The organism is Streptomyces sp. NPDC032161 (assembly GCF_040636995.1).
Taxonomy (GTDB): domain Bacteria; phylum Actinomycetota; class Actinomycetes; order Streptomycetales; family Streptomycetaceae; genus Streptomyces.
On sequence record NZ_JBEZVN010000005.1, the window covers coordinates 1 to 114,120 of the forward strand.

Consider the following 114,120-nt stretch of genomic DNA (forward strand, 5'->3'; position numbering starts at 1 on the left):
CACCGTCAGATCATCCGAGAAACGCCGGTCACCCGTCGCATCCGGCACATACTTCACACAGACAACGATCCTCAAGCTCACGCCGGCTCTCCTACCTGGTGCGGTTGGTAGAGACGACAATATGGCACTCAGTACCCTCTGTAAAGGAACGCAGTGCCAGAAAGCGTCTTTCGATGCTACGTTCCCCGCATGACTGACGCACGCACACCGGCGAAGAAGGCCCCCATGCGGGAGGTGCTGGCCGAGGCTGCCTTCCAGCTCTTCCTGGAGCGGGGCTTCGAGCGGACCACGGTGGACGACATCGTGGCCCGGGCCGGGGTCGGGCGCCGGTCGTTCTTCCGGTACTTCCCCTCGAAGGAGGACGCGGTCTTCCCGGACCATGAGCGGTGTCTCGCCGACATGACCGCGTTCCTGGCGGCGGGCGGCGGCGTGGATCCGGTCGACGCGGTGTGCGACGCGGCCCGTCTCGTGCTGCGCATGTACGCGGCCAACCCCGAGTTCTCCGTCCAGCGCTACCGGCTCACCCGGGAGGTGCCCGGGCTGCGGACCTACGAACTGTCCGTGGTGCGCCGGTACGAGCAGACGCTGGCCGGCTACCTCCGTGAGCGCTACGGCGACGAGCGGGACGGCGCGCTCCGTGCCGAGGTGATCGCCGCGTCGGTGGTCGCAGCGCACAACAACGGACTGCGCAGCTGGTTGCGCTCGGGCGGCGAGGGCGACGCGGAGGCGGCGGTGGACCACGCCTTCGGGCTGGTGCGGAGGGTGTGGGGCAGTGCGGCGTCCGGGGACGTGTCGCCGCCCTCGGCCGACGGTGGCGCGGCCGACGGCGACGTGGTGGTGATGGTCGCCGCGAAGAACGCGCCGATGTGGCGCGTGGTGCAGCAGATCGAGTCGGTCATCGGTCAGGACTGACGCCCGAAGTCGTCTCTTTGGCACTGAGTGCCTTTACGTCTCGGCACTCAGTGCCCTATGGTGCGGACGCGCCGACGCGCACGCATGGCGCATCCGAGCCGAGCGCAAGGGGTCGAACGTGTCCCAGTCGTGGAATGACACCGTGCAGACGGAGCGTGAGGAAACCGGCCTGCACTACCACCGCTGCCGTTGGTGCGGCACCGCCTCGTTCCGGAGGCTGCTGTGCCCGGTGTGCGCGTCGAGTGATCTGGAGTCCGAACACAGCGACGGTCTGGGCGTCGTGGTGAGGTCCGGCGTCGTGCACCGCTACACGGAGGCGGCACGCAACGAGTCGCTCGTCAGGCTTCCCGAGGGATTCGTGTTCCGTTGCCGCGTCGTGGGCGCCGCACCGCACCTCGTGGCGGTCGGTGCGCGGGTGCGGCCGCTGGCCGGGGGCGATCCGGCCGCCGGTGAGGTGGTCTTCGAGCTCTGCGAGCCGCCGAGGAGGGATGACTGGCTCTGAGCACCTGGACTTCGAGCGTCCGGCCCGGTGTGTCCCGCGCCACACGGGGCCAGCCCGTCGTACACCTGGAAGCCACCTTCCCGCCATGGGCAGGTCATCGTCTTCCCCGCGGGTCGTGATTGGCTGGGGGCATGATGGATGAACTTCTCGCCGGAATCGCGGAAATCTCCGGAATCGTCGGGAACACCGACACCGACGGCGGCGGTCCCGCCGGACGCCTGAACGACGTCGAGGAAGCGGTGCGCGCGGCGGCCGCCGCCGAGATCATGCCCCGCCACCGGCAGCTCGCCGCGCACGAGGTCGTCGAGAAGAACGGCCCGCACGACCTGGTCACGGTCGCCGACCGCCTGGCCGAGGAACACCTCACGGCCTCGTTGTCCCGGCTCCTGCCCGGCTCGGTCGTGGTCGGGGAGGAGGCGGTCCACGCCGACCCTTCGGTGTACGACGCGCTGGACGGTGACGCTCCGGTGTGGATCGTCGACCCCGTCGACGGCACCCGCCAGTTCGTACGCGGTGAACCGGGCTTCTGCACCCTGGTCTCCCTCGCCCACCGCGGCGAACTCCTCGCCTCGTGGACCTACGCCCCCGCCCTCGACCAGATGGCCGTCGCGGTCCGCGGCCGGGGCGCCACGCTGAACGGGCAGCCGCTACGGTCCGGCACGCCCGCCCCCGGCGCCGTTCTCGAAGTGGCCACGTCGCACCCCGACTACACCACCGACGCACAGAAGCGGGCACTGCTCGGCCTGCGTACCGACGGCATCGACGCCCGGCCCTGTGGCTCGGCCGGTCTCGAATACCTCGCCGTCGCGCGTGGGGAGCTCGACGCCGTCGCCTTCACCTGGGAGTACGCCTGGGACCACGCGGCCGGTCTGCTGCTGGTCGCGGAGACGGGCGGCGCCCAGGCAACGCTCTCCGGCGCCCCCTTCAGGATCGCCGGAGGCAATGACCTGCCGTTCACGGCGGGCCGCGACGGTGCGACCGTCGAACGTGTCCTGAGCGCGCTGCGCGAAGGAGCCTGACCGGCCACCGCCCGGCCGTCCCCGGTCCCGTCCGTCGTGGGTCAGGGCACCGGTCCCTCAGCCGTCCGCGCCCTCCCGGCGTTCCGCGCCGTCGGCGCCGTCCGGGCCTTCCCCGCCGCCGGGCGCGAGGGCCGACCGGACGCTCCGTACCAATTGCGACGCCTGCTCCACCGCCGCCGGGTCCAGCCCCCGCATCACCTCACCGACCCGCGCGGCGAGGTCCCGGGGAGCGTCCGGCAGCGCGGCCGCGGCGGCCAGCGCGCCCTTCTCGTTCAGGCACCACACGCGGTGGTGGGCGTGGAGAGCCTGGGCGATGATGCCGAACGCGCGCGACAGGCACAGGGCGACATGGAGCGTGTCGCCGGCGGAGGACGACTTGCGGGCGCCCTCCACCAGGAACTCCGCCTCCCACGCGGCTTCCACCAGCGCCGCGCGCAGCGGCTCCGGATAGTCGGCCGTCGCTCGACGAAGCACCGTCAGATCCCCGTGGGGGTCGGCGAGTACGTGACACAGCGCGACCTCGCCCGGATAGGAGGGGGACCAGAAACCGAGCGGATGCCCCGGCTGCACGCCCACTTCGTAACGCCCGACCAGGCAGTCCGACCACACCGCCTCCACCCGGTCCAGATCGCGCAGGATCCAGTCCACCGGGGTGCCGTCCACGCGCAGCCAGGCCCCGCCGTTCACCCAGGGGCCCCAGCCGCCGGGCCCCGCGACCTGCGCGGGGGCGCCCTGGACCTCGGAGGCCAGCGCGGTGAGCGCGGCGACATCGGGGACGCCGCGACAGTAGACGCCCAGATCCCAGTCGGAGTCCGGGCGATGGGTGCCTCGGGCGCGGCTGCCGCCCAGGGAGACCGCGCGGACACCGGGCACCGAGACGAGCCGGGAGGCCATGTCGGCGATCCGGGCGGGCACGACCGGGGCCTCCCTTGTCACCGGGGGCCGCTGAGCGGGAGAGTCGGGAGAGTTCGGTGGCTTCATCGCGCGTGACCCTACCCCGGCCCGCGCCGCCGGAGGCTCGGAATATCCTGGACGTGCTGGCCGTCGGCTGACGAAGGAGTCCGAAGGTGCCGTCGATGCTCGATGCCGTCGTCGTGGGGGCGGGACCCAATGGACTGACCGCCGCGGCCGAACTGGCCCGGCGCGGTTTCGCCGTGGAGGTCTTCGAGGCGGGTGACACCGTCGGAGGCGGTGCCCGCACGGAGGAACTCACGTTGCCGGGCTTCCGCCACGATCCCTGTTCCGCCGTCCATCCGCTGGGCATCGGTTCGCCCGCGTTCGCCGCCATGCCGCTCGCCCGGCACGGTCTGGAGTGGCTCCAGCCGGACCTGGCGCTGGCCCACCCGTTCCCGGACGGCTCGGCCGCGGTGCTCACCGGGTCCGTGGGGGAGAGCGCCATGTCGCTCGGTGCCCAGGACGCGGGGGCGTACCGCAGACTCGTCGCCCCGTTCCTCGGCCACTGGGACACCCTCGCCGAGGACTTCCTGCGCACCCCGTGGGACGGGCTGCCCCGTGACCCGTACCGCTGGGTGCGTTTCGGTCTCGACGCGCTCCAGCCCGCGACGCTGCTCTCCCGCCGATTCCGGGGCGAGAAGGCGCGCGGGTTGTTCGCCGGGCTGGCCGCCCACGCCATCGCGCCCGTCAGCGGGGTGGCGACCGGCGGGATCGCCCTGCTCTTCGCCCTGGCCGCGCACGAGAAGGGCTGGCCGGTGCCGCGCGGCGGATCGCAGGCCATCTCCGACGCCCTCGCCTCGTACGTACGAGAACAGGGCGGCACGATCCGCACCGGCAGGGAGGTCAGGCGCCTCGACGAACTTCCGCCCGCGCGGGCGTACGTCTTCGACACCTCGCCCTCCGCCCTCGCCCGCATCGCGGGCCTGGGCCGCGCGTACAGCGGCTATCGGTACGGCGCGTCCTGCTTCAAGATCGATTACGCGCTGTCGGGCCCGGTCCCGTGGACCGCTCCGGAGGCGCGCCGGGCCGGGACGGTCCACATCGGTCCCACGGCGGGTGAGATCGACGCCGCGCTGAGCGCCGCCGTGACGGGCCGCGACCCGAGCGTGCCGTTCCTGATCACCGCACAGCCCAGCCTGATCGACCCCTCCCGCGCGCCCGAGGGCCGGCACGTCTTCTGGGTGTACGGACACGTCCCGGCGGGCTGGGAGGGCGATGCCACCGAGGTCATCGAACGCCAACTGGAGCGTTTCGCCCCCGGGTTCCGTGATCTGGTGCTGGCCAGGGCGGTGGCCGGTCCGCCCCGGATCGCGGCGCGCAACGCCAATTACGTGGACGGCGACATCGCGTGCGGTGCGTTCGCCGGTCTCCAGACGGTGATCCGGCCCAAGCTGGCGCGTGTCCCGTACGCGACGGCCCATCCGGCGGTGTTCCTGTGCTCCTCGGCGACCCCGCCCGGCCCGGGGGTCCACGGCATGTCCGGCCACCATGCGGCGAAGGCGGTGTGGAGGCGCCTGCGCACGGCGTACTGACGCTGCGTCAGGCACGGAACCGGCGCCTGACGTGCGCGGTGGGCCGGGCCGTCGGGGGCGGACGGGTCCCGGGGGGCGGGGCCGTGTCCGTCAGGCCGGGCGGGGCAGGTCGATGGAGCGGTTCTCCTCCACGACGTGGTAACCGGCGCTCGTGTACAGGTTCATCGCCACCTCGTTGCCGCCCCACACGGTGAACATCAGCGCCGAGTCGCCCGCCGCGAGCGTGGCCCCCTCCCCGGCCGTCATCGCGGCCCGCCCGTAGCCTCTGCCGCGGTGCCGCTCCTGGACATGCAGCGAGTACCCGTAGGTGACGCCGGGAAGATACCCGTGCTTCAACCAGCCGGTGCCGATCTTCCCGCCGCCTGTTTCAAGTACCAGGAACGTGTTGTCGGGCGTGGCCAGGCCCTCGGGGATCAGCTTCGCGAAGTCGCGCTCGGACTTGCGTACGGCGTCCTCGGGGCTCAGCGCTCCCGCCCGGACGATGCCGTGTGCGTAGGAGTCCTTCTCCGCGGCGAGCCATTCGGGGAATTCGTCCCGGGTCATCGGGCGGGCGGTGATGCCGTCGAGCGGTTCCGGCGGGGAGGCGACGGGCCGCGCCCTGACCTGGCCGCGGACGCCGTAGTCGTCGAACGGCCCGTCGTCGGGCCCTATGAGCCGCACGTCCACCCGGCGCGCTCCACGCTCGGCGCACCACCTCTCGGCCCAGTCCCTGGCGGCCCGTTCGTACCCCCGTCCGGCGTGCGACGCGCCGATGCGGAGGTCGCCGATACGGCCGACGCGCCTGCCGTTGTCGTCGGCCACGACCACGGCGACGTGCCCCACTCGGGTACCGCCCTCCGTGATCTCGACGATCGTCCAGCCGAGGATGTCGGCGCGCACCTCCTCGACCCTGCGCGCCACCGCGGCCTCGCCGAGCCCGGCGGCCGTGTGCGCGGCGCGCAGCCGCTGCTCGAAGTCGTTCTGCCAGTCGGCACTTTCACCCAGGGTGTTGAATTCCGTCACCCGGTCACACTGCCACGTCGTCCCGGGAGCGAGCGTGTGATTTCGCCGTCGGCGCGCTACCGCCGCGAGATGCCGCCCGCCCCGGGCGCGGCATCATGGGTGTATGAGTACACCTGAACCCGGGGCCGTCGCCGTCACTCTGGTGCGGGGCGACATCACACGGCAGTCCGTCGATGTCATCGTCAACGCGGCGAATTCCTCGCTGCTCGGCGGGGGCGGGGTCGACGGAGCGGTGCATCGGCGTGGAGGGCCCGAGATCCTGGCCGCCTGCCGTGAGCTGCGGGCTTCGCGGTACGGGAAGGGGTTGCCCACGGGGCGGGCGGTGGCGACGACCGCGGGGAGGCTGGACGCCCGGTGGGTGGTGCACACCGTGGGGCCGGTGTGGAGCCGGGGCGAGGACCGCTCCGAGCTGCTCGCCTCCTGTTACCGCGAATCACTTTGCCTGGCGGCGGAGTTGGGGGCGCGCACGGTGGCGTTTCCCGCGATCTCGACGGGGATCTACGGCTGGCCCATGGACGACGGGGCGCGCATCGCCGTCCGTACGGTGCTGGCGGAGGCCGTCGCGCCGGTCGAGGAGGTGCGGTTCGTGTTGTTCGACGCGCAGGCGTATGCCGTGTTCGAAGAGGTTCTGTCGGCGCACGGTTGAGCGCGGTGCCGCGCGACCGCCGTCGCGCGGGGAAGGACCGCGCGGCCTCGGCGTGCCGGGGAGGTTCACGCCGGGACCACGCGGTACGCGGTCACTTGTGAGGAGTGGGCAGCAGGGCCATTTCGCGGGCGTTCCTGATCGCGCGGGCGAGCAGCCGCTGCTGCTGGGCGGTCACGCGGGTCAGGCGACGGCTGCGGATCTTGCCGCGGTCCGAGATGAACTTCCGCAGCAGATCGGTGTCCTTGTAGTCGATGTAGGCGATTCCGGCCGCGTCCAGCGGATTGGGCCGGGCCTTCGAAGACGCGCGCTGGTCGTCGCGTCGTGTCATATGAGCTCCTTGCGATTTTCGGAGGGTCGTGTCTTCCGAGAGCGCGGTCAGGGGACCGGGTCGAGGAACGAGTCGAACGGGGCGGGGAGCCGCCTCCACGCCTCGGGCCCTTCCGCGTATTCGGCATCGGTGAGGAGGCAGGAGTCGAGGACCCGGACCACTCCGTCGCGATCCAGGGCCGGTGAGGTGAAGACCAGGTGCTGGCAGCGGTCGCCGTGCTCGGGGTGCCAGTCGAGCGCGGCCGCGGCCCTGCGCACCGGGGGCACCAGGTCCCAGGCGGCGTCCGGCAGCGACGCCAGCCACGGACCCGCGCTCTCCACGCAGAGCGCGCCGCCCGCCGCGTCCCAGGCCAGTAGGGTGTCGGGCCGGTCGGCGAGCCAGAAGCGGCCGCGGCTGCGGGCCGCCGCGCAGCACAGGTCCTCCAGCGCCCGGTACAGCCGTTCGGGGTGGAAGGGGCGGCTGCGGTGCCAGACGAGCGTGGTGACACCGGCCTCGTCCGCCTCCTGCGGCAGCAGCGCGCAGGCGGGGTGCTGGGCGGCGGCAGCCGACTCCACGTCGAAGCCGGCGAGGGCGAGGCGGGCCAGTTCCGGGGATCCGGCGGCCACATGACGGGCCGTCGGGTGGAGCTGGGCGAGGAGAGCGCGGTCCTCGTCGTCCGCCGCCTCGTCGTCCACGAGGGCGAGCACGGGCGCGTACTCCAGCTGACGCGCCCAGGTGTCGCCCACGGCCCGCCGGTCGTTCGCCGCCGCCGCGAGTCCCGCCTCGGCCAGGTCGTCGCCGTTGCCGAGGTAGGGCAGCACGAGCGCGGGATCGACGGCGGTGATGACATTGGTGAGTTCGAGCACGTCACCGCCGTGTGCGACGACCACCTCGGCCATCGTCCGGGGTTCGACGGAGTCCCACAGCTCGACGATCGCCGGTCCGGCCGGACCGGCGTCGGCCAGCCGCCGCAGCTCGGGAACCAGGTCCTCGCGCAGCGCGCAGCAGGCGCAGTCGTCGACGAGCGGGGTGTCAGCGCCGGACAGTTCGCCCGAGGCGTCCCGCACGGTGCGTCGCACCGTCCCCTCTGCGGCGCCGGTCAGATCGTGGTGCAGGGCGACACTGCCGGGGACGGTGCGCAGCAGTCGTTCCACGACCTCCCTGCGGGCGTCGGAGTGGAGACCGCCGACGATCACTACGGGCAACCGCGTCGCGCTCCGCATCAGTTCACCCCGCGCCGGCCGTAGCGGCGTTCGAACCGCTCGACGCGTCCGGCGGTGTCCAGTACGCGTGCGGTGCCCGTGTAGAAGGGGTGGCTCGCGGAGGAGATCTCGACGTCCACGACGGGGTAGGTGTTGCCGTCCTCCCACACGATCGTCTTGTCGCTGGTCACGGTGGAGCGGGTGAGGAAGGCCGACCCGGCCGCCTTGTCGCGGAAGACGACGGGGCCGTACGGCGGGTGGATTCCTGGCTTCATGGGCGGTCCTTCGGGGAGGGGAGCCCGGACGGGACGTCCGGAGCGGTCGGTCAGCGTTCTTCGCGGAAGTCGACGTGCCTGCGGGCGACCGGGTCGTACTTGCGCAGGACCATGCGTTCGGGGTCGCTGCGACGGTTCTTGCGGGTGACGTACGTGTAGCCGGTCCCCGCGGTGGAGCGGAGCCCGACGACGGGGCGCAGTTCGGTGCGAGCCATGCCGCTACTATATGGCAATGATTTCCATTTCCAATACGCGGTCGGCCGCGGGAAACGAGTAGTGCCATGTCCGCCCACTGCCAACTGACCGGCGCCCGGCCGGGCTTCGGCAACCGCATCTCCCACTCGCACCGGCGCACCTCGCGTCGCTTCGACCCCAACATCCAGCGCAAGCGGTACTGGCTGCCGAGCGAGGGGCGCAGCGTCCGGCTGACGCTCAGCGCCAGGGCGATCAGGACCGTCGACGCCATCGGTGTCGAGGCGGCCGTCGCCCGCATCCGGGCCAGGGGGGAGAAAGTCTGATGGCGAAGAAGAGCAAGATCGCACGGAACGAGAGGCGCAAGGCGGTCGTCGAGCGGTACGCCGCCCGCCGCGCCGAGTTGAAGGAGATCGTCCGGCGGCCGTCCAGTGCGGACGGCGAACGCCGTGCGGCGGCGGACGAGCTCCGGAGCCAGCCCCGCGACGCGAGCGCCACCCGGGTGCGGAACCGCGACGCGGTGGACGGACGGCCGCGCGGGCATCTGCGGAAGTTCGGGCTCTCCCGCGTGCGCGTGCGCGAACAGGCCCACGCCGGGCTGCTGCCGGGGGTCACCAAGTCCTCCTGGTGAGAGGGTCGTTCGGGCGGTGACGGCCGCCGCCCGAACGACCGGCAGGGACGGGCCGGCCGCCGTCCCCTCGACCGGTACGGATGAGCAGGCCGCCGCCGGGCCGCAACGGCTCGGCCGCCCGGTCCATCCCCAGCGGTGCGGCGCGGGCCGACGGTGCGTACCGGTGCGGTGAGGGCGGGCGATGCGTACAGGTACGGTGCGGGCGGCCGGTCCGTACCGGTGCGGCCGGGGGCGGTCCGCGTGGACCCGGCCGGATTCGATGCCCCGTGCCGCGTACCGGCCCTCCGCGGCTGACAGGATCTGCGGATGCTTCGGAACCGCGGCCTCGTCCTCTCCGTCGTGGGGGCGCTGTACGGACTGTCCGCGATGGGCGACCAGATGGCGCTCGTCGCGCTGACCATCCGGTTGCACGACCAGGGGCGGTCGGGCCTCGCGATATCGGCCCTCGTCATCGCGGGGGTGCTGCCGCTCGTGGTGGTGGGCCCCCTGGCGGCGCCTCTGGTCGACCGGGTCGAGAGCGGTCGGCTGATCGTCGTCGTGACGGCCCTCCAGGCCGTGATCGCCCTGGGGCTGGCGTTCGTCACCGACGTGGTGGCGAGCATCGGGCTGCTGGCTCTGCTCGGGGTCGGGCCGGCCGTGGTCTCTCCCGCGCTGCTGCTCCTGGTGCCCGAGATCCTCGGCGAGGAGAACGCGGCCCGGGGCTACGCCCGGTTGGAGACCTTCCGCTCGGCCGGCAACGTGGTGGGTCCCGCGCTCGCCGGTCTCCTCATGGCCGCCTTCGACAACCGCGTGGCGCTGCTGTGCGACGCGGCGACGTTCGCCGCCATGGCGGCGGCCTTCCTCGGGCTGCGGGTCCGGCGCCGACCCGCCGCCGGGACCACCGCGAACTGGCTCGCCCAGGTGCGCGAAGGAGTGGGGGTGCTGCGCGCGGACCGGCTGCTGCGCACCGCGACCGCGGCGCTCTCCGCGGCCATCCTGTTCACCGCCGTGCTGAGTGTGGCGCGGGTGTTCTTCATCCGTGACGACCTCGGGGCGTCCGACACGGCGTACGGCGTCCTCGTCACCGCGCACACCGTCGGCATGCTCCTCACCTCCGCGCTGATCGCTCCGCGGATCCCCGTGGCATGGCAGCCGCGCGTGCTCGCGGGGGCCGGGGTCCTCATGGGCGCCGCGCTGGCCGCGAGCGCCGGGATCCCCGTGTTCGCCGTCGCCCTCGGCGCCTTCGTGCTCACCGGAGCCGCCAACTCCCTGCAGGCCCTGGCCATCCGCAACCTGATCCACGCCCGCGTCCCGGCCGACGTGCGCGGGCGGGCCTTCGCGTCCTCCGGCGCCGCGCTCAACGGCGCCAACCTGACCGGAACCGCGTTCGGCGGACCGGCGGTGAGCCTGCTCGGTGGCGCCGGCGCGCTGGCGCTGGCCGGCATCGGCACCCTCGTCGTGAGCCTCGCCGGCGCCCCGGTGCTGTCGCGCGGGCGGAGCGAGGCCGGCCGGACGCCCGCCGAAGCCGGCCGGACGTCCACCACCGGCACGGCCCGGCCCGTCGGACCGGCGCGGGACTGAGGTGGGGCGGGCGGAGGAGAGTACCTGGCAGTGCGAGGTCGATGTCGGATTCTCGCCAGCCCGAGGGCGCCCGGTGGCCCATGCTGGAGGCATGTACACGGACACCGAGCGCTGCGTACGGGCGGTCCAGTCGAAGGACGCCCGCTTCGACGGCTGGTTCTTCACGGCGGTTCTCACCACCCGGATCTACTGCCGCCCCAGCTGCCCCGTCGTGCCGCCCAAGGTCGAGAACATGACCTTCTACCCCAGCGCCGCCGCCTGCCAGCAGGCCGGATTCCGGGCCTGCAAGCGGTGCCGGCCCGACACCAGCCCCGGCTCCCCGGAATGGAATGCCCGCGCCGACTCCGTCGCCCGCGCCATGCGCCTCATCCGCGACGGTGTCGTCGACCGCGAGGGCGTCCCCGGGCTCGCCGCCCGACTCGGCTACTCCGCCCGGCAGATCGAGCGCCAACTCCTCGCCGAACTGGGTGCGGGCCCGCTCGCCCTGGCCCGCGCCCAACGGGCCCAGACCGCGCGCCTGCTCATCGAGACCACCTCGTTGCCCATGGCAGAGGTGGCGTTCGCCGCCGGGTTCGCCTCAATCCGCACCTTCAACGACACCGTGCGCGAGGTCTTCGCCCTGGCCCCGGGCGAGCTGCGCAGCCGCGCCGCCCGGTCCACGACACCGACACCCGCCCCGGGGGTGATCACGCTGCGGCTGCCGTACCGGGCACCGCTGAACCCCTCCAACCTCTTCGGACACCTCGCCGCCACCGCGGTCCCCGGTGTCGAGGAGTGGCGCGACGGCGCCTACCGCCGCACGCTCACCCTCCCGCACGGGCACGGCATCGTCTCCCTCACCCCGCGCCCCGGCCACGTCGGCTGCCGGCTGTTCCTCACCGACCCCCGGGACCTCACCCTCGCCATCAGCCGCTGCCGCTGGCTGCTCGACCTGGACGCCGACCCGGTGGCCGTCGACGACCGGCTGCGCGCCGATCCACTGCTCGCGCCCCTGGTCGACACGGCCCCGGGGCGACGGGTGCCGCGTACCGTCGACGGCGCGGAGTTCGCCGTACGGGCGGTGCTCGGGCAGCAGGTGTCGACCGCTGCCGCCCGCACCCACGCGGCGCGCCTCGTCGCCGCGCACGGCGTCCCCGTCGACGACCCGGAGGGCGGCGGCCTCACCCATCTGTTCCCGGTCCCGGAAGCGCTCGCCGGACTCGACCCCGAACGGCTCGCCCTGCCCCGCACCCGTCGCACCACGCTCACCACGCTGGTCGGCGCGCTCGCCGACGGAACGCTCCGGCTCGGCACCGACAGCGACTGGGAGCGGACACGGACCGAACTGGCCGTCCTCCCCGGCTTCGGCCCCTGGACCGTCGAGGCGATCGCTATGCGCGCCCTCGGCGACCCGGACGCCTTCCTCCCCACCGACCTCGGCATCCGCCGAGCCGCCGCGGAGCTCGGCCTCCCGTCGACCCCCGCCGCGCTCACCGCCCGCGCGGCGGCCTGGCGGCCCTGGCGCGCATACGCGGTCCAGTACCTCTGGACCGTCGACGACCACCCCATCAACCACCTGCCCGCATGACCCAGTTGGGACGATCCGTCATGACCACCACGCCCGCACCCACGACCTCCCGGCGGCCCGGGACGGCCGTCCACCGGCGGCACACCGTCGTCGACAGCCCCTACGGCCCGCTGACACTCGTCGCCACCGACGGCGTGCTCTCGGGCCTCTACATGACCGAGCAGCGCCACCGCCCGCCCGAGGAGACCTTCGGCGAGCCCGACCCGCGCCCGTTCACGGAGGCGATCCGCCAGCTCGACGCCTACTTCGCCGGCGAGCTGCGCGAGTTCGACCTGCCGTTGTGCCTGGACGGCACCCCGTTCCAGCGCAGTGTCTGGGCGCAGCTCCAGCTGATCCCGTACGGCGAGACCCGCTCGTACGGTGAGCTGGCCGAGACCCTCGGCAAGCCGGGCGCCTCCCGTGCGGTGGGTCTCGCCAACGGCAAGAACCCGGTGGGCATCATCGTCCCCTGCCACCGCGTGATCGGTGCCTCCGGCGGTCTCACCGGCTACGGCGGCGGGCTCGACCGCAAGCAACGGCTGCTGGCCTTCGAGAAGGGCGGACGCGACGACGGCCCGGGCCTTTCCCTCTTCTGACGCCTCCCGGGGAGGGCGGACGCGTGACACCGCCCGGGCCGGCGCGGTGGACGTGTGACGCCGGAAGCGCGGGCGGCGGGAGATTCGGGCCCGGGTGGTGTCGGACCCGGGCCCGGGCGGCGGCGGAATCCCGGGCCCCGGGTGGGGCCGGAGCCCGGTCGGGGCGTGCGTCCGCCCCGTCGGTCGGTGTCCAGAGCCCCGTGCGGCGTCAGCCGACGAAGATCTCCACCACGGTCCAGATCGCCAGGCCCAGCATGCACAGCCCGCCGATCCGCTGAACCGTCTTGAGCGGCACCCGCTTCGCGATGAACTGCCCCGCGAGCAGAGCCAGCGCCGAGACCGACATCAGCGCGGCCGCGGACCCGATCGCCGTGGACCAGGTGCCGTTGCTCGCGGCCAGATTGGCCGTGGTGATCTGCGTCAGATCGCCCCACTCGCTGATGAAGACCGCCATGAACGCGGTCGAGTAGACAGGCCAGAACCCGGTCACCGTCCTGACGCCGTCCTCCTCCTCGTCATCGCCGCCACCGGCACGCAGCAGCATGAACGCGCCGAACGCGAACAGGGACGCCGAGACGACCTTGACGAGCCAGTCCGGCAGCAGCCCGATCAGGCTGCCCGCCCCGACGGCGATCGCGACGTGCACGATGAACGCGGACGACGTGCCGAACCAGACGTACAGCGGGCGCATGCGGGTGCCCATGGCGAGGGACGCGAACATCGTCTTGTCCGGCAGTTCGGCGAGGAAGATCAGCCCGAAGGCGGTGATGATCGCCAGGGGGTCGAGGTGCATTCCGGGTGGCTTTCTGTGAGAGCCGGGCCCCGGGCCTTCGCGAAGCGCCACTCGGGCTGTCCGGAGGACCACTCGGCCCGGCACGACGTCGGCACCCGCGGGCCGCGGGCACGTCATACCTGACCGAAGGTCTCGCCCGCCCGTGGGACTCACGGGCCCGGCCACCGGGAACCCGAGGGCTCCAGTGTGTCGACGACCGGTTTGCGGGGCTACTCCCCTTCGCAGCCGCCCACTGTACCCCAACTACCACCTGAGGTGCGCAGGTGTTCGATCCGATGCGGGGTCGGTACAGTCCCCGAGTGATCGTCCGAGCCGTCTCCGGAGGCGTCCCCGCATGAGCCGCCGCCCGCGCAAGCCCGCCCCCGCACAGGGCGCCTCCCGGCCCACCGTCAGCGTCTGCCGCGGCTGCTGCTGCGGAACCCCGAAGATCCCGGACGTGGACCACGCCGGTCAGCTCGCCGTGCTGCGCCGGACGCTCGCCGACGTGGCGACGGTCCGCGCCGTGGACTGCCTGGACGCCTGCGAACAGGCCAATGTCGTCGTCGTACAGCCCTCGGCTCAGGGGCGCGCGGCCGGTGGCCGGCCGGTCTGGCTCGGGCTCGTCAACGACCCGGACGCCGTGACCGACATCGCCGCCTGGGTCGAGGCGGGCGGGCCGGGGCTGGTGGACCCGCCCGGGATCCTCGACCTCTACGCCTTCCGCCCCTCGCGCCGCGTCCAGCGGGAACTGCGGGAACCGGGGGACTGAACGCGCCTGTCGGATCGCGGGGCGAGGTGCCCCCGGGGCACCGCAGTCGCACCGGTCGGCCCGGCCCCCGGACCCTCAGCCCCGGGAGCCCGTGTCCCCGCGGCCACCGTCCACGGCAGCGTCGTTTCCCTCGCCATCCTCCCCGTCCCCGGCCCCGTCCGTGCTCGTGGCCGCCGTCAGCCCCCTCAGCAGTGCGGGAAGGGCCGTCCCGATCGGTTCACGAACAGTCTCCGCGGCCAGTTCGTCGTACGGCGTGGGCTCGGCGTTCACCACGATCAGGCGTGCCCCGTGCTCCACCGCGATCCCCGCCAGCGAGGCGGCGGGCTGCACCTGGAGCGTCGTCCCGACCGCGATGAACACCTCGCACGCCTTGGCGATCGCCATGGCCTCGCCCAGGACCACCGGATCCAGCCGCTCACCGAACATGATCGTCGCCGACTTCAGGATGCCGCCGCAGACCGTGCACGGCGGATCGGCCTCGCCCGCCTCCACCCGGGCCAGGGCCTCGGCCATGGGGGAGCGCGCGTGGCAACGGGTGCAGACCACCTCGCGCGCCGTGCCGTGCAGTTCCAGGACCTTGCGGGCGGGGAGACCGGCCAACTGGTGCAGACCGTCGACGTTCTGCGTGATCACCCGCACCGGCGTGCCGGACCGCTCCAGCTCGGCCACCGCGCGGTGGGCGGCGTTCGGCCGTGCGTTCCAGGTCGCGCTGGTGCGGCGCATCTGCCACGAACGCCTGCGGATGTCCGGATCGCTCATGTAGCAGTCGTACGTGACGAGCTTCTCGGCCTCCGGGTCCTTGCGCCAGAGCCCGTTCGGCCCGCGGTAGTCGGGGATGCCGGAATCCGTGGAGATACCGGCGCCGCTGAGGATCGCGACGAGAGTCATGGCCACGAGCGTACGCAGCGCCGGACGCCGCCCGCGAGGCCATTTCGCCCGCGACGCACGGCCGGCGCACAGGCCGAACGCACGGGGCGAGAGGTGACACGACGGTCGAGGACCGGGCCGGACGGACGTCAGGCCGCAGGGCCCACGGGACTGAACGGTGACGGGGTCCGGCCCGTCCAGGTGTGCAGCTCGGCGCGGGCGGTCTGCTTGGTGACGCCGCCCTCCTGGGCGGTGCCGCTCCGGGCCACGTAGAAGCGTCCGTCGTCGAGCGAGACCAGCCCGTACTGCCCGTACTGGCCCGGTGCCTGCCATCCGTACGTACCCGTCGCCGCATCGTGCGCGCCCTTGCGCAGCAGGGGGAGCAGCAGGCCGCGCTCCGGTGTCCGCTGGCCCCGGACGAGCCCCCGCACCGGCTTCCTCGCACCGTCCAGCGCGAACACCGAGTAATTGGGGAAACCGGGCTTGGTGCCCTTGTAGACGGCCATCAGCCAGTTGCCGCTGTGTCCGTCGTACTCCAGGTTCTGCACGCCGTACGTGGTGTTCCCGGTGTATACGAAGAACTTGCCGTCGACGCGGGCGGGACCGCTGGTGTGCGGGGCCGACTCGGTCAGCGGGCGCTCGTACTTCCGCCACCGCGTGACGTCGTACTGGAGCAGCACCTGGTGGTCGTTGTCCGCGCGGCCCCGGTTGGCGTACACGCCGTACGCGACCGTCAGCCGCCGCTCGGCGTGCCTGCCGCGCCGGTCTCCGAACGCCGGGCCGAACGCGACGCCGTCGATGCCGCTGCAGCCGTAGCGGTGGTCGGGGGTGTCGGCGGTGTCGCCGTCGAACACGCCGTCGCCGTCCATGTCGGCGGTGAAGTCCTTCACGACCTCCTGGAGGTGGACGGTCGAGACGACGCCCGTGGACCGGGCGTCCATGTCCATGCGGGTGACGCGGTCCACGTCCAGGATCGCGATGTAGAAGGACCTCGCCTCCTTGTACTCCAGCGAGCCGTACACCCGGCCGTCCTTCTCGTCGAAGTCCAGATCGCCGAGATGGCCGGTGAAGCCGGTGACCGAGCCCACCGGGTTGCCCCCGAGATCGGTCTTGACCAGCAGGTCGGTCATCGAGAAGTACATGAAGCCCTTGCGGCGGTCGATCGCCATGCCCTGGACGTGGCCCGAGCGCCAGGCGCCGCCGTCGACCGACGACGGCACGTCACGCGAGGGGGCCGGGGCGGGGGCCGGCCGTGCGGTCGCCGTCGGCGCCGTGGCGACGACCGCCGCGCAGGAGAACGTGGTACAGACGAACGCCGCGACGACCGACGCCGTGAACCCACCGAAACGACCCGTGTGCTTGCTCATGTCCCCTCCGCTGTCGTGGAGTTCGGATGATGCAGGCTGAGCGTGCACCGAGAACGACGGGCGGGTGAATTCGCGCGCCCGGCAGTCGCCGACCGCCGCCCCGGCTCCGCACCCCGGTGGCCCGTGCACCAGCTCACCGGCTGACGGCCGGTCAGGACAAGCCCCGCGGGTCAGCCGGTCACCGGACGGCCGTCCTCCAGCTCCGCCGCGCCGCCGCCCGAGTCGAGCACGTCCAGCGCCGCCCTCAGGCGCAGGGCGAGACCGGCGGGCAGGTGGTGGTCGAGATCGTCGCGTTCGACGAGCTCCCAGGACAGCAGCTCCTCCTCCTGGAGCCGGATCTCCTTCAGCTCCCGTTCCCCGAGCACGCCGCCGTCGTAGAGGTACGCGGCGATCGGCGGACGCCCCGGGCCGCGCGCCCAGTCGACCGCGAGGAGCCGCCCGGGCGGCACGTCGAGGCCGATCTCCTCGGACGTCTCGCGTCGTGCGGCCTGCCGGGGGCTCTCGCCCTCGTCGGACTCGACGGTTCCGCCGGGCAGCGCCCAGCCCTCGCGGTAGTTCGGTTCGACGAGCAGTACCCGGCCGCGGGCGTCCCGGAACACGGTGGCCGCGGCGGCCAGCACCCGGGGCAGCCCCGCGATGTAAGCGGCGTAGTCAGTGGTGGTCACGCGGGCAGCGTAGTCGCACGGTACGGGCCCGGGACGGCCCTGGGCAGCGGGTATGTGCTGCGGATAGGGTCGGTGCGGCGCGACTGCCTGTTCGAAAAGCAAGGGGTTCAAGGTGGCGGACGGAGCAGTGATGGAGACCGCGAGCGTGCTCGTCGCGGCGGACAAGTTCAAGGGCTCGCTCACGGCGGTGCAGGTCGCCGACCGGGTGACGGCCGGGCTGCGGCGCGTCGTCCCCGGGGTGCGGGTCGAGACCCTGCCGGTGGCGGACGGCGGCGACGGCACGGTGGCGGCGGCGGTGGCCGCCGGGTTCGAGCGCCGTGAGGCACGGGTGACCGGGCCGCTCGGGGAGCCGGTGACGGCGGCGTACGCGCTGCGCGGCACCACCGCGGTGGTGGAGATGGCCGAGGCATCGGGCCTCCAGCACCTTCCCGCGGGCGTGTTCGCCCCGCTGACGGCCACGACGTACGGTTCCGGCGAGTTGCTGGCCGCCGCGCTCGACGCGGGCGCCCGGACGATCGTGTTCGGTGTGGGCGGCAGCGCGACGACGGACGGCGGCGCGGGAATGCTGGCCGCGCTCGGGGCCCGCTTCCTGGACGCGGACGGCAAGCCCGTCGGGCCCGGTGGCGGCGGACTCGCCGATCTCGCCGAGGCGGACCTGTCCGGCCTCGACCCGCGCCTGGCCGATGTGGACCTGGTCCTCGCCAGCGACGTGGACAACCCGCTGACCGGTCCCAAGGGAGCCCCCGAGGTCTACGGGCGGCAGAAGGGCGCCACCGAGGAGGACATCGCGGTCCTGGACGCCGCGCTCGCCCACTACGCGTCCGTCCTCGGTCCGGAACACGCCGGGCTGCCCGGGGCGGGTGCGGCGGGCGGCATCGGTTACGGGGCGCTGGTCGCGCTCGGGGCCCGGTTCCGCCCCGGCATCGAGGTCATGCTCGACGTCCTCGGCTTCGCCCCCGCACTGGCGCGGGCCACCCTGGTGATCACCGGTGAGGGGTCGCTCGACGAACAGACCCTGCACGGCAAGGCCCCGGCGGGCGTGGCCTCGGCCGCCCGCGCGGCGGGCGTCGAGGTCGTGGCGGTCTGCGGCCGGCTCGCGCTGACGCCCGAGGCGCTGAACGGCGCGGGCATCAGCCGGGCGTACGCGCTCGCGGACCTCGAACCGGACCCGGCCGTCTCCATGGCCCAGGCGGGACCGCTGCTGGAACGGGCGGCCGAGACGATCGCGCGCGACTTCCTGCGGTAGGCCGTGCCGGCGAACCGCCGCCCGCCGGTCGACGCCTGGTCCGCACGCCCGCCGCGTCGTCGGAGTCGTTCTCGTACGGGAACGATCCTCCGCCTCGTGCTCGCACGCGCCGGACGCCGCAGGCCCGGCTCCCGGCCGACGGGCGGCGGTTCGCCGGCACGACCCGGCGCCCCTCCCGACGTTCGCGCCGTCGCGGGCCTCGCCGGTCGCGGCATCGCCCGCGGGCCCGGTTGCGTACCCGCCCGCGTTCCGCGGCCGAGGAGGCCCGTTCGGCACCGGCCCGGGTCCCTTCCCGGACCACCGGCCTCCGCGGGTCAACCGGGGGCCGGTGCCGTGCCGTGGCCGTCCCCCCTCTCCGTGTCGATCCGTCCGGTGCGGGCGTTCGCGTCGAACCATCCGGCGGCGGTGTGTCCGTCGAACCGTGCGGCGCCCTCCCGCTCGAACCCTGCCGCGCCCGTGGCCGTGGCCGCGTCGGACGGCTCCAGGGCCGTGTCGGACGGTCCGACGGGCGCGTCGTGCGGCTCGGTGTCCGCGTCGCTCCGCTCGCCGTCGCCGAGCAGGTCCGCCAGGAACCTCAGCTCCACCGGCAGGTCCCGACGCCACGCCATCGTCACGAACGGGGCAAGGATGATCATGCCGCCGTCCAGATGCGGCTTGACCGACAACTGGACCAGGGTTCCCCTTCCGCTCGGGCTCAGGTGGAACTCCAGTTCCGGCGAATGCCGGCCCAGCGGGGTCCACATCCGCGCGCCGCGGAAGGCCAGGTACTCGACCGGAGTGCTCGCGGTGCAGGTGAGGCGGTGCGCCCGGCGCCTGCCGGGGAACTTGCAGAGGTATTGGTCGCCGAGGTCCGTGGCGAACGGGCCGTCGAGCACCTGGTCTATGCTCGACGACCACACGGCCAGATTCCGTGGATCCCGGAGGAACGAGAAGATCTCCTCCGCGGGGCGGGACACATGGACATGCGCAGACACACGGGGCATGGCTCCACCTCTTACGGCGCCCGTCCGCCCGACCTTCGGCGTCCGGTAGCCCTCGTCGCGGTGCCGTCGCCCATCAGCCTGCGTCTCGTCGCGGGCACACGCATCCCTCGCACGACCGATGGAGTGAATCCGGCGCCTCGACTCGCGTGTGGCCCGGTGCGCTTCCCGCGATGCGGCCCGGACGTCTGGTAGTGGCGGACGGCGGCGGGCCGCGCACCCGGGCCGGTCGACGCGCAACCCGGGCCGGTTGCCGCTCCGCCCCGGTCGCCGCAGTCTGGACGTGTGGCTGTCCCCGGGCCCGCCATGGCCGAGCGGAGCGGCTGGGCCGTCCGGACACCCGGTCCGATCGGCACCGGCCCCCTGGCACGTGTGCGCCGCCCCGAACCCGTCCCCGGCCCGGGAGAGCTGCTGCTCGACGTGGAGGCGTGCGGGGTCTGCCGTACGGATCTCCATCTGGCCGAGGGCGACCTCCCGCCGCACCGGCCGGGCACCGTCCCCGGACACGAGATCGTCGGCCGGGTCGTGGCGGCCGGAGACGGGACCGGCCGGTTCCGCGTCGGAGACCGGGTGGGCGGGGCCTGGCTGCGCGGTACGTGCGGGAGCTGCCGGTACTGCCGGGCCGGGAGGGAGAACCTCTGTCCCCGCTCCGTCTACACGGGCTGGGACTCCGACGGCGGCTTCGCCGAGACCACGGTGGTCCCGGAGGACTTCGCCTACGGGCTCCCCGACGACCAGGACGCCGCCCACCTCGCCCCGCTGCTCTGCGCGGGCATCATCGGATACCGCTCCCTGCGGCGCAGTGCGCTCCCCGAGGGCGGACGGCTGGGCATCTACGGCTTCGGCGCCTCGGCCCACCTGGCGGCCCAGGTGGCGCTCGCCGAGGGCGCCACCGTCCATGTGCTGACCCGCTCGGCGAGCGCCCGCGCCCTGGCGCTGGAGCTGGGAGCCGCCTCGGCGGGCGACGCGTACGACCGTCCGCCGGAACCGCTGGACTCGGCGATCCTGTTCGCACCCGTCGGCGACCTGGTGCCGGTGGCGCTGGAGGCCCTGGACAGGGCGGGAACGCTCGCGATCGCCGGGATCCACCTGTCGGACGTCCCCGTGCTGAACTACCAGCGCCATCTCTTCCAGGAGCGGGACCTGCGCAGCGTCACGTCCAACACGCGTGAGGACGGTCGGGAGTTCCTCGCCCTGGCCCGGCGCATCGGCATCCGGGTCACGGTGAGTCCGTACCCGCTGAGCGAGGCCGACCGGGCCCTGGCCGACCTGGCCGCCGACCGGGTGCGCGGGGCCGCGGTGCTCGTGCCCGGCTGACACCTCGTGCCCCGTCAGCCGTCGCCGCCACCGTCGTCGGAGCCGTTCGGCGCGGGCACGGTCGCTCCGGCGAGTCCGTCGGCGCCGCCCCCGACGGTGCTCGGCGTGGGCCCGGAACCCGCGCCGCACGGTCAGGGCGAGGGCAGGGCGGTGAGCTCCGTGACGGCCCACATCAGGACGCGTCCGACGCGGGGGCCAGCCGGCCGCGGAGCCATGCCCGGCCGAGCTCCGGACCGTCGGCCGCCGCGGTCGAGCAGCCCCACACCTTCGTGCCCGACCTGAGCATCTTCGCGTGCCGCTGCTGCTCCTCGGCGGACAGCAGGAACACCAGGCCGCGACAGCGTTCGGCCAGCCGGGGGCGCAGCTCGCGGACCGACCGGACCTGGTCGACCGCGCCGCGCGTGTCCCGTTCCTCGGGGGCGGGCGGCATGCGCACCATGGCCGCGAAGGGTTCCGCGCGGTCGAGCGCCTCGTCCAGCGTGCGTACCACCAGTGCGCGGGCCTCGTCGTGCGACAGCTCCCCGGCGTGGATCTCCAGCAGAGGCCAGTCGGACCATTCCACAGGCATGATTTCCCCTCCATGCCACACAGGTACTTTGGTTAGGCAAACCTAACTCTGTGGACATGTGTCCGCAAGTTGCTCGAGTACGGTTCTCCGCATGAGTCCTTCCGGCGACGAAGCAGAAGACGAGGTGCCGCGCCGCCGCGCATGGGGCAGTCTGAGCCGCGCGCAGATCGTGGCGGCGGGGCTGGAGATCGCGCGCAACGAGGGCATGCGGGCCCTGACGATCCGGCGGCTCGCGTCCGACCTCGGCGCCTCCAGGATGGCCCTGTACCGGCATGTGCCGGACAAGGACGCGCTGGTCGGTCTCATCATGGACGCCATCGCCGAGCACGACGTCGAGCCGCCGGACCTCGGAGAGGGGCCGTGGCAGGACAGGCTGAGGCGGCTCGCCGAGGCCATGCGCCGCGAGCTCGCCGTCTACCCGGGGCTCCTGGACATCCACATGACGCGGGCGCACGTCGGACCCGGGGCGCTGCACCTGGTGGAGAGCGCCCTGGACGTCCTGGCCGACGCCGGCCTCGACGAGGAGCAGGCGGCCCGTCACTACCTGGTCTTCGCCGACCTGGTCCTGGGCCGCCTCCACCGCGAGCTGCGCGGCGACCCCGTGGACCCGCACCGCACCGCGGACCTCCTGGCTCTCGCCGAGCGGACCGGCGATCATCCGCGGCTCGCCGCCGCCGCGCCCCACCTGCGCGACGTGGCGCCCGGACGGATCTTCGACGACGAGCTGTCCGTGCTCGTCCTCGCCATCGAAGCCACCGTCCGCTCGTCGTGAGCCGCGCCACCGCCGCGTACGCCGGGCCTTCGGGCACCGCGGGGCCGCAGGCGTGGGGAACACGGCCGTACATGTGAGAGGGCCCGGGTGCTGGGAAGCACCCGGGCCCTCTCACACGCGCTTGCGGTTACGGCAGCTGGGCCGCCCGTGCCTCGCGCCGGTTGTCGCGGAAGGTGTTCACCCTCCGGGCCGTCGCGAAGAGCGGGATGACCGCGCCCAGGACCACCTGGAGCGCACAGCCGGTCTGCAGGAGCAGCTGCCCGCCGGGGGCGTCCAGCGCCCACGCGGCCAGGAGCCCCATCGCGGAGATGATCCAGCTGAGCATCGCCACCGCGAGGACGCCCCGCGGCTTCGGGTACTCGACCCGGCTGACCATCAGCCACGCCACCCCGACGATCGCGAGGAGCGTCGGCACGAAGGGCAGCTCCAGGAGCACGATCGAGACGACCGTGAGCGCTCCGAAGGGACTCGGCATGCCCTGGAACATGCCGTCCTTCATGGTCACGCAGGAGAATCTGGCGAGTCTGAGCACCACCGCCAGCAGCACCACGATCGCCGCCAGCGCCGACACCCGCTGGTGCGCGTCGTCCGCGACCATGCCGTACACGAGGACGAAGTACGCCGGGGCGAGCCCGAAGCTGATCAGGTCCGAGAGGTTGTCCAGTTCGGCACCCATCGGCGAGGAACGCAGCTTGCGGGCCACGAGCCCGTCGAAGAGGTCGAACACCGCGGCCAGGAGCATCAGGATCACGGCAGTGGCCGCGGAGTGCCGCGCCATGCCGCTCTCGTCGCTGCCCGTGAGGTGCGGAATGAGGATTCCGGTGGTGGTGAAGTACACCGCCATGAAGCCGCACGTGGCGTTGCCCAGCGTGAGGGTGTCCGCTATCGACAGCCGCAGAGAGAGCGGCATGTCCTCGCCGGCGTCCTCCTCGGACTCCGACTCCGGCACCCAGCCGGTCCGGGTCTCAGGATCAATCACGGTCAATTCGAGTCACCCCCGCGGTAGTGGCCTGGCCGACCTCGACCGCGACCTCGACACCCTCCGGCAGGTAGAGGTCGACGCGGGAGCCGAAGCGGATCAGACCGATGCGCTCGCCCTGTTCCACCTTTGTACCCTGCGGGACGTAGGGGACGATACGACGTGCGACCGCGCCCGCGATCTGCACCATCTCGATGTCGCCGAGCTCGGTGTCGAAGTGCCAGACCACGCGCTCGTTGTTCTCGCTCTCCTTGTTGAAAGCGGGAACGAAGCCGCCGGGGACGTGCTCGACGGAGGTCACGGTGCCGGCCAGGGGCGCGCGGTTCACATGGACGTTCAGCGGGCTCATGAAGATCGCGACGCGGGTACGTCCGTCCTTCCACGGCATGATGCTCTGCACCACGCCGTCGGCCGGGGAGATGACCCGGCCCTGCGTGATCTCGCGCTCGGGGTCCCGGAAGAACCACAGCATGCCCGCCGCGAGCGCGGTGGTGGGCACGGCCACCGCGGCCCAGCGCCCGGACCTGCGGGCCCGGGTGAGGCTGAGCGCCGCGGTGGCGACGGTCGGGAGGAGCCACGGCGAAGCTCCGCGTGCAAGGCGGACACCGCCGCGCGGTGCAGAGGTTTGGCTGTCGGGCATGGATGACCTTCGTAGCGGATGATGCCGCGCTGGCAACGGGGGACGGCGGCTTTTCCGGCGATGTTATCGGTTGCGAGCCGCAACTGGGCAAGCCAGCAGCCGAGTCGGACGGCGGGAAGGCACCGGCTGAGGATGACAGGGTGTGATCTTCTTCGCTGCCAAATCGGCTTTAAAGGGACAATCAACCCTGGAACCGGTACTCCTCGAGGAGTCGGCGCCCAATGATCATTTTCTGGATCTCGGCGGTACCTTCGCCGATCAGCAGCATCGGGGCCTCCCGGTAGAGGCGCTCGATCTCGTACTCCTTCGAGAAGCCGTAGCCGCCGTGGATACGGAAGGCGTCCTCGACGACTTCCTTGCAGTACTCGGAGGCGAGGTACTTCGCCATCCCTGCCTCCAGGTCGTTTCGCTCCCCGGAGTCCTTTTTGCGAGCCGCATTCACCATCATGGCATGGGCGGCCTCCACCTTGGTGGCCATTTCGGCCAGCTTGAACTGGATGGCCTGGTGCTGAGCGATCGGCTTCCCGAACGTCTGGCGCTGCTGGGCGTACGAAACACCCAGCTCGAACGCACGCTGTGCGACGCCACAGCCACGGGCGGCCACATTCACCCGGCCGACCTCGACGCCGTCCATCATTTGGTAAAAACCCCGGCCGGTGGTGCCGCCCAGGACCCGGTTGGCCGGAATTCGCAGTCCGTCCATGATGAGTTCGGTGGTGTCGACGCCCTTGTAGCCCATTTTGTCGATTTTGCCGGGAATGGTGAGTCCCGGACGTACCTCGCCGAATCCGGGCTCCTTCTCGACCAGGAACGTTGTCATCGACTTGTGCGGGGCGGTGCCCTCGGGGTGGCCTTCGTCACTCCGGCAGAGGACGGCCACGAGCGTGGACGTACCGCCGTTCGTCAGCCACATCTTCTGGCCGTCGAGGACGTATTCCCCGCCGTCCCGGACGCCCTTGGAGGTGATCGCCGACACGTCCGAGCCCAGTCCCGGCTCGGACATCGAGAACGCGCCCCTGACCTCGCCCAGGGCCATGCGCGGGAGAAAGGCGTCCTTCTGTTCCTGGGTGCCGTGCTGCTTGAGCATGTACGCCACGATGAAATGTGTGTTGATGATGCCCGACACGCTCATCCAGCCCCGGGCGAGCTCCTCCACGCACAGCGCGTACGTGAGCAACGACTCGCCCAGACCCCCGTACTCCTCGGGAATCATCAGCCCGAACAGACCGAGTTCCTTGAGTCCCTCGACGATCTCGGTCGGGTACTCGTCGCGGTGTTCCAGACCGGTCGCTACCGGAATGATCTCCTTGTCGACGAAATCCCGGACCGTGGAGACGATCTCCTGCTGGACATCGGTGAGACCGGAGGTCTGGGCGAGTCGCGTCATGGCTACTTCTCCACGTTCTTCTGCGAGGGCTTCGGGGAGGACTTCTGCGGGGCCGGGAGCGGCTCGGGGCGGCCGGGCTGCTCGCCGCCGCGCTCCTTGATGTACGTCTCCGTGGGGACCATCACCTTGCGGCGGAACACGCAGACCAGCGTTCCGTCCTGCTTGTATCCCCGGGTCTCCACGTACACGATTCCGCGGTCGCTGCGGGACTTCGAGGGGGTCTTGTCCAGAACGGTCGTCTCGCCGTAGATCGTGTCGCCGTGGAAGGTCGGCGCGACGTGCTTCAGCGACTCGATCTCCAGATTGGCGATCGCCTTTCCGGAGACGTCCGGGACCGACATGCCGAGCAGCAGCGAGTAGACGTAATTGCCGACGACGACGTTCTTCCCGAAATCAGTCGTCCGCTCCGCGTAATTGCTGTCCATGTGCAGCGGGTGGTGATTCATGGTCAGCAGACAGAAGAGGTGGTCGTCGTACTCGGTGACCGTCTTCCCGGGCCAGTGCTTGTAGACCGCGCCGACCTCGAACTCCTCGAAGGTGCGTCCGAACTGCATCTCAGGCCTCCGGAGCCTCGAACTTGGAAGTGCGACGCAGACCGGCCGCGCGCCCCTTTCCGGCGACGACCAGGGCCATCTTGCGGCTCGCCTCGTCGATCATCTCGTCGCCGAGCATCGCCGAGCCCTTCTTGCCGCCCTCCTCGGAGGTGCACCACTCGTACGCGTCGAGGATCAGCTCCGCGTGGTCGTAGTCCTCCTGCGAAGGCGAGAACACCTCGTTGGCCGCATCGACCTGACCCGGGTGGAGCACCCACTTGCCGTCGAAGCCCAGCGCCGCGGCACGGCCGGCGACCTCGCGGTACGCGTCCACGTCACGGATCTGGAGGAAGGGGCCGTCGATCGCCTGGAGGTCGTGCGCACGGGCCGCCATCAGGATGCGCATCAGGATGTAGTGGTACGCGTCCGCGTCGTACCCGGGCGGCTGCTGCCCGACGACCAGGGTCTTCATGTTGATCGACGCCATGAAGTCGGCCGGGCCGAAGATCAGCGTCTCCAGCCGCGGCGAGGCGGCGGCGATCTCGTCGATGTTCACCAGACCCCTGGCGTTCTCGATCTGCGCCTCGATGCCGATCCGCCCGACCTCGAAGCCCATCGTCTTCTCGATCTGGGTCAGCAGCAGATCGAGGGCGACGATCTGCTGGGCGTCCTGGACCTTCGGCAGCATGAGGCAGTCGAGATTCTGGCCGGCGCCCTCGACGACCGTGACGACGTCGCGGTACGTCCAGTGCGTGGTCCAGTCGTTGACCCGCACGACCCGGGTCTTGCCCGTCCAGTCGCCCTTGTTCAGCGCGTCGACGATGGTGTGCCGGGCGCCCTCCTTGGCGAGCGGCGCGCACGCGTCCTCCAGGTCCAGGAAGACCTGGTCGGCCGGGAGGCCCTGGGCCTTCTCCAGGAACCGGGGGTTCGAGCCGGGCACGGCCAGGCACGAACGGCGCGGACGCAGACGGGAGGCGCCGTCCCGCAGGGGCGTCGCCTGAGGGTGGTGGTGGGAGACGGGCGGGCGGTTGACGGCAGTCATGCGGGGACCTCCAGAGGGTCGAGCTTGTTCGCTTTCCGGATCTCGTCGACGATACGGCCGATGATCTCCGTGATGCCGAAGTCCTTCGGGGTGAAGACGGCGGCGACACCGGCCCCCACCAGGGCAGCGGCGTCGGCGGGCGGAATGATCCCGCCCGCGATGACCGGGATGTCCGAGGCGCCGGCCTCGCGCAGCCGGGCCAGCACGTCCGGTACGAGCTCCGCGTGCGAACCGGACAGGATCGACAGGCCGACGCAGTGCACGTCCTCGGCGAGGGCGGCCGACACGATCTGCTCGGGCGTCAGCCTGATCCCCTGGTAGACCACCTCGAACCCGGCGTCACGGGCCCGCACGGCGATCTGCTCGGCTCCGTTGGAGTGCCCGTCCAGACCCGGCTTGCCGACCAGCAGCCGCAGTCGCCCGGTGCCCAGATCGGCCGCCGTCCGGGCGACCTTCTCCCGGACCAGGGCGAGCGGAGTGCCGGGCTCCGCGGCCACCGCCACGGGGGCCGACGAGACGCCCGTCGGGGCCCGGAACTCGCCGAAGACGTCACGCAGCGCCCAGGCCCATTCCCCGGTGGTGACGCCCGCGCGGGCGCACTCCACGGTCGCCGTCATCAGGTTCTCGCGGCCCGCGGCGGCCTTCTTCAGCGCGGCCAGCGCGTCAGTGGCGCGCGCCTCGTCCCGGTTGTCGCGCCAAGCGTGCAGGGCGGCGACGACCTTGGCCTCGTTGGCCGGGTCGACCGTCATGATCGCGCCGTCGAGGTCCGCGGTGAGCGGGTTCGGCTCCGTGGTCTCGTGGACGTTGACGCCGACGATCTTCTCCTCGCCGTTCTCGATCCGGGCCCTGCGGGCGGCGTGCGAGGCGACGAGCTCGGACTTCAGATAGCCGGACTCGACGGCCGCCATGGCGCCGCCCATCTCCTGGATCCGGCCCATCTCGGCCAGCGACGCGGTGACCAGCTCGTCCACCTTGGCCTCGACGACGTGCGACCCGGCGAAGATGTCCTCGTACTCCAGCAGATCGCTCTCGTGGGCCAGCACCTGCTGGATGCGCAGCGACCACTGCTGGTCCCAGGGCCGGGGGAGACCCAGCGCCTCGTTCCACGCGGGCAGTTGGACGGCCCGGGCGCGGGCGTCCTTGGACAGGGTGACGGCCAGCATCTCCAGGACGATCCGCTGGACGTTGTTCTCCGGCTGCGCCTCGGTCAGCCCGAGCGAGTTGACCTGGACGCCGTAGCGGAACCGGCGCTGCTTCGGGTTCTCCACGCCGTACCGCTCGCGGGTGACGCGGTCCCAGATGCGGCCGAAGGCGCGCATCTTGCACATCTCCTCGATGAAGCGGACGCCCGCGTTCACGAAGAACGAGATCCGCGCGACCACGTCGCCGAACTTCTCCTCCGGCACCTGCCCGGAGTCCCGTACGGCGTCCAGCACCGCGATCGCCGTCGACATGGCGTACGCGATCTCCTGGACCGGGGTGGCCCCGGCCTCCTGGAGGTGGTAGCTGCAAATGTTGATCGGGTTCCACTTCGGGATGTGGTTGACCGTGTACGTGATCATGTCGGTGGTCAGCCGCAGCGAGGGACCGGGCGGGAAGACGTGCGTCCCGCGCGAGAGGTACTCCTTCACGATGTCGTTCTGCGTGGTGCCCTGGAGCCCGGTGATGTCGGCGCCCTGTTCCTCCGCGACCACCTGGTAGAGCGCCAGCAGCCACATCGCGGTGGCGTTGATCGTCATCGAGGTGTTCATCCGCTCCAGGGGGATGTCCTGGAACAGCCGTCGCATGTCACCGAGGTGCGACACGGGCACGCCGACCCGGCCGACCTCGCCGCGGGCGAGGACGTGATCGGGGTCGTAGCCGGTCTGGGTCGGCAGGTCGAAGGCGACGGACAGGCCGGTCTGGCCCTTGGCGAGATTGCGCCGGTAGAGCTCGTTGGACGCCTCGGCGGTGGAGTGGCCGGCGTACGTCCGCATGAGCCATGGGCGGTCCTTCTGACGTTCGCTCATCGGGGGCCTCAGGCGTTCTGGGTGGCTCGGTCGGTCCGCTCCGCCGACGCGTCACGGCTGTGCTCGTCGGTCCGCTCCGCCGACGCGTCACGGCTGTGCTCGTCGGTCCGCTCCGCCGACGCGTCACGGAACAGGTTGATGGCGTCGAGGTGCTTCTCGCGCAGCTCGTGGTCGCTCACGCCCAGGCCCTCGCGGGGGGCGAGCGCCAGCACGCCGACCTTGCCCTGGTGGAGGTTGCGGTGCACGTCGTACGCGGCCTGGCCGGTCTGTTCCAGCGGGTAGACCTTCGACAGCGTCGGGTGGATCTTCCCCTTGGCGACCAGCCGGTTGGCCTCCCACGCCTCGCGGTAGTTGGCGAAGTGCGAGCCCACGATCCGCTTCAGCGACATCCACAGGTAGCGGTTGTCGTACTCGTGGGTGTAGCCGGAGGTCGAGGCACAGGTGACGATCGTGCCGCCCTTGCGGGTCACGTACACGCTCGCGCCGAAGGTCTCGCGGCCCGGGTGCTCGAAGACGATGTCGACGTCCTCGCCGCCGGTGAGTTCGCGGATGCGCTTGCCGAACCGCTTCCACTCGCGCGGGTCCTGCTCGTGCTCGTCCTTCCAGAACCGGTAGCCCTCGGCGCTGCGGTCGATGATCGCCTCGGCGCCCATTCGCCGGCAGATGTCCGCCTTCTGCTCGCTGGAGACGACGCAGATCGGATTGGCGCCGCCCGCCAGGGCGAACTGCGTGGCGTATGAACCGAGTCCGCCGCTGGCGCCCCAGATCAGCACGTTGTCGCCCTGCTTCATGCCCGCGCCGTTGCGCGAGACCAGCTGCCGGTACGCGGTGGAGTTCACCAGACCCGGCGCGGCGGCCTCCTCCCAGCTGAGGTGGCGGGGCTTCGGCATCAGTTGGTTGGACTTGACCAGCGCGATCTCGGCCAGACCGCCGAAGTTGGTCTCGAAGCCCCAGATGCGCTGCTCGGGGTCGAGCATCGTGTCGTTGTGCCCGTCCGAGGACTCCAGCTCGACGGAGAGGCAGTGCGCGACGACCTCGTCGCCCGGCTGCCAGGCGTTCACCCCCGGACCGGTGCGCAGAACCACGCCCGCGAGGTCCGAGCCGATGATGTGGTACGGCAGGTCGTGACGCCGGGTGAGCTCGCTGAGCCGTCCGTAGCGCTCCAGGAAGCCGAACGTGGCCAGCGGCTCGAAGATCGAGGTCCAGACCGAGTTGTAGTTCACCGAGCTGGCCATGACGGCCACCAGGGCCTCGCCGGGCCCCAGTTCGGGCACCGGCACCTCGTCCAGGTGCAGCGACTTGCGGGGGTCCTTGTCGCGGGTGGCGAGCCCGGCGAACATCTCCGTCTCGTCCTTGTGCACGGTCACCGCGCGGTACGACTCGGGGATGCGCAGGGCCGCGAACTCGGCGGCCCGGTCCGCGGCGGAACCGCCTGACGATTCCGTCCGCGCTTGGATCGCGTCCAGGATTTCCTTCACGGTGTGCCTCCGGCGGATGGGTCGCTCGGGGGACGCCGGGGCGTCCCCGCGAGCTGAGGGGGAGCTGAGGTGTGGAGGTGGTGCCGTCGGTTCGGCCGGTGGTGCTGGGGCCTGCTCTGTGGAGCAGAAGGCTGTGCCTGTGACGCAGGCGTCCGGGCGCGCGGACACGGGGCCCGCTGGGACAGCCGGCGTACACGAGGTCCCGCTACGCCGACCGCCCGGACATCTTCAACGTATGGCACTCCGTGACAGGTGGCAAGGCACTCGGTGCCAACAATTTCTCTCACTTGTCATCCATCGGGCACGCATGAGCGGCATCGGGGATGTTTCGCACGGATATGCCCGGTGGATGATCGATCAGTGAGCGCGGTAGAGGTACGGGGTGGTGGTCGTCAGGGCCATGAATCCCAGGCGTTCGAGGATCGGACGGCTCAGGGCGGAGGCGTCGACCTGGAGGAAGTCGTAGCCGCGTTCCGCCGCGATCCGGGCGCGGTGGGCGACCAGCGCCCGGTAGATGCCCCTGCCGCGCCACTCCGGGGCCGTGCCGCCGCCCCACAGCCCGGCGAAGCGGGTGCCGGGGTACAGCTCCATCCGGGCCGCGCTCACCGGTTCGTCGCCCGCCATGGCGAGGACGGCGACGATGTGGTCGGGGTCCTCGGCCAGCCTGGTCGACACCAGGTGCCGCAGTCGCGCCCCTTCCGTGCCGAACGCCCGCACATGGGCGCGGACCATCAGTTCCACGTCGTCCGCGTCCCGCACCGGGCGCAGCCGGACGTCCTCCGGAAGCTCCACCGCCGTCGGGAGGTCCACGGCCGGGGCGACCATCAGGGTCTCCGGCTCCTCCGCCTCGAATCCGGCCGCGAGCAGCCGATCCGCCAGATCCGCCGGCCGGTCGTGCGCGTACAGCTTCCACTCGAACTCGTCGAGCCCGATCTCCGCGCAGTGCGCCGTCTGCGCGGCGATCGCGGCGTCCGCCCGGCGGGCGTCGAGGTCCGGGACCGACCAGACCACGCTGCCCCAGCCCTCGGCAGGGTCGGTCATCCGTACGACGTCGCCGGCGCGCTCGACCCGGACACCGGGGCCGTCGGGGCGGGCGTACTCGCGCATCTCGCGGTCGAAAAGGGTCAGAAGTGCATCACGATCATGAGTCATCCACACACCGCAGCACCGGGGCGCGGGCGGGGCAACCGCATTTGGCGCGGCGCGGGGGGCGGGCCCGGCCGACGGGGTGCCGAACTCGGGCCCGGGCCCCGCCCCGACGGCCCGCTCAGCGGTCCTGGAGCGCCTGCCGGATCGTGCGCATCACCTCGTCGAGCGGCGCGTCCGTCCGCGCCACCGCCACCAGCACCTCGCCCTCGGACGCCACCGAGGCGGCGGGCCGCGCCACCGGTTCGCCGCCGGTGATCCGGCCCGCCCCGATGCCCGTGCCGAACGTCCTGCGCACGATCGCGAAGGCGTGGTCGAGCTGGGCCTCCACGTCGCCCTCGCCGCCCGCCCGCAGCCAGCGCCGCAGCACATGGTTGTGCGCGGTGACGACCGCGGACGCCGCGACCTCGGCGAGCAGCGGGTCGTCGTTGCCGGCCTCGTGGTCGCGCTCGTCGAAATGACCCAGCAGGTAGCGCGTGAACAGCCGCTCGTAGCGGGCCACCGAGGCGATCTCGGCCTCGCGCAGGGTGGGGACCTCACGGGTCAGCTTGTAACGGGCCACGGAGACCGCGGGCTTGGCCGCGTACATCTTCATGACCTCCTTGATGCCGCGGCAGACGGTGTCGAGCGGGTGCTCGTGCGCGGGTGCGGCGTTGAGGACGGCCTCGGCCCTGACGAGGGTGTCGTCGTGGTCCGGGAAGATCGCCTCTTCCTTGGAGCGGAAGTGCCGGAAGAAGGTGCGCCGGGCGACTCCCGCGGCGCCCGCGATCTCGTCGACCGTCGTGGCCTCGTACCCCTTCGTCGCGAAGAGTTCCATCGCCGCGGCGGCGAGTTCGCGGCGCATTTTGAGCCGTTGGGCGGCGGCGCGACTGCCGGTGGCGCTTTCCTGCGGGTCGGACGCGGCGGAGACACGGGGGGACCTGGCGGGCTGGGACATGGTGTGAACGTACTGCATCGACGCGGGTGAGGGCGCCCGCGGGGGCGCAGCGCCCGGCGGATCGCGCGGGGGCGGGCCGCCCGGAGGATCGAGCAGCCCGCCCCATCCGGCCACCGGCACCGGGGGTGGCTCAGCGCCGGGCATGTTCGCGGAAGCCGCGCCCCGTCTTGCGGCCGAGACAGCCCGCGGCCACCAGGTGTTCGAGCAGCGGTGCCGGGGCCAGTCCCGGGTCGCGGAACTCGTCGTGCAGCACCCTCTCGATGGCGAGCGACACGTCGAGCCCGACTACGTCCAGGAGTTCGAACGGCCCCATCGGGTAGCCGCCGCCCAGCCTCATCGCGGCGTCGATGTCGTCGAGGCTCGCGTAGTGCTCCTCGACCATCTTGACCGCGTTGTTGAGGTACGGGAACAGCAGCGCGTTGACGATGAACCCGGCCCGGTCCCCGCAGTCCACCGGGTGCTTGCGGATCGTGCCGCACACCTCGTGGACGGTGGCGTGGACGTCGTCCGCGGTGAGCACCGTGCGGACGACCTCGACCAGCTTCATCGCCGGGGCCGGGTTGAAGAAGTGCATGCCGACGACGTCCTGCGGACGCGAGGTGGCCCGCGCGATCGCCACGACCGGCAGCGAGGAGGTGGTGGTGGCGAGGACCGCGCCCGGCTTGCAGACCTTGTCCAGCATCGCGAACAGCTGCTGCTTGACCGCCAGGTCCTCGGCGACCGCCTCGACCGCGAGATCGACCTCGGCGAGGGCGTCGGGCGAGCCAGCCGGGGTGATCCGGGCCAGTGCCCCGTCCCGTGCCTCGGCGGTCAGCCGCCCCTTGGCCACGGAACGCTCCAGGGACTTGGCGATCCGGGCCTTCGCCGCGTCCGCCTTCTCCCGGCCGCGGGCGACGAGCACGACGTCGTGACCGGCCTTCGCGAAGACCTCGGCGATCCCCGACGCCATCGTGCCCGAGCCCGCGACGCCCACCGACCGCACCGGCCGCCCCGCGACGGGCGACGTGCCCTCGCCCGGGGTCAGCGCGTCCGGCACCACCGTCCGGCTGCCGGGCTCCGCGTACGTGTAGAAGCCGCGTCCCGCCTTGCGGCCGGTCAGCCCCGCCTCGCTGAGCTGGCGGAGGACCGGCGCCGGGGCGTGCAGCCGGTCGTGCGACGAGGCGTACATGGCCTCCAGGACCGTGCGCGCGGTGTCGATCCCGATCAGGTCGAGCAGCGCGAGCGGGCCCATCGGAAGTCCGCAGCCCAGCCTCATCGCCGCGTCGATGTCCTCGCGGGACGCGTAGTTCGCCTCGTACATCGCCGCGGCCTGGTTGAGGTAGCCGAACAGCAGCCCGTCGGCGACGAAGCCCGGCCGGTCGCCGACCGCGACCGGCTCCTTGCCCAGGCTGCGGGCGAGCGCGGTGACCGCCTCGACCGCCGGGGGTGCGGTCAGCACCGAGGAGACCACCTCGACCAGCTTCATCGCCGGGGCCGGGTTGAAGAAGTGCAGCCCGAGCACGCGCTCGGGGCGCAGCGACTCGGCCGCCAGCCGCGTCACCGACAGGGCGTTGGTCCCGGTGGCCAGGATCGCGTTCGGGGAGACGATCGCGTCCAGTTCCCGGAACACCTGCTGCTTGATCTCGTACGACTCCGGGACGACCTCGACGACCAGCTCCGCGTCCGCCGCGGCACGCAGGTCGTCATGGGTGCGGAACCGGGCGAGCACCCGGCCGCGTTCGCGCTCCGTGATCCGGCCGCGCCGCACGGCGCGCTCGGTCGCGGCCTCCAGCGAGGCGACGGCCCGACGGGCCGCCGCCCCGTCGATGTCGATGCCGACGACCTCATGACCGGCGCGGGCGAGGACCTCGGCGATGCCGGTGCCCATGGTGCCGAGGCCGACGACGGCGATGGTGCTGAGCGGGGTGTCCATCACGGGACTCCAGAGGGTGAGTGACGACTGTGAGAACGCGCGGAGCGCACGGGAACGGACCGGCGCGAAGCATGCGCGGAAGAGGAACCGGCGCGAAGCGCACGGAAGTTGTGCGGCGTGCTGCGCGGTCCGGGGGCGACGGTGCGCCCGGACCGGAAGGGGCGACGGACTCTGTCCCGGAGTCGCGTCTCACGAAGCTGCCGAACCGACGAGCACTCCGGATGGCTGCGTCACCAGGCCACCGGAGCCGGCGGGGGATCGTGCCCCGCTCATCTGAGATTAACTCGCTGGTAACGAGCGCGCCAGCCCCGGGACGTCGTGCGTCACGTCACATGCGACGGCCCTCTCGATACACACAGTGTCCGCCGATACGCTGAGCGTCATGGACGAGGAGTACCGGTCGCTGACGGACCGGCTGGCGGACGAGGCGGACGCGGCGGGGGAGTCGGAGGCGCTCCGCCGGCTGATCGCCACCGATGACGACGAGGAGCTGGCCCGGGTCCTCGTGGAGCGCGAACGCCCGCTCTGGGCGCGGGAGATCGCCGCGTTCCGGCTCGGCTGCGCGGGGGACCGGCGGGCGTTCGAGGCGCTGGTACTGCTGCTCAACCACCGCGACCCGGAGCGCTGCGTCTGTGCCGCTCACGCCCTGGCGCGTCTCGGCGACCCCCGCACGCCCCGGGCGGCCGCCGCCCTCGCGACCAATGCCCTGCGCACGGCGTACGCCCTTCACCCGGTCCGGCTGCTCACCGTGCTCCGGGCGCCGGAGTCCGTACCCGCGCTGATGACCACGCTGGAGCGCCTTCTGGACCCCGGCGATCCGCACTGGAGGGTGGCGCTCGCCTGCGTGGAGGGGCTCGGGAGGCTGGCGGACGAACGGGCCCGCCCGCTCCTGGAGGCGGCCCTGCCGCATCCGAGACTGGCGGGCGCCGCGCGCGAGGCGCTGGACCGGCTGGGGGCGGACTGAGCGCGCGGGCGTGCGCGGCGTCGGTCGTACGGGGTGCGCGGCGTCGGTCGTACGGGATGCGCGAAGCGCGTTCGTGTTCGGCGTGCGGGCGTGCGCGGCGCGAGGCGCGCGGGTGTACGGTGCGCGGTCGTGCGGGGCCCGACGCGACGCGTCGGGGTCCCCGCCCGGGCCGGTACATGGCCGGTCGCCCGGCCCGTCGATCAGCCCCGGAAACCGAGCAGCCGGTGCAGGACACCGCCCCTGGTCTCGGCGACGGTCGCCCGCTCCGCCTTCGCCGCCCTGTCGGCCGCGGGCGTCGGGTCGGGGGACTTGGCGCAGACCGCGTCCGCCTCGGACCCACCGGTCCGGCCGCGCGGGACGGTGCCCTTGGCCAGATAGTCCGCCAGATAGGTGTCCAGGCAGTCGTTGTCGCTCAGTGTGATGCCGTGGTTGCCGCCGCCCTGCTCGACGACCAGGCGGGAACCGCGCAGCCTGCGGTGCATGGTGACACCGCCCTGGTACGGCGTCGCCGCGTCGTCCGTGGCCTGGAAGAGCAGCACCGGCGGAAGGCTCTTGTTGGACACCCGCACCGGACGCAGCGGCTCCACCGGCCAGTCCGCGCACGGCGCGTTGTACCAGGTGTTGTTCCAGGTGAAGAAGGGGGCCTTCGCCTGCACGCGCCAGCCGTCGTTGCGCCAGGTGTTCCACTCGCGGGGCCACGAGGTGTCACGGCACTGCACGGCCGTGTAGACGGAGTACCCGTTGTCGCCCTCCGCGTCGAGCGCCCCGAACTTCTTGTACGCGTTCACGAGCGCGTTCTCGTCGCGGTCCTTCACGTAGGCGGCGAACGCCTCGGCCAGGCGCGGCCAGTAGCCGTTGTAGTAACCGCCCGGCAGAAACGTGTCCTCCAGTTCGCTCGCCCCGACCTTTCCGCCCGCGGGGTGCTTCGCGACCGCCCGGCGCATCGCGTACCAGGCGCGTTCCACCCGCGCCGGGTCGCCGCCCAGCCCGTACGCGCTGTCGTGCTTCGCCACCCAGGCGGCGAACGCCTTGTGGCGGGCGTCGAAGGCATAGTTCTGGCCGATGTTGTCCTCGTACCACACGCCCTCCGGGTCGACGTTCGAGTCGAGCACCATGCGCCGCACCCGCTCCGGGAACAGCTTGGCGTACACCGCGCCGAGATATGTCCCGTACGAGTAGCCGAAGTAGTTGAGTCGGCGGGCGCCGGTCGCCCGGCGGATCACGTCGAGGTCCTTGGCGGCGCTGACCGTGTCCATGTGAGGCAGCAGGTCCGGGTACTTCTCGCCGCACGCCTTCGCGAAGGAGACGGTGCGGTTCCGATTGGCCTCCTCGACCCCGGGCGCGTGCGGCACCGAGTCGGGGCGCAGCGGATCGAAGAACCCGGGGACGCAGTTCAGGGCGGGTCTGCTCCTTCCGACGCCGCGCGGATCGAAGCCGATCACGTCGTACTGCGCGGCCACCGCCTCCGGCAGCGAGGAAGCGACGAATCCGGCCATCGGCAGCCCGCTGCCCCCGGGGCCGCCCGGATTGACGAGCAGGGGGCCCTGGAAGGTCTTCGCGGTGTGCGGGATCCGGGACAGGGCGAGGGCGATGTGCCGGCCCGAGGGGTCGTCATGGTCCAGCGGGGTGCGGACGGTGGCGCACTGGAGCCGCGGGTGCGCTTCGGTGCCGCAGTCGGTCCAGCGGAGCGGGGCGGTGGCGGGCCGGGGCTCCGCGTCGGCGGCCGCCGGGGACGGGGTCGCGGTCACCAGACCGGCGACCGTCGCGCCCACGGCGACGAGAATTCCTGGACGTTTCGTCATATGGCCTCCCGGGGTGGGGAACACGGGGGAACGCGGCTGTGCGTGGCACGGTCTCCGCCGCATGCTCCCCGCATTCATGCCTGGAAGGACACGTTGTGGCGAGAGTTGACCCGTTTGCCCTGTGACGGGTGTTTCTGGTAAGGGCGTTCCGGGGGGGGGGGGGCGTCGGCCCGGGGCGGGTTCGTCAGAGCAGGGTCAGCTGGGTCGGTCCGGAGGCGTCGGACCACGCGGTGTCCTTGGGGCGCACGGGCAGCCGGCGGGCCGTCCCCCGGTGCGACGGTCCGATGCCGAACTCGGCCGCCAGCTCGTGGACGTGACGTGTGATGCGCCGCTGGTACCACTTGGGCGCGTACGGCCCCTCCGCGTACAGCCGCTCGTACCGGCGCACCAGATGCGGGTGGTGCTGTCCGAGCCACCGCATGTACCACTCCCGGGCGCCGGGGCGCAGATGGAGCACGAGCGGGGTCACGGACGTCGCCCCGGCGGCGGCGATCGCCCGGACCGTGGCGCGAAGCTGGTCCGGATGGTCGCCGAGGAACGGGACGACGGGAGCCATCAGCACCCCGCAGTCGATGCCGATCCCGCTCAGGGCGCGCACGACGTCCAGGCGGCGCGCGGGGGACGGGGTGCCGGGTTCCACGGTGCGCCACAGCCCCTCGTCGACGAAGCCGACCGACACGGAGATGCCGACGTCGGTGACCTCGGCCGCCTGCCGCAGCAGTTCGAGGTCGCGCAGGATCAGCGTTCCCTTGGTCAGGATCGAGAACGGGTTCGCGTGGTCGCGCAGGGCCGAGATGATGCCGGGCATCAGCCGGTAGCGGCCCTCCGCCCGCTGGTAGCAGTCGACATTGGTCCCCATCGCGATGTGCGCGCCGTGCCAGCGTCCGGACGCGAGGTGCCCGCGCAGCAGTTCCGGGGCGTTGACCTTGACGACGATCTGGGAGTCGAAGCCGATGCCCGTGTCCAGGTCCAGGTAGCTGTGGGTCTTGCGGGCGAAGCAGTACACGCAGGCGTGGGTGCAGCCGCGGTACGGGTTCACCGTCCATTCGAACGGCATGCGCGAGGCGCCGGGCACCCGGTTCACGATCGAGCGGGCCCGGATCTCGTGGAAGGTGATGCCCCGGAACTCCGGGGTGTCGAAGGTGCGCGTGGTCACCGCGTCAGCGGCGAAGAGCGCGCTGTTCCCGGCCGTGGCGGGGTTCTCGACCAGATGGTTCCAGCGCATGGACGCCTCCTCGGTAGCGCTCGTCGAGAGAATAGAACATTTGTTCCCATGATCGTTTTCTCCGCTTCGTCCGGGAGTGCGCCCGTGCCGGACGCGACCGGGCGCCGAGGGCGTCCCGGCCGGGTCCCGGCGGGGCCCCGGCCGGGAGCGGCCCCGGGAACGGCCCCGGGAACGGCCCCGATTTTGAGCGGCGCGCCGAAGGTGATTGGCTCGGCACACCCCCGAAATCCGAGTGCTGGAGGAACAGCCATGGCGCAGGTCGAGGCCACCACGGAACGAGTCATCGCGGCGGACGCGGACACGGTGTTCGACGCGCTGGCCGACTACGAGCGGACCCGCGGCAAGGTGCTGCCCGGACAGTTCAGCGAGTACGAGGTGCGCGAGGGCGGCGACGGCGAGGGCACCCTCGTGCACTGGAAGCTCCAGGCCACCAGCAAGCGGGTTCGCGACTGCCTGATGGAGGTCACCGAGCCCACCGACGGCCGGCTCGTGGAGAAGGACCGCAACTCCTCGATGGTCACCACCTGGACCGTCACCCCGGCCGGCGAGGGCCGTTCGAAGGCCGTCGTGTCGACCGTCTGGAACGGTGCCGGGGGCATCGGCGGATTCTTCGAGCGGACCTTCGCCCCCAAGGGACTCGCGCGCATCTACGACGAACTGCTGCGCAATCTCGCCACCGAAGTCGAGAAGTAGCCCCTCGAAACGATCGGTCCACCTCACCGGTTCGGGTGGTTCTCCGGTCCCGCCGGTGGTGCGCCGCAGCACCTCCCACCGGGGATTAAGCCCCCGGTGCGCCGTCGGCGCCCCCTCGTCGGCGTTTGCCCTCCCTCGTCGCGCGATGCGAGAAAGGGCGGCGCAGACGCGACGAGGGGAGCGGCGACGTGGTGGGTGGGATCACTCTGCTGGGGGACGACCGGGGCGGTACTCCCGGCGGTTCGGGAACCGCCGGATCGACGGCCGCGCCACCCCCGCACCCGTCTCCGTCCCCGGACGGGGGATCGCCGCAGGCCGCGGAGGAGTCCGCCGCCCCGCCCGTCTTACCGGAGACCAGCCCCCGCCGCATCCAGCTCATCTTCCTCGGGCTGATGCTGACGCTGCTGCTGGCGGCGCTCGATCAGATGATCGTCGCCACCGCGCTGCCGAAGATCGTCGGGGAGCTGCACGGCCTGGAGAAGATGTCCTGGGCCGTCACCGCGTACCTCCTCGCCTCCACCATCGGCCTGCCGCTCTACGGGAAGCTCGGCGACCTCTTCGGACGCAAGGGCGTCTTCCAGTTCGCGATCGTCGTCTTCGTCATCGGCTCCGCACTGGCCGGCTGGTCCCGCACCATGGACGAACTCATCGCCTTCCGGGCCCTCCAGGGCATCGGCGGCGGCGGACTCATGATCGGCGTACAGGCCATCATCGCGGACGTCGTCCCGCCCCGGGAGCGCGGCAGGTTCATGGGGCTCATCGGCGCCGCATTCGGCCTCGCCTCCGTCGCCGGCCCGCTGCTCGGCGGCTTCTTCACCGACCACGCCTCCTGGCGCTGGTGCTTCTACATCAACGTCCCGTTCGGTCTGATCACCCTGGCCGTCATCACCGTCGTGCTGAAACTGCCCCGGCCCGCGGTCCGCCCCCGACTCGACGTCCTCGGCGCGCTGCTGCTCGCCGCCGCGTCGACCTGTCTGGTGCTGCTCACCAGCTGGGGCGGAACGGAATACCCGTGGGGGTCGGGCGTCATCCTCGGGCTCGGCGCCGGGGCCGTCGCGGCGACCCTGCTGTTCCTCGTCGCCGAGCGACGGGCGGCTGAACCGGTCATCCCGCTGCGGCTGTTCCGCGACTCGATCTTCAACGTCACCGCGCTCGTGGGCGCGGTCGTCGGCGTCGCGCTGTTCGGCGCCGCCAGCTACCTGCCGACCTTCCTGCAGATGGTCGACGGCGCCTCGGCCACCGAATCCGGTCTGCTGATGCTCCCGATGATGGGCGGCATCGTCGTGGCGTCCATCGTCTCCGGCCAGCTCATCTCCCGTACCGGCCGCTACCGCGCCCACCCCGTCGTCGGCAGCGCGGTCTCGGTCGTGGGGATGTGGCTGCTCTCCCGGCTCGACACCGACACCCCACCGCTCGAGAACGGCATCGCGCAGGCCGTGCTCGGCGTCGGGATCGGCCTGGTCATGCCGGTGCTGGTGCTCGCCGTGCAGAACTCCGTACCCCCAGCCGACCTCGGCACCGCCACCAGCGCCAACAACTACTTCCGGCAGATCGGCGGCAGCGTCGGCGCCGCCGTCTTCGGCACGCTCTTCGCCGGGCGCCTCGCCGACGCGCTGGCCGCCCGCCTGCCGGCCGACGCCGATCTGCCCGACCCCGAGTCGATCACCCCGCAGCTCGTCCACGCCATGGAACCCGCGCTGCGCGACGCCTACATCCGCGCGTACGCCGACGCGATGCCGCGGATCTTCCTCTACCTCGTGCCGGTGCTCGTGCTCGGCCTGGTCCTCGCCCTCTTCCTCAAGGAGAAACCGCTGGTGTCCCACAACGGCCCCGAAACAGCCGCCCCGCCGACCGCCGGGGCCGCGCCGGTCCCCGCCGCCCGCGCCGCGGCGCCCGCCGCACCCCCGGCCGTGTACCTCTCGGGCGTACCGGTGTGCGGCAGCGTCCAGCACCCGGACGGCACGAAGGTCCCGCGTGCCGCGCTCACCCTGATCGATGTCCAGGGGCAGCAGGTCGGACGGGGCGCGAGCGGTGACGACGGCCGCTACGCGCTGAGCGTGCCCGGCGCGGGCGCCTACGTCCTGATCGCCGCGGCCGGGGGCCACCAGCCGCAGGCCGTCAGCGTCACCGTGGGCGAACGGCCGGTCGAACTCGACGTGGTGCTCGGCGGCGCGGGCCGGCTCGCGGGGACCGTCGTCACCGCCGACGGGCTCCCGGTGCGGGACGCCGCCGTCACCCTCACCGATGTGCGCGGCGAGGTGGTCGCCTCCACGCGCAGCGGACGCGAGGGCGGCTATGTGATCAAGGAACTGGTGGCCGGTGAGTACACCCTCGCGGCCAGCGCCCCCGCGTTCCGGCCCGCCGCGCTGCCGGTGAGCGTGCAGGCCGCGCGGGAGACCCGGCAGGACATCGAACTCGCCGGAGGGGCGGTGCTGCGCGGCGTGGTACGGGCCGGTGGCGGCAGGCCGGTAGAGGACGCTCGGGTCACCCTGCTGGACGCCGCGGGCAACGTCGTGGACACGCTCACCACCGGGCCGGACGGGGCGTTCAGGTTCGTGGACCTGTCCACCGGCGAGTACACGGTGATCGCGGCCGGGTATCCGCCGGTGGCCACGGTCCTCCAGGTCGCGGGCGGCGGGCGCACCGAACGCGACCTCCTGCTGGGGCACGAGGACTGACCGTTCGGCGGGTGGGCCGCGGCGGACAGCGGAGCGCGGCGACGGACGGGAGGGGGCACGGGCATCGCCGGACCGCCCACCCGGCGGCCACACCGGGTGAGGACGTCGCCGGGTGGCGGCGCCGACCCGCACGCGCGGATCGGCGCCGCCGATGTCAGCGGGCGTCGGCCGCCGTCGCCGATGCCCGCGCCGCCCCGTTCCGCCCGGGATAGCGGTCGGCCCAGGGCAGAGCCTCCTCCAATGCCGCGGAGACGGCGAACAGGAGGCCCTCGCGGCCCCAGCCCGCCGTGAGCGACACCCCGAGCGGCAGCCCCTCGGAACTCCAGCCCAGCGGAAGGCTGATGGCCGGACACCCGGTGGCGTTCCCGATCACGGTGTTGCCCGTGAACGCGGTCATCGCGGCCAGTTCCGCGGCCGGATCGGAGTCGTCGCGAAGCTCTCCGACACGGGTCGGCGGAGCGGTCACGGTCGGTGTGATCACGAGGTCCGCGTCCGCGTGGTCGAGGATCCAGGCTCGCGCGCGGGCCTGCACGACTCCGATCGAAGCGGCCAGCTCGGCCGCGTTCGACCGATGTGCGGCGGACCGGAGATGACGCACGATCGGTCGCATCGCCGATCCGTCGAACGCCGCGGCCCTGGAGCCGACCAGCGCGGTGAACATCACCCGGAAGTTCTCGGTGAGTTCGGGGTCCGGAGCCTGGTCGCGGGCGAACACGTCGTGGCCGAGCCCGGCCAGTGCGCGGCCGGTGTGTTCGGCGGCGGCGGCGACCTCGGGGTCCACGGGCGCGCCCGAGACCGAACCCTGGGCTATCGCCACCCGCAGCCGCGGGACGGGGGCGTCGCAGGCGCGTTCGTAGCCGTCCACGCGGGGAGGGTGCACGAGGCCGGCCCCGGTACGGGTGGTCAGCGCGTCGAGGAAGGCCGCGGCGTCGCGCACGGTGCGGGCGAGCGGCCCCTTCACGGAGAGCCCCATGCCGTCGTCGCCGCCCGGTCCGCCGGGGACGAGCCCGCGGCTCGGCTTCAGCCCGACCACGCCGCAGGCGCTCGCGGGGGAGCGCACGGAACCCGCGGTGTCGCTGCCCTGGGCGATCGGCACCAGCATCGCGCCGACCGCTGCCGCGGCGCCGCCGCTGCTGCCGGCCGCGCTGCGGCCGAGGTCGAACGGGCTGCGCGCGGGGGCGGCGACCTCCGGCTCGGTGTAGCAGGCGGCCCCGAACTCGGGCACGGTCGTCTTCCCGAGACTGATCAGCCCGGCCTCGGCCATGACGGCCACGATCTCGTCGTCGTGGTCCGGCACCCAGTCACGGAACAGGGCGGACCCCAGCGTGGTGCGCACGCCCGCGGTGGCCTCCAGGTCCTTGACGGCCGTGGGCACGCCGAACAGGCGCGGCAGTCCGGCGCGGTCCGTCGTGCGCAGCACCCGTCCGGCCTCGGCCGCCGCCGCGCGGGCCCGGTCGGCCGACACGGTGGTGAACGCGCCCACCCGGTCGCCGCCCTCGATCCGGGCGAGCAGGTGGTCCACGACCTCGGCGGGCGTGGTGTCGCCGCGCTCGTAGGCGGTGGCCAGTTGGAGAGCCGTGAGTTCGTGCAACTGCGTCATGGGTGCTCCATTGCTGTTTCGTTACGCGTATCGATATGGTGGACGCATGAGGGCCGACAAGGCAAGCAATGCGCGGGGCGGCCGCCCCAGGGCGGTCTCGCTCGACGCGATCCTGGACGCCGCGACCCGGATCGCCGACGACCGGGGCCTGGACGCGGTGACCTTCCGCGCGGTGGCCGACCGGCTGGGGGTGTCCCCGATGGCGATCCACCGCACGACGGGCGGCGTCGACGCGCTCCGGCACGCGCTGGTCTCCCGGATCGTCGGCGAGGCCACCCGCTCGGTGGACTGGCCCGAGGACTGGCGGGACGTCCTGCGAACGTTCGCGAACGAACTCCACGACCTGCTCATGCGCCACCCCGTGGTGCTGGAGGCGCACCGTCGCGCTCCCCTCGTGGGACCCGGCGCCGACGACGCCGCACTCCGGGTCGTCGCGGCCCTGCGCTCCGCCGGGCTCGACGAGCGGGCCGCGGTGTACGCGTACGGCGCCCTGCACGACTTCGTCACCGGGCACGTGGCGATCCGGCTCGGCCGCGGCGATCCGGAACGCCTCCCGCTGCCGCCCGAACGCCGGGCCATGTCGGTCTTCGTCGAACACCACGACTACGACCGCCGGTTCGCCTACGGCCTCGATCTCGTCGTCGCCGGGATCGCCGCGGCCGCCACCCCTGTACCGCACGAGGAGCAGAGATGACGCACGACCTGCCCGAACCGCCCGAGACGGTCCGTATCGAAGGTCCTGGCGGGCGCCGCATCGCGTACTGCTCGTACGGGGACCCCGACGCCGCGCCCGCGATCGTGCTGCACGGCACCCCGGGCAGCCGCTACGAGGGCCTCGCGCTGCAGCGGGCCGCGACGGACGCGGGCGTCCGGCTGATCTTCCCGGACCGGCCCGGATACGGTGGGACCGATCCGGTGCCCGGCCGCGGTTTCCATCGCTGGAACGACGACTTCCTGTCCCTGCTCGACCACCTCGGGCAGGAACGGGCGACGCTCGTGGCGATCTCCGGCGGCGGGGGGTACGCGCTGTCCGCGGCCCAGGCCCACCCCGGGCGGGTGGTGAAACTGATCCTCGCGGCCGCCGCCGTTCCCGGGGCGCCCAAGGAGGCGTACGCGGGCCGGATCCCGATCGTGACATGGCTCAACCGCATCGTCCGCTGGGCCCCACCGGTCGGCGGCTCGATGCTCGCGGGCACGGGCGTCTTCAAACGGGTGCGCAGCCGCGAGTCGAACCTCGCGGCCTGGCCCCGGGCCGACCGGCTGGTCATGAGCACCCCCGAGTACCGGGCGCTGTCCGACCTGGACACGACCGAGGGGCGCCGCCAGGGCATGGACGCGGCGCTGACCGACCTGACCGGCTACGCCCACCCGCTGCCGGCCCCACTGGCCTCGGTCTCCGTGCCGACCGTGTTCCTCCACGGCGACGCCGACGGCAACGTTCCCGTGGGGGTGGCGCGTTGGGCGCACGCGCAGATCGACGGCGCCGAACTGAGGATCGTCCCCGAGGGCGGCCACCTCTTCCTGATGGAGGATCCGGAAACCCTCCTGCGGGAACTGGTCTGAGGGGAACGGGTCCGAGCGGGGGCGGAGCCGTTCGCGTCCGGACACCGCGACGCGGACGGTACGGCGACGACCGTCACGGACCGGACGGCCCCGGCCGGCCGCCTCCGTTCTCCCGTGGCCCCTCAGAGTCTGCCGGGTGACCTCCGACCGGGCGGTCGCGCCCTGGCACGCGCGCTTCCGGCGCCGCCGGAACCCCCGGACGGCGCCCTCCCCGCTCCCTCGGCTCCGTTCGAACGGGGGAGACCCCGTCCCAGGACGTCCCGGCGCCCCGGAATCGCACGCGGCATGCGGCGTCCACGTTCCGGGCGAAGGTCACTCGACAGGCTCTCGGCCGGCCGCGCGGGCCGACTCGGTCGGATACACCGCCGCATGGACCGACTGGAAGAGGGCGGTGACCTCCTGGCCGCTGAGGCCCTGGGAGCGCGCCTCGTTCAGCCATTCGGCCAGCGACGCCCTGAGCGGCGACTCGGAACCCGTCTGTGCCGGCGCGAGGGAGCGGGTGATGAAGGTGCCCGCCCCCTGCCTCACCTCGGCGAATCCCGCGCGTTCCAGCTCGCGGTACGCCTTGAGGGTCGTGTTCGGGTTGACCTTGGTGTCCGCGGCGACCTGTGCGGCCGTCGGCAGACGGTCACCCGCCTCCAGCGCGCCCATCCGCAGCGCCTGCTCGACCTGCCGCACGATCTGGAGGTACGTGGCCACTCCGCTGCGTCGGTCGATGCGGAACACGACCACCGTCATCACCCCCTTCGGGCTGCCGAAACGATACGTACCCGTGACGGCGTGTCACCGGAGGGGCCTCCGGGACACCCGCCACACCGTGAACGCGGTGAGCACGGCGGCAGCCGCGAGCAGGATGCCCGCACCCGTCCACTGCATCGCCGGCATCTGGTCGAAACCGAGGTACTGGATGACATCGTCGACGATGCCGTGCTCCTTCACACAGGCGTCCGACGCGGCCTCGGTCTCCTCGGCGCACAGGCCCCAGCCGTACAGGTGGCCGTCGGCGGAGCCGATCCAGCGGTCCACCTCGTACGCCTCGTCGAAGCGCGCGGGCAGTTCGTCGTCGAGCGGGTAGGAGAACATGCGCGCGGGCGCCAGCGAGGAGTGCACCCGTTCCCAGACCAGCTCCACGCACATGGAGAAGGCGAACGTGACCGCCATCGCCGGCAGCACCCGGCGCAGCAGCAGGCCGATGGTGATTCCGGCAGCGGTGAGGAAGAGGCACAGGGCGGGCAGCACCGGGCCGGTGTTGTCGAAGATCGCCCCCTCCGACCAATGGGCCTCGAACACCGAACGGTAGGGCTTCCACCACCAGGTGAAGAGCGCCGAGAGCACCGAGGCGGCCACGAGCACGGCGCCGTAGCACCAGGCGAGCTCGGCCGTGATCCAGCGGCGCCGGGACACCGACTGGGTGGTGACCAGACGGGTGGTGCCGTGCTCCTGGTCCGCCGCGATCAGCGGGGCCCCGAGGAAGTCGCGAACGCGACCCGGGTGCGCCGGCCGCCCGAGAGCGTGCCGATCCGGGCCTGCATCGGTACCTGGCCCGACCGTACGATCCGCTCCGCCGCGGCCATGTCCCAGCCGGGGTTGAGTTCGGCGCCCATGCGCAGCGTCTCCGCCACGGTGAAACCCTTGAACAGCGGCTTGTCCTGCCCGAGGAACGCGAACCTCGGCATCACCGCGGGATCGTCCACCGGTACGCCGAAGACGCGGAGTTCGCCCTCGGACGGCTGCACCTGCCGGGAGGCGGGTCCCAACAGGGTGCTCTTCCCCGCTCCGTTGGGGCCGACGAGACCGCAGATGCGCCCGGCCGGCAGCCGGAACGAGCAGTCCCGCAGGGCCCAGCCGCGGCGGTAGCGCCGTCCCAGGCCGCGGGCCTCCAGCGCCCAGGCGCCATAGGCGCCGTCCGGAGTGAATGCGTCTGCCATGCATTTCCCCCTGATTCCATTAGTCAATTAATGGAATCAGGGTCTTGGCGCAGGGAACCTGGCAAGGCGGGTCCGGGGAGGCCGCACGCCGCCCCGCGTTCGTGCCCGGGCGCGGGCCGCTCGGTTCCGAATGCCGGGCGCTTTGGGGCGATGTGCGGGTTCTCCGGAGGACTGGACCTCTGAACGTTGATGTGCCTCTGGCCCGGCGGTTCCCCGGCGCGTAGCGTGACCCCGCATGAAGATCTTGATCAGCGCGGACATGGAGGGCGCCACCGGTGTGACCTGGCCGGCCGACGTGCTCCCCGGAACCCCTCAGTGGGAGCGGTGCCGTGCCATGTTCACCTCCGACGTGAACGCGGCGGCGCTCGGCTTCTACGACGGCGGCGCCGACGAGGTGCTCGTCAACGAGGCCCACTGGTCGATGCGCAACCTCCTGCTGGAGCGGCTCGACGACCGGGTGCGGATGCTCACCGGCCGGCACAAGTCCCTCTCCATGGTGGAGGGCGTCCAGCACGGCGACATCGACGGCATCGCCTTCGTCGGCTACCACACCGGCGCCGGGGCGGAGGGCGTCCTCGCCCACACGTATCTGGCGAACTCGGTCACCGGTGTGTGGCTCAACGGCGTCAGGGCGAGCGAGGGGCTGCTCAACGCCCATGTCGTGGCGGAGTACGGCGTCCCCGTCGTCCTCGTCACCGGCGACGACCTGACCTGCGCGGACGCGGAGGGCTACGCGCCCGCGGCACGCAAGGTGGCGGTGAAGGACCACGTGTCGCGGTACGCGGCGGTGTGCCGTACCCCGGCCCGTACCGCGGCGGACATCCGGGCCGCGGCCGGGGAGGCGGCCGCGCTGGCCGTGCGGCACGCCCCGGTGGAGGGCGGTCCGTTCACCGTCGAGCTGGAATTCGACGCCGAGCACCTGGCGGGCGCGGCCACCGTCGTCCCCGGCGTGGCTCCGAGCGGTGAACGGCGTGTCGCCTACACCAGCGCGACGATGTACGAAGGCATTCGCACGTTCAAGGCGGTGACCACGATCGTGTCGTCCGCCGTGGAGGAACAGTATGGCTGAGCAGTCCTGTCCCGGTGACGCGGTCGACGCGCGGGCACTCGACGAAGTGGTGACGTTCACCTCCGAACTGATCCGGATCGACACCACCAACCGCGGCGGCGGGGACTGCCGCGAACGCCCGGCCGCCGAGTACGTGGCGGAGCGGCTGGCGGCGGCCGGACTCGAACCCGTCCTGCTGGAACGCACCCCCGGCCGCACCAACGTGGTCGCCCGGATCGAGGGCACCGACCCGTCCGCCGACGCCCTGCTCGTCCACGGCCATCTCGACGTCGTTCCCGCCGAGGCCGCCGACTGGACCGTGCACCCCTTCTCCGGCGAGGTCCGCGACGGCGTCGTCTGGGGGCGCGGCGCCATCGACATGAAGAACATGGACGCGATGGCCCTGGCCGTCGTCGGCGCCTGGGCCCGGTCCGGGGTACGGCCGCGCCGCGACATCGTGATCGCGTACACCGCCGACGAGGAGGCCAGCGCCGAGGACGGCTCCGGCTTCCTCGCCGACCGCCACGCCGCGCTCTTCGACGGCTGCACCGAGGGCATCAGCGAGTCCGGGGCCTTCACCTTCCACGCCACCCCGGACCTGGCGCTCTACCCGATCGCCGCGGGCGAGCGCGGCACCGCCTGGCTGAAGCTCACCGCGCGCGGCAGGGCCGGGCACGGCTCCAAGGTCAACCGGTCCAACGCGGTCACCGCGCTCGCCGCGGCCGTCGCCCGCATCGGCGCGCACGAATGGCCCGTCCGTCTCACCCCCACCGTGCGCGCCGCACTCACCGAAATCGCCGCACTGCACGGCATCCGTCCCGACCTCGACGCCCCCGGCTTCGACGTGGACGAACTGCTCGGCAAGCTCGGACGGTCCGCCGCCCTGGTCGAGCCGACCGTCCGCAACAGCTCCAACCCGACGATGCTGGAGGCCGGTTACAAGGTCAATGTGATCCCCGGCCAGGCCACCGCCTTCATCGACGGCCGGATGCTTCCCGGCGGCGAGGACGAGTTCCACGACACGATGGACCGGCTGACCGGGCCCGACGTCGACTGGGAGTTCCACCACCGCGAGGTCCCCCTGCAGGCCCCGGTCGACTCGCCGACCTTCGCGAAACTGCGCGCCGCCGTCGAACGGTTCGACCCGGACGGCCACGTCGTGCCGTACTGCATGTCGGGCGGCACGGACGCCAAGCAGTTCTCCCGGCTCGGCATCACCGGCTACGGATTCTCACCGCTGAAGCTGCCCGCAGGCTTCGACTACCAGGCGCTGTTCCACGGCGTCGACGAACGCGTCCCCGTCGAGGCGCTGCACTTCGGCGTCCGCGTCCTCGACCACTACCTGCGCACCGCCTGACCCGCCACCACCGCCCGACCCGCTACAGGGGGATGTGAACATGCTGCCCACAGGGGCCCACGGAACATGGCCGTCACCGATCGACGCCGCCCTCGCCGCCTCCCGAGACGGCCGCCCGGACCACGTCGGCACCGTCGGCGACGAGGTGTGGTGGACGGAACCGCGCCCCGCCGAGGCGGGCCGCCGCGCCCTGGTCCGCCGCCGCGCGGACGGGACGACCGCGAGCGTGCTGCCCGCCCCGTGGAACGTACGGAGCCGGGTCGTCGAGTACGGCGGACAGCCCTGGGCCGGGGCCGCCCGCGCCGAGGGCGGACCGCTCGTCGTCTTCGTCGACTTCGCCGACCAACGGCTGTACGCGTACGCCCCCGACGAGCCCGGCGGCCCCCGGCCGCTCACCCCGGTCGGTGCCGTCGGCGGGGGGCTGCGCTGGGTCGATCCGAGCCTCCACCTCCACAGGGGCGAAGTGTGGTGCGTGCTGGAGGAGTTCACCGGCGAGGCGCCCACCGACCTGCGCCGGGTGATCGCCGCCGTCCCCCTGGACGGCTCGGCCGCCGACGACCGCACGGCGATCCGCGAACTCACCGACGACGGCCACCGGTTCGTCACCGGGGCGAAGCTCTCGCCCGACGGGCGCCGGGCCGCCTGGATCGCCTGGGACCACCCGCGCATGCCGTGGGACGGCACGGAGGTGATGCTCGCCGACGTCACCGAGGGCGGCACGTTCCGGGACGTCCGCAGCTTCGCGGGCGGCCCCGAGGAGTCGATCCCGCAGATCGAGTGGGACGCCGACGGATCGCTGCTGTTCGCCGGTGACCGCAGCGGCTGGTGGAACCTGTACCGCGCCGACCCGCACGGGGGCGCCGTGCCGCTGTGCGCCCGGGAGGAGGAGTTCGCCGGCCCGCTCTGGACGATCGGCTGCCGCTGGTTCCGGCCGCTGGACAACGGCCTCGTCGCCACGGTCCACGGCACGGGCACCACGACCCTCGGCATCCTCGACCCGCGGACCGGTGAACTCACCGACGTCGCCGGGCCCTGGACCGCGTGGGCCGCCTCGCTCGCCGCGCACGGCAGCCGCATCGTCGGCATCGCCGCGAGTCCGTCCAGCGCCTATGAAGTCGTGGAGCTGGACACCGCGACCGGCCGCACCCGCGTCATCGGCACACCGCACGAGGACGCCGTCGACCCCGCCTACTACCCGCGGCCCGAGTCCCGCACCTTCACCGGACCCGACGGCCGGGAGATCCACGCCCACGTCCATCCGCCGCGCAACCCCGGGCGGACCGGTCCCGAGGGCGAACTGCCGCCCTACGTCGTGTGGGCGCACGGCGGTCCGACCGGGCACGCCGCACTCGTACTCGACCTGGAGATCGCGTACTTCACCTCGCGCGGCATCGGCGTCGTGGAGGTCAACTACGGCGGCTCCACCGGCTACGGCAGGGACTACCGCAACCGGCTGCGCGAACAGTGGGGCGTCGTCGACGTCGAGGACTGCGCGGCCGTCGCCGGGGCCCTGGCCGCCGAGGGCACGGCCGACCCCTGCCGCCTGGCCATCCGGGGCGGCAGCGCGGGCGGCTGGACCACCGCCGCCTCGCTGACCGGCACCGACGTCTACGCCTGCGGCACGATCATCTACCCCGTCCTCGACCTGACCGGCTGGGGCACGGACGAGACCCACGACTTCGAGTCGCGCTACCTGGAGTCCCTGGTCGGCCCGATCGCCGAGGTCCCGGAACGCTACCGCGAACGGTCCCCGCTCAGCCGTACCGAACGACTGAACACACCCTTCCTCCTGCTCCAGGGACTCGCCGACCCGATCTGCCCGCCCGTCCAGTGCGAACGGTTCCTGACCGCGGTCGAAGGACGCGGCGTCCCGCACGCCTACCTCGCCTTCGAGGGGGAGGGGCACGGATTCCGCCGCGCCGACACCATGATCCGTGCCCTGGAGGCCGAACTCTCCCTGTACGCACAGACCTTCGGATTCGACTGCCCCGACGTACCGGCTCTGGAGCTGAAGCGGTGACCCCCGAAGCACGCATCCCCCAAGAGCGGAAGCCCGCACCGCGGACGCTCGAACCCCTGACCCGCCCCGCCCGGCTGCGCCCCGGCGCCAGGATCGCCGTCGTGTCGCCGAGCGGACCCGTCCCCGCCGACCGCCTGGAGCCAGGGCTCGACATCCTGCGCCGTTGGGGCCTCGAACCGGTGGAGGCGCCCCATGCGCGCGCCGTCCATCCTGAGCTGGACTATCTGGCGGGCGCCGACGAGGCGCGGGCACGGGACCTCCAGGAGGCCTGGTGCGATCCCTCGGTCGACGCGGTGATCTGCGCCCGCGGCGGCTACGGCGCGCACCGCATGGTCGATCTGGTCGACTGGGCCGCGATGCGCGCCGCCGGGCCCAAGGTGTTCATCGGCTACAGCGACATCACCGTGCTCCACGAGGCGTTCGCCGAGCGCGTGGGCCTCGCCACCCTGCACGGCCCGATGGTGGGCACCGAGACCTTCCTGAAGGACCCGGACACCCAGGAGTCCCTGCGGGCCACCCTGTTCGAGCCCGAGACGGTGCGGACGCTCGGGCTGCCCGGCGCACGGACGCTGGTGCCCGGCACGGCGCGCGGCGTGACCTTCGGCGGCTGCGTCAGCCTGCTTGCCGCCGGCATCGGCACCCCGCACGCCCGGACCTCCGCCCGGGGCGGACTGCTGGTCATCGAGGACACCACCGAGGACCCGTACAGCGTCGACCGCATCCTCACCCACCTGTTGCGGGCCGGGGCGCTCGCCGGGATCGCCGGCGTGGCCTGCGGTTCCTGGGAGGGCTGCGGGCCCTACGAGCAGGTGCGGGCCGTCCTGGCGGACCGGCTCGGCGCGCTGGGCGTGCCCGTCGTGGAGGAGTTGGGCTTCGGGCACGGGCCGACGGGGCTGACGATTCCGCTCGGTGTGCCGGCCGTGCTGGACGCGCCCGCCGACGGCGGCCCCGCCACGCTCACCACCGAGGTGCCCGCGCTGATCTGACCGTTCGTTCCCGGCCTCCGCCGAGGAGGACCGCACCCGGTCCGGCCCGCGGCACCCCGCTGCGGGCCGGACCGGGGAGGCGCCGGGCCCCGCCCACACCCTCGCCCCCGACGGCGCCTGGCCCCGCTCCTTCCCCCGCCCCACCTGTGCGCGCGACCTCTTAGCCTGACCGCATGCCGGAAACCGAAGCCGAGACCGACTTCCTGGCCGAGGGGCGCCGCGCGGCGATCCGCCCCTACCGCCGGGCGGACGCCGAAGAGTTCACCACCCGCGCGCGGGAGAGCCGGGACCTGCACCGTCCCTGGCTCTTCCCGCCCCTCGACGCCGATGCGTACGCCGTGTACGCCGGACGGCTGATCGACGACCCCACGAAGGCCGGCTTCCTGGTCTGCCGACGCGAAGGCGAGGGCGGACGCGACCCCGGCGCGATCGCCGGATTCGTCAACATCAACAACATCGTGCGCGGCGGGTTCCGCTGCGGCGCACTCGGGTACGGCGCCTTCGCCCACGCGGCGGGGCGAGGCCTGATGGGCGAGGGGCTGGAACTGGTCCTGCGCCACGCCTTCGGCCCGCTGGGCCTGCACCGCCTCGAAGCCAACATCCAGCCGGGCAACGAGGCGTCCCTGGCGCTCGTCGCGCGTGCCGGATTCCGCCTCGAAGGGTTCTCGCCGGACTTCCTCCTCATCGACGGTGCCTGGCGCGACCACGAGCGGTGGGCGATCACGGCCGGGATGCCTCGGCGCGCGGCGGGCTGACCGGGCCCCGCCCCGGGCCAGCCGTCGACCCGCTCCACCGGCCGAACGGATTGGGGAAGTCTTTGCCCGTGGCCGGATCCGAGTGCCACCGAGGCCCGCGAGGCCGTATTCCACGGGCCGCGGAGCACGGGAATCCGTATAGGAACGGGAAAGCGGCGGCCGAAAGCGTGAGGGATCGGACCCGTCGGCGCGACACCCGTGTTGACCGCATGCGGCCGGAGGCAGAGCCTCGTCATATAGCTGCTCAATACAACTGGTTCGCAACCGGTTCCGCCGGGCCCTCGCCCACGGCACGCCCCCCGCCGGGGCGCCCCGTGCGTACGACCGCTTCCCGGCCGGGACCGCATCGGGAGGACGCGTATGTGTGGCATCGCAGGCTGGGTCTCCTACGACCGTGATCTCCGGGCGCCCGAGGAGGCCGCGACGCTCGACGCGATGACGGAGACGATGGCCTGCCGGGGCCCGGACGACCGGGGGACCTGGACCGACGGGCACGCGGGGCTCGGGCACCGCCGGCTCGCGATCATCGACCTGCCGGGCGGACGCCAGCCCATGTCGGTCTCCACGTCCGAGGGGGACGTCGCCCTCGTCTACTCCGGCGAGGCGTACAACTTCACCGAACTCCGTGGCGAGCTGACCGGCCGCGGGCACCGGTTCACCACCGACTCGGACACCGAGGTCGTGCTGCACGGCTACCTGGAGTGGGGCGAGGCCGTCGCCGAACGCCTCAACGGCATGTACGCCTTCGCCGTCTGGGACGGCCGTCACGACAAGCTCGTCATGATCCGCGACCGGATGGGCGTCAAGCCGTTCTACTACTGGCCGACGCCCGACGGAGTGCTGTTCGGCTCGGAGCCCAAGGCCATTCTGGCCAACCCGCTGGCCCGGCCCCGGGTGACCCTGGACGGGCTCCGTGAACTGTTCAGCCTCGTCAAGACCCCCGGGCACGCCGTGTGGGACGGCATGCGCGAGGTGGAACCCGGCACGGTCGTCACCGTGGACCGCGACGGCCTGCGCCGACGCGTCTACTGGCGGCTGGAGACCCGTGCGCACCACGACGACCGCGACACCACCATCACCACCGTGCGCTCGCTGCTCGACGACATCGTGGGCCGCCAGCTGGTCTCCGACGTACCCCGCTGCATCCTGCTCTCCGGCGGCCTCGACTCGTCCGCGGTCACCGCCCTCGCCGCCCGGCGGCTCGCCGAGAGCGGCGAGAAGGTCCGCACGTTCGCCGTCGACTTCGTCGGACGCACCGAGAACTTCGTCGCCGACGCGCTGCGCACCACCCCCGACACCCCGTTCGTGCACGACGTGGCGCGGCAGGCGGGCACCCTCCACCGCGACATCGTGCTCGACCCGGACACCCTCGCCGACCCCGACGTACGCGCCCGGGTGATCCGCGCCCGCGACCTGCCGATGGGCCTGGGGGACATGGACTCCTCGCTCTACCTGCTCTTCCGGGCCATCCGCGAGCACTCGACCGTCGCACTGTCCGGCGAGTCCGCCGACGAGGTCTTCGGCGGCTACCTCCAGTTCTTCGACGAGGAGGCCCGCCGCACCGACACCTTCCCCTGGCTGGTCCACTACAGCGAGCACTTCGGCGAGGACGCGGACATGCTCCGCGACGACGTGCACCAGGCCCTCCGCCTCAGGTCGTACATCCGCGACTCCTACGAGTCCGCCGTCGCCGGCATCGAACGGCTCACCGGCGAGAGCGACTTCGAGTACCGCATGCGGCGGATCTGCCACCTCCACCTGACCCGGTTCGTGCGTGTCCTGCTCGACCGCAAGGACCGGGCCAGCATGGCCGTCGGCCTGGAGGTCCGGGTGCCGTTCTGCGACCACCGGCTCGTCGAGTACGTCTACAACACACCCTGGGCGCTGAAGTCCTTCGACGGCCGCGAGAAGAGCCTGCTGCGCGAAGCCGTCGCGGACGTGCTGCCCCGGTCCGTGTACGAACGGACCAAGAGTCCCTACCCGTCGACGCAGGACCCGGAGTACGCCGTCGCCCTCCAGGAACACGCCCGCGACCTGCTCGCGCAACCGGACCACCGGGTCTTCGAGCTCATCGACCGCGACCGGCTGAGCAAGGCGGCCGACGAACGCACCGCCCCCCAGGTCACCGGAGCGTCCCGGCGCGGCCTGGAACGGACCCTGGACCTGGCGACGTGGCTGGACATGTACCGGCCGGAGGTGGACCTCAGCTGAGCCGTTCGCCGACGGCGGGGCGCCCGGCGGCCGGCCCGTCCGACCGCCGCCCCTTGTAATTGATCTTCATGGTGTCCATGTCCGTCGCGGTGGAACGGAGTTCGCCGTGGCCGTACCCCAGTTCCCTCAACCGGGTCTCGGCGCGGTCCTCGGCGATCGCGGACGCCATCTCCTCGCCGTCCGCGGCGTCCGACACGACCACGAAGCGCATGCTGAAGTGCTTGAGCACCCGGTCGTACGACAGCGAACCCGCCTCGGTGAACTGCATCGCGTCCAGCCCGTGTCGGTCCACCTCGGACAGGAGGCGGGCGCGTGCCTCCTCCGTCAGGCCCTGCCAGGTGCCGCGCACGATCACTCGGTAGGTGTGCTGGGTGCTCATCGTGGTTCCCGCTCCGTCTTCCGTACGTGAAGAGCTTCCGCTCATGAACGGCCAACGGTACGGAGACGGGGCGCGGCGCACTACGGAATTCGTGGGGCCGCCCCCGGGGAGGGGCGGTGGCTCGGTCCGTGGCGGGGGCCGTGAGCTTCCGGTCTTTTCCCGAGCCGGGCGGCGGAGCCCTGGTCGGGCCGCCGTCCAGCGTGTTCCATGGTCGACGGGGGCGCCCGGACCAGCGGCGGCCCGCGTGAGGGAGCGAGGTTGCCTTGGCCACGACCGTACGACGTGCCGTACTGACTCTGCCCGCCGCACCGCTGGGCCCGGAGAACCCGTTGCCCGCGTTGCGTCCGCTCGACGAGACACACGTCGTCGACGAACGGGTCCGGGCCCAACTGCCGGGCGACATGGCGCGCCAGGTCGGCTACGAGCCACTGTCCACCGTGCTACCGGTGCGCCTTCTCGACGGGTACGGACGCGAGCGCGTCCCCACCGCGCTGGACGCGATCGTCATCGAGAACGACCGGCTGAGGGCCACCGTGCTGCCCGGGTTCGGCGGCCGCGTCCACTCCCTCCACCACAAGCCGACCGGCCGCGAACTCCTGTACACCAACCCGGTGCTGCAGCCCGCCGACTTCGCGCTCAACGGTGCCTGGTTCTCCGGCGGCATCGAATGGAACATCGGGGCCACCGGCCACACCACCCTCTCCTGCGCACCGGTACACGCCGCCCGTGTGCCCGCGCCCGACGGCGGGGACATGATCCGGCTCTGGGAGTGGGAACGGCTGCGCGACCTGCCGTTCCAGGTGGACCTGTGGCTGCCGGAGGACTCCGACTTCCTCCATGTCGGCGTGCGGATACGCAACCCGCACGAGCACACCGCACCCGTCTACTGGTGGTCCAACATCGCCGTCCCCGAGGGCGAACGCACCCGCGTCCTGGCCCCGGCCGACGAGGCGTGGCACTTCGGCTACGAGCGGGCCCTGACCCGTGTCCCGGTTCCGGTGTCCGGTTCCGTCGACCGCACGTATCCGCTCCGGAGCGACTTCCCCGCCGACTACTTCTACGAGGTGCCCGACGGCGCACGCCGCTGGATCGCCTCCCTCGACGAGCACGGGCACGGTCTCGTCCAGACGTCGACCGACCTGCTGAGGGGCCGGAAGCTGTTCCTCTGGGGCAGCGGCCCCGGCGGGCGGCGCTGGCAGGAATGGCTCACCGAACCCGGCACCACGGGCTACGCCGAGATCCAGGCCGGCCTCGCCCGGACCCAGCTGGAGCACGTACCCCTCGAACCGGGCGCCGAGTTCAGCTGGCTGGAGTCCTACGGGCCGCTGTCCGCCGACCCGGGGGCCGTGCACGGCGACGACTGGGCGCGGGCCCGTGCCGAGACCGAGCGGCGGCTCGCCGAGGGACTGCCGCGCGCCGATGCCGAGGCCGCGTACACCGCGTGGCTCCGCTGCGCCGACACCGAGCCCGGCGAGTCGCTCGCCACCGGTTCCGGGTGGGGCGCGCTGGAGGTCCGGCGCGGCGGATACCGGCTGCCGGGCACCCCGTTCGTGGAATCGACCCTCGGTGAGCAGCAGGAGCCCTGGCTGGAGCTGCTGGACCGGGGCAGTCTCCCCGAGCCTCGCCGCCTGGCCCCGCCCGGCCCCTCCCTGGTCTCGCGGCACTGGCGCGACATGCTGGAGACGGCCCCCGCCGATCCGCTCACGGAATACCACCTCGGTGTCGCCCAGTGGCACGCCGGTGACCGCGCCCAGGCGGTCCGCAGCTGGGAACGGGGGCTCGCCCGTGCCGCGTCCCGCTGGCCGCTGCTGCGCTGCCTCGCCGTGGCAGCGGGGGAGAGCGGGCAGCGGGAACGGGCCGCCGGACTCTACGCGGAGGCGTTCGACGATCTGGGCGCGGAGCGTCCCGGCGGCGGTGACGGCGCCGGCAACGGCGATGCCGGTGGCCACGGCGTCGGTGGTGACGACGTCGATGGCGAGGCCCGGACGGCCGCTGTGACGGCGCTCGGCCGCGAGGCGATCGAGGCACTGCTGGCGGCGGAGCGTCCCGAGGCGGCCCGGGAGGTGTGGGCCGGGCTGCCCCCGGAGGTCCGCAGGCGCGGGCGTTTCCGCCTGCTGGAGGCCCGGCTGCTGATCGCCGAGGGCGACCGTACCGCCGCCCGGGCAGTTTTCGACGAGGGCTTCGAGGTCGCCGATCTGCGGGAGGGGGCGGAGATCCTGGACGAGGTGTGGTCCGCGGTCACCGACGAGGAACTGCCGGACCGGTACGACTACCGGATGCGTCCCAGGACGTGACGGCGTCTCGGGACGTGATGTGCTCCGGGACCTGCCGCCTGCCAGGACATCAGGCGTCCCGGGGCACGAGGTGCTCGAGGTGAGGGAGCGCCGGGTACGAGCCGCCGGGACGGGCGCGGACCCGGCGGCTTCCGGCTCGGCGGTGTCCGGTCCGGTGGTTGTGGGCCCGGTGTTCTCCGGGCCCGTGGGCGGCTTCCGGCCCCGTGGGGTGGGGCCGGTGGTCGTGGCGCGGGGCGAGCGCCGCTCAGGCGCCCACGGTCCGGTCGACGTACTCGAAGACGGAGCCGTCCGGATGCACGGCGATCAGGTTGCGGCCCACCGGTGTGGGCACCGGACCCGCGATGACCCGCGCACCGACCCGGGTGAGGGAGGCATGGGCCGCGTCGACATCCTTGACCGCGATCGTCGCCGTGACCTTGCGCAGGATCTCCAGCTCCGACTCGGGTCCGCTCATCAGCAGAAAGCAGCTGATCGCGGCGACCGACACCCCGCCGCGCTCGAAGCGCAGCGCGGAGCTGTCCGTGAGGTCCTCGTAGAAGGCCACCGCGGCCTCCAGGTCGTCGACGCAGATACGCAGCGTGGTTCCCAGAATGTCCATGCGGGACAGGGTAGTTGGCGGATATCAGACCCGGCAGAGGATCTCGCCGTGCGGGACCATGAACCAGGCGTCGTCCCGTTCTCCCCACGTCCGCCAGGCCGAGGCGATGGCGGCCAGCTCCCCGGCGTCGGCGTGACCGCCCGCCACGGCCGACTCCGCGTAGGCCGGGCCGACCGTGCGCTCCGCCCACAGGCCGCTCCACCACGCGCGGCTCTCCGGGGTGGCGAAGCACCAGGCGGCGGCGGTCGGAACGATGTCGGTGAAACCGCCCTTCCGGGCCCAGGAGAGCAGCCGACGGCCCGCGTCCGGCTCCCCTCCGTTGGCGCGGGCGACCCGGCCGTACAGCTCCTGCCAGGCGTCCAGACCGGGGGCCTCGGGATACCAGGTCATCGCCGCGTAGTCGCTGTCGCGGGCCGCGACGACGCCCCCGGGCCGACAGACCCGTCGCATCTCGCGCAGGGCCCGCACCGGGTCGGTCACGTGCTGGAGCACCTGGTGGGCGTGGACGATGTCGAAGGAGCCGTCGGGGAAGTCCAGTGCGTGCACATCGGCGGTCGCGAACTCGATCCGATCCAGGCCGCGTTCGGCCGCGACCTCGGCCGCCCGGTCCAGGACCTCCCGATTGGTGTCGACCGCGGTCACCCGGCCGGGAGCGACCAGCGCGGCGAGATCGGCGGTGATGGTGCCGGGCCCGCAGCCGACGTCCAGCACGGTCATGCCGGGGCGGAGTTCGCCGACGAGGTACGCCGCGGAATTCGCGGCCGTACGCCAACGGTGCGAGCGCAGGACGGACTCGTGGTGGCCGTGCGTGTAGACGGCGGACCGCTTCTCCATGGCGTGGTTCCTTCCTCGGGACGCGCAGCGCGAAGCACGGTGCCCGGGGGCGGGCCGCGCGCAGAGCGGCGGGCGGCGAGGCCCCCGTGATGACACCGTACGCACATGGATCGCATTATGAGATGAGTGTCTCGCCATATGGGCAAAGGGTGATGCTGTCGTGGGCCGCCCTTCCGTTTGCCGGCCCTGGTCGCGGATGCCTCACCGCTTCGGGGCCGGGCAGTACACCGTCAGCGCCTCGGGCAGCTTGTCGATCGTCAACTCGCCCCGTGCATACCCGACTTCGCCGTCGTATGCGTAGGGCGTGCCGGGAGCCAGGCCCGCGACCCGTACCTGCCGGCGCCGCCGTGCCGCGTGGACGGGCGAACGGGTGAGCGGCCCGGCGACGGCCGCCGCGAGCAGGCGCAGGCCGGGGGCGCGTCCCGCGTGCACCATCCGTACGTCCAGCAGACCGTCCGCGAGACCGTGTCGACGGCCCGGCGCCGGGCCGACCCGCTGGAACAGACCGTTGCCCACGAACAGCAGCCACAACGGGCGCCGTCGCCCGTCCACCTCCGCCTCCAGCGGACGGTCACCGCGCAATGCCCGCCACGCCGCGAGCAGACCCGCCGGCCAGGCTCCGATCCGGGGAGCCCAGTACTCGCGGATCCGCACCAGCTCCGGATAGACGCCGAGGCTGAAGGCGTTGAGGAAGTATCCGTACGCGTCGACGGGTTCGCCCGGCCCGAACGGCCCACGGGGTTCGCCGGGCCTGCCCGGCGCGACCGGTTCGTCCGATCCGCTCGGTCCGTTCGATCCGCCTCGTACGGGCGGCTCGCCCAGTGCGGCCGGTTCGCTCGGTGCGGCCGGTTCGCTCGGGCCTTCCGGGCCTTCCGTGCCTTCCGGGCCGTTCGGCCCCGGTCGGAAGCGGCCGATGTCGACCCGTACCGCGTCACCCGCGGTCAGGGCGGCGCGGACATCGTCCACCGTCTCGATGCCCAGGTCGTGGGCGAAGTGGTTCAGCGTCCCCCCGGGGAACACCGCCAGCGGCATCCCGTGCGCGCGGGCCACGGCGGCTGCCGCGTTGACCGTGCCGTCCCCGCCGCAGACTCCGAGCGCCCTGGCCCGTCCGGCCGCCCTCTCCAGCTCGGCGCGGAGGTCGTCGGGCGCGCATCCCGCCACCTCGGCATCGGGCAGTGCGGCGCGCACCAGTGATGCCGTCGTCGCCGCGGTTCCTGACCGCTCGTTGACCACGACGACCAGGCCCCCGCCGTCCGGCAGCGCGGGTGCGCGACCGGGCGCGCGGCCCGGTGCCGGGAACCGCGCGCGCGTCGGAACGACCCCGCGCAGCGCCAGCGCCGCCCCCACCCCGAGCGCCGCACCGGCCAGCACATCACTCGGGTAGTGGACCCCGGTGTAGACGCGGGAGGCGGCGACGGAGAGCGCGAGCGGCGCCACGACCACGCCCCACCCCCGCGATTCCAGGGCCACGCCCGTGGCGAAGGCCGCCGCCGACGCCGAGTGCCCGGAGGGGAAGGACGTGGTGAACGGCTGACGATTGAGCTGCCGAACCACCGGAACGGCGTCCAGCAGCGGACGCTCCCTGCGCACGGCCCGCTTGCCGAGCGTGTTGGTCACGGCGGACGCCACGGCCAGCGAGGCGACCCCGCGCAGCGCGGCCCGCCGCGCCCGGGCACCGCCGCCCAGTGCGGCCAGGCCCGCCGCGACACCGAACCAGAGGAGTCCGTGGTCGGCGCAGCGGCTCAGCCGGGGCAGCACCGGTTCGGCACCCGGCCAGGTCCGGTGCGCCAGGCTCCTGAACACGGCGAGATCGACGTGGCGGAGCCAGGCACGCGGTGCGACGGACGGAGAAACGCAGAACGGCGTACGCGGTGAGTGCATGGGACTGCGGATACCCCGATCGGCCGTGTGACACCTCGCCCGACCGCGCGGAACCACCGGGCCGTGTGCGACACGTTCCGCCGTCCGCCCGCACGGCCCCGTACATGTGCCGTTCGGGTGTCCGCCGACGGCGCCACGTGTGCGGGGTGCGGGCCGCGGCCCTTACCCTGTGGTCGTGATTCCGGCCCGTGGCCGGACTCTCCGTGACCGCAGCCGCGATCCGCCGGACCGGGCGCGGGGCCGACGGGCCCCGGCACGGACGCCGCGGGACTGCGGCGCGGTCGGACCCCACAAGGGGCAGACTCCACAAGGGGCAGACATGAGTTCCGCGCGCCTGGACGTGGCCGTATCCGAGAACGCCGAGCTGGGCGAGGGCCCGACCTGGGACCCGGCCGCCGGCCGGCTGATCTGGGTCGACATCCTCGCCGCCCGCGTACACACCTACGACCCGGTGACCGGCCACCGCACGGTGCGGACCACCGAACAGCACGTCGGCGCGGCCAAACCGCGCGCGGGCGGGGGGCTCGTGGTCAACCTGCGCGACGGCATCGGCCTGTACGACCCGGACGGCGCGTTCCGATGGCTGGTCCACGACCCCGAGCCCGGGCGCCGGGGCAACGACGCGGCGGTCGCGCCCGACGGGGCGCTGTGGGCGGGCACCATGCGCTACGACGAGACCGAGATCGGCGGCAGCCTCGCCCGCGTCGCGCCCGACGGCGGGGTCACCCCGGTACTGCCCGTGGTCGCGTGCAGCAACGGCATCGGCTGGAGCCCGGACGAGCGGCTGATGTATTACGTCGACACGCCCACCCGCCGTGTCGACGTCTTCGACTTCGACGGCGAGAACGCCGTGAACCGGCGCCCGTTCGCCACGATCGAGGAGGGCGCGGGCTTCCCCGACGGCCTGACCGTCGACGCGGACGGCGCCGTCTGGGTCGCTCTGTGGGACGGCGCGGCGGTGCGCCGCTACACGCCCGACGGTTCGCTGGACCGGATCGTCGAGCTGCCCGTGAGGCGTCCGACCGCCTGTGCCTTCGGCGGCACGGACCTGCGCGACCTCTACATCTCCTCGGCGCGCGTCGGACTGGACGCCCCGCATCCGCTGTCCGGCTCGCTGCTGGTGCTGCCGGACGCGGGGCAGGGCATGCCGGGGACGCCCTTCGCCGGCTGACCGCCGTCGGGGCACGAGTCCGCGCCGCGGAACGGCGGCCGGCCAGGGCCCGGCCGGACCGCGTCGGGACCTCGGCTTCCGGCCGCCGGGCCCCGCTGGGCGGGCGGGCCCCGGCGAAGCCTCGTATAAAGGCCCTGGGTGTGACATACGGCGGGCACGGCGACGGGGCGGCGGCGAAGGAGGCCCGGATGGCGCGGGAGCGGACCGAGCACACCGAGAACATCGAGCACACGGAGCGCACCGAGGACGAGAAACACATCGACGAGGACGGGAAGCACGTCGACGAAGCGGAGTGCACCGGGGAGGCGGAGCGCGCCGACGACGTGGAGCGTACGCGGAGGGACGACCGGAGCGGACCGGCGGGGCGCGGGGGTGGTACCCGTTCCGTCCGGGGGGACCACGGTCCCGTCCGCTACGGGCCGCCCGCCCCCGACCCCGGACTGCCCGTGCTGCCCGAGCTGGCCGAGGTGCTCGCCGCCGCGGCCGGCCGCGGCGAGCCCGAACCGACCGGTGGGGGCGATGTCCTGCGCCGCGCCGCCACCGCCTACTGGGCCCGACGCGGTCTGCACGGCGGCCCGGAGCACATCGCCGCCGCTCCGGGCGCCTCGCCGCTGCTGCTCGCGCTGATCGCCGCGCACGGCGGCGACGTCCTGCTGCCGCGTCCCTGCACGGCCACCTGGATCCCGCAGGCCCGGTTGCTGGACAGCCCCGCCTACCAGGTGCCGACACCGGCCGAGTGCGGCGGCGTGCCCGATCCGTACGCGCTGCTGGAGACCATCCGCAGGGTGCGGGCGGAGGGCGGCAGGCCCCGGCTGCTGCTGATCTCCGTCGTCGACGATCCGACCGCGACCGTGGCCCCGCCGGAACTCGTGCGCGAGGCGTGCGAGGCGGCGGTCGCCGAAGGGCTGCACATCGTCAGCGACGAGACCTGGCGCGACACCCTGCACCGGCCGCACGACACGGTCCTGCTCAGTCCGGCGGAGATGTGCCCGGACGACGTCACGGTCCTCTGCGATCTCGCCGGGGCGCTGACCCCCTCGGCCTGGCCGGTCGCGATCGCCCGGTTCCCGGACACCGGGCGGGGGGTGGTGCACCATGCCCGTACGCTCGACGTCCTCACCGCGCTGGGCGCGCTCGTCGCCGTCCCCGTGGCCGCTGCCGGCGCCCACGCGCTGCTGGGGCCGGACGCCGTCGCCGAACGGGTACGCAGGTCCGCGACGCTGCATGCGCGGGTCGCGGGGGCGGCCCATCGCGCGGTCCTCGCGTCGGGCGCGCTCGCCAGGCCCCCGCAGGCGGGACGCCACCTCTACGCCGATCTGGGGCCGCTCAGGTCCGGGCTGGCCGACCGGGGGGTGACGGATTCCCTGGAGCTGGAGGAGTACCTGACGGAGCGTCTCGGGACACCGACACCCGGCGGCCACCGGTTCGGCGACGATCTGGCGGCCCTGCGCGTACGGCTGGGCACCGGAGCGCTGGTCGGCACGACCCCCGAACAGCAGCTGGAGTCCCTCGCCGCCGAACGCCCCCTGGAACTACCGCATGTGGCCGGGGCCCTCGGGCGCTTCGAGGCTGCCCTCGCGGACCTTCGCTGACGGAACCGGACGGCGCCCCCACACCCGTTCAGCGGCGTCACTGCCCGGACCGGCTCCTTCCCGAGCCCGGACCGGCTCTGTCCAGTGCCCGAACCGGGCTCCGGTCAGCACCCGTGCAGCGGCCGGACCGGGAACGTGTTCAGTGGCCGAACCGGGCCCGTATCCGGCGCCACGCCGCCGGGCCGCCGCTTACCAGCAGCGTCAGACCCACCGCCGCGACCACCCCCTGCCACGGTTCGGGGAACAGCGAGCCGCCCAGCACACCGATCAACTGGTACGTCGCGGCCCACGCCAGACAGGCCGGCACGTCCCCGCGCGCGAACCGGTGCAACGGCATCCGGCTCAGCAGGCAGGCCAGCATCACGGGAATCCGCCCCGCGGGTATCAGCCGCGACAGCACGAGCACCATCGCCCCGTGCTCGTCCAGCTTCCGCCGTGCCTGTTCCAGCCGTTCCGGAGCGGCCTGGTCGCTGATGGTCCGGAGCCACTTCGAACCGTTCCTCGACCGCACCCCGCGCCGGCCGAGCCAGTACAGGCAGATGTCGCCGACGAACGCCGCCGTCGCCGCCACCGCGAACACCACCAGCAGCGCGAACGGCGACGACTGATGCAGTGCCACCACCGCCGCCGAGCTGACCAACGCGCCCGTCGGCACCACCGGCGCCAACGAGCCCAGGGTCACCAGCAGGAACAAGGAGGGGTAGCCCACCGCCTGCTGCGTCGACTCCGGGGGGAGCTGTCGCACGACCTCCTGGATCACCTGGTGGCCCCCGGCCGCATCCGCTCGCCGTGGGAGAGCCGGTGCGTGGCCACCTCCGGTGCCAGCACCGCCGCCTTGCGGACGAACTCGTCGCCCGGCGAGTGGAACTCGTGCGGCCGGACGCCGTCCAGCCCGATCGGCCAGTACGTGCCGTAGTGCACCGGTACGGCGGCCCGGGGCGCCAGCCGGGCCAGCGCCCGCGCCGCCCGCTCCGCGTCCAGATGGCCGTGGCCCAGGTACGGGCCCCAGCCGCCCACCGGCAGCAGTGCCACGTCCACCGGCCCGACGATCCGGGCCATGTCGTCGAACAGGCCGGTGTCGCCCGCGAAGTACGTCCGGGCCTCGCCCTCGATCACAAAGCCGAGCGCGGGGGAGCGGTGCGGCCCCATGGGCAGGCGCCTGCCGTCGTGCAGCGAGGGAACCACGCGGACGCGCACCCCGTCCGTCCCGCCGAACCGGACCTCGTCGCCGGGGGCCACCTCGGTGACCCGCAGCGCGCGAGCCGAGCTCAGCCGGCGCAGCCCCGGCACGGTGCGCAGCGCGCCCACCGGCACCACCAGTCGGCTGCCCGCCGCGAGCCGGGCCAGCGACGGCAGGTGGAGGTGGTCGGAGTGGAGATGCGAGACGAGCACGACATCGGCGACCGCGGCCTCCGGGCCGGGCAGCTCGCCGCGACGCCGACGCAGATGGGCCAGGCGTCTTACGAACAGCGGATCGGTGAGCACGCGCACCCCGGAATCCTCGATCGTGCAGGTGGCATGGCCCCACCAAGTGACTTCCACCGGCACGCGGCACCTCCTCGTTCCCGGGTCTTCTCGTTCGGCTCCGGCAACCGAGCCTAATGCCGTGACCGGATCGGGTGCTCGGGCTCCGTCCGTTGACGCATCCTCCGGGTGGTGCCGAGGACCGAGAGGGTGCGCCGTGCACGGAGGAATGCCCCGCACCGGTGTGTGCGCCGGGTACGAGCAGCGGGCGAGCATCGAGCGTGTGCGCCGGGTACGGGGCGTGGTCCACGCATCGGGCGTGTGCGCCGTGGCGTACACCCGGGCCACCCGTACGACCCTTCCCGCCGCCCCGTGTGCGCCCTCGCCGCCGGGTCCGCTCCGGCGCGCGCGGGCGCACCGCCGTTCCGCGCGGTGTCACGCGCTCCTCCCGTCCCGACATGCGCCTTTTTGCAGGGGAGAGGGAGGGGTAGGGTCGCCCGTACGCCTAGCACGGGGGAACGGTCTTGGGGGACGCAGTGGACGTACGGGTGGCGGCGATCGCCAGTCTCACACCGCTCGAAGAACTCGACAGCGATCCGTTCCTCGTGGACACCCGCAGCCAGCACGACATGTGCGCCCGCTGGGCCGCGGACAAGGGATACGTCGTCACCCGCCAGCTCCGCTTCTACGGGCTGCGCCCCGATCACCACGCCCTGTGGAGCGATGTCGAGAGCGGCGACGTCGAGGTGTTCGTCGCCGCCAACGACCGGGTGCTGGAACGGGCCCTCACGTCGGTCGCGGAGTTCGCCGCGGAGTGCGCGCGGCGCGGCGTGCGCCTGGAGATCGCCGGGCTGGACGAGCCGCCGTACAACGCCACCACGAAGGCGAGCGTGCACCGCAGGCTCTCCATGCCCACCGCCGGTTACGACGGCCGCTGACGCACTCCGCCTCCACTGCCGCCGCTGCTTCCTCCTCCGCCCCGGGCCCAGCCCCCCGCCCTCGTCCCGGCCCCGTCCCTTCCGCGGCTTGCCGTCGGGCTGTGACAGGCTGGGGGACAGGGTCCGGAGCGGCGGGGCCCGGACGTGAGGTGGTTGAGGCGTGGGTGACGGGCGATGGCGAACGGCCGGCAACGCCCTGATGCGAGTGGCCGTGGTGTGGGCGGTCTCCACGCTCACGATGCTGGTGCTCGCCGGGGTACTGCCGGAGTTCCGGCTCCAGTCGGACGACGGCGACAGCATCACCAAGACCGCGTTCACCGCGGCCTGGGGCGCCGGAGCGTTCGGCCTGCTCTCCGCACTCGTCTGGCCGCTCCTGGTGCGGGCACTGCTGATCGTGCCCGCACTCGTCCTCGGGCTGCTCGTCTTCTTCCTGAACGGTTCGCTGCTGCTGGTCGCCCTGCGGCTCATACCGGACGGGCGCGGCGCCGCCGACCCGCAGACCGCGGTCGTCGTCGCGGCCGTGATGTCCGCCGTCGCCTCGGCCACGTCCACGGCGCTCGCCGTCCGCGACGACAACGCCTACCGGCGGCGCCTGTCCCGGCTCGCCGACCGCCGACGCCGCCGCAGCGGGCACGACCACGGCCGCTGCGGGCCGCCGGGCATCGTGTTCATCCAGCTCGACGGCGTCGGCCACGACATCCTCGCCAGGGCGGCGGACACCGGTCTGATGCCGACCGTCGCGCGGTGGCTCACGGACGACGGGAGCCACCGGCTCACCTCCTGGCGCACCGACTGGTCCAGCCAGACCGGAGCCAGCCAGCTCGGCATCCTGCACGGCAGCAACCACGACGTCCCCGCCTTTCGCTGGTACGAGAAGGAGACCGGCGACGTCATGGTCTCCAGCCGGCCCGCGAGCGCTCTCGAACTCCAGCGCAGGGCCGTCGCCCGCACCCGTGACGGAGGGCTGCTCACCGTCGACGGCGCCAGCCGCGGCAACCTCTTCAGCGGCGGCGCCGACCAACTGGCGCTCGTCCTGTCCATGGCGGCCAGGCGCGGCAAGGGCCGCCGTTCCCGGGCCGGGTACTTCGCCTATTTCTCCGACCCGGCCAACGCCGTGCGCACGGCGTTGGCGTTCGTCGCGGAGGTCTGCCGCGAGATCGGCGAGTCCACCCGGGCCCGCATCCGGAAGGACACGCCTCGGATCAAGCGCGGCGGGCTCTACCCCTTCATCCGGGCCTTCGCCACCGTCGTCGAACGGGACGTGGTGGTCGCCGCCGTCATCGGGGACATGTTCGCCGGACGCACCGCCGTCTACGCCGACCTCGTCGCGTACGACGAGGTGGCGCACCACTCCGGACCGCACAGCCGCGACGCGGAGAAGCTGCTCGGGCGGCTGGACCGCTGTCTCGCGCTGATCGCGAAGGTCGCCGAGCACACCCCGCGCCGGTACCGGATCGTGCTCCTCTCCGACCACGGTCAGAGCCCGGGGGAGACCTTCGCGGGAGCGTACGGGCTGACGCTCAAGGACCTGGTGCGGGCGGGCTGCGGCCTGCCCGTGTCCCGCCGGGCGCAGCGCACCCGCAGCGGCTCGGAGGCGCGCGACGCGGTACGGATCGCCCTGCACCGGCGCCCGGTCGAGGAGACCGGGGCGGAGCACCGCGCCGGGCCGTCCGACCCGGTCGTCCTCGCCTCCGGCAACCTCGGGCTGATCTCCTTCCCCGACATCGAGGGGCGTGCCTCGCGCGAACAGCTCGACCGGAGCCGTCCGGCGCTGCTCGGCACCCTCGCCAACCACCCGGGCATCGGCTTCCTGCTGGTCCGCAGCGAACGCCACGGATCTGTGGTGCTGAGCCGCGGAGGCACCGAGATCCCGGTGCGGGAGCTGCGCGACGGGGAGGGGCCGCTGGCCCCGTTCGGCCCCGGTGCGGCCGCCGCGATCCGCCGCACCGACACCTTCCCGCACGTCGCCGACGTCATGGTGAACTCGATGCACGACCCGGCCACGGGCACCGTGCACGCCTTCGAGGAACAGATCGGCTCGCACGGGGGCCTCGGCGGCGCGCAGTCCCGGCCGTTCCTGCTGTGGCCGACGGACCTGTCGTCCCCGGTGGCCGACGGCACCGAGCTGGTGGGGGCCGAGCGGGTGCACGGGGTGCTGCGGCGCTGGCTGGGGGAGTGCGCGGGGCAGCGGACTCCGGTGACGCGCACGCCGACGACGGTCGTGCGGTACGCGGCGGACGGCGCCGACGGGGCGAGGCGGTTCGACGGGGCGGGCCCGCGCGAAGGGGCGGGGCGTTCCGGTGGGGCGGAGCTTTCGGGCGAGGCGGACGGAACGGTTCCGACGGTCGGCTGACGGGGCGTTCTCCCTGCTGGGAGGGGATTGTCAGTGGTGGACGGCAGGATGGGGGCCATGACGAACTCAGCTGTTGTGCTCGCCGATGCCGCCGCCTACGCCGCCGCGGTCGAAGAAGCGTCGCAGGCCGCGGCGGCCTACTACGCCACGGGCGAGAGCGCGCTGGACGACGACGCGTACGACCGGCTGGTCCGGGGGATCGCCGCATACGAGCAGGAGCACCCGCAGGAGGTGCTGGACGCGTCACCGACCGGCAAGGTGGCCGGCGGGGCCGCGAGCGGGGACGTGCCGCACACGGTGCCGATGCTGTCCCTGGACAACGTCTTCTCGGCCGAGCAGTTCGCGGCGTGGACGGCGTCGCTGGAGCGCCGCATCGGCAGGCCCGTCGCCGCATGGAGCGTGGAGCCGAAACTCGACGGACTGGCCGTCGCCGCCCGCTACCGGGAGGGCCGTCTGGACCAGCTGATCACCCGGGGCGACGGCACCGCCGGCGAGGACGTGTCGCACGCGATCGGCACCGTGGCCGGACTTCCCGGACAGCTGGCCGAGCCGGTCACGATCGAGCTGCGTGGCGAGATCCTGATGACGAACGAACAGTTCGAGCAGGCCAACGCCGTGCGCACCGAGCACGGCGGCACCCCCTTCGCCAACCCGAGGAACGGCGCGGCGGGCACCCTGCGCGCCAAGGACCGGGCGTACACGGTGGAGATGACGTTCTTCGCCTACGGGGCCCTGCCCCTGGCCGAGTCCGGAGCACTGACCGAGACGCTCGCCGACCTCCCGCACAGCGAGGTCCTGGCGTCCGTCGCCGCGCTCGGCGTCCACACCGCGGCGGCCACGGACGTGGCTCCGCGGACCGTCACCACCGTCGAGGACGTGCAGGCCCGTGTCGAGGAGGTCGCGGGGCTGCGTGCCGCGTTGCCGTTCGGGATCGACGGCATCGTGATCAAGGCCGATCTCGCGGCCGACCAGCGCGACGCCGGTTCCGGGAGCCGGGCGCCGCGCTGGGCCATCGCGTACAAGCTCCCGGCCGTCGAGAAGGTCACCCGGCTCCTCGGCGTCGAATGGAACGTGGGCAGGACCGGCATCATCGCGCCGCGCGCCGTGCTGGAACCCGTCGAGATCGACGGGTCGACGGTCAGCTACGCCACCCTGCACAACCCGGCCGACATCACCCGCCGCGACCTGCGCCTGGGCGACCGGGTCATGGTCTACAAGGCGGGCGACATCATCCCCCGGATCGAGGCGCCCGTCGCCCACCTGCGGACCGGCGACGAGCAGCCCGTGGTCTTCCCCGAGGCATGCCCGCGGTGCGGATCCGAGATCGACACCAGCGAACAGCGCTGGCGGTGCGTCAGGGGCCGTGACTGCCGCCTCGTCGCCTCCATCTCCTACGCGGCCGGCCGCGACCAGCTCGACATCGAGGGGCTCGGCGCGACCCGGGTCGTCCAGCTCGTCGACGCCGGTCTGGTGACCGATTTCGCGGACCTCTTCACGCTCGGACGGGAGCAGCTGCTCGGCCTGGAGCGGATGGGCGAGACCAGCACGGACAACCTCCTCGCCGCCATCGACACGGCACGGACGCAGCCGCTCTCCCGGGTGTTCTGCGCGCTGGGCGTGCGCGGCACCGGACGCTCCATGTCACGGCGGATCGCCCGCTACTTCGCGGACATGGACCGGATCAGGGCGGCCGACGCCGAGGAGCTCCAGCGGGTCGACGGCATCGGCAAGGAGAAGGCCGCGGCCGTCGTCGCCGAGCTGGCGGAGCTGGCCCCGCTGATCGAGAAGCTGGTGGCCGCAGGGGTCAACATGACGGAGCCGGGCGCGACGCCGCCGCCCGAGCCGGGCGAGGAGCCCGCGCAGACCGTGTCCGAGGACGGGGAGGGGAACGCGGACGGGGCCGCCGGACTGCCGCTGCACGGCATGACCGTGGTGGTCACCGGCGCGATGACCGGTGTGCTGGAGAAGCTCTCCCGCAACCAGATGAACGAACTGATCGAGCGGGCGGGCGGGAAGTCGTCGTCCAGCGTCTCCAAGCGCACCACGCTCCTGGTCGCCGGTGAGAAGGCGGGATCCAAGCGCACCAAGGCCGAGGACCTCGGGGTCCGGATCGCCGGGCCGGACGAGTTCGCCGCGCTGATAGCCGACTTCCTGCCGTCGGAGGTCTGACCCGCCGCGCGGCCGGGAAGCGGGCGGCGGCGCCCGAGCCCTTCGATTTTGCCCGAGAGTGGCTTTCTTTGCCTCCCTATTGCATAGTGAGGGCTCGGCCATGCCTTGCGGTCAGCGGGTGCGTGGGTGGGTGCTACGGCTGCTCCGGCAGATCCGGGGGAGGGACGATGCGTTCGCTGCACGACGGACCGCGGATCGACCGGTCCTTCCACCGGGAACTGCGGGGCGTCACCCGCGGCCTCGCCCTCGATCTCGGCAGCTCCGGTACCCGTGCGTGGATGCCCGGGCACGGTGTCGTCGCCGACGCCGCCTGCGCCGGAGCCGCCGACGGGCCGGGGCACGGGCGCCCGGTGCGCCGGGGACGCATCGTCGACCCGGTGTCCTGCGGGCGGATGCTCGGCCGCATCGCCGACACGGCCCTGGGGCCGGACCGCAGCGGCACCGTGATCGTGCTCAGCCATCCCGTCCTCGCCGGTGCCGAGCACCGCGCCGCCGCGAGGGAGGCGGCCGCTTCCCTCGGGCCGACCCGTGTCATCGCCCTGGACAGCGCGAGGGCCGCCGCCGCGTGTGCCGCGCCGCAGGACGGCGGCCCGCTGCTCGTCGTCGACATCGGCGCCGAACTCACGGAGGCGACGCTCCTGGTCGGCGGACAGATCCGCGACGCCCGCCAGGCCGAGACGGGACTCAGCGACCTCGGCCCCGGCGAGCCGCCCAGCGCCGTCGTCCGCACTGTCCTGGACATGGTCCTGGACATGTGGCAGCAGGACCGGCACGGCGCCGTCCTGGGCGCCCTGCGCAAGGGCCCGCTGCTCGCGGGCGGCGGTGCCGCACGCCCTGACGTCACCAACCGGATAGCGGTCCGGCTCGGCGCTCCGGTGCGTCTCGTCGACGACCCGGCCACCACCGTCGTGCGCGGTGCCGGACTGATCCTCAACTCGGTGCTCCGCCGGGCGGCCACGGCGCCCGCGCTGTCGGGCCGACACAGGTGACCCCCCTCCCGGGGCCGCCCCCGGGGAACGCGCCCCCGGGGGCCCGGCCGGACACCCCGGCGCGCCGCGGCCACGCACGGGCCGGTCGTCGACTCCTCGCGTCCCTGCTGTTCGCCGTGCTCACCGTCGTGGGCGGCGCGCCCGCGGCGGCCGGGGCCCTGTACGCGGGGGGACCGTTCGCCGGCGCGCCGCCGCCTCCCGCCGCGCAGGCGCCCGACGCCCGGCAACCGGTCCCGCACACCGACCGGACCGCCCGCACGGTCACCGTCCACGACTCCCGCCGCGCCCGCACGGCCACGGCCACCGACGGCCACCGGCCCGCGCCCACCACCGGACCCGGGCCCGGGCCCCGGGCCGGTGCCGAGCACAACCGCGCCCTGCAGCAGCTCCCGCCGTCCGACCCCGACGTCCTGCTGCCCGACGCGCCGGGCATCCGTACCCCGCACCTCCGGCCGCGCCCGGTGCCCGCCGCACTCTCGCGCACCATCGACCGTTTCCGCGTCGCGCTTCCCGGCGTACGCGGGCCTCCGAGGACGGCCGTCCACCGGCCACCCGCCCCGGTACGGGTTGTGCCCCCCGCCCGGCCACCCGTGGTCCCGTCCCACTGAACCGCCGTCCCGTTCTCGCCGAGCCGAGGGCGCACGGCGCCCCCTCGGAGGAAACCCATGACTCGCGCCACCACGGTGCGAGCGGTGCTGGCTGCCGCCGTGCTGCTCGTCTCCGTGCTCATCACGCTGAACATGTCACCCAGACTCGGCCTCGACCTTCAGGGCGGCACCAGAATGGTGCTCCAGGCCAAGGACTCGGACACCGCGAAGGCGGACCGGGAGAGCACCGACCGCACCCTGGAGGTGCTCCGCCAGCGCATCGACTCGCTGGGTGTCGCGGAGCCCACCCTGACCCGTTCCGGCGAGGACCGGATCATCGTCGAACTGCCGGACGTCCAGGACCCGCGCAAGGCCGCCGAGGTCATCGGCAAGACCGCTCAGCTCAGCTTCCACGCCGTCCAGGGCCCCGCCACCGAGGCCGACGCGGGAACGTCCGGCAAGAAGGACGGCGGGACCGGGGACGGCAAGTCCGAAGGCGAGTCCGACGACAAGGCGGACACCGGGAACAAGGCCGGGGACGCCGCGGAGAAGGCCACAGCGGACAAGAAGGCCGAGAACGGGACCGGCACCGGCGGTACGACGGACGACAAGAAGGCCGAGGACGGCCAGAAGGCCGAGGACGGCCAGAAGACCGACCGGGCGAAGGGCGACGGCGAGAAGGGCGAGGACAAGGAGACGGGCGGCAAGAAGGCGGACGGCGGGCTGACGCTCCCCGACGAACAGGGCCGTCTCCTCGACCTGGGCCCGGCCCGGCTGTCCGGCGCGGGCGTCAAGGCGGCCTCCGCCTCGTTCGACGCCCAGCAGGGCGCCGGCTGGACCGTCTCGCTCGACTTCCACAAGAAGGCCGGACAGGACTGGACCCGGCTGACCGGCGAAGCCGCGTGCAACCCCGTCCAGGACGACCGCCGCCGCGTCGCCATCGTCCTCGACCAGCAGATCATCTCCTCGCCCCAGGTGTCCCCGTCGGTCGCCTGCGGCGTCGGCCTGCCGTCCGGTTCCACCCAGATCACCGGTTCGTTCAGCGCCGACGAGGCCCGTGAACTGGCCCTGCTGATCGAGGGCGGCGCCCTGCCGCTCCCCGTCGAGATCGTCGAACAGCGCACCGTCGGCCCGACACTCGGTGCCGCCGCCATCGACGCCAGCGCGCGCGCCGCCCTCATCGGCGCCGCGGCCACCGCGCTCTTCATCACCATCGTCTACCGGCTCTTCGGCGCGCTCGCCGCCGTCGCGCTCGCCGCCTACGGACTGATCTCGTACGCGGCCCTGGTCGGCCTCGGCGTCACGCTCACCCTTCCCGGCCTCGCGGGGTTCGTGCTGGCCATCGGCATGGCGGTCGACGCCAACGTGCTCGTCTTCGAACGCGCCAGGGAGGAGCACGAGCAGCATCCGAACCGTTCGCTCCGCACCTCCCTGACCGCCGGGTTCCGCGGCGCATGGAGCGCCGTCGCGGACTCGAACGTCACCACGCTGATCGCGGCGGGACTGCTCTTCTTCCTCGGCTCCGGGCCGGTGAAGGGCTTCGGCGTCACCCTCGCCATCGGTGTGGTCGCCTCGATGTTCTCCGCGCTCGTCATCGCCCGCGCGCTCACCGAGATCGCCGCGGGATCCCGCTTCGTCACCGCCCGGCGCGGGCTCAACGGCATCGCCAGCCCCGGCCGGGTGCGCACCTGGCTGACCCGTCGCGACCCCCAGCTGATGCGCTCCCCGCGTCGCTGGCTGCTGATCTCCACGTCGCTGGTCGTCGTCGCGGTCCTCGGCATCGTCGTACGCGGCGTCAACCTCGGGGTCGAGTTCACCGGCGGCCGGCTCGTCGAGTACTCCACGAGCAAGCCCGTGGACGTGGAACGCGCCCGGACCCTGCTGTCGGACGCGGGATTCCCCGACGCCGAGGTCACCACGGCGGGCTCCGGCGACCTCTCCGTACGCACCGGGAAGCTCGACAACGACGGCGAGCACACCCTGCGCGCGGCCCTCGCGAAGGAGGGCGGCGAGACCACCAAGGTCCGCGACGAACTGATCGGCCCCAGCCTCGGCGACGAACTCCGGCGCAACGCCCTGATCGCGCTCGCCATCGCCGTCCTCGTCCAGTTGGCCTACCTGGTGATCCGGTTCCGCTGGACGTTCGCGGTGGGATCGGTCGGGGCGCTGGTCCACGACGTCGTCATCCTGATCGGTGCCTTCGCCTGGCTCGGGCGCACCGTCGACGGCGTCTTCCTCGCCGCGCTCCTGACCGTCATCGGGTACTCCGTCAACGACTCCGTGGTGGTCTTCGACCGGGTGCGGGAACTGTGGGCGAAGGCCCGTCGCACTCCCGTCGCCACGATCGCCAACCGGGCGGTGCTCCAGACCGTGCCCAGAACGGTCAACACGGGCATGGGCGCCCTTTTCATCCTGACCGCTCTCGCCGTGCTCGGCGGCGACTCGCTCGCGGACTTCGCCCTCGCCCTGCTGATCGGCATCTGCGTCGGGACGTACTCCTCGGTGATGACCGCTGTCCCGGCAGCGCTCCTGTTGGAACGGAGCAGCAAGGCCCCGCCGCCCGCCCGGAAGCGGTCCCCCGGAAGCCGTTCCGGCAAGCGGACGGCACAGCGGGACCCGTTCGACAACGGAGCGCGCGTGTAGCGGCTCCGACCGGCCGGACGGCCCTGCCAGCCCCCTTCCCGCAACCGGTGATCCGGCCCCGGGAAGGGGGCGGCGCGCGTCGGCCGGGGCACCACGCCCCGGGCCGTCCGGCCGTCAGGGGGCGAGAGACCGCAGAAGATCGGCGGTCGCCCGGTCGGCGGGCAGGAACGTCTCGATGGCCAGCTCGGCCACCGTCACGTCCATCGGCGTGTTGAACGTCGCGATGGACGAGATGAACGAGAGCACCCGGCCGCCGTGCTCGATACGCAACGGCAACGCGAACGCGGGGGCGGCGGACGCGGCACGGGCCCCGTCGGCCGCTCGATCCGCGCTCCCGGCGCACCCGGCCGGCCCGTCCGCGTTCCCGGCCGGTCCGGAGCCCTCTGGCCCGCCCGCACGCTCCGGTGGCGGGTAGCCGGCGACCTCCTCGTACAGTTCGCGCAGCTCCGCCGACCGGGCCAGGGCGATCTGGCGTCTCATCTGCGCGAGCAGATCGGCACGCCACTCGCGGAGGTTGCGGATGCGCGGGGCCAGGCCCTCCGGGTGGAGCGTGAGCCGCATCGCGTTCAACGGGGGCACCAGCAGATGCCCGGCCACCCCCTCCAGCAGCATCTCGACCCCCCGATTGGCCGCCACCACGTCGTACACGCCGTCGACGACCAGCGCCGGATACGGGTCGTACCCCTGGAGCAGCCGCTCCATCCCCTCGCGCACCGGGGCCAGCGCGGGATCGTCGAACGCGGTCTGCGCGTACCGCGGCGCGTAGCCGGCCATCACCAGCAGGGCGTTGCGTTCCCTGACCGGGACGTCGAGGTGTTCCGCCAGACGCAGGACCATCTCCTCACTGGGCCGGGCGCGGCCCGTCTCGATGAAGGAGATGTGCCGGGAGGAGGAGTCGGCACGGAGCGCCAGCTCCAGCTGGCTGATCCGCCGCTGCTCCCGCCAACGGCGCAGCAGCGGCCCTACCCCCGTGTCAGACGCGACAGTTGTCATACCCAGACCGTAACGTCACCGGCACCGCCGACCGGAACCGACCACTCGTGAGGGAGTCGCAGCATGCCCGCCGAACCACTGTCGCGCCAGGAGATCGAGGAACGGCTGGGCGACCTGCCCGGCTGGTCGCTGGAGGGGGACCGGATCACCTGCACCTACCGCCTGCGCACGCACTTCGCGGCCCTCGGGCTGACCGTGCACGTGGCACAGATCCAGGACGAGCTGAACCACCACTCCGACCTGACCCTCGGATACAACACCGTCACCCTGTCCGTGAACACCCACGACGCCGGGGGCGTGGTCACCGAGCACGATCTGAACCTCGCCGCACGGGTGGCGGCGATCGCGGGCGGCCACGGCGTGCGGTAGCCGCCCGGGGCGGGGCCCCGGGACCGTCGTGTCCCGGGGGCCGACGGTCATCCCGCTGGGCCGAACCCCGGATGCGTGGCCAGCCACCCCGAGTAGCTCTCGCTACGTCCCACCGCGTCCGCGTACGCCGCCACCGTGTGCCCGCTCACCGCGCCGGCCGCCGACACGGCCGCCGCGGAACGCGGGTGCCAGCCCAGCAGGTGGCGCCAGCTCAGCGGGGTGCCCGCGAGCGGGCGGGTCACCAGCCCCGGCGTCGGAGGGAACGTCGCCCGGCACAGCCCGATCGCGCGTCCCACCTGGACCAGATGGACCACGGACGCGGTGTCCGTCTCGTACACCGAGGCCGGGCTGAACCCGGCCCGCGCGCAGGCGCTGACGAAGCAGTCCGCGAAACAGCCGTCGCCCGGCACGTCCGCCCAGCACTCCGCCGAGAGGGCGGCGAGGTCGAGTTCCCGTTCGGCGGCCAGCGGATGCGATTCCGGCAGCATGACGAAGACCGGGTCGACCCCGATCACCTGCCAGGTCAAGCGGTCGCTCGCGGGCGGCGGGCTCTCCCCGCAGACTCCGATGAGCGCGAAGTCCAGGCGCCCGTCGACCAGTTGGGAGGCGACCTCGGCCTCCGACCACGAGGTGTACGTCGACACCGGGGCGTTCGGGTGGGCGGTGACCAGACGGTCGACGAGGCCGCCCAGCAACGGGCCGTGCGTGCCACCGAGCCGGAAGCGCTCCATCGGGCCGCAGGCGTTGGCGAACCGCACCGCCTCCTGCTGGAGTTCACTGACCGCGGGCAGCACCACCCGGGCCCGTTCGAGCACCAGCTCACCGAGGGGTGTGGGCCGGGCGCCGGTGTGATCCCGCTCGAAGAGCGGACCGCCGAGCGCCTTCTCGATCCGTCGCAACTGCGCGCTCAGCGCGGGTTGGGCGAGCCCGAGGGTCGCGGCCGCCTTCGTGAGGCTTCCGGTGTCGGCGATGGCACGTATGGTACGCAGATGGCGCAACTCCAGCTCCATAAACGCAAGTTATGGCCAGGGTGGCCTACCGGCAATATGTCGTTGTCCAATCGGCACCGATCAGTTCGGAGTCGCCCCGCCGCGCACGACGAACCGGGGGACCGCGCACGAGGGACCGGCCGGCCCGGTGCGAGGCGTCGGGCCGGCCGGGTCCGGAGGACGGACGCTCCTCCACGACGGCACGGACCTGGAGTACCGGAGCGATGCTTTGCCGAAGCGGCAAGGCGGCTTGCCGAGGGAGCGGGGGTGTGGCGACGCTGGCCCCATGAGCCAACACAACGGACACGGTCGTCGCCACGACACCGCCCACGCCGCGCACAGCCACGGGCACGGCGCGGCCCCGGGCCATCACCACGGTGATGCCGACTTCGACTGGGACGCCATGGCCCCGATCCTGGAGCGGGAGGGCGAACTGTGCCGCCCGCAGTACGAGGCGGCGGCCCGCTGGATCGCCGGACTGCCGACGGTCGCGGAAACGCGCCGGATCCTGGACATCGGCAGCGGGCCCGGCGTCGTCACCTGCCTGCTGGCCGAGGTGTTCCCCGAGGCGGAGGTCGTCGCCGTCGACGGCACCGAGGCCCTTCTGGACCGCGCCCGGGCCCGTGCCGAACGGCTCGGCCTCGGCGACCGCGTCGGCACGTGCCGGGCCGACCTTCCCGACGACCTCGACCGGCTGGGGGAGGCGGACCTGATCTGGGCGGGCAACTCCCTGCACCACATGGGCGACCAGGGCGCCGTCCTTGCCGGGTTCGCCGCGCTGCTGCGCCCCGGCGGCACCGTCGCCCTGGTCGAGGGCGGGCTGGCGGCCCGTCACCTGCCGCGCGACACGGGCATGGGGCGGCCCGGGCTGGAGGCCAGGATCGAAGCGGCCACGGCGAGCTGGTTCGAGTCGATGCGGGCCTCCCTGCCCGCCTCCAGGCGCGAGACCGAGGACTGGAGCGCTCTGCTCGACGCGGCGGGGCTGCGCCCGCACGGCACCCGCAGCTTCCTGCTCGACCTCCCGGCACCGCTGCCCGAACCGGCGCGCGACCATGTCGTCGCGGAGTTCGCCCGGCGCCGCGAGATGCTCGAAGACGTCCTCGAGGCCGAGGACATCACGGTGCTCGACCGGCTGCTCGACCCCGAGGACCCGGCCGGACTGCGCCGTCGCCCCGACGTCTTCCTGCTCATGGCGCGCACGGTGCATCTGGGCCGGCGGGGCGGTCCCGTCCGGTGAGGGGCTGAGGTCTGCCGGGCACGACGGGCCGGGAGGCGCGGTCGCATCGACCGCTCCTCCCGGCCCGTCGCACTGCGAGCGGCCGCGCCGGTCCGCGGCCGGAATGGAGAAAGGGGGCACCGGAAGGGGAGTACCGGCCGGGAACGCCGGTTTCCGATGCGCGAAAAAGCCCGCGCGAAGGGTATTCCGCCCTGTGGCAGAGGGGCTGTGCCCCGAATGGCCGCACGGTCGGGACCGTGTCAACAAAAGACACGCTGCCGCGAGGGTGAGCAGGCATCAGAAAGTCCCCTGTACAGGCTAACTGCACATCAATTAGCCATTTTCTCCGGCCAGTTGATTCGAATTCCGCTGGCGCGGAAATAGCATATGGCCTATCTCGTGTACCCCGATCGGAGTGCCGACATCGACCTTCTACGCGTCCGGTATGACAGGTATGACAAATCGTAAGTACCTTCATTACGGGTCGACTGCTCAGCCGGCCTCTCTGGGAAGGAGAAGCGACATGGTTACTCGTTCCACGATGGTCACGGCAGCTGTCGCGGCTGCCGCCGCCATGGCCGCCACAGGTATCACGTACGCCTCGGCCGCCACCTCCGGGCAGGTCCAGGCGACCCCGGTCGTTCAGCAGGCCGCTCCCGTTTCGGTTCCCGAGGGCGGCGACTCGGGCAAGGGCAACGAAGGCAAGGGCAACGAGGGCAGGGGCAACGAGGGCAGGGGCTACGGCGGCGGCCACGAGAAGAAGCGCCACCACCGGCACCACCACGAGGGGCGCATCCACATCAACGAGCGCACCTACTCCGACGAGCGCGGTGGCTGCGTGACCGTGATCAGCGGGCTCGGATCCAAGAGTCTCAACATCCGCAACGAGAGCCACCGGACCGTCGAGGTCTTCCGGGGTGTCACCTGCGACAACGGCGCCCCCATCGCCACCGTCGGGCCGTGGAGCTCCAGCGACGGCGTCCGTCCGGGCCGCGTCAAGGGCGGTGTGTGCGTCGAGGACGGCGTGGTCGGCAGCTTCCGTGTGATCGAGCGCCACCACCGCGGTCACGGCGGCTACGACGACGACTACGACGACTACGACGACTACGGGTACGGCGAGGAATGGTGACGGTCGCGGACCCGACGCGGTGATGGTCGCCGGTCCGACGTAGAACCCCGGCCCGCCGGAATCGGGCCGGGGTTCCAGTCAGGGCATCCGGGGGCGTCGTCCCGGTCCCGGATGCCCACACCTGAAAACGCCTGACAACTACATCCACCTGCCTCGCCATACTAAAGCCGGACGGTGAGGCACTGCCAGCCGACCGCAGCGGCCGCGCCGCGTGCGGCCTTCGGCTCGTGGCACTCGGCCGCGGCCCCGGGAGGGGGTCGTGGCCGGGGCGGCCGAACGTGGTGCCGGCGCGGCAGACGCCGCCCACGTCCCGGCCGTCAAGGCCCCGACCGGTCGCGCACGGCGGGGACCGGCGGATGCCGACCCCCCTCCCGGCGTTCTCGCCGCGGAGGGGTGAAGTCCGGGCGGCGCGGTCATCGGTCCGCTCTCCGGACCCCCGCCGTACCGGTACGCGGATGCCCCTGTGGCGCCGCGTGTCTCCAGGGGCGGGCCGTCGCCCGGTCGGGCGACGGCCCGTGTGGCCGTCCGGACCGTGCTTCCCGGCGGCCCGCGCGGTCAGTGGCGCGGCGAGAACGCTCGGAGCCTGTCGGGTGACCTCTGACCGGGCGGCCACGCCCTGGCACGCACGCTTCCGGCGTTGTCGGCATGCCCTCGTAGCTCCTTCCCCAAGCTCTCAAGGAGCAGGGGAGACCCCATCCGAAGACCTCCCGGCGCCTTGGAATCGCACGCACCATGCCGCGTCCGCTTTCCGGTCGAAGGTCATCCGACAGGCTCTCAGGCGCCGACGTTGAAATCGGCCGGGTCCGGGCCGAGGCGCTTGCCCTCGTCCAGTGCGGCGATCGCGGCGAGGTCGTCGGCGTCCAGCTCGAAGCCGAACACGTCGATGTTCTCGACGATCCGCGACGGTGTCACGGACTTCGGGATCACCACGTTGCCCGTCTGGATGTGCCAGCGGAGCACCACCTGGGCGGGCGTGCGGCCGTGCTTCCGCGCGATCGCGACCACCGTCGGCACCTCCAGGAGGCCCTTGCCCTGTCCCAGCGGGGACCACGCCTCGGTCGCGATGCCGTGAGCGGCGTGGACGGCGCGCGACTGCGCCTGCTGGAGCTGCGGGTGGAGCTCGATCTGGTTGACGGCCGGTACCACGGACGTCTCGCCGAGCAGGCGCTCCAGGTGCTCCGGGAGGAAGTTCGAGACCCCGATGGCCTTCGCGCGGCCTTCGGAGTAGATCTTCTCGAACGCCTTGTACGTGTCGACGTACGCGTCCTTCGCCGGCAGCGGCCAGTGGATCAGGTACAGGTCGACATAGTCCGTACCCAGCTTGTCGAGCGAGGCGTCGAACGCGCGCAGGGTGGAGTCGTACCCCTGCTCGGCGTTCCACAGCTTCGTCGTGATGAACAGTTCCTCGCGGGCGACACCGGAGGCCGCCACGGCCCGGCCGGTGCCCTTCTCGTTCTCGTAGATCGCGGCGGTGTCGATGCTCCGGTACCCGGACTCGATGGCCGTCGCGACCGCCTTCGCGGCCTCGGCGTCCGGCACCTGCCAGACGCCGAAACCGAGCTGCGGCATCTCGACGCCGTTGTTGAGGGTGATGGAGGGGACCTTGCTCACGAGCGGTCGATCCTTACGTCGTCGGTTGGGATTCGCATGGTCAACGATCACAGTGCGCCAGGCATTCCCGGTGGCCCGGCCCCCGGGCCGGTGACCTGTCCGGCCCGGGGGCCGTCGGGCCGCGGTCCGACCCGTTCGACGGCCCGGGGGTTCGGCGGCCGCCCGCGGCGCGGTCGGCGGACCGGCTGCCGATGAGCCGGCCGCCAGGCTCCGGCCGGCGGGGCCCGGCTCCGACTGCCCTGCCCGCCGGGCCCCGATCGTGCCCCGTTGCCGTGTTTCATGCCCGAGGTGTCCGGAATCCGGCGAACTCATGTACGGGAACAGATATTTGGGTCCGCGAGGGGCATTGACAGATCGGCCGCGAAGGAATCCCATTCAGTGATGGTTAGGAACCTTTCCTAACGCGGATCTGAAAGGGAGCACCCGTGCGCGGTGACCGCCCCCCACGTCGTGCCGCTGCCGTACTCGCCGGCCTCAGCTGTCTGCTTCTGCCCCTGGTGGGTCACGTTCCGAGGGCGATCGCCGCCTCGGATGCGGGTGACCGGGGTGCCGGACCCGCCCCGGCCGCCGCGAGCGGCCTCGAGGACACCGAGTCCGCGACGGCCGCCGTCGGGAGTGCCCACCGGCACGGCGACGCCGCCCGTCGGCATCACCCCGCGCCCCGCCCCTTCCGGTCCGTCCACCGCGACCGTGCCCGCGGACCGGGCACCGGCGCGGACGCCCGCGGCGGGGCGTCCCGGGCCTTGCGCGAATCCACCGAGATCGTCGTCCAGTACCAGGGCTGAGGAGATCCCATGCGCATCACCATCAGGAAGCCGGCCGTCGGCGGAGCGGCGCTCGCCGCAGCCGGACTGCTGCTGCCGCTGCTCGGCGCACCGTCCGCGACCGCGGTGGCGTCCGGTGCCGCGGCCGGTCCCGCGGTGCCGTTCGGCAGCCACACCTTTCCGTACGCGGCGGGAACCCTGAAGCCGTCCGGCTCCCAGTCCACGCTCGACCAGGCCGTGGTCAAGACGTACAACGCCTGGAAGTCGGCGTTCGTCAAGAAGAACTGCGGCAACGGCTGGTACGAGGTGATCTCGCCGGACGCGGACCACCCCTACGTCGCCGAGGCCCAGGGCTACGGCATGGTCATCACGGCGACGATGGCCGGTGCCGACCCGGACGCGAAGACCGTCTTCGACGGCTTGGTCAAGTACGTGCTCGCGCACCCCTCGGTCAACAACTCCAACCTCCTCGCCGCCGAGCAGAACTCCTCCTGCAAGAGCGTCAACGGATCCGACTCCGCGACCGACGGCGACCTCGACGTGGCCTTCGGGCTGCTCCTCGCCGACAAGCAGTGGGGATCGTCCGGCACCTACAACTACAAGGACCTCGCGGTCAAGCGCATCAACGCCATCAAGAAGAGCGAGATCAACCCGACCACCCACCTCACGCTGCTCGGCGACTGGTCGGACTCCGGGGAGTCCCACCACTGGATGACCCGCTCCTCGGACTGGATGCTCGACCACTTCCGCGCCTTCAAGAAGGCCACGGGCGACAGCACCTGGGACACCGTGCGCACCGCCCACCAGAAACTGATCACCGGTCAGCAGTCCACGTACGCGTCGAGCACCGGGCTGCTGGCGGACTTCGTCGTCAACACCAACGGCACGGCAAAGCCCGCACCGGGCGAGGTGCTGGAGGGCCCCAACGACGGCGACTACTCCTGGAACGCCTGCCGCGACCCGTGGCGCATCGGCGCCGACGCCGTCACCGGAGGGGGCAGCGCCTCGCTCGCCTCGGCGCGCAAGATGAACTCCTGGATCAAGTCCAAGACGGGCGGCGACCCCAACAAGATCGTCACCGGCTACCGTCTCAACGGCAGCGCGTTCGACAGCGGTCACGACATGGCCTTCACCGCCCCGTTCGCCGTGACCGCGCTGACCGACCCCGGTTCCCAGGCATGGCTCGACGCGCTCTGGAAGAAGATCGCGGGCACCTCGATCGACCCGGGCTCCTACTACGGCGGAAGCGTCCAGCTCCAGTCGATGATCGTCGCGTCCGGCAACTACTGGGTTCCCTGACGGAGGTTCGGATGCGGGGCGGAACACTCACCACTGCACGGAGAGGAACGGCGGCCCTCGCGGTGACGGCGGGCGGCAACAGGATCCGGCTCACCTCCACGACGGCCGACGGACTGCCCAACCTCGACTACATCGACGTCACGGTCACCACACCGGACAGCACGCCTCCCACCGCGCCCGGAACCCTGTCCACGTCGGGGCTCACCGCGAACGGCGTCGCCCTGAAGTGGGGCGCGGCGACGGACGACACGGCCGTCACCGCGTACGAGGTGGGCAGCGGGAACACCGTCTACAAGACCGTGACGGGCACCCCGCCCGCCACCACGACGACGCTCACGGGACTCGCCTGCGCCAGCCCGTACTCCCTGGACGTCGTCGCGAGGACGCCGCGGGCCATGTCTCGCCCCCCCCGCTGTGGCGGGTACCCATCGACGGCGAGAACCTCGGCACACCCACCGCGTACTACGTCGGCTCCATCGGTCGGCTGCGCACGGTCACCGCGGTGCCCGGCCGGGACGAGTTGTGGCTCTCCACCACCAACTGCGACATCAACGGGAAGGAGCCGCCCGGCGCGGACAAGCTGTTCCGCGTCTCGATCACCTGAGGACCGTCCCGTACCGCCCATGTGCGCGGTGCCGTGCCGCCGGGTCACGGCACCGCGCACCGTGCCTCAGCGGTACAACGCGTCGACCTCCGCCGCGTACGCCGCCTCGATCGCCCTGCGCTTCAGCTTGAGCGAGGGGGTCAGCAGACCGTGCTCCTCGCTGAACGGACGCGCCAGTATCCGGAACGTACGGATCGACTCGGCCTGGGACACCGACGTGTTGGCGGCCACCACCGCGCGCCGGATCTCCGTCTCCAGGCCCGGGTCGCGCACCAGCTCCTCCGGCCGGAGCGGCTCCCGGCCCTGCATGGCGAGCCAGTGCTCCACCGCGTCCTGGTCGATCGTGACCAGCGCCGCGACATACGGCCGGTCGTTGCCGACCACCAGGCACTGCGCGACCAGCGGATGCGCCCGCACCCGCTCCTCCAGGCCGGCCGGGGACACGCTCTTGCCGCCCGACGTCACCAGGATCTCCTTCTTCCGCCCGGTGATCGTCAGATAGCCGTCCGCGTCGAGGGACCCCAGGTCCCCGGTGGACAGCCAGCCGTCGCGCAGCACCGCCGCGGTCGCCTCCGGATCGCCCAGGTAGCCCGCGAACACATGGGGGCCGTGCACCCACACCTCGCCGTCCTCCGCGATGTGCACCGTGGTGCCCGGGACCGGCTGCCCGACCGTGCCGTACCGGGTGCGCTCCGGCGGATTGGCGGTGGCCGCCGCGGTCGACTCGGTCAGCCCGTACCCCTCGTACACGGTGACCCCCGCGCCCTCGAAGAACAGCCCGAGCCGCCGGTCCATCCCGGACCCGCCGGACATGGCGTGCCGGATGCGGCCGCCCAGCGACTCGCGCACCTTCCGGTACACGACCTTGTCGAAGAACTGGTGCTGCACCCGCAGTCCGGCCGACGGCCCCGGACCGGTGCCGAAGGCCCGCGCCTCCATCGCCTCCGCGTACGTGACCGCGACGTCCACCGCCTTGTCGAACGCGACGGCCCGCCCCTCGGTCTCGGCCCTGCGCCGGGCGGCGTCGAAGACCTTCTCGAAGACGTACGGCACGGCGAGGACGAACGTCGGCCGGAACGAGACCAGGTCCGGCATCAGGGCCTTCGCCGACAGGTCCGGCTGGTGGCCCAGCTTCACCCGGCCGCGGACCGCCGCGACCTCGACCATGCGGCCGAAGACGTGTGCCAGCGGCAGGAACAGCAGGGTGGTCGCCTCGTCGCCGGGCCGGGACCGGAAGACCGACTGCCAGCGGGAGGCCATGGTGTCCGTCTCGAACATGAAGTTGGCGTGCGTGAGCACGCAGCCCCTCGGCCGTCCCGTGGTCCCGGAGGTGTAGATGACGGTCGCCACCGATTCGGGGGTCACCGCGCGCCGGTGGCGGTGCACGACCTCGTCCTCGACCCGGCCGCCCGCGTCGACCAGTTCGGCCACCGCGTCGGCGTCGAGCTGCCAGAGACGCTTGACGCCGGGCAGCCGGTCGATCACCGACGCCACCGTCATCGCGTGGTCCTCGTGCTCGACCATGACGGCGGACACGTCCGCGTCGTGCAGCATCCAGTGGACCTGCTCGGCCGAGGACGTCGGATACACGGGCACGGACTGGGCCCCGACCGACCACAGTGCGAAGTCGAAGAGCGTCCACTCGTAGCAGGTGCGGGACATCAGAGCCACCCGGTCGCCGAACCGGACGCCGTGCGCGATCAGCCCCCTGGCCAGCGCCAGCACCTCGTCGCGGAACGCCGCCGCGGTGACATCGCGCCAGATTCCGTTCGCGTCCTTGCGGCCCAGGGCGATCCGGTCGGGCTCGTCCTCGGCGTATTCGAACACCACGTCGGCCAGTCCGCTCACGAGAGGAGCGGCCGCCATGGGTGGGACAGTGAAATCGCGCAATGACCTGCTCCTCGTGGCGCTCCGCACAGCGCCGCGACGGTACCCCAACGGGCGGCCGGGCGGGAGGGGCCCGGACAGGCGGGCGACGCCGCCCACGCACGGGCCGACCACCGATATCCGGCCAGATGGGCAAGGCCCGGGCGCGGCTGAGACCGCGGAGTAAGGGGCCGGCGCCGGAATCTCCACCCAATCCGTACGCGGCGATCACGCGGATACGCGACGATCACCCGTCTTCGGGGCGGATGTGCTCGTGTTCGGGCCGGATGCGGGGATACCGGGGGTATCGGTCCGGGTCGGCCCGGTCCGGCGTGCGGATCAGCCGGTCGGCGCCCGCCAGGATCGCCGCCGCCAGGGCGTCGGCGGCCTCGTGCGATCCGCCGGCCCCCGGCGCCCCGTCCCCGCGGCGGCCGTGCAGCAGGACGAAGTCCACACCGCCCAGGTCGGGCAGGGCGGACCTGGGCGGCAGCGGCGCCAGACCGGGCGGGACCAGGCCCCGGCTGTGGGCCATCACGCCGAGCCCGGCACGGGCCGCCGCGACCAGACCGTTGAGGCTCGTACTCGTGCACGCGATCCGCCAGGACCTGCCGTGCCGCTCCAGGGCCTCCAGGGCGCGGGCCCGGGTGATGCCGGGCGGCGGGTACAGCACCAGCGGAACCGGACGGTCCGGGTCGATCCGCAGGCGCGGCGCGCCGATCCAGGTCAGCGCGTCCCGCCAGACAAGTTCCCCGTGCGTGTCTCCGGTGCGCCGCTTGGCGAGCACCAGATCGAGCCGGCCCGCCGCCAGGCGCTGGTGCAGGATCCCGGAGAGTTCCACCGTCAGCTCCAGCTCGACCTCCGGATGATCGCGGCGGAAGGACTCCAGGATCTCCGGCAGCCGCGTCAGGACGAAGTCCTCGGAGGCCCCGAACCGCAGCCGCCCCCGCAGCCGCGTCCCCGCGAAGAAGGCCGCGGCCCGTTCGTGGGCTTCCAATATCGTCCGGGCGAAGCCGAGCATCGCCTCGCCGTCCGGGGTGAGGTCGACCCGGTGGGTGTCGCGGGTGAACAACGGCCGCCCCGTCGCGTCCTCCAGGCGCCGCACGTGCTGGCTCACCGTGGACTGCCGCACCCCCAGCCGACGGGCGGCCTGGGTGAAGCTCAGGGTCTGGGCGACGGCGAGAAACGTCCGGAGCTGCGTGGGGTCGTACATGGAACCCCAGGCTATCGCGGATCGTGATGACAGTGAGAGTGGTATACGGGATTCCCGATGGCCCCGCTCCTCAGCAGGATGGGAGGGTACGAACGGATCCGAGAGAACGCGTGGAGCACATGAGCCGCCGCACCCCGAGGCTGCCGTCCTGGCTGCCGGTCGACCCGTACATCCTGGCGCTGATCGGCACGGTCGCGGTCGCGGCGATACTGCCCGCGTCCGGGGCCGCCGCGGACGTCGCGGGCGGTGCATCGACCGGAGCGATCGCGCTTCTCTTCTTCCTGTACGGCGCCCGCCTCTCCACCGCCGAGGCCGTCGACGGCCTCAAGCACTGGCGGCTCCACCTCACCGTCCTGGCCTGCACCTTCGTGGCGTTCCCACTGCTCGGGCTGGCGGCGCGGGGACTGGTGCCGTACGTCCTGACGCCGCAGCTCCACAGCGGCTTCCTCTTCCTCTGCCTCGTCCCCTCGACCATCCAGTCCTCGATCGCCTTCACCTCCATCGCCCGCGGCAACGTGGCCGCGGCGATCTGCGCGGGCTCCTTCTCCTCGATCGCCGGAATCCTCCTCACCCCGCTGCTCGCCGCGGCGCTGCTCGGCGACAGTGGCGGCGGCTTCTCGGCGGACGCGCTGCTGAGGATCGGGGTCCAGCTGCTGCTGCCGTTCGTGGCCGGGCAGCTGCTGCGCCGCTGGGTCAATGGCTTCCTCACCCGCCACAAGAAGATCCTCGGCTACGTCGACCGCGGCTCGATCCTGCTCGTCGTCTACACGGCGTTCAGTGAGGGCATGGTCACCGGCATCTGGCACCAGGTCACCCCGGCCCGGCTCGGGGCGCTGCTCGGCGCCGAGGCGCTGCTGCTCGCGCTGATGGTGACGCTGACCTGGTACGGGGCGAAGCGGCTGGGGTTCGGCCGGGCGGACCGGATCGCCGTCCAGTTCGCCGGATCGAAGAAGAGCCTCGCCTCCGGGCTGCCGATGGCGAGCGTGCTCTTCGGCGCGCAGGCGTCCTACGCCGTGCTGCCGCTGATGCTCTTCCACCAGATGCAGCTGATGGTGTGCGCGGTGCTCGCCAAACGCCGCTCGCGCGATGTGCCGGAGGCGGCCCCGGAGCGCACGGAGCAGGCCTCGGGGCCGGTGGGACCTCGCGTGGAGCGTGCGGAGACGCCCGTGGGGCATGCGGAGACGTCCGTGGCGCCGGGGACCGGTGAGGAGGAGCCGGGGCGGCGGCGGGACGATGCGGTGGCCGAGGGGGCCTCGACCTGACACAGGGCCCGTCGGCCGGGGGCGCGGCCGGAGCGTCGGCCCGGCGGCGGGCCGCGACCGGCGGATCGCGACCGGTTCCGGCCGGCTCCTCCCGACGCAGGCGAGCGGGGCGGTGCGGTGCCGGTCGGCCCGTGGGGCGCCGTCCGGGTGGGGCGGTCAGTCCCGGCGGACCGCCGGTTCCAGGGCCATGCGGTGCTCGCCCGCGTACACGTTCATCGACGGGCCCCGCAGGAAGCCCACCAGGGTCAGTCCGGTCTCGGCCGCCAGGTCCACGGCGAGGGACGACGGGGCCGAGACCGCCGCGAGCATCGGGATCCCGGCCATCACGGCCTTCTGGGCCAGTTCGAACGAGGCCCGTCCCGACACCAGCAGGATCGTCCGGGACAGCGGCAGCCGTCCGTCGGTCAGGGCCCGGCCGACCAGCTTGTCCACCGCGTTGTGCCGGCCGACGTCCTCCCGGACGTCGAGGAGCTCGCCCGCCTCCGAGAACAGTGCCGCCGCGTGCAGGCCGCCGGTGCGGTCGAAGACCCGCTGGGCCGCGCGCAGCCGGTCCGGCAGCACCGCGAGCAGCGCGGGCTCGACCAGGAGCGGGGGAGCGTCCGCGATCGGGTGCCGGGTGGTGGTGCGGACCGCGTCGAGGCTCGCCTTGCCGCACAGCCCGCAGGACGACGTGGTGTACACGTGACGTTCGAGCGCGATGTCGGGGACCGGGACGCCGGGGGCGAGCTTCACGTCCACCACGTTGTACGTGTTCATGCCGTCCGCGGTCGCCCCGGCGCAGTAGACGATCGACTGCACCTCGGAGCCGTCGCCGACGACGCCCTCGCTCACCAGGAAGCCCGCCGCCAGCGCGAAGTCGTCGCCCGGGGTGCGCATCGTGATGGCGAGCGGCCTGCCGTTCAGCCGGATCTCCAGGGGCTCCTCGGCGACGAGCGTGTCGGGGCGCGCGGAGACCGCCCCGTCCCGGATGCGGATGGTGCGGCGGCGCTCGGTGACCCGTCCCATAGCCGTGAACCCGTTTCCCGTCGTGCGGTGAGGCCGCCCCGGCCGTTCCGCCGTCCTGTCCTCGTGCTGTGCTCGACCTGGCACATGCGTCCTGACACATGGAGTCTGCCATCGCGGCCGATGCGGCGTGCGCGCGGAGGGTGGTGGCCGTCGCCCCCCGCCGACCTGCGGGACCGACGGCTGCGGGCCGCGCGGGCCACGGCTCCGGCGTCCGGGCCCGGGCGGTGGACGGGGCAGTGATCGAACCTCCAACGAGCGCGTGCCATTCCTGTGGGAACACGTGTCCCCGTACCGGTCGGTAGCGACCAAGACTGGATGGCTCCTGCCATACGTAGCGAGGGGAACCTGTACATGACCGGCTCACGTGTCGTGGCGCTCGGCCACTATCAGCCCGCCAGGGTGCTCACCAACGAGGACCTGGCGGCCATGGTCGATACCAGCGACGAGTGGATCACCAGCCGCGTCGGCATCAGGACCCGGCATGTGGGAGGGCCCGACGAACCGGTCGACGAACTGGCCGCGAACGCGGCGGCCAAGGCGCTCGCCTCGGCGGGGATGCGGCCCGACGAGATCGACATGGTCCTGGTCGCCACGTCCACCGCGATCGACCGCTCACCGAGCATGTCGGCACGGGTCGCCGCCCGGCTCGGCATGGACTCGCCCGCGGTGATGGACATCAACGTGGTGTGTTCCGGCTTCACCCACGCCCTCGCCACCGCCGATCACACCATCCGGGCCGGCGCGGCCGAGCGCGTCCTGGTGATCGGTGCCGACAAGATGGGGGATGTCGCGGACTGGACCGACCGCAGCACCTGCGTGCTCGTCGGCGACGGAGCCGGAGCCGCGGTCGTCGTCGCGGACCGGGACCGCTCGGGGACGGACGGTCGGGACCGGCCCGGGATCGGCCCCGTGCTGTGGGGTTCGGTGCCGCGGATGGGGAACGCGGTACGGATCGAGGGCACGCCCCCGCGCTTCGCGCAGGAAGGCCAGTCGGTGTACCGCTGGGCCACCACACAACTGCCGCCCATCGCCCGCAAGGTGTGCGACAAGGCCGGTGTCGCGCCGGAGGACCTGGCCGCGGTGGTGCTGCACCAGGCGAATCTCAGGATCATCGAGCCGGTCGCCAGGAAGATAGGCGCGGTCAACGCGGTCATCGCCCGGGACGTCGTGGAGTCCGGCAACACGTCGGCCGCCTCCGTCCCGATGGCCCTGTCCAAGCTGGTGGAGCGCGGAGAGGTGCACACCGGCGACCCCGTGCTGCTGTTCGCCTTCGGCGGGAACCTCTCGTACGCGGGTCAGGTGATCCGCTGCCCCTGACGCCCGTGGCATCGCCCGCGGGGCGGCGGCGTCGCACCCCGGGGCCCGCCTCGTCGCCGGGCGCCGGGACGCGACGCCGTGCCGCGGCCGGAACGGCGCCGCGCCGAGACACGGCGTCGTTCGCACCGGTTGCTTTGTCCACGGTGTGGAAAAAGTAGGTGCGGATTCCCGCACGACTTCTTCCCACTCCCGTCGACCGCTGCTACGTTCCCCTCGAAAGCCCGGACGGACTGGCCGATGCGGCGGGGAGGGGCGCGTGAGACGCATGACGGCACGACCCGCGAACGCGCACCAGGCGCGGCTGCTCAGGCTGTTGCGCGACGGCGGTCCCCACTCGCGGGCTCAACTGGGGGACCAGGTCGAACTCTCCCGCTCCAAGCTCGCCGTCGAGGTCGAGCGGCTGCTGGGGACCGGACTCGTCGTGGCCGACGGCCTCGCCGCCTCCCGCGGCGGACGCCGCTCCCACAACATCCGGCTCGACCCGCGACTGCGTTTCCTCGGCGTCGACATCGGGGCCACGTCCGTCGATGTGGCCGTCACCAACGCCGAGTTGGAGGTCCTGGGCCACCTCAACCATCCCATGGACGTGCGCGAGGGCCCCGTCGCCGTCTTCGAACAGGTCCTGGCGATGGCGGCCAGGCTCCGGGCCTCCGGGCTCGCCGAGGGCTTCGACGGCGCGGGCATCGGCGTACCCGGTCCGGTGCGTTTCCCCGAAGGCGTACCGGTCGCCCCGCCGATCATGCCCGGCTGGGACGGATTCCCGGTCCGCGAGGCGCTCAGCCAGGAACTGGGCTGCCCCGTCATGGTCGACAACGACGTGAACCTGATGGCGCTGGGGGAGCGGCACGCCGGGGTCGCGCGCTCCGTCGGCGACTTCCTCTGCGTCAAGATCGGTACGGGAATCGGCTGCGGCATCGTCGCCGGCGGCGAGGTCCACCGGGGCGCGACCGGAAGCGCCGGGGACATCGGGCACATACGGGTCGAACCCGACGGACGGCTCTGCGCCTGCGGCAACCGGGGCTGTCTGGAAGCCCACTTCAGCGGTGCCGCGCTCGCCCGTGACGCCGAGGAAGCGGCACGTGCCGGGCATTCGGCGGAACTCGCCGGCCGACTGGAGGCGGCCGGAGCACTCACCGCCGCCGACGTGGCGGCCGCCGCGGCCGCCGGTGATCCCATCGCGCTCGGCCTGATCCGCGAGGGCGGCAACCGGGTCGGCCAGGTCGTCGCGGGACTCGTCAGCTTCTTCAACCCCGGCCTGGTGGTGATCGGCGGCGGGGTGACCGGCCTGGGGCACACACTGCTCGCCAGCGTCCGGACCCAGGTCTACCGCCAGTCGCTGCCACTGGCCACCGGCAACCTCCCCATCGTGCTGGGCGAGCTGGGGCACGCCGCCGGAGTGATCGGCGCGGCCCGGCTCATCAGCGACCACGTGTTCTCACCGGCCTGACCCCGGGCCGGTGGCACATCGGCACCACCGCCTCCGCAACCCGTCTCCACCTCCGTACACCGTGAGCCCGGACCCCGGCGAAGCCGGACCCGTGCAGCCGCAAGCCCCGCACCAGCGCACACGTACAGCCCGTGGACGTGGACGAACTCGCGCACACGCACCCAGGTACCGCCCCGCTCGCCCACCGGCCTTCCCCAGGCTCCCGGCTGCGCCGGAGCAGGGGAGACCCCATTCGCCGAGGGGATTCGTCATGGCACCAGAACCACCCCTGCTCACCATGTCCGGCATCACCAAGTCGTTCCCGGGAGTCCGCGCCCTCGACGGTGTGGACCTGGAGGTCCGGGCCGGTGAGGTCCACTGCCTCCTCGGCCAGAACGGCGCCGGGAAGTCCACCCTCATCAAGGTGCTCGCCGGGGCCCACCGGCCCGACGACGGCGGGATCACCTGGTGCGGCGAACCGGTCGGGCTCAAGTCGCCCGTCGCCGCGATGCGCCTGGGCATCGCCACCATCTACCAGGAACTCGACCTGGTCCAGGGCCTCTCGGTGGCCGAGAACGTCTTCCTCGGCCATGAGCCCACCACCGCGCGCTTCCTCGTCCGCGCCCGCCGGGGGCGCGCGGCCGCGGCAGCGCTGCTGGGGCGCCTGGGGCACCCCGAGATCGATCCGGCGCACGAGGTCGGCCGGCTGTCGGCGGCCCAGCAGCAGATCGTCTCCATGGCACGGGCGCTCTCCCACGACGTGCGGCTCATCGTGATGGACGAGCCGACCGCGGCGCTCGACCCGGACGAGGTCGACAACCTGTTCCGCGTCGTCGCCGCCCTCACCGCCGAGGGAGTGGCCGTCGTCCACATCTCGCACCGGCTGGACGAGATCCGCCGGATCGGCGACCGGGTGACCGTGCTGAAGGACGGACGGGCCGTCGCCATGGGGCTGCCCGTCCGGTCCACGCCGACGCGCGACATCGTCGCCATGATGACCGGCCGGGACGTCGAGCACGTCTTCCCGGCCCGCACCGCGCGCGGCGCGCACCCGGCGGCCGAACCCGTGCTGAAGGCCGAAGGGCTGGCCAGGAAGGGCGAATTCGAGCCGCTGGACCTGGAGTTGAGGCCGGGCGAGATCGTCGGCCTGGCCGGACTCGTCGGCTCGGGACGCTCCGAGATCCTGGAGACCGTCTACGGGGCCCGCAGGCCGACCGCCGGACGGGTCACCGTCGCGGGCCGGCGGCTCCGGCCCGGCAGCGTCCGCGCGGCGGTCGCCGCCGGTGTCGGGCTCGCCCCCGAGGAACGCAAGGCGCAGGCCCTGCTGATGCTCGAGTCCGTCACCCGCAACGTCTCCGTCTCCTCCATGTCCCGCTTCGCCCGGGGCGGTTGGCTGGACCGAGGGGCCGAACGCCGGGCGGCCCGCGCCGCGATCCGCGAACTCTCCCTGCGCCCCGACAACCCCGACGCCCCCGTCCGCACGCTCTCCGGAGGCAACCAGCAGAAGGCCGTCCTGGCCCGCTGGCTGCTGCGCGGCTGCCGCGTCCTGCTGCTCGACGAACCGACCCGCGGCGTCGACGTCGGCGCCCGCGCCGAGCTGTACGCGGTGATCCGCCGACTGGCCGACGAGGGCCTCGCCGTCCTGCTCGTCTCCAGCGAGGTGCCCGAAGTGCTGGGCCTCGCCGACCGGGTGCTGGTGCTCCGCGAGGGCCGCGTGGTGCACACGGCGCCCGCCGGGGAGCTGGACGAGCACCGCGTACTCGACCTGGTGATGGAAGGGAGCCCGACATCATGACACAGCCCGTCTCCTCGGCACGGCAGGGCGGGCCGGACAGTGCGCACGCCCCGGACGCCGGATCCCCGAAGCGGGACACGACGCCGCGCGCCTTTGGACCGCGCGTGGACGTGCGCACCCTCTCGCTCCTGGGCGTCCTCGCCGTCCTGATCGCCGTCGGCGGGTTCACCGAGCCCGACGCCTTCCTCGACACCGGCAACCTCCAGCTGATCCTGACCCAGTCGTCCGTCATCGGTGTCGTGACCGTGGGGATGACCTTCGTCATCACCAGCGGCGGCATCGACCTCTCGGTCGGCGCCATGGTCGCGCTCGCCTCCGTCTGGGCGACCACGGTCGCCACCCAGGAGTACGGCTTCGCGGGGATCCTGTTCACCGCCGTGGTCGTCGGGCTCGCCGCCGGGCTGGTGAACGGGCTGCTCATCGCGTACGGGCGGATGGTGCCGTTCATCGCGACCCTCGCGATGCTCGCCTCGGCACGCGGACTCGCCCTCCAGATCACCGACGGGAAGACACAACTCGTCACCGTCGGGTCCGTGCTGGACCTGGGGCTGCCCGACTCCTACGTCCTCGGCGTCCCGCCGCTGGTCATGATGTTCGCCGCGGTCACCGTCATCGGCTGGCTGCTGCTGAACCGCACCACCTTCGGGCGCCGTACGGTCGCCATCGGCGGCAACCCGGAGGCGGCCCGGCTGGCCGGCATCGACGTACGACGACAGCGGCTCCTCCTCTACCTGCTGTCCGGGCTGTGCTGTGGCATCGCCGCGTTCATGCTCGTCATCCTGTCCGGCTCGGGACAGAACACCAACGGCAACCTGTACGAGCTGGACGCCATCGCCGCCGCCATCATCGGCGGCACCCTGCTCAGCGGCGGGCGCGGCACCATCGTCGGCTCGGTGCTCGGCGTCCTCGTCTTCACCACCGTCACCAACATCTTCGCGCTCAACAACCTCCAGAGCGACGTCCAGCAGATCGCCAAGGGCGCGATCATCGTCGCGGCCGTCCTGGTCCAGCGCCGCACCTCCGCGCCCGGCGAGACCTGACCCACCCGCACGGGCACGCCCCTCGACGCCCGTCCCCCACCCCGTTCCCCGTAGGACACGCAACGCACCGGATGAAGGGTTGGACAGCCATGCCAGAAACCAGCCGCAGAGGACTGCTGTTCGGGACCGCGGCCGTCTCCGCGGGCGCCTTCCTCACCGCCTGCACCAGCAACGAACCCAAGGCCGCGGACGCCGCGCGCAGCGGCGGAGCCGCGGCCGACACCGAGCCCGGCAAGCACGTCACGATCGGCTTCGCGGGTCCCCAGGCCGACCACGGCTGGCTCAACGCCATCAACGAGAACGCCGCCTCGCGGGCGGCGAAGTACTCCGACGTGACGCTGGAGACCACCGAGGGCTCCAACGACACCGCCGCCCAGATCGGCCAGGTCAAGACCCTCATCAACAAGAAGGTCGATGTCCTGGTCGTCCTCCCCGCCGACGGCAAGGCGCTGACGCAGGTCGGCCTGGAGGCCATGCGGGCCGGTATCCCCGTCGTCAACCTGGACCGGGTCTTCGCCTCCCCGCAGGCGTACCGCTGCTGGGTCGGCGGCGACAACTACGGCATGGGCCTCAACGCCGGTACGTACATCGGCGAACAGCTGAAGGACAAGGCGGACGCCAAGGTCGTCGAACTGGCCGGCATCGACAACCTGGAACTCACCAAGCAGCGCAGCCAGGGCTTCGCCGACGCGCTGAAGAACTATCCCAACATCGAGCTGGTGGCCCGTCAGGCGGCCGAGTTCACCGTCGAGTCGGGCCAGGCGAAGACGGCCCAGCTCCTCCAGGCGCAGAAGAGGATCGACGCCCTGTGGAACCACGACGACGACCAGGGCGTCGGGGCGCTGCGGGCCATCCAGCAGGCGGGCCGCGACGAGTTCCTGATGGTCGGCGGCGCCGGGTCCAGGTCCGCGATGGACGCCATCAAGGCCGACGACGGCGTGCTGAAGGCCACCGTCCTCTACCCGCCGACGATGGCCGCCTCCGCGATCGACCTGGCCCGCGCCCTCGCCCAGGGCAAGGGCGTCGGCGGCCTGGCCGAGCTGGAGATCCCGACCGGTCTCACCCTCTACTCGGCGGTGGTCACCAAGGAGAACGTCGACCAGTACCTGCCGACGGGCTTCAGCTGAGCCGCCTCGGGGAGGGCACCGGCCCTCCCGCCGCCCCGGAGGAGGGTGCCTGTCGCCCCTTCCGCCGCACCCATCGAACGACCGACGAGGAGGAAGCCCGGATGGCCCGCAGGGAAGAGACGGCACAGCAGGCCGAGGCGCCGACGGCGCACCGGCCGGTGCCGAGCGCGCCCACGATCGGGATCGGCATGGTCGGGTACGCGTTCATGGGCGCCGCCCACTCACAGGGGTGGCGCACCGCCGGTCACGTCTTCGAGCTGCCGATGAGACCGGTGCTGGCCGCGATCTGCGGACGCGACCGGGCGGCGGTCGACGCGGCGGCGGCCCGCCACGGCTGGGCGGCGGCGGAGACCGACTGGCGGGCCCTCGTCGCCCGGAACGACGTACAGCTCGTCGACATCTGCACCCCCGGCGACAGCCATGCCGAGATCGCGATCGCCGCGCTGGAGGCCGGCAAGCACGTGTTGTGCGAGAAGCCGCTGGCCAACACGGTCGCCGAGGCCGAGACCATGGCCGAGGCGGCCGAACGGGCGGCGGCGCGCGGCCAGGTGGCCATGGTGGGCTTCAACTACCGCAAGGTGCCCGCGATCAGCTACGCCCGGAGGCTGATCGGCGAGGGCCGGATCGGACCCCTGCGCCACGTCCGCGCCGCCTACCTCCAGGACTGGCTCGTCGATCCCGGAGCACCGCTCACCTGGCGGCTGCGACGGGAGCGGGCGGGTTCGGGGGCACTCGGCGACCTGGGCGCGCACATCGTCGATCTGGCGCAGCACCTGGCGGGGGAGCCGCTGACCGGGGTCTCGGCGGTCAGCAGGACGTTCGTGACGCGACGGCCGCTGCCGGCCGGGCCGTCCACCGGTCTCTCCGCCGACGTCGGTACCGACGCGCACCGGGAGGACGTCGACCGCCGGGACGGCGACGGCGGCGGATACGAAGAGGCAGGGGGCAGGGACGGGGCGGTGACCGTCGACGACGCGACCGTGTTCACCGGCCGGTTCGCCTCCGGTGCGCTGGCCTCCTTCGAGGCGACCCGGATGGCAGCCGGACGGAAGAACGCGCTGCGCCTGGAGATCAACGGGGAGCGCGGCTCGCTCGCCTTCGACCTGGAACGCCTCAACGAACTGTCCTTCCACGACCACTCCGAACCCGCCGCCACGGCGGGCTTCCGGCGCATCCTCGTGACCGAGCCCGAGCATCCCTACCTGGAGGCGTGGTGGCCGCCGGGCCACGCCCTCGGTTACGAGCACACCTTCGTCCACCAGGCCCGCGACCTGGTGCGGACGATCGCCGAAGGGACCGCCCCCGCACCGTCGTTCGCCGACGGACTCCAGGTCCAGCGGGTGCTCGCGGCGGTTCAGGAGAGCGCCGAGAAGAACTCCGTACACACCCCCGTGGTTCTCTAGGAGGTCCCGCGCATGCCCCGTCCCTTCACCCTGTTCACCGGTCAGTGGGCCGACCTGCCGCTGGAGGAGGTCTGCCGGCTCGCCCGCGACTTCGGCTACGACGGTCTCGAACTCGCCTGCTGGGGCGACCACTTCGAGGTGGACAAGGCCCTGAGCGACCCCGGCTACCTGGACGGGCGGCGCGAGCTGCTCGACCGCTACGGGCTCAAGTGCTGGGCGGTCTCCAACCATCTCGTCGGCCAGGCCGTCTGTGACCACCCGATCGACGAACGCCACCAGGGCATCCTGCCCGCCCGGGTCTGGGGCGACGGAGAACCCGAAGGGGTGCGCCGCCGGGCCGCCGAGGAGATGAAGGACACCGCCCGCGCCGCGGCCGCCTTCGGGGTGCGCACCGTCGTCGGCTTCACCGGCTCCTCCATCTGGCACCTGGTCGCGATGTTCCCGCCGGTTCCGCCGCACATGATCGAGCGCGGGTACGAGGACTTCGCGGAACGCTGGAACCCGGTCCTGGACGTGTTCGACGCCGAGGGCGTGCGGTTCGCCCACGAGGTGCACCCCGGCGAGATCGCGTACGACTACTGGACCACGCACCGCGCGCTGGAGGCCGTCGGCCACCGGGCGGCGTTCGGGCTCAACTTCGACCCGAGCCACTTCGTCTGGCAGGACCTGGACCCCGTGGGATTCCTGTACGACTTCCGGGACCGGATCCACCACGTGGACTGCAAGGAGGCGCGCAGGCGGCTGGACGGCCGCAACGGGCGCCTCGGCTCGCACCTCCCGTGGGGCGATCCGAGGCGGGGCTGGGACTTCGTCTCCGCGGGGCACGGCGAGGTGCCGTGGGAGGACGTGTTCCGGATGCTCCGGTCCATCGACTACGACGGGCCGGTCTCCGTGGAGTGGGAGGACGCGGGGATGGACCGGCTGGTGGGGGCGCCGGAAGCGCTCGCCACGCTCAGGCGGTACGACTTCGAGCCGCCGTCCGCCTCGTTCGACGCGGCATTCGGGGGCGGCGACTGAGGACGTCCTCGCGTACGGCGGGAAGGCGGGCCCGGCGACCGTCCGCGCCCACGGCGGGTGCGGTGGCAGCCCGGTGTCCTCGCGCACGGCCGGGGGAGCGGTGGGCCGCGTTCATGCGGTGGTCGGCCCTGTGCCCGCCCGGTGCTCACCGCTGCCCTCGGCCTGCCCGTATCCGACCGCCCCCTGCCCTCGGCCTGCCCGTACCCGGCCCCCACCCCTGCTTTGTCCCGGCACGGGAAGAAGTTGGACGAGAACGCCGCACAAGGGCTTTCCGGTCCGGACGAAGAGGTCTACCGTCCAAGGCATGTCCATGACATAACTGTTCGTCAGGTGCCCCACGGGCCCCGGACGACGCGCGCGGCAGTCCCGCGCAGCACGGCACGGCAGCACTCGCCCGTACCACCGGCATTCTCCGGAGGACACTCGTGCACCGAACAAGAGCCAGAAACCGGAACGGAACGCGGCTCCGCGTCCGCAGGACCCTCGCGCTGCTCACCGGCGGCCTGCTTGCGGCGACCACCCTGACCCTGGGCGCCTCGCCCGGAGCGGCCGCGAAGGCGCCGGCGGCACCGGCCGCCGCGGACACACCGGGCGCTCCGGCGCACGCGGCGGCGACGGCCGCGGCCGAGGGGCTCCAGCAGGTCACCCTCGCCAAGGGCGCCGCCGAGACCGGCGAGCCCATGACCCTCGCCGTCCTCCCCGACCGCAGTGTGCTCCACACCTCGCGCAACGGGGAGCTGCGCCTCACCGACAGCGGAGGGAACACCCGCGTGGTGGGCGCCGTGCCCGTGTACTCGCACGACGAGGAGGGGCTCCAGGGCGTCGCCGTGGACCCGGACTTCGACAGGAACCGGGCCGTCTACCTCTACTACGCGCCGCCGCTGGACACCCCCGCGGGCGATGCCCCCGAGAACGGCACGGCCGCCGACTTCGCCCCGTTCGACGGCGTGAACCGTCTCTCCCGCTTCGTCCTCAAGAGCGACGGCACCCTCGACAACGCCAGCGAGAAGAAGATCCTCGACATCCCGACCTCACGCGGCATGTGCTGCCACGTCGGCGGTGACATCGACTTCGACGCCGACGGCAACCTGTACCTGTCGACCGGCGACGACACCAACCCGTTCGCCTCCGACGGATACACGCCCATCGACGAACGCCCCGACCGCAACCCGGCGTTCGACGCGCGGCGCAGCTCCGGCAACACCAACGACCTGCGCGGCAAGATCCTCCGCATCAAGGTCGCCGACGACGGCTCGTACACCGTTCCGGAGGGGAACCTCTTCCCGCCGGGCACCGACAGGACCCGCCCCGAGATCTATGCGATGGGCTTCCGCAACCCGTTCCGCTTCTCCGTCGACAGGGCCACCGGCATCCTCTACGTCGGCGACTACGGTCCCGACGCGGGCGCCGCCGACCCGAAGCGCGGTCCGGCCGGGCAGGTCGAGTTCGCGAGGGTGACCGGACCGGGCAACTACGGCTGGCCGTTCTGCACCGGTGCCAACGAGGCCTACGTCGACTACGACTTCGCGACGAAGACGTCCGGCGCGGCCTTCGACTGCGCCGCCCCGAAGAACACCTCGCCGCACAACACCGGTCTCGTCGACCTGCCGCCCGCCCAGCCCGCCTGGATCCCGTACGACGGCGGCTCCCTGCCCGACTTCGGCACCGGCTCCGAATCCCCGATGGGCGGACCCGTCTACCACTACGACGCCGCCCTCGACTCGCCCGTGAAGCTCCCGGAGGCGTACGACGGGCAGTTCTTCGCCGGGGAGTTCGGCCGCCGCTGGATCAAGGCCGTGGCACACGACGCCGACGGCACCGTCCGGTCCATCAACCCCGTCCCGTGGACCGGGACGCAGGTGATGGACATGGCCTTCGGACCCGACGGGGCGCTGTACGTCCTCGACTACGGCACCGGATGGTTCGGCGGGGACGAGAACTCCGCCCTCTACCGCATCGAGAACGCGGCCGGCGGACGCTCGCCCAACGCCGTGGCCTCCTCCGACAGGACCTCCGGCCAGGCGCCGCTGAAGGTGCGGTTCTCCTCGGCGGGCACCGTCGACCCCGACGGCGACGCCCTGACCTACGCCTGGGAATTCGGCGACGGCGGCACCTCGACGGCCGCCGACCCCACGTACACGTACCGGAAGAACGGCACCTACACGGCCACCGTCACCGCCAAGGACCCGACGGGACGCACCGCTGCGGCCAGTGTCCACATCACGGTCGGCAACACGGCGCCGAAGGTCGAACTGAAACTCCCCGGGGACGGGCAGCTGTTCGCCTTCGGTGACGACGTGCCGTTCCGGGTGACCGTCACCGACCCCGAGGACGGCACCATCGACTGCGCCAAGGTCGAGGTCCGCTTCGTCCTCGGCCACGACAGCCACGGCCACCCCATCACCACCGTCAACGGGTGCTCCGGCACCATCAAGACCGCCATGGACGGCGGCCACGACCCCAACGCCAACATCTTCGGGGTGATCGACGCCTCCTACACGGACGGCGGAGGCGGCGGTCAGGCCCCCCTGTCCGGCCACGACCAGTCCCAGCTCCAGCCGCGCCACCGCCAGGCCGAGCACTACTCCGCCTCGTCCGGCATCAAGGTCTACGACAAGGCGCCCGCCCACGGCGGCAAGACGGTCGGTGACATCCACGACGGGGACTGGATCTCCTTCAAGCCGTACCTCCTCGGCGACTCCAACCGGCTCACCGCCCGCGTCTCCTCCGGCGGCAGCGGGGGCTTCCTGGAGGTGAGGGCGGGTTCGACGGCCGGCACGATCCTCGGCTCCACCCCGGTCCCGGTGACCGGCGGCTGGGAGACGTTCCAGGACGTCGACGTACCCCTGCGCAACGTGCCCAGGAAGGCCACCGAACTCTTCCTCGTCTTCAAGGGAGGCGCCGGGGCCCTCTACGACGTCGACGACTTCGAGCTCGTCCACAGCACTCCGGACAGGAACGCCAAACGGGTCCTGGTCTTCTCGAAGACGGCCGGCTACCGCCATGACGCGATCCCCGACGGCGTCGCCGCGCTCAGGCAGCTCGGCGAGGACAGCGGCATCACCGTCGACGCGACCGAGGAGGCGCGGCAGTTCACCACCGCCAACCTCGCCCGGTACGACGCCGTCGTGTTCCTGTCGACCACCGGTGACGTGCTCGGCGCCGACCAGCAGAAGGCGTTCGAGAACTATGTGGCCACCGGCGGCGGCTACATGGGCGTCCACGCGGCGGCGGACACCGAGTACGACTGGCCGTTCTACGGGGGACTCGTCGGCGCGTACTTCTCCTCGCATCCCGCGATCCAGCCCGCCACCGTCCGCGTGGAGGACCACGAGCACCCGGCCACCGCCCACCTCGACGACGAGTGGAACCGCACCGACGAGTGGTACAACTACCGCACCAACCCGCGTGGTCAGGCCAGGATCCTCGCCACGCTCGACGAGACCACCTACACCGGCGGCACCATGAAGGGCGACCACCCCATCACCTGGTGCCAGACCTACCAGGGCGGCCGGTCCTTCTACACCGGCCTCGGCCACACCAAGGAGTCGTACGCCGAGCCCGCCTTCCGTCGGCTGCTCCTCGGCGGACTGCGCTACGCCTCCGGCCAGGTGAAGGCCGACTGCAAGCCCGACACCGGCTACCGGACGATCTTCAACGGCAGGACGCTCGACGGCTGGAAGCAGGCGGGACCTGGCGGATTCGACGTCGTCGACGGCGAACTGCACTCCGTCGGCGGCATGGGACTGCTCACCTATCGGGCCAAGGAACTCGGGGCGTACTCGCTCAAGCTCGACTGGAAGATGAGCGGCGACGACAACTCCGGGATCTTCGTCGGCTTCCCGGAATCCGACGACCCCTGGTCCGCGGTGAACAACGGCTACGAGATCCAGATCGACGCCACCGACGCGCCCGACCGCACCACGGGGTCCGTCTACACGTTCAAGGCGCCGAACACCAAGGCCCGCGACCGCGTACTGCGCCCGCCCGGCCAGTGGAACAGTTACGAGATCAAGGTCCTGGGCGAACGCCTCCAGGTCTTCCTGAACGGGGTGAAGATCAACGATTTCACCAACACCGATCCGGCGCGGAGCCTGAAGAGCGGATACATCGGTATTCAGAACCACGGTGCCGACGACCATGTGTCCTTCCGTGACATCCAGTTGAAGGAACTGCCTGCGGCGTAGCACGGCCGCCGGTCGGTCAACCGGCGCCGGAAGCAGGTCGGTTCGTCCTGACACCAGAGTCCGGTGACCAATGCCGCGGGCGGACGGTGGGCGGGTGCGAGGGAGCCCCGCCCGCCGTCACCGCCGCGTCCGTCCCGTCCCGTTCCCTCCGTCCCCATCCCCATCCCTGTCCCTGCCTCTGTCTCATCTCCCTCTCTTCCCGTCCCCGCCCCGCCGCACCTCGTCGTACAGCGCGCTCCGCCCGGCCCAGCCAGGACCCCGACAAGGGAGGCAGCCCGTGTCAGCACCCGCCGTACGTACCGGAGTCTGGTTCGTCGGAGCACGCGGTTCCGTCGCCACCACGGCCGTGGCGGGCCACGCCGCGGTCGCGGCGGGGCTCCACCCGGCGATCGGCATGGTCACCGAGACTCCACCGTTCGCCGACAGCGGGCTTCCCGCCCTCGGCTCGCTCGTCTTCGGCGGACACGACACCGCCGACCGCCCGTTGCCCGAGCGGGCCGAGGCGCTGGCCGCCGGGGGCGTGCTGCCGCACGGGCTCCCGGCGGCGGTTCACGACGAACTCGCCCGGGCGGACAAGGAGATACGTCCCGGCGGCCCCCTGCCCGGCGACACCCGCGGCGACGAGGAACTCGTCACCGCCTTCGCCGCCGACCTCAAGGACTTCGGCCGCCGCAACGGCCTGGCCACAACGGTCGTGATCAACGTCGCCTCCACGGAGCCCGTCCCGGACCCCGCTGACCCGCGGCTGCCCGCCAGTTCGCTCTACGCCGCCGCCGCGCTCCGGGCCGGTTGTCCGTACGTCAACTTCACCCCTTCCACCGGGCTGCGCCACCCCGCCCTCCGGGACGCCGTCGCGGACTGCGGAATCCCGCACACGGGCCGCGACGGCAAGACCGGCCAGACGTTGCTCCGTTCCGTGCTCGCTCCGATGTTCGTGCAACGAGCCCTGTCCGTACGGGCCTGGTCGGGCACCAACCTGCTCGGCGGCGGGGACGGCGCGGCACTCGCCGACCCGGGCGCGGCCGAGGCGAAGAACGCGGGCAAGGAACGTGTCCTCGCCGATGTCCTGGGCACCGCCCCGGAGGGCGGGGTCCACATCGACGACGTACCGGCGCTGGGGGACTGGAAGACGGCCTGGGACCACATCGCGTTCGACGGATTCCTCGGGACCCGCATGGTGCTCCAGACCACCTGGCAGGGCTGCGACTCCGCACTCGCCGCACCACTGGTCCTGGACCTCGCGAGACTGGTGGCGCGTGCCCACGAAGGAGGGCTGACCGGACCACTGCCCGGGCTCGGCTTCTACTTCAAGGACCCGGACGACGGACCCGCCGCGCTGTTCGAGCAGTACGGACGCCTGCTCGCCTTCGCCGACACCCTGCGGGGGCCGCGGTGAGCGCCCGCGCCTGGGCGGAACTGCTGCGGGTGTCGGCGCTGTTCACCGTCCCCGGTGACGCGCTCGCCGGGGCGGCGGCCACCGGACGGAGTCCCGGCCGGGGCACCGCGCTCGCCGTGGGCGCCTCGCTCTGCCTGTACGAGGCGGGCATGGCGCTCAACGACTGGGCCGACCGCGAGGAGGACGCCGTCGACCGCCCGCACCGCCCCCTGCCCTCGGGGCGCATCGCCCCCGGTGCGGCCCTTGCGGCGGCGGGTGCGCTGACGGCCGCCGGACTCGGACTCGCGGCCCGGGCCGGCCGCCCCGCCCTCGTGGTCGCCACGGGACTGGCGGCGACCGTCTGGGCGTACGACCTCCGGCTCAAGCACACCCCGGCCGGACCTGCGGCGATGGCGGCGGCACGCGCCCTCGACCTGCTGCTGGGAGCAGCCGCCACGGCCACCGCGACACCGGGTACGACAGAGCAGGGGCGGCGTCCGGCGGGTACCGGTACGGGCGCACGCGCCGGCTCACGACCGTGCTCCGGCCCGAACGCGGACAGCGGCGCGGTCACGGGCGGGCCCACGGCACCGCGTCCCGGCGGCTTCGTCCGGGACGGTGGATCCCTACACGTCGGTGGCTCTGCCGGGGCTGGTGGTCCCGTACGGGCCGGTGGTTCCGCGCAGGCCGGTGGCTCCGTACGTGTCGGTGGCTTCGCGAGGGCCGGTGGTCCTGTACGGGCCGATGGTTCCGTACGTGTCGGAGGCTTCACGGGCGTCGGTGGTTCCGTACGGGCCGCCCTCCCGGCCGCCGGACTGCTCGGGGCGCACACCTACGCCGTCACCGTCGTCTCCCGGAACGAGGCACGGGGCGGCGCCACCGCCGTCCCCCTCGCCGCGCTCGCGGCCACGGCGGCACTCGGCGCCACGGTCCTGCGCGACGGCCGCGAACGATGCGAACAGCCAGGGGTCGTGGGCCCTGCCCCGCGCGCCGGGCGGGCCACGAACCCGCTCCCGTTCACCGCGCGCGGCCCGGCCCAACGGCAGCGACCGCACCGCCCGTCCCCGCCCCCGGCGCCCGCCACCCGTCTTCTCCTCACCACGCTCACCGGGGCGTATCTCCGCACCGCCACCGGCCCCCTCCTGCACGCGGCCCTCAACCCGTCCCCACCGCTCACCCAGCGTGCCGTGGGCGCCGGTATCCGCGCGGCGATCCCGCTCCAGGCGGCTCTCGCCGTACGCGCCGGGGCGGCCGGCACGGGCATCGCCGTCATGGGGCTCGTCCCACTCGCCCGCGCCCTCGCCCGGAAGGTGAACCCCACATGACGATCCGTTTCGGCTACGGCACCAACGGGCTCACCGACCTTCGCCTCGACGACGCCCTCGCACTCCTCGCCGACCTCGGATACGACGGCGTCGGCCTGACCCTCGACCACATGCACCTCGACCCGCTCGCCCCGGATCTCGCCGCACGCACCCGGCGCTTGGCGGCCAGGCTCCAGGAACTCGGCCTCGGCGTCACCGTCGAGACCGGCGCCCGCTACGTCCTCGACCCCCGCCGCAAACACGGCCCCTCCCTCCTCGATCCGGATCCCGACGCCCGTGCCGCCCGCACCCGGCTGCTCGTCCGGGCCGTCGACGTCGCCGCCGACCTCGGCGCCCACGCGGTCCACTGCTTCAGCGGCACCATGCCGCTGGGCACCGCCCCCGACACCGCCTGGCGGCGCCTCGCCGCTGCCCTCGCTCCCGTCCTGGACGCCGCCGACCGGCGCGGCATCCCCCTCGCGATCGAACCGGAACCCGGGCACCTCCTCGCCGCCCTCGACGACTTCCACCACCTCCGTGCCCTCACCGGCGATCCGGAACCGCTCGGACTCACCCTCGACATCGGCCACTGCCAGTGCCTGGAAACCACCCCACCCGCCGACTGCGTCCGCGCAGCCGCGCCCTGGCTGCGGCACGTCCAGATCGAGGACATGCGACGGGGCATCCACGAACACCTCCCGTTCGGCGAGGGCGAGATCGACTTCCCGCCCGTGCTCGACGCGCTCGACGTGCTCTCGGACGCCGGATACCGCGGTCTCACCGTCGTCGAACTGCCCCGCCACTCCCATGCCGGTCCCGAACTCGCCCGCACGTCCATCGAGTTCCTCCGCGCACACGGCCCGTCGAGCCGCTGACACCACCGAAAGGAGCAATGCCGTGCCGACGAACCCCCCGATGACCCCGAGGGGTGCAACGAACCCGACGGATCCGACGAGCCCGACGGACGCGTCCTCCCCGGCGGTCCCGCCGGCCGTGAAGGTGTCGGAGACGATGTCGCTCCCGGCCCCGCTGCTGACCCGCGAGGAACTGGGCGCCCGGCTCGGCGGGGCCGCGCGCGCCTGGCTCGACGAGGCCCTCGCCGAGGCCGGGCACGCCGCCGCCCACGAGGACGCCGAGCAGCCCGTCGGACCGTACGGCGCACCCCCGTGGGAGCTGCGGTACGCCGCCGCCGGCCGGAGCTGCGGACCGGAGCACGCCGACTCCGTACGTGCCCTGCTGCTCGTCGAGGCCCACGCCGCCCTGCCCGTCGTCACCCGGCTCTACGAACAGGGCACCGGAGCCGAGCGGCGCGCCGTCCTGCGCGCCCTTCACCTGCTGGACCTCGGACCCACCGCCCTCCCGCTCGTCGAGGACGCCCTGCGCACCAACGACACCCGGCTGATCGCCGCGGCCGTCGGCCCGTACGCCGCCGCCCACCTCGACGCGCACAACTGGCGCCACGCCGTCCTCAAGTGTCTCTTCACCGGCGTCCCCGTGGACGCCGTGGCCCGACTGGGCCGCCGATCCCGTGGGGACGCCGAACTCGCCCGCATGCTGGGCGACTTCGCCGCCGAACGCATCGCGGCCGGCCGTGACGTCCCCGCCGGTCTCACCCGCGTTCTCGGCCTCACCGCCCCCCGCCCCCGGCTTCCCGGCGCCACCGCCCCCACGGAGGAGTCCTGATGCGCATCTTCGACCCCCACATCCACATGACCTCCCGTACCACGGACGACTACCGGGCGATGTACGACGCGGGCGTCCGCGCCCTTGTGGAGCCCTCCTTCTGGCTCGGCCAGCCCCGCACCTCGCCCGCCAGCTTCCTCGACTACTTCGACGCCCTGCTCGGCTGGGAGCCCTTCCGCGCAGCCCAGTACGGCATCGCCCACCACTGCACGCTCGCCCTCAACCCCAAGGAGGCGAACGACCCCCGCTGCACCCCCGTCCTGGACGCCCTGCCCCGCTACCTCGTCAAGGACTCGGTCGTCGCCGTCGGCGAGATCGGCTACGACTCCATGACCCCGGCCGAGGACACCGCCCTCGCCGCCCAGCTCCAGCTCGCCGCCGACCACGACCTGCCCGCCCTCGTGCACACCCCGCACCGTGACAAGCTCGCGGGGCTGCACCGCACCCTCGACGTCATCCGCGAGTCCCACCTCCCTGCGGAACGGGTCCTGCTCGACCACCTCAACGAGACGACCGCCAAGGACGCCCTGAACAGCGGCTGCTGGGCCGGCTTCTCCATCTATCCCGACACCAAGATGGACGAGGACCGCATGATCGCGATCCTCCGGTCCCACGGCACCGAGAGGATCCTCGTCAACTCGGCCGCCGACTGGGGGAGGAGCGACCCCCTCAAGACCCGCAAGGTGGGCGACGCGATGCTCGCCGCCGGGTTCGGCGAGAACGACGTCGACCGGGTGCTCTGGCGCAACCCCGTCGCCTTCTACGGGCAGAGCGGCCGCCTCCGGCTCGACACCGCCGCCCCGCCGGCCCTCCACGAGGGCAACTCCATCCTGCGCGGCGGGGAGTGAGGCGATGCGCTTCCGCCACCCCGACGGCTCCACCGTCCACCTCGCGTACTGCACCAATGTCCACCCCGCCGAAACCCTCGACGGCGTGCGCGCCCAACTGCGCGACCACTGCGAACCCGTCCGGCGCCGGCTCGGCCGCGACCGCCTCGGCATCGGCCTCTGGCTCGCCCGGGACGCCGCCCGCGCCCTGATCGACGACCCGTCCGAACTGCGTTCCCTGCGCGCCGAACTCGACCGCCGAGGACTGGAGGTCGTCACCCTCAACGGCTTCCCGTACGAGGGCTTCGGCGCCGACGAGGTCAAGTACCGGGTGTACCGGCCCGACTGGACCGACCCCGAGCGGCTCGCCCACACCACCGCCCTCGCCCGCCTCCTCGCCGGGCTCCTCCCCGACGACGTCACCGAGGGAACCATCTCCACCCTCCCCATCGCCTGGCGCACGCCCTTCGCGTCCGACCCCGAGGCCGCCGGTCTCGCACACACCGCCCTCACCACCCTCGGGGAACGCCTCGACGCCCTCGCCGAACTGACCGGCAAGTCCGTCCGCATCGGTCTCGAACCCGAACCGGGCTGCACGATCGAGACCACCACCGACGCCCACACACCCCTCGCGGCCATCGGGCATCCGCGCATCGGCATCTGCGTCGACACCTGCCACCTGGCCACCTCCTTCGAGGACCCCGAGACCGCCGTCGACGCACTCGACGCCGCGGGCATCCGTGTCGCCAAGGCCCAGCTCTCCGCCGCACTGCACGCCGAACACCCCCACCTCCCCGAGGTGCGCTCCGCGCTCGCGGCCTTCGCCGAACCCCGCTTCCTCCACCAGACCCGCACCCGAGCCGCCACCGGAGCCCTGCACGGCACCGACGACCTCGACGAAGCCCTCACCGGCCCGGCCCTGCCTGACCGCACACCATGGCGTGCCCACTTCCACGTCCCCCTCCACGCACCGCCCGCGCCCCCTCTCACCCCCACCCTTCCGGTGCTCCGCTCCGCACTGACCCGACTGGTCGGCGGCCCGCGCCCCCTCACCGCCCACCTGGAGGTCGAGACCTACACCTGGCAGGCGCTCCCGGCCGCCCTGCGCCCCCGATCCCGCGCCCAGCTCGCCGACGGCATCGCCGCCGAACTCGCCCTCGCCCGCGACCTCCTGTCCGACCTCGGCCTCAAGGAACTCCCATGACCTCGGCCGAGACACCCCGCACCGCCGCGCCCACCCCTCTTCTCGTCATCGATGTCGTCGGTCTCACCCCGCGCCTCCTCGATCACATGCCCCGCCTCAAGGCCCTGGGAGGCTCGGGCACCAGCGCCCCGCTCGGCACCGTGCTCCCCGCGGTCACCTGCGCCGCCCAGTCCACCTTCCTCACCGGAACCACTCCCGCCGAGCACGGCATCGTCGCCAACGGCTGGTACTTCCGCGAACTCGGCGACATCCTGCTCTGGCGCCAGCACAACGGGCTGGTCGCCGGGGACAAACTCTGGGACGCCGCCCGCCGCGCCCACCCCGGCTACACCGTCGCCAACATCTGCTGGTGGTACGCGATGGGCGCCGACACCGACATCACCGTCACCCCCCGCCCCGTCTACTACGCGGACGGCCGCAAGGAACCCGACTGCTACACCCGGCCACCCTCCCTGCACGACGAACTCACGGACAGATTCGGCACGTTCCCCCTCTTCCACTTCTGGGGCCCCGGCGCGGACCTCGTCTCCTCCCGGTGGATCATCGATGCGACCCGGTACGTCCTCGACACCCGCCGACCCGACCTGGCGCTCTGCTACCTCCCGCATCTCGACTACGACCTCCAGCGCCACGGCCCGGACGATCCCCGCGCCCACCTGGCCGCAGCCGAACTCGACCGGGCCATGGCACCCCTCCTGGACGACGCGCGACGCGAGGGCCGCACCGTCGTCGTCCTCTCCGAGTACGGCATCACCCGCGTCGACCGGCCCGTCGACATCAACCGGGCCCTGCGCCGCGCCGGACTCCTGGAGGTCCACACCCAGGACGGCATGGAATACCTCGACCCGATGGCCTCGCGCGCCTTCGCCGTGGCCGACCACCAGATCGCACACGTCTACGTACGCCGCCCCGAGGACCTCGCGGCGACCCGCGAAGCCCTCCAGGGCCTCCCGGGCATCGAGCGGCTCCTCGACGACGAGGGCAAGAAGGCCAACGGCCTGGACCATCCGCGGTCCGGGGAACTGGTCGCCGTCGCGGACCCGGACGCCTGGTTCACGTACTACTACTGGCTCGACGACGCCCGCGCGCCCGACTTCGCGCAACTCGTCGAGATCCATCGCAAACCCGGCTACGACCCTGTCGAACTCTTCCTCGACCCCCAGGACCCGTACGTCCGGATCAGAGCCGCGACCGCCGTCGCCCGCAAGAAACTCGGCATGCGCTACCGCATGGCGGTCGTACCCCTGGACCCGTCACCTATTCGAGGCAGCCACGGCCGCCTCCCCATGAGCGACGAAGAAGGACCGCTCATCCTGTGCTCCACCCCCCACGCGTTCACCGGACCCGTCCGGGCCACCGAAGTGAAGTCCCTGCTCCTCGAACTTGCCGGACTGCACTGACAACGCCCCCGTCCCGCGAAGGAGTTCCCGCATGAGCCGCCGTACCCCCGCCGATCCCGAACTCGCCCGCAGACTCGGCAGACGTTCCGTGCTCGGCGTCGCCGCCGGGGCCACCGCCGCCGCACTGCTCGGCGTTGCCGCTCCGGGCGCCACCGCCCTCGACAAACCCCACGGCGATCCGCTGATGCCGCCCGGCCGCCTCGGAATCCAGCTCTACACGCTCCGCGACAAGGTCGCGACCCTCGGTTTCGCCAAGGTCTTCGCCGAACTGGCGGCGTACGGCTACGACGAGGTCGAGTACGCCGGCTACACCCAGGGCTCGGCCGGCGCCATCACCCTCACGCAATTGAGGAGGCTCGCCCACGACCACGGGCTGCGCGGCATAGGCAGCCACGTCGGCTACCACGACGACAACAACCCGAACGCCTACACCTTCGCGCAGAACCTCACCAAGGTTCTCGACGACGCCCAGGCCCTCGGCCTCACCCACATAGGCACCGCCTCCGGCCCCTTCCGCTACGGATCGACGGTCGACGCCTGGAAGCGCGCCGCCGAGGACTTCAACACCTACGGGGCGGCGGCCAGAGCGCGCGGAATGAAGTTTTACCAGCACAACCACGCCGAGGAGTTCTCCTTCGCCACCGACCGGCCGGACGTCCGCCTGTACGACGTCCTGCTCGCCGAGACCGACCCCGACCTGGTCTTCCTGGAAATGGACATCTACTGGGCCCACGTCGGCCGGTTCCGGTTCGGCAAGCGGCCGGACGGCACTCCTGCCCCCTTCGACCCGTTGGGATACGTACTGAAGCAGCCCGACCGCTACCCGCTCTTCCACGTGAAGGACGGCGAGCACGACGAGGCGGCCCGCGACGGCTACCGCATGGTGGACGTCGGTGACGGCGACATCGACTACAAGCGGTTCCTGGACGCCGTCACCAGGACCCTTCCCCAAGCTCTCGGTCCCGCTCGAGCAGGGGAGACCCCGTCCGGCCGCCGCGACCACCACTGGCAGGTGGAGCACGACCAGCCGATCATCGACTCCTTCACCACGGCCCGCCGCTCGGCCGCCTACCTTCACGCCCTGCGCCGAAAGGGCTGCTGACCGTTGCGCGTGCCGGGGCTCCTCCGTCGCCCCGATGCCGAGGGAGGAGCCCCGGCGCCGGCGGACCGGCGCATCCCCGCGCGTGTCACCATGCGCATGCGCACGGACGCGGTGCGTACGGTCGGCGGTGCGACGGTGCGCACAGGGGCCCGGGGAAGCCGCCGCACGGCACTGACCACCGGAAACGTGGGTGAGGGGCACCCTGAACCCCTGGTATTGTTTTCCATGTCGCCGCGGGAAACCGGGGCCGACCGCCTGGTCCGGGTGGCGGAATGGCAGACGCGCTAGCTTGAGGTGCTAGTGCCCTTTATCGGGCGTGGGGGTTCAAGTCCCCCCTCGGACACCAGGGTCGATCGACCAAATGAAGCTGCTCAGAGCGACAGAATGCCGCTCTGAGCAGCTTTGTTGTTTTTCTTGAGTTTCGCGGAGCTCCACGCGGTCCAGACGGCCTTCCGGCCCGCCGCCCCCGGCATCAGTCGACGGCTGTGCCGCCGGCGTGATCGCGGGCGTGGTTCTGCTGGGCCTCGCCACCAGGGGGCGGGCGGATCTTCCCGCTCGGGCCGCAGGGCAGGAATCCTCGATCGCCGCTGTGAATCGCGGACGACTGGTCTGCGCGGTCGTCTTCGCGGTCCCCGGCGCGATCAACGCGCAGGGCGCACGACCGATGGGCCGCATTCCTCTTCGGGGGCCATTACGTGTGCGCGCTGATGCGGACGGTGCGGATCCTGGTGAACCGTCGACAGTGCCGACGGCCCCTCGTCCTACCCATCCCTCCTCGTGCCCGGGGCGCGCCCCGCGCGTAGGCCGTGCGTGCCACGATGTCGGCTCCTCAAGACAGATCCGTATTCTGTGCCCGCGGCAGGCCCGGTCGGTGCGAAGCCATCCAGTCCGTGGCCGCGCCCGACGGGGATCTGTCTGGATGAGGTAACGCACCATCAGTAACCCCCGGCGGCGGTTGCTTTGGCTTGAGTGTGACGTAGCGTTGCCCCTTTGGCGGTGTTCGGAAGAACGCCGCAAGGCATCGTTGTGCCCTCAGTCATGGGGCACCGAGGGGTATTTGGGATGAAGCTCTGCTTCCTCGTCGAAGAGCTGTACCGGCATGACAGCATGCCGCTTGACGTGGTCCGGCGACTGAAGTCGTGGGGACACCAGGTGGACGTGGTGTGCCCCGGCGGCTCACTACTGCGGATCTCGGAAGAGGTGCGGGCGGGGACCCATGACGCGTGGGTGCTCAAGACCGTGTCCGGCGGCCCCGGGCTCACCGTGCTGGAGGCCGCGGCGGCTGTGGGCCTGACCACGGTGAACGATGCGCGGTCGATCCGGGCGGTGCGCGACAAGGTCCTCACATCGGTCATCGCGCGACAGCACGGGCTGCCGGTTCCGGTGACCTATTCGGCACCGAGGGCCACGCTGTTCGCAGCTGTTCCCGAGGAGCTCTTTCCCCTGGTGGTCAAGCCCGCCGACGGGAGTTCGGGGCGCGGGGTGCGGCTCGTGTCGGACCCCGGGCGGCTGGCGGAGACGGAGCAGGCGGGGGAGGGCCAACTCATCGCGCAGCCCTACGTGTCCAACTCCGGCTCCGACCTGAAGGTCTACTGTCTCGCGGGCGAATTCCACGCGACCCTGCGCCGCTCCCCGCTCCACCCGGACGGGCCGCTCGACGAGGGAGCCGTCCCCCTGCCCGTCGAGGTGGCCGCAGCGGCGGCGAAGGTGGGAGCGGTCTTCGGCCTCGATCTGTACGGCGTCGACGTGGTGCTCGGCCCCGACGGCCCCGTGATCGTCGACATCAACGACTTCCCGAGCTTCCGCCAGGTGCCCGGCGCCGTATCCCGGTTGGCCGGAGCCGTCCTCGACCTGGCCAGGACGGGCGGCGCCGCCAGGACGGGCGTGCTCGCCCCCGCTCCGCGCATTCCCGCGCAGCCGCAGATCTCCCATGGACTGCCTCATCCGCACCCCGTCCCCGGCCCCGGAACGGACATGCTGGCAGCCGTGCCGGGAGCCGCCCAGATATGAGGGTGTGTCTGCTGACCGACAAGCCGGATCATCCACTGCTCGCCGGGGCCTCTTCCGCACTGATCGAGGCCGGGCACCGGGTGACGTTCCTGAACCCGGACACCGGAACCGGATCCCCGTCGGAACTGGTGACCCCGGACGATCTCGCCGACGTCTACCTCCTCAAGGCCCATACCCCCCGGGCACTCGTACTGGCCCGATTCATCGAGGCACACGGCGCCCGGGTGGTGAACTCCGCCGCCGCGACGGAGCTGTGCCAGGACAGGAGCCGGACGGCCGCCGTGGCGGAAGGCGCCGGGCTGCCGATGCCCAGGACGAAGACCCTGGACGCGCTGTCCGAAGCCCTCCATGGAGCGGAGCGGCCGGAGAGCGGCTATCCGCTCATGGTCAAGAGCCGCCACAGCCGGCGCGCGGACCTGGTCGCCCGCGTGGACGGTCCGGTCGAGCTCCGGGACCTTGCCGCCAAGTGGTCCGACGAGCCCGTCGTCCTCCAGGAGTTCGTCGCGAACAGCGGCTGGGACCACAAGCTGTGGGTGATCGCGGGCGAGGTGTTCGCGGGGGTGCGCCCCGCACCCGTGGGCGCCCCGCCGGACGGTGCGCAG

97 protein-coding genes, 1 tRNA gene and 3 pseudogenes (1 of these 101 only partly in view) are annotated in these 114,120 nt (G+C 72.6%); 59 read left to right on the plus strand and 42 right to left on the minus strand.

Annotation, left to right across the window (positions count from 1 at the left end; all coding sequences use genetic code 11):
- Positions 1-81 (minus strand): annotated as a pseudogene (locus AB0E67_RS14250) (electron transfer flavoprotein subunit beta); the annotation flags it as partial.
- Between the two features lie 108 nt (positions 82-189).
- Between AB0E67_RS14250 and AB0E67_RS14255 the strand changes: the two are divergent.
- From AB0E67_RS14255 to AB0E67_RS14265, 3 genes are all read left to right on the plus strand, one after another.
- Positions 190-912: a TetR family transcriptional regulator gene (locus tag AB0E67_RS14255; protein WP_362025593.1), complete on the plus strand. Its 723-nt coding sequence runs from the start codon at positions 190-192 to the stop codon at positions 910-912.
- A gap of 142 nt (positions 913-1,054) precedes the next feature.
- Positions 1,055-1,414, plus strand: coding sequence for a hypothetical protein (locus AB0E67_RS14260; RefSeq protein ID WP_362025596.1), 360 nt, complete (start codon positions 1,055-1,057; stop codon positions 1,412-1,414).
- Positions 1,415-1,545: 131 nt separating this feature from the next.
- Positions 1,546-2,433, plus strand: a complete 888-nt coding sequence (locus tag AB0E67_RS14265; RefSeq protein ID WP_362025598.1) for an inositol monophosphatase family protein — start codon at positions 1,546-1,548, stop codon at positions 2,431-2,433.
- Positions 2,434-2,490: 57 nt separating this feature from the next.
- On the opposite strand, the gene AB0E67_RS14270 is transcribed toward AB0E67_RS14265, so the two are convergent.
- A complete protein-coding gene (locus AB0E67_RS14270) occupies positions 2,491-3,348 on the minus strand; it encodes a nucleotidyltransferase domain-containing protein (protein WP_362025601.1) in 858 nt (285 codons plus the stop codon).
- A 152-nt stretch (positions 3,349-3,500) separates the two neighbouring features.
- Between AB0E67_RS14270 and AB0E67_RS14275 the strand changes: the two genes are divergently transcribed.
- A complete protein-coding gene (locus tag AB0E67_RS14275) occupies positions 3,501-4,919 on the plus strand; it encodes an NAD(P)/FAD-dependent oxidoreductase (protein WP_362025604.1) in 1,419 nt (472 codons plus the stop codon).
- 90 nt (positions 4,920-5,009) lie between these two features.
- Here the strand turns inward: AB0E67_RS14275 and AB0E67_RS14280 are convergent, their stop codons facing one another.
- Positions 5,010-5,921 carry a GNAT family N-acetyltransferase gene (locus AB0E67_RS14280; RefSeq protein WP_362025607.1) on the minus strand — a complete coding sequence of 304 codons (912 nt, stop codon included), beginning with the start codon at positions 5,919-5,921 and terminating at the stop codon, positions 5,010-5,012.
- 103 nt (positions 5,922-6,024) lie between these two features.
- On the opposite strand from AB0E67_RS14280, the gene AB0E67_RS14285 reads away from it, so the two are divergent.
- On the plus strand, positions 6,025-6,567 hold the full coding sequence (locus tag AB0E67_RS14285; RefSeq protein WP_362025610.1) for an O-acetyl-ADP-ribose deacetylase: 543 nt from the start codon (positions 6,025-6,027) through the stop codon (positions 6,565-6,567).
- A 91-nt stretch (positions 6,568-6,658) separates the two neighbouring features.
- On the opposite strand, the gene rpsR is transcribed toward AB0E67_RS14285, so the two are convergent.
- From rpsR to rpmG, 4 genes are read right to left on the minus strand one after another with little or no spacing between them, the layout of a single operon-like run.
- Positions 6,659-6,895: a 30S ribosomal protein S18 gene (rpsR, locus tag AB0E67_RS14290; RefSeq protein ID WP_362025613.1), complete on the minus strand. Its 237-nt coding sequence runs from the start codon at positions 6,893-6,895 to the stop codon at positions 6,659-6,661.
- A 47-nt stretch (positions 6,896-6,942) separates the two neighbouring features.
- Positions 6,943-8,097, minus strand: a complete 1,155-nt coding sequence (locus AB0E67_RS14295; RefSeq protein WP_362025616.1) for a GTP-binding protein — start codon at positions 8,095-8,097, stop codon at positions 6,943-6,945.
- Positions 8,097-8,351 carry a type B 50S ribosomal protein L31 gene (locus AB0E67_RS14300; RefSeq protein WP_362025620.1) on the minus strand — a complete coding sequence of 85 codons (255 nt, stop codon included), beginning with the start codon at positions 8,349-8,351 and terminating at the stop codon, positions 8,097-8,099. Before AB0E67_RS14300 ends, AB0E67_RS14295 begins: the two co-directional genes overlap by 1 nt.
- 50 nt (positions 8,352-8,401) lie before the next feature.
- On the minus strand, positions 8,402-8,566 hold the full coding sequence (rpmG, locus tag AB0E67_RS14305) for a 50S ribosomal protein L33 (RefSeq protein ID WP_362025623.1): 165 nt from the start codon (positions 8,564-8,566) through the stop codon (positions 8,402-8,404).
- Positions 8,567-8,632: 66 nt separating this feature from the next.
- Here rpmG and rpmB point away from each other — a divergent pair, with 66 nt between their 5' ends.
- The 5 genes from rpmB to AB0E67_RS14330 all read left to right on the plus strand — a co-directional run bounded on the left by rpmB (position 8,633) and on the right by AB0E67_RS14330 (position 12,876).
- Positions 8,633-8,869 (plus strand): 50S ribosomal protein L28, encoded by a 237-nt coding sequence (rpmB, locus tag AB0E67_RS14310; RefSeq protein ID WP_073791974.1) that lies wholly within the window; start codon positions 8,633-8,635, stop codon positions 8,867-8,869.
- Positions 8,869-9,174, plus strand: a complete 306-nt coding sequence (rpsN, locus tag AB0E67_RS14315; protein ID WP_362025626.1) for a 30S ribosomal protein S14 — start codon at positions 8,869-8,871, stop codon at positions 9,172-9,174. Before rpmB ends, rpsN begins: the two co-directional genes overlap by 1 nt.
- 306 nt (positions 9,175-9,480) lie before the next feature.
- Complete coding sequence (locus AB0E67_RS14320; RefSeq protein ID WP_362025629.1) at positions 9,481-10,734, plus strand: MFS transporter; 1,254 nt, start codon at positions 9,481-9,483, stop codon at positions 10,732-10,734.
- A 91-nt stretch (positions 10,735-10,825) separates the two neighbouring features.
- On the plus strand, positions 10,826-12,301 hold the full coding sequence (locus AB0E67_RS14325; RefSeq protein WP_362025631.1) for an AlkA N-terminal domain-containing protein: 1,476 nt from the start codon (positions 10,826-10,828) through the stop codon (positions 12,299-12,301).
- Positions 12,302-12,321: 20 nt separating this feature from the next.
- The gene (locus tag AB0E67_RS14330; RefSeq protein WP_362025634.1) at positions 12,322-12,876 is read left to right on the plus strand and encodes a methylated-DNA--[protein]-cysteine S-methyltransferase; all 555 of its coding nucleotides are present in this window, start codon (positions 12,322-12,324) and stop codon (positions 12,874-12,876) included.
- Between the two features lie 208 nt (positions 12,877-13,084).
- On the opposite strand, the gene AB0E67_RS14335 is transcribed toward AB0E67_RS14330, so the two are convergent.
- Positions 13,085-13,669 (minus strand): TMEM165/GDT1 family protein, encoded by a 585-nt coding sequence (locus tag AB0E67_RS14335; protein WP_362025635.1) that lies wholly within the window; start codon positions 13,667-13,669, stop codon positions 13,085-13,087.
- A 334-nt stretch (positions 13,670-14,003) separates the two neighbouring features.
- Here AB0E67_RS14335 and AB0E67_RS14340 point away from each other — a divergent pair, with 334 nt between their 5' ends.
- A complete protein-coding gene (locus AB0E67_RS14340) occupies positions 14,004-14,417 on the plus strand; it encodes a (2Fe-2S) ferredoxin domain-containing protein (protein WP_360114152.1) in 414 nt (137 codons plus the stop codon).
- A gap of 75 nt (positions 14,418-14,492) precedes the next feature.
- Here AB0E67_RS14340 and AB0E67_RS14345 read toward each other — a convergent pair whose 3' ends face one another.
- From AB0E67_RS14345 to AB0E67_RS14355, 3 genes are all read right to left on the minus strand, one after another.
- Positions 14,493-15,305, minus strand: coding sequence for a Sir2 family NAD-dependent protein deacetylase (locus AB0E67_RS14345; protein ID WP_362025639.1), 813 nt, complete (start codon positions 15,303-15,305; stop codon positions 14,493-14,495).
- A gap of 128 nt (positions 15,306-15,433) precedes the next feature.
- On the minus strand, positions 15,434-16,651 hold the full coding sequence (locus AB0E67_RS14350) for a hypothetical protein (RefSeq protein WP_362025642.1): 1,218 nt from the start codon (positions 16,649-16,651) through the stop codon (positions 15,434-15,436).
- A gap of 170 nt (positions 16,652-16,821) precedes the next feature.
- The gene (locus tag AB0E67_RS14355) at positions 16,822-17,316 is read right to left on the minus strand and encodes an NUDIX hydrolase (RefSeq protein WP_362025645.1); all 495 of its coding nucleotides are present in this window, start codon (positions 17,314-17,316) and stop codon (positions 16,822-16,824) included.
- Between the two features lie 130 nt (positions 17,317-17,446).
- Here AB0E67_RS14355 and AB0E67_RS14360 point away from each other — a divergent pair, with 130 nt between their 5' ends.
- Positions 17,447-18,562: a glycerate kinase gene (locus tag AB0E67_RS14360; RefSeq protein WP_362025648.1), complete on the plus strand. Its 1,116-nt coding sequence runs from the start codon at positions 17,447-17,449 to the stop codon at positions 18,560-18,562.
- A gap of 314 nt (positions 18,563-18,876) precedes the next feature.
- Here AB0E67_RS14360 and AB0E67_RS14365 read toward each other — a convergent pair whose 3' ends face one another.
- Positions 18,877-19,545, minus strand: a complete 669-nt coding sequence (locus AB0E67_RS14365) for an SRPBCC family protein (RefSeq protein ID WP_362025651.1) — start codon at positions 19,543-19,545, stop codon at positions 18,877-18,879.
- Between the two features lie 303 nt (positions 19,546-19,848).
- On the opposite strand from AB0E67_RS14365, the gene AB0E67_RS14370 reads away from it, so the two are divergent.
- Complete coding sequence (locus AB0E67_RS14370; protein WP_362026441.1) at positions 19,849-20,859, plus strand: zinc-binding alcohol dehydrogenase family protein; 1,011 nt, start codon at positions 19,849-19,851, stop codon at positions 20,857-20,859.
- Positions 20,860-21,031: 172 nt separating this feature from the next.
- On the opposite strand, the gene AB0E67_RS14375 is transcribed toward AB0E67_RS14370, so the two are convergent.
- Entirely contained in the window at positions 21,032-21,427 is a 396-nt protein-coding gene (locus tag AB0E67_RS14375; RefSeq protein ID WP_362025654.1) for a hypothetical protein, read from the minus strand.
- A gap of 91 nt (positions 21,428-21,518) precedes the next feature.
- Between AB0E67_RS14375 and AB0E67_RS14380 the strand changes: the two genes are divergently transcribed.
- Positions 21,519-22,199 (plus strand): TetR/AcrR family transcriptional regulator C-terminal domain-containing protein, encoded by a 681-nt coding sequence (locus AB0E67_RS14380; RefSeq protein ID WP_362025657.1) that lies wholly within the window; start codon positions 21,519-21,521, stop codon positions 22,197-22,199.
- A gap of 127 nt (positions 22,200-22,326) precedes the next feature.
- On the opposite strand, the gene pssA is transcribed toward AB0E67_RS14380, so the two are convergent.
- The 10 genes from pssA to AB0E67_RS14430 form a co-directional block, all read right to left on the minus strand.
- Positions 22,327-23,148, minus strand: coding sequence for a CDP-diacylglycerol--serine O-phosphatidyltransferase (pssA, locus tag AB0E67_RS14385; RefSeq protein WP_351520120.1), 822 nt, complete (start codon positions 23,146-23,148; stop codon positions 22,327-22,329).
- A gap of 22 nt (positions 23,149-23,170) precedes the next feature.
- Entirely contained in the window at positions 23,171-23,818 is a 648-nt protein-coding gene (locus AB0E67_RS14390) for a phosphatidylserine decarboxylase (RefSeq protein ID WP_335937954.1), read from the minus strand.
- 181 nt (positions 23,819-23,999) lie between these two features.
- Positions 24,000-25,205: an acyl-CoA dehydrogenase family protein gene (locus AB0E67_RS14395; protein ID WP_362025660.1), complete on the minus strand. Its 1,206-nt coding sequence runs from the start codon at positions 25,203-25,205 to the stop codon at positions 24,000-24,002.
- Positions 25,206-25,207: 2 nt separating this feature from the next.
- Complete coding sequence (locus tag AB0E67_RS14400) at positions 25,208-25,759, minus strand: MaoC family dehydratase (RefSeq protein WP_362025663.1); 552 nt, start codon at positions 25,757-25,759, stop codon at positions 25,208-25,210.
- Position 25,760: 1 nt separating this feature from the next.
- Positions 25,761-26,780, minus strand: a complete 1,020-nt coding sequence (locus AB0E67_RS14405; RefSeq protein ID WP_362025666.1) for a CoA ester lyase — start codon at positions 26,778-26,780, stop codon at positions 25,761-25,763.
- The gene (locus tag AB0E67_RS14410) at positions 26,777-28,789 is read right to left on the minus strand and encodes a protein meaA (protein ID WP_362025669.1); all 2,013 of its coding nucleotides are present in this window, start codon (positions 28,787-28,789) and stop codon (positions 26,777-26,779) included. Before AB0E67_RS14410 ends, AB0E67_RS14405 begins: the two co-directional genes overlap by 4 nt.
- A gap of 8 nt (positions 28,790-28,797) precedes the next feature.
- Positions 28,798-30,267 (minus strand): crotonyl-CoA carboxylase/reductase, encoded by a 1,470-nt coding sequence (gene ccrA / locus AB0E67_RS14415; RefSeq protein WP_362025672.1) that lies wholly within the window; start codon positions 30,265-30,267, stop codon positions 28,798-28,800.
- A gap of 357 nt (positions 30,268-30,624) precedes the next feature.
- Complete coding sequence (locus tag AB0E67_RS14420) at positions 30,625-31,419, minus strand: GNAT family N-acetyltransferase (RefSeq protein ID WP_362025675.1); 795 nt, start codon at positions 31,417-31,419, stop codon at positions 30,625-30,627.
- 115 nt (positions 31,420-31,534) lie between these two features.
- The gene (locus AB0E67_RS14425; protein ID WP_351520108.1) at positions 31,535-32,350 is read right to left on the minus strand and encodes a TetR family transcriptional regulator; all 816 of its coding nucleotides are present in this window, start codon (positions 32,348-32,350) and stop codon (positions 31,535-31,537) included.
- Positions 32,351-32,480: 130 nt separating this feature from the next.
- On the minus strand, positions 32,481-34,262 hold the full coding sequence (locus tag AB0E67_RS14430; RefSeq protein WP_362025678.1) for a 3-hydroxybutyryl-CoA dehydrogenase: 1,782 nt from the start codon (positions 34,260-34,262) through the stop codon (positions 32,481-32,483).
- Positions 34,263-34,644: 382 nt separating this feature from the next.
- Here AB0E67_RS14430 and AB0E67_RS14435 point away from each other — a divergent pair, with 382 nt between their 5' ends.
- Positions 34,645-35,226 carry an adenylosuccinate lyase gene (locus AB0E67_RS14435; RefSeq protein ID WP_362025681.1) on the plus strand — a complete coding sequence of 194 codons (582 nt, stop codon included), beginning with the start codon at positions 34,645-34,647 and terminating at the stop codon, positions 35,224-35,226.
- Between the two features lie 200 nt (positions 35,227-35,426).
- On the opposite strand, the gene AB0E67_RS14440 is transcribed toward AB0E67_RS14435, so the two are convergent.
- Both AB0E67_RS14440 and AB0E67_RS14445 read right to left on the minus strand, forming a co-directional pair.
- Positions 35,427-37,028 carry an alpha/beta hydrolase gene (locus AB0E67_RS14440; protein WP_362025684.1) on the minus strand — a complete coding sequence of 534 codons (1,602 nt, stop codon included), beginning with the start codon at positions 37,026-37,028 and terminating at the stop codon, positions 35,427-35,429.
- A 184-nt stretch (positions 37,029-37,212) separates the two neighbouring features.
- Positions 37,213-38,253, minus strand: coding sequence for an Rv2578c family radical SAM protein (locus AB0E67_RS14445; protein ID WP_362025686.1), 1,041 nt, complete (start codon positions 38,251-38,253; stop codon positions 37,213-37,215).
- 249 nt (positions 38,254-38,502) lie between these two features.
- Between AB0E67_RS14445 and AB0E67_RS14450 the strand changes: the two genes are divergently transcribed.
- Together AB0E67_RS14450 and AB0E67_RS14455 are read left to right on the plus strand one after the other, a co-directional pair.
- Positions 38,503-38,946: an SRPBCC family protein gene (locus tag AB0E67_RS14450; protein ID WP_073791538.1), complete on the plus strand. Its 444-nt coding sequence runs from the start codon at positions 38,503-38,505 to the stop codon at positions 38,944-38,946.
- A gap of 188 nt (positions 38,947-39,134) precedes the next feature.
- Positions 39,135-41,624, plus strand: a complete 2,490-nt coding sequence (locus AB0E67_RS14455; protein WP_362025690.1) for an MFS transporter — start codon at positions 39,135-39,137, stop codon at positions 41,622-41,624.
- A 154-nt stretch (positions 41,625-41,778) separates the two neighbouring features.
- Here AB0E67_RS14455 and AB0E67_RS14460 read toward each other — a convergent pair whose 3' ends face one another.
- Positions 41,779-43,224: an amidase gene (locus tag AB0E67_RS14460; protein ID WP_362025693.1), complete on the minus strand. Its 1,446-nt coding sequence runs from the start codon at positions 43,222-43,224 to the stop codon at positions 41,779-41,781.
- A gap of 46 nt (positions 43,225-43,270) precedes the next feature.
- Here AB0E67_RS14460 and AB0E67_RS14465 point away from each other — a divergent pair, with 46 nt between their 5' ends.
- The gene (locus AB0E67_RS14465; protein WP_362025696.1) at positions 43,271-43,918 is read left to right on the plus strand and encodes a TetR/AcrR family transcriptional regulator; all 648 of its coding nucleotides are present in this window, start codon (positions 43,271-43,273) and stop codon (positions 43,916-43,918) included.
- Positions 43,915-44,787 (plus strand): alpha/beta hydrolase, encoded by an 873-nt coding sequence (locus AB0E67_RS14470; protein WP_362025699.1) that lies wholly within the window; start codon positions 43,915-43,917, stop codon positions 44,785-44,787. The genes AB0E67_RS14465 and AB0E67_RS14470 overlap by 4 nt, the downstream gene beginning before the upstream one ends.
- Positions 44,788-45,099: 312 nt before the next feature.
- Here AB0E67_RS14470 and AB0E67_RS14475 read toward each other — a convergent pair whose 3' ends face one another.
- From AB0E67_RS14475 to AB0E67_RS14485, 3 genes and pseudogenes are all read right to left on the minus strand, one after another.
- Entirely contained in the window at positions 45,100-45,525 is a 426-nt protein-coding gene (locus tag AB0E67_RS14475) for a GntR family transcriptional regulator (RefSeq protein WP_362025701.1), read from the minus strand.
- Between the two features lie 45 nt (positions 45,526-45,570).
- Positions 45,571-46,260 (minus strand): annotated as a pseudogene (locus AB0E67_RS14480) (ABC transporter permease); the annotation flags it as partial.
- Between the two features lie 2 nt (positions 46,261-46,262).
- A pseudogene (locus tag AB0E67_RS14485) lies at positions 46,263-46,715 on the minus strand (ATP-binding cassette domain-containing protein); the annotation flags it as partial.
- 235 nt (positions 46,716-46,950) lie between these two features.
- Here AB0E67_RS14485 and AB0E67_RS14490 point away from each other — a divergent pair.
- The 6 genes from AB0E67_RS14490 (at position 46,951) to asnB (ending at position 55,092) form a co-directional block, all read left to right on the plus strand.
- A complete protein-coding gene (locus AB0E67_RS14490) occupies positions 46,951-47,784 on the plus strand; it encodes a M55 family metallopeptidase (protein ID WP_362025704.1) in 834 nt (277 codons plus the stop codon).
- Positions 47,777-49,120, plus strand: a complete 1,344-nt coding sequence (locus AB0E67_RS14495; RefSeq protein ID WP_362025707.1) for a M20/M25/M40 family metallo-hydrolase — start codon at positions 47,777-47,779, stop codon at positions 49,118-49,120. Before AB0E67_RS14490 ends, AB0E67_RS14495 begins: the two co-directional genes overlap by 8 nt.
- Positions 49,121-49,160: 40 nt before the next feature.
- Entirely contained in the window at positions 49,161-51,140 is a 1,980-nt protein-coding gene (locus tag AB0E67_RS14500) for a prolyl oligopeptidase family serine peptidase (protein WP_362025710.1), read from the plus strand.
- Entirely contained in the window at positions 51,137-52,126 is a 990-nt protein-coding gene (locus AB0E67_RS14505; RefSeq protein ID WP_362025713.1) for an LD-carboxypeptidase, read from the plus strand. Before AB0E67_RS14500 ends, AB0E67_RS14505 begins: the two co-directional genes overlap by 4 nt.
- A 173-nt stretch (positions 52,127-52,299) precedes the next feature.
- Complete coding sequence (locus AB0E67_RS14510) at positions 52,300-52,881, plus strand: GNAT family N-acetyltransferase (protein ID WP_362025716.1); 582 nt, start codon at positions 52,300-52,302, stop codon at positions 52,879-52,881.
- 360 nt (positions 52,882-53,241) lie between these two features.
- Positions 53,242-55,092 carry an asparagine synthase (glutamine-hydrolyzing) gene (gene asnB / locus AB0E67_RS14515; protein WP_362025718.1) on the plus strand — a complete coding sequence of 617 codons (1,851 nt, stop codon included), beginning with the start codon at positions 53,242-53,244 and terminating at the stop codon, positions 55,090-55,092.
- On the opposite strand, the gene AB0E67_RS14520 is transcribed toward asnB, so the two are convergent.
- Positions 55,085-55,471 carry a DUF6204 family protein gene (locus AB0E67_RS14520; RefSeq protein WP_362025721.1) on the minus strand — a complete coding sequence of 129 codons (387 nt, stop codon included), beginning with the start codon at positions 55,469-55,471 and terminating at the stop codon, positions 55,085-55,087. The genes asnB and AB0E67_RS14520 overlap by 8 nt on opposite strands.
- 263 nt (positions 55,472-55,734) lie before the next feature.
- Between AB0E67_RS14520 and AB0E67_RS14525 the strand changes: the two genes are divergently transcribed.
- Positions 55,735-57,765 carry a DUF5107 domain-containing protein gene (locus tag AB0E67_RS14525; RefSeq protein ID WP_362025724.1) on the plus strand — a complete coding sequence of 677 codons (2,031 nt, stop codon included), beginning with the start codon at positions 55,735-55,737 and terminating at the stop codon, positions 57,763-57,765.
- 244 nt (positions 57,766-58,009) lie between these two features.
- On the opposite strand, the gene AB0E67_RS14530 is transcribed toward AB0E67_RS14525, so the two are convergent.
- From AB0E67_RS14530 to AB0E67_RS14540, 3 genes are all read right to left on the minus strand, one after another.
- Entirely contained in the window at positions 58,010-58,363 is a 354-nt protein-coding gene (locus AB0E67_RS14530; RefSeq protein WP_362025727.1) for a VOC family protein, read from the minus strand.
- A 24-nt stretch (positions 58,364-58,387) separates the two neighbouring features.
- On the minus strand, positions 58,388-59,197 hold the full coding sequence (locus AB0E67_RS14535) for a class I SAM-dependent methyltransferase (protein ID WP_362025730.1): 810 nt from the start codon (positions 59,195-59,197) through the stop codon (positions 58,388-58,390).
- 201 nt (positions 59,198-59,398) lie between these two features.
- On the minus strand, positions 59,399-61,078 hold the full coding sequence (locus AB0E67_RS14540; protein ID WP_362025733.1) for a phosphatase PAP2 family protein: 1,680 nt from the start codon (positions 61,076-61,078) through the stop codon (positions 59,399-59,401).
- A gap of 319 nt (positions 61,079-61,397) precedes the next feature.
- Here AB0E67_RS14540 and AB0E67_RS14545 point away from each other — a divergent pair, with 319 nt between their 5' ends.
- Both AB0E67_RS14545 and AB0E67_RS14550 read left to right on the plus strand, forming a co-directional pair.
- A complete protein-coding gene (locus tag AB0E67_RS14545; protein ID WP_362025736.1) occupies positions 61,398-62,249 on the plus strand; it encodes an SMP-30/gluconolactonase/LRE family protein in 852 nt (283 codons plus the stop codon).
- A gap of 140 nt (positions 62,250-62,389) precedes the next feature.
- The gene (locus AB0E67_RS14550) at positions 62,390-63,841 is read left to right on the plus strand and encodes an aminotransferase class I/II-fold pyridoxal phosphate-dependent enzyme (RefSeq protein ID WP_362025739.1); all 1,452 of its coding nucleotides are present in this window, start codon (positions 62,390-62,392) and stop codon (positions 63,839-63,841) included.
- A 139-nt stretch (positions 63,842-63,980) separates the two neighbouring features.
- Here the strand turns inward: AB0E67_RS14550 and AB0E67_RS14555 are convergent, their stop codons facing one another.
- Together AB0E67_RS14555 and AB0E67_RS14560 are read right to left on the minus strand one after the other, a co-directional pair.
- Positions 63,981-64,601, minus strand: a complete 621-nt coding sequence (locus AB0E67_RS14555) for a VTT domain-containing protein (RefSeq protein WP_362025741.1) — start codon at positions 64,599-64,601, stop codon at positions 63,981-63,983.
- Positions 64,598-65,389, minus strand: coding sequence for an MBL fold metallo-hydrolase (locus AB0E67_RS14560; protein ID WP_362025744.1), 792 nt, complete (start codon positions 65,387-65,389; stop codon positions 64,598-64,600). The genes AB0E67_RS14555 and AB0E67_RS14560 overlap by 4 nt, the downstream gene beginning before the upstream one ends.
- 440 nt (positions 65,390-65,829) lie before the next feature.
- Here AB0E67_RS14560 and AB0E67_RS14565 point away from each other — a divergent pair, with 440 nt between their 5' ends.
- The 6 genes from AB0E67_RS14565 to secD all read left to right on the plus strand — a co-directional run bounded on the left by AB0E67_RS14565 (position 65,830) and on the right by secD (position 74,984).
- Positions 65,830-66,243, plus strand: coding sequence for a hypothetical protein (locus tag AB0E67_RS14565; RefSeq protein ID WP_362025746.1), 414 nt, complete (start codon positions 65,830-65,832; stop codon positions 66,241-66,243).
- Between the two features lie 160 nt (positions 66,244-66,403).
- Positions 66,404-68,596, plus strand: a complete 2,193-nt coding sequence (locus AB0E67_RS14570; protein WP_362025748.1) for a phage holin family protein — start codon at positions 66,404-66,406, stop codon at positions 68,594-68,596.
- A 48-nt stretch (positions 68,597-68,644) separates the two neighbouring features.
- Positions 68,645-70,765, plus strand: coding sequence for an NAD-dependent DNA ligase LigA (ligA, locus tag AB0E67_RS14575; protein ID WP_362025751.1), 2,121 nt, complete (start codon positions 68,645-68,647; stop codon positions 70,763-70,765).
- Positions 70,766-70,932: 167 nt separating this feature from the next.
- Complete coding sequence (locus AB0E67_RS14580; protein WP_362025754.1) at positions 70,933-71,754, plus strand: rod shape-determining protein MreC; 822 nt, start codon at positions 70,933-70,935, stop codon at positions 71,752-71,754.
- A gap of 116 nt (positions 71,755-71,870) precedes the next feature.
- Positions 71,871-72,362, plus strand: a complete 492-nt coding sequence (locus tag AB0E67_RS14585; protein ID WP_362025757.1) for a hypothetical protein — start codon at positions 71,871-71,873, stop codon at positions 72,360-72,362.
- A gap of 57 nt (positions 72,363-72,419) precedes the next feature.
- Positions 72,420-74,984 (plus strand): protein translocase subunit SecD, encoded by a 2,565-nt coding sequence (gene secD, locus AB0E67_RS14590; RefSeq protein ID WP_362025759.1) that lies wholly within the window; start codon positions 72,420-72,422, stop codon positions 74,982-74,984.
- Positions 74,985-75,098: 114 nt separating this feature from the next.
- On the opposite strand, the gene AB0E67_RS14595 is transcribed toward secD, so the two are convergent.
- The gene (locus tag AB0E67_RS14595; RefSeq protein WP_362025762.1) at positions 75,099-75,977 is read right to left on the minus strand and encodes a helix-turn-helix transcriptional regulator; all 879 of its coding nucleotides are present in this window, start codon (positions 75,975-75,977) and stop codon (positions 75,099-75,101) included.
- Positions 75,978-76,040: 63 nt separating this feature from the next.
- On the opposite strand from AB0E67_RS14595, the gene AB0E67_RS14600 reads away from it, so the two are divergent.
- Complete coding sequence (locus AB0E67_RS14600) at positions 76,041-76,346, plus strand: 4a-hydroxytetrahydrobiopterin dehydratase (RefSeq protein WP_073781495.1); 306 nt, start codon at positions 76,041-76,043, stop codon at positions 76,344-76,346.
- A 47-nt stretch (positions 76,347-76,393) separates the two neighbouring features.
- Here the strand turns inward: AB0E67_RS14600 and AB0E67_RS14605 are convergent, their stop codons facing one another.
- Positions 76,394-77,356 (minus strand): LysR family transcriptional regulator, encoded by a 963-nt coding sequence (locus AB0E67_RS14605; protein ID WP_362025765.1) that lies wholly within the window; start codon positions 77,354-77,356, stop codon positions 76,394-76,396.
- 265 nt (positions 77,357-77,621) lie between these two features.
- On the opposite strand from AB0E67_RS14605, the gene AB0E67_RS14610 reads away from it, so the two are divergent.
- Complete coding sequence (locus tag AB0E67_RS14610) at positions 77,622-78,572, plus strand: class I SAM-dependent methyltransferase (protein ID WP_362025768.1); 951 nt, start codon at positions 77,622-77,624, stop codon at positions 78,570-78,572.
- A gap of 502 nt (positions 78,573-79,074) precedes the next feature.
- Complete coding sequence (locus AB0E67_RS14615) at positions 79,075-79,680, plus strand: hypothetical protein (protein WP_362025770.1); 606 nt, start codon at positions 79,075-79,077, stop codon at positions 79,678-79,680.
- 774 nt (positions 79,681-80,454) lie between these two features.
- Here AB0E67_RS14615 and AB0E67_RS14620 read toward each other — a convergent pair.
- Positions 80,455-81,291 carry an aldo/keto reductase gene (locus tag AB0E67_RS14620; protein WP_362025773.1) on the minus strand — a complete coding sequence of 279 codons (837 nt, stop codon included), beginning with the start codon at positions 81,289-81,291 and terminating at the stop codon, positions 80,455-80,457.
- A 497-nt stretch (positions 81,292-81,788) separates the two neighbouring features.
- Between AB0E67_RS14620 and AB0E67_RS14625 the strand changes: the two genes are divergently transcribed.
- Together AB0E67_RS14625 and AB0E67_RS14630 are read left to right on the plus strand one after the other, a co-directional pair.
- Positions 81,789-82,076, plus strand: coding sequence for a hypothetical protein (locus AB0E67_RS14625; protein WP_362025775.1), 288 nt, complete (start codon positions 81,789-81,791; stop codon positions 82,074-82,076).
- 9 nt (positions 82,077-82,085) lie between these two features.
- Positions 82,086-83,354 carry a glycosyl hydrolase family 8 gene (locus AB0E67_RS14630; RefSeq protein WP_362025778.1) on the plus strand — a complete coding sequence of 423 codons (1,269 nt, stop codon included), beginning with the start codon at positions 82,086-82,088 and terminating at the stop codon, positions 83,352-83,354.
- A gap of 127 nt (positions 83,355-83,481) precedes the next feature.
- Here AB0E67_RS14630 and AB0E67_RS14635 read toward each other — a convergent pair whose 3' ends face one another.
- The 3 genes from AB0E67_RS14635 to AB0E67_RS14645 form a co-directional block, all read right to left on the minus strand.
- Positions 83,482-83,640: a hypothetical protein gene (locus AB0E67_RS14635; protein WP_362025781.1), complete on the minus strand. Its 159-nt coding sequence runs from the start codon at positions 83,638-83,640 to the stop codon at positions 83,482-83,484.
- Between the two features lie 384 nt (positions 83,641-84,024).
- Positions 84,025-85,824: a long-chain fatty acid--CoA ligase gene (locus AB0E67_RS14640; protein WP_362025784.1), complete on the minus strand. Its 1,800-nt coding sequence runs from the start codon at positions 85,822-85,824 to the stop codon at positions 84,025-84,027.
- A 247-nt stretch (positions 85,825-86,071) separates the two neighbouring features.
- Positions 86,072-87,034 carry a LysR substrate-binding domain-containing protein gene (locus AB0E67_RS14645; RefSeq protein ID WP_362025787.1) on the minus strand — a complete coding sequence of 321 codons (963 nt, stop codon included), beginning with the start codon at positions 87,032-87,034 and terminating at the stop codon, positions 86,072-86,074.
- 119 nt (positions 87,035-87,153) lie between these two features.
- On the opposite strand from AB0E67_RS14645, the gene AB0E67_RS14650 reads away from it, so the two are divergent.
- The gene (locus AB0E67_RS14650; protein ID WP_362025790.1) at positions 87,154-88,296 is read left to right on the plus strand and encodes a bile acid:sodium symporter family protein; all 1,143 of its coding nucleotides are present in this window, start codon (positions 87,154-87,156) and stop codon (positions 88,294-88,296) included.
- A gap of 156 nt (positions 88,297-88,452) precedes the next feature.
- On the opposite strand, the gene fdhD is transcribed toward AB0E67_RS14650, so the two are convergent.
- Positions 88,453-89,301 (minus strand): formate dehydrogenase accessory sulfurtransferase FdhD, encoded by an 849-nt coding sequence (gene fdhD, locus AB0E67_RS14655; protein ID WP_362025793.1) that lies wholly within the window; start codon positions 89,299-89,301, stop codon positions 88,453-88,455.
- A gap of 351 nt (positions 89,302-89,652) precedes the next feature.
- On the opposite strand from fdhD, the gene AB0E67_RS14660 reads away from it, so the two are divergent.
- The 19 genes from AB0E67_RS14660 to AB0E67_RS14750 all read left to right on the plus strand — a co-directional run.
- Complete coding sequence (locus AB0E67_RS14660; RefSeq protein ID WP_362025795.1) at positions 89,653-90,618, plus strand: beta-ketoacyl-ACP synthase III; 966 nt, start codon at positions 89,653-89,655, stop codon at positions 90,616-90,618.
- A gap of 265 nt (positions 90,619-90,883) precedes the next feature.
- A complete protein-coding gene (locus AB0E67_RS14665) occupies positions 90,884-92,065 on the plus strand; it encodes an ROK family protein (protein ID WP_362025798.1) in 1,182 nt (393 codons plus the stop codon).
- A 250-nt stretch (positions 92,066-92,315) separates the two neighbouring features.
- Positions 92,316-93,839 (plus strand): sugar ABC transporter ATP-binding protein, encoded by a 1,524-nt coding sequence (locus AB0E67_RS14670; RefSeq protein WP_362025801.1) that lies wholly within the window; start codon positions 92,316-92,318, stop codon positions 93,837-93,839.
- Positions 93,836-94,879, plus strand: a complete 1,044-nt coding sequence (locus AB0E67_RS14675) for an ABC transporter permease (protein ID WP_362025804.1) — start codon at positions 93,836-93,838, stop codon at positions 94,877-94,879. Before AB0E67_RS14670 ends, AB0E67_RS14675 begins: the two co-directional genes overlap by 4 nt.
- An 89-nt stretch (positions 94,880-94,968) precedes the next feature.
- On the plus strand, positions 94,969-96,006 hold the full coding sequence (locus tag AB0E67_RS14680; protein ID WP_362025807.1) for a substrate-binding domain-containing protein: 1,038 nt from the start codon (positions 94,969-94,971) through the stop codon (positions 96,004-96,006).
- 101 nt (positions 96,007-96,107) lie between these two features.
- Positions 96,108-97,409 (plus strand): Gfo/Idh/MocA family oxidoreductase, encoded by a 1,302-nt coding sequence (locus AB0E67_RS14685; RefSeq protein WP_362025810.1) that lies wholly within the window; start codon positions 96,108-96,110, stop codon positions 97,407-97,409.
- 12 nt (positions 97,410-97,421) lie between these two features.
- The gene (locus AB0E67_RS14690) at positions 97,422-98,426 is read left to right on the plus strand and encodes a sugar phosphate isomerase/epimerase family protein (RefSeq protein WP_362025813.1); all 1,005 of its coding nucleotides are present in this window, start codon (positions 97,422-97,424) and stop codon (positions 98,424-98,426) included.
- A 425-nt stretch (positions 98,427-98,851) separates the two neighbouring features.
- Entirely contained in the window at positions 98,852-102,613 is a 3,762-nt protein-coding gene (locus AB0E67_RS14695; protein WP_362025816.1) for a ThuA domain-containing protein, read from the plus strand.
- A gap of 277 nt (positions 102,614-102,890) precedes the next feature.
- Positions 102,891-104,009 carry an inositol-3-phosphate synthase gene (locus AB0E67_RS14700; protein ID WP_362025819.1) on the plus strand — a complete coding sequence of 373 codons (1,119 nt, stop codon included), beginning with the start codon at positions 102,891-102,893 and terminating at the stop codon, positions 104,007-104,009.
- Entirely contained in the window at positions 104,006-105,313 is a 1,308-nt protein-coding gene (locus AB0E67_RS14705; protein ID WP_362025822.1) for a UbiA family prenyltransferase, read from the plus strand. Before AB0E67_RS14700 ends, AB0E67_RS14705 begins: the two co-directional genes overlap by 4 nt.
- Entirely contained in the window at positions 105,310-106,167 is an 858-nt protein-coding gene (locus AB0E67_RS14710) for a sugar phosphate isomerase/epimerase family protein (RefSeq protein WP_362025825.1), read from the plus strand. The genes AB0E67_RS14705 and AB0E67_RS14710 overlap by 4 nt, the downstream gene beginning before the upstream one ends.
- Positions 106,168-106,303: 136 nt before the next feature.
- Complete coding sequence (locus AB0E67_RS14715) at positions 106,304-106,975, plus strand: EboA domain-containing protein (protein WP_362025828.1); 672 nt, start codon at positions 106,304-106,306, stop codon at positions 106,973-106,975.
- A complete protein-coding gene (locus AB0E67_RS14720; RefSeq protein WP_362025830.1) occupies positions 106,975-107,823 on the plus strand; it encodes a TatD family hydrolase in 849 nt (282 codons plus the stop codon). Before AB0E67_RS14715 ends, AB0E67_RS14720 begins: the two co-directional genes overlap by 1 nt.
- 4 nt (positions 107,824-107,827) lie before the next feature.
- Positions 107,828-109,006, plus strand: a complete 1,179-nt coding sequence (eboE, locus tag AB0E67_RS14725; RefSeq protein WP_362025833.1) for a metabolite traffic protein EboE — start codon at positions 107,828-107,830, stop codon at positions 109,004-109,006.
- Positions 109,003-110,406, plus strand: a complete 1,404-nt coding sequence (locus tag AB0E67_RS14730) for a nucleotide pyrophosphatase/phosphodiesterase family protein (protein WP_362025835.1) — start codon at positions 109,003-109,005, stop codon at positions 110,404-110,406. The genes eboE and AB0E67_RS14730 overlap by 4 nt, the downstream gene beginning before the upstream one ends.
- A 31-nt stretch (positions 110,407-110,437) precedes the next feature.
- On the plus strand, positions 110,438-111,508 hold the full coding sequence (locus tag AB0E67_RS14735) for a sugar phosphate isomerase/epimerase (RefSeq protein ID WP_362025838.1): 1,071 nt from the start codon (positions 110,438-110,440) through the stop codon (positions 111,506-111,508).
- A gap of 258 nt (positions 111,509-111,766) precedes the next feature.
- Positions 111,767-111,854, plus strand: a tRNA-Leu gene (locus tag AB0E67_RS14740).
- A 716-nt stretch (positions 111,855-112,570) separates the two neighbouring features.
- The gene (locus AB0E67_RS14745; RefSeq protein ID WP_362025839.1) at positions 112,571-113,518 is read left to right on the plus strand and encodes an ATP-grasp domain-containing protein; all 948 of its coding nucleotides are present in this window, start codon (positions 112,571-112,573) and stop codon (positions 113,516-113,518) included.
- On the plus strand, positions 113,515-114,120 hold the 5' portion of the coding sequence (locus AB0E67_RS14750) for an alpha-L-glutamate ligase (protein WP_362025842.1). Its footprint extends 234 nt past the window's final position; only the first 606 of its 840 coding nucleotides appear in the window; the start codon lies at positions 113,515-113,517; its stop codon lies beyond the right edge, outside the window. Before AB0E67_RS14745 ends, AB0E67_RS14750 begins: the two co-directional genes overlap by 4 nt.

What these genes read in the sequence shown, in the direction of transcription:
- AB0E67_RS14255 (WP_362025593.1), top strand. Translation starts at nt 190, where the DNA reads ATGACTGACGCACGCACACCGGCGAAGAAGGCCCCCATGCGGGAGGTG.
- AB0E67_RS14265 (WP_362025598.1), top strand. Translation starts at nt 1,546, where the DNA reads ATGATGGATGAACTTCTCGCCGGAATCGCGGAAATCTCCGGAATCGTC.
- AB0E67_RS14285 (WP_362025610.1), top strand. Translation starts at nt 6,025, where the DNA reads ATGAGTACACCTGAACCCGGGGCCGTCGCCGTCACTCTGGTGCGGGGC.
- rpsR (WP_362025613.1), bottom strand. Translation starts at nt 6,895, where the DNA reads ATGACACGACGCGACGACCAGCGCGCGTCTTCGAAGGCCCGGCCCAAT.
- AB0E67_RS14295 (WP_362025616.1), bottom strand. Translation starts at nt 8,097, where the DNA reads ATGCGGAGCGCGACGCGGTTGCCCGTAGTGATCGTCGGCGGTCTCCAC.
- AB0E67_RS14300 (WP_362025620.1), bottom strand. Translation starts at nt 8,351, where the DNA reads ATGAAGCCAGGAATCCACCCGCCGTACGGCCCCGTCGTCTTCCGCGAC.
- rpmG (WP_362025623.1), bottom strand. Translation starts at nt 8,566, where the DNA reads ATGGCTCGCACCGAACTGCGCCCCGTCGTCGGGCTCCGCTCCACCGCG.
- rpmB (WP_073791974.1), top strand. Translation starts at nt 8,633, where the DNA reads ATGTCCGCCCACTGCCAACTGACCGGCGCCCGGCCGGGCTTCGGCAAC.
- rpsN (WP_362025626.1), top strand. Translation starts at nt 8,869, where the DNA reads ATGGCGAAGAAGAGCAAGATCGCACGGAACGAGAGGCGCAAGGCGGTC.
- AB0E67_RS14320 (WP_362025629.1), top strand. Translation starts at nt 9,481, where the DNA reads ATGCTTCGGAACCGCGGCCTCGTCCTCTCCGTCGTGGGGGCGCTGTAC.
- AB0E67_RS14325 (WP_362025631.1), top strand. Translation starts at nt 10,826, where the DNA reads ATGTACACGGACACCGAGCGCTGCGTACGGGCGGTCCAGTCGAAGGAC.
- AB0E67_RS14330 (WP_362025634.1), top strand. Translation starts at nt 12,322, where the DNA reads ATGACCACCACGCCCGCACCCACGACCTCCCGGCGGCCCGGGACGGCC.
- AB0E67_RS14335 (WP_362025635.1), bottom strand. Translation starts at nt 13,669, where the DNA reads ATGCACCTCGACCCCCTGGCGATCATCACCGCCTTCGGGCTGATCTTC.
- AB0E67_RS14340 (WP_360114152.1), top strand. Translation starts at nt 14,004, where the DNA reads ATGAGCCGCCGCCCGCGCAAGCCCGCCCCCGCACAGGGCGCCTCCCGG.
- AB0E67_RS14345 (WP_362025639.1), bottom strand. Translation starts at nt 15,305, where the DNA reads ATGACTCTCGTCGCGATCCTCAGCGGCGCCGGTATCTCCACGGATTCC.
- AB0E67_RS14350 (WP_362025642.1), bottom strand. Translation starts at nt 16,651, where the DNA reads ATGAGCAAGCACACGGGTCGTTTCGGTGGGTTCACGGCGTCGGTCGTC.
- AB0E67_RS14360 (WP_362025648.1), top strand. Translation starts at nt 17,447, where the DNA reads ATGGAGACCGCGAGCGTGCTCGTCGCGGCGGACAAGTTCAAGGGCTCG.
- AB0E67_RS14365 (WP_362025651.1), bottom strand. Translation starts at nt 19,545, where the DNA reads ATGCCCCGTGTGTCTGCGCATGTCCATGTGTCCCGCCCCGCGGAGGAG.
- AB0E67_RS14370 (WP_362026441.1), top strand. Translation starts at nt 19,849, where the DNA reads ATGGCCGAGCGGAGCGGCTGGGCCGTCCGGACACCCGGTCCGATCGGC.
- AB0E67_RS14375 (WP_362025654.1), bottom strand. Translation starts at nt 21,427, where the DNA reads ATGCCTGTGGAATGGTCCGACTGGCCTCTGCTGGAGATCCACGCCGGG.
- AB0E67_RS14380 (WP_362025657.1), top strand. Translation starts at nt 21,519, where the DNA reads ATGAGTCCTTCCGGCGACGAAGCAGAAGACGAGGTGCCGCGCCGCCGC.
- AB0E67_RS14390 (WP_335937954.1), bottom strand. Translation starts at nt 23,818, where the DNA reads ATGCCCGACAGCCAAACCTCTGCACCGCGCGGCGGTGTCCGCCTTGCA.
- AB0E67_RS14395 (WP_362025660.1), bottom strand. Translation starts at nt 25,205, where the DNA reads ATGACGCGACTCGCCCAGACCTCCGGTCTCACCGATGTCCAGCAGGAG.
- AB0E67_RS14400 (WP_362025663.1), bottom strand. Translation starts at nt 25,759, where the DNA reads ATGCAGTTCGGACGCACCTTCGAGGAGTTCGAGGTCGGCGCGGTCTAC.
- AB0E67_RS14405 (WP_362025666.1), bottom strand. Translation starts at nt 26,780, where the DNA reads ATGACTGCCGTCAACCGCCCGCCCGTCTCCCACCACCACCCTCAGGCG.
- AB0E67_RS14410 (WP_362025669.1), bottom strand. Translation starts at nt 28,789, where the DNA reads ATGAGCGAACGTCAGAAGGACCGCCCATGGCTCATGCGGACGTACGCC.
- AB0E67_RS14420 (WP_362025675.1), bottom strand. Translation starts at nt 31,419, where the DNA reads ATGACTCATGATCGTGATGCACTTCTGACCCTTTTCGACCGCGAGATG.
- AB0E67_RS14425 (WP_351520108.1), bottom strand. Translation starts at nt 32,350, where the DNA reads ATGTCCCAGCCCGCCAGGTCCCCCCGTGTCTCCGCCGCGTCCGACCCG.
- AB0E67_RS14430 (WP_362025678.1), bottom strand. Translation starts at nt 34,262, where the DNA reads ATGGACACCCCGCTCAGCACCATCGCCGTCGTCGGCCTCGGCACCATG.
- AB0E67_RS14435 (WP_362025681.1), top strand. Translation starts at nt 34,645, where the DNA reads ATGGACGAGGAGTACCGGTCGCTGACGGACCGGCTGGCGGACGAGGCG.
- AB0E67_RS14440 (WP_362025684.1), bottom strand. Translation starts at nt 37,028, where the DNA reads ATGACGAAACGTCCAGGAATTCTCGTCGCCGTGGGCGCGACGGTCGCC.
- AB0E67_RS14445 (WP_362025686.1), bottom strand. Translation starts at nt 38,253, where the DNA reads ATGCGCTGGAACCATCTGGTCGAGAACCCCGCCACGGCCGGGAACAGC.
- AB0E67_RS14450 (WP_073791538.1), top strand. Translation starts at nt 38,503, where the DNA reads ATGGCGCAGGTCGAGGCCACCACGGAACGAGTCATCGCGGCGGACGCG.
- AB0E67_RS14460 (WP_362025693.1), bottom strand. Translation starts at nt 43,224, where the DNA reads ATGACGCAGTTGCACGAACTCACGGCTCTCCAACTGGCCACCGCCTAC.
- AB0E67_RS14465 (WP_362025696.1), top strand. Translation starts at nt 43,271, where the DNA reads ATGAGGGCCGACAAGGCAAGCAATGCGCGGGGCGGCCGCCCCAGGGCG.
- AB0E67_RS14470 (WP_362025699.1), top strand. Translation starts at nt 43,915, where the DNA reads ATGACGCACGACCTGCCCGAACCGCCCGAGACGGTCCGTATCGAAGGT.
- AB0E67_RS14475 (WP_362025701.1), bottom strand. Translation starts at nt 45,525, where the DNA reads ATGACGGTGGTCGTGTTCCGCATCGACCGACGCAGCGGAGTGGCCACG.
- AB0E67_RS14490 (WP_362025704.1), top strand. Translation starts at nt 46,951, where the DNA reads ATGAAGATCTTGATCAGCGCGGACATGGAGGGCGCCACCGGTGTGACC.
- AB0E67_RS14495 (WP_362025707.1), top strand. Translation starts at nt 47,777, where the DNA reads ATGGCTGAGCAGTCCTGTCCCGGTGACGCGGTCGACGCGCGGGCACTC.
- AB0E67_RS14500 (WP_362025710.1), top strand. Translation starts at nt 49,161, where the DNA reads ATGCTGCCCACAGGGGCCCACGGAACATGGCCGTCACCGATCGACGCC.
- AB0E67_RS14510 (WP_362025716.1), top strand. Translation starts at nt 52,300, where the DNA reads ATGCCGGAAACCGAAGCCGAGACCGACTTCCTGGCCGAGGGGCGCCGC.
- asnB (WP_362025718.1), top strand. Translation starts at nt 53,242, where the DNA reads ATGTGTGGCATCGCAGGCTGGGTCTCCTACGACCGTGATCTCCGGGCG.
- AB0E67_RS14520 (WP_362025721.1), bottom strand. Translation starts at nt 55,471, where the DNA reads ATGAGCACCCAGCACACCTACCGAGTGATCGTGCGCGGCACCTGGCAG.
- AB0E67_RS14530 (WP_362025727.1), bottom strand. Translation starts at nt 58,363, where the DNA reads ATGGACATTCTGGGAACCACGCTGCGTATCTGCGTCGACGACCTGGAG.
- AB0E67_RS14535 (WP_362025730.1), bottom strand. Translation starts at nt 59,197, where the DNA reads ATGGAGAAGCGGTCCGCCGTCTACACGCACGGCCACCACGAGTCCGTC.
- AB0E67_RS14540 (WP_362025733.1), bottom strand. Translation starts at nt 61,078, where the DNA reads ATGCACTCACCGCGTACGCCGTTCTGCGTTTCTCCGTCCGTCGCACCG.
- AB0E67_RS14545 (WP_362025736.1), top strand. Translation starts at nt 61,398, where the DNA reads ATGAGTTCCGCGCGCCTGGACGTGGCCGTATCCGAGAACGCCGAGCTG.
- ligA (WP_362025751.1), top strand. Translation starts at nt 68,645, where the DNA reads ATGGGGGCCATGACGAACTCAGCTGTTGTGCTCGCCGATGCCGCCGCC.
- AB0E67_RS14580 (WP_362025754.1), top strand. Translation starts at nt 70,933, where the DNA reads ATGCGTTCGCTGCACGACGGACCGCGGATCGACCGGTCCTTCCACCGG.
- secD (WP_362025759.1), top strand. Translation starts at nt 72,420, where the DNA reads ATGACTCGCGCCACCACGGTGCGAGCGGTGCTGGCTGCCGCCGTGCTG.
- AB0E67_RS14595 (WP_362025762.1), bottom strand. Translation starts at nt 75,977, where the DNA reads ATGACAACTGTCGCGTCTGACACGGGGGTAGGGCCGCTGCTGCGCCGT.
- AB0E67_RS14600 (WP_073781495.1), top strand. Translation starts at nt 76,041, where the DNA reads ATGCCCGCCGAACCACTGTCGCGCCAGGAGATCGAGGAACGGCTGGGC.
- AB0E67_RS14605 (WP_362025765.1), bottom strand. Translation starts at nt 77,356, where the DNA reads ATGGAGCTGGAGTTGCGCCATCTGCGTACCATACGTGCCATCGCCGAC.
- AB0E67_RS14610 (WP_362025768.1), top strand. Translation starts at nt 77,622, where the DNA reads ATGAGCCAACACAACGGACACGGTCGTCGCCACGACACCGCCCACGCC.
- AB0E67_RS14615 (WP_362025770.1), top strand. Translation starts at nt 79,075, where the DNA reads ATGGTTACTCGTTCCACGATGGTCACGGCAGCTGTCGCGGCTGCCGCC.
- AB0E67_RS14630 (WP_362025778.1), top strand. Translation starts at nt 82,086, where the DNA reads ATGCGCATCACCATCAGGAAGCCGGCCGTCGGCGGAGCGGCGCTCGCC.
- AB0E67_RS14640 (WP_362025784.1), bottom strand. Translation starts at nt 85,824, where the DNA reads ATGGCGGCCGCTCCTCTCGTGAGCGGACTGGCCGACGTGGTGTTCGAA.
- AB0E67_RS14645 (WP_362025787.1), bottom strand. Translation starts at nt 87,034, where the DNA reads ATGTACGACCCCACGCAGCTCCGGACGTTTCTCGCCGTCGCCCAGACC.
- AB0E67_RS14650 (WP_362025790.1), top strand. Translation starts at nt 87,154, where the DNA reads ATGAGCCGCCGCACCCCGAGGCTGCCGTCCTGGCTGCCGGTCGACCCG.
- fdhD (WP_362025793.1), bottom strand. Translation starts at nt 89,301, where the DNA reads ATGGGACGGGTCACCGAGCGCCGCCGCACCATCCGCATCCGGGACGGG.
- AB0E67_RS14660 (WP_362025795.1), top strand. Translation starts at nt 89,653, where the DNA reads ATGACCGGCTCACGTGTCGTGGCGCTCGGCCACTATCAGCCCGCCAGG.
- AB0E67_RS14665 (WP_362025798.1), top strand. Translation starts at nt 90,884, where the DNA reads ATGACGGCACGACCCGCGAACGCGCACCAGGCGCGGCTGCTCAGGCTG.
- AB0E67_RS14670 (WP_362025801.1), top strand. Translation starts at nt 92,316, where the DNA reads ATGGCACCAGAACCACCCCTGCTCACCATGTCCGGCATCACCAAGTCG.
- AB0E67_RS14675 (WP_362025804.1), top strand. Translation starts at nt 93,836, where the DNA reads ATGACACAGCCCGTCTCCTCGGCACGGCAGGGCGGGCCGGACAGTGCG.
- AB0E67_RS14680 (WP_362025807.1), top strand. Translation starts at nt 94,969, where the DNA reads ATGCCAGAAACCAGCCGCAGAGGACTGCTGTTCGGGACCGCGGCCGTC.
- AB0E67_RS14685 (WP_362025810.1), top strand. Translation starts at nt 96,108, where the DNA reads ATGGCCCGCAGGGAAGAGACGGCACAGCAGGCCGAGGCGCCGACGGCG.
- AB0E67_RS14690 (WP_362025813.1), top strand. Translation starts at nt 97,422, where the DNA reads ATGCCCCGTCCCTTCACCCTGTTCACCGGTCAGTGGGCCGACCTGCCG.
- AB0E67_RS14710 (WP_362025825.1), top strand. Translation starts at nt 105,310, where the DNA reads ATGACGATCCGTTTCGGCTACGGCACCAACGGGCTCACCGACCTTCGC.
- AB0E67_RS14715 (WP_362025828.1), top strand. Translation starts at nt 106,304, where the DNA reads ATGTCGCTCCCGGCCCCGCTGCTGACCCGCGAGGAACTGGGCGCCCGG.
- AB0E67_RS14720 (WP_362025830.1), top strand. Translation starts at nt 106,975, where the DNA reads ATGCGCATCTTCGACCCCCACATCCACATGACCTCCCGTACCACGGAC.
- eboE (WP_362025833.1), top strand. Translation starts at nt 107,828, where the DNA reads ATGCGCTTCCGCCACCCCGACGGCTCCACCGTCCACCTCGCGTACTGC.
- AB0E67_RS14730 (WP_362025835.1), top strand. Translation starts at nt 109,003, where the DNA reads ATGACCTCGGCCGAGACACCCCGCACCGCCGCGCCCACCCCTCTTCTC.
- AB0E67_RS14735 (WP_362025838.1), top strand. Translation starts at nt 110,438, where the DNA reads ATGAGCCGCCGTACCCCCGCCGATCCCGAACTCGCCCGCAGACTCGGC.
- AB0E67_RS14745 (WP_362025839.1), top strand. Translation starts at nt 112,571, where the DNA reads ATGAAGCTCTGCTTCCTCGTCGAAGAGCTGTACCGGCATGACAGCATG.